The sequence below is a fragment of the Chitinophaga sp. W3I9 genome (assembly GCF_050434025.1).
Classification (GTDB): Bacteria; Bacteroidota; Bacteroidia; order Chitinophagales; family Chitinophagaceae; genus Chitinophaga.
The window spans coordinates 4,058,976-4,174,318 of record NZ_JBNPWC010000001.1 but is presented as its reverse complement, the minus strand read 5'-3'; the positions used below and the strand labels follow the sequence as shown (position 1 = coordinate 4,174,318).

The following is a 115,343-nucleotide window of genomic DNA, read 5'->3' as shown; positions in this document are numbered from 1 at the left end:
TTATCTTTTCGCTGGTAGCCGGGCTCACGCTATACGAAGTTTGCCAGTTATGGATGCCCGGGCGGACTTTTGACGTAAAAGATGTGATTGCCTCTGTTATCGGTGGCACATTTTCCTACCTGGTTTTTCGCATCGTGAATAAGGCATTTAATAAACATATTTAATACCGGTTCTCCCAGATAATAAATTCAGGACCATTCATCCAGTAATTCATCAAAGACTTATCATTCCCCGGCTTTGCAGCCATATTTCCGGCGAGGATATCCGGCTTGCCATCGCCGTTAAAGTCTTTTACATCCATACATACCCACCGGCCCATGCCAGCCACCTGTTTGTCGGTATGTAATTCAAACTGTCCATCCTTTTTTTGCAGCAGGCAGGTAAGGGCCAGATCGGGGTGCTGTGCATAATCAGCGAAGAAGCTGATAGCAACAAGGTCCGGGCGACCGTCGTGGTTAAGATCCGCCGGCACTGCCTTATAGCAGCCATACAGCGGCTGGAAGAATACCTGGCGCCAGGCATTGCCTGTGTTCCTGAAAATATAGACGCCATGATAGGGCTTCAGTACGGGCGACTGATCCGCATTGTCGCCACAGGTAAAAATGATATCCCGCTTGCCATCGCCATCCATATCGGCCAGCTGGAAATAGGTAGCGCCATAGGAAGGCGGGAATCGCAATACCTCCTTTATTTCAAAGTTACCGTTTCCTTTGTTGAGCAACTGGAAGATGCCTTCATTCCCCTGTGCAAACAATACCCAAATATCTTTTTTACCATCTCCATCAATATCTTCTATATACATTTTTTCAGCACCGGGAAGATTAACGATCACCTTTTTACCGGCTTTGGTAAATAGAGACAATCCCCCTTCCATAAAACCAAACTCGCATACCAGCAGCTCATCATCCAGCAGGAGCGATTGTACCGGCCGGTAAAGCTGGTCGCATAAAATTTTTCGCTGTATAATCTTATTGTCTTTGATGGCAATTTCTTCCACTGCGCCATTCCTCGCTATCCCGCCCGGATTAAGACTTCCAATGTGCGTGAGCAGGTAACGCCCTTCGCCCACAGGCGCTACATCCACCACTGTGCTGTTATCAAGACTGTCCACCTGCTGCAATGCCGGGTCAAAAACACGGAGGATACGCTTATTAATATCTGATTGAAACAGCAGCTTTGCTTTTTCATCATAATAAATGCAAGATGTAAAAGACGCCGATTTTTTTGGCGGTAATTTCAGCAGGAAGTTGTTGCCGGACACAGGAACAGGAAATACCGGCTGCGCAATTTCTGCTGGCGCCGATGCGGCGTACCAGGCCACAATTTCCTTCCAGTCGTCCAAAGGAATAAATGTTCTCATAGGCGCTATGGCCGGATCACGCAGGTGCTGCAATGCCGGCGGCAGCAGCTTATATTCGCCGCTGCGGTCCTTATAAATATCCGCAAAGGCGCCCATCGCCGGCAGCACGCCATCCGTCCAGATATGCGCCGGCAGCAGCGCCGGTTCAGGGAACAAATGACAGGAAGCGCAATATTTTTTTGCGATATCGCGCCGGTGATCCGGCTGCTTCCCTGCGCAGCCACAGAGCAATAATAAAATAACGGACCAGGCCCGAGCCAGGTCCGTTGCTTTAATTTTAGTATCCATTATTTTGCTTGATAACACCTTTGGATTCGTCGATTACCTTCCGGGGCAACGGGTACAACACAAATTCCGGCTTTGCAAATATGGAGCCTTCATCTTTCGCATGCTGTACAAAGGTTCCCCACCGGATCATATCTTCCCGGCGGCTTCCTTCACACCACAGTTCAAAGAACCTTTCATCCATGATCTTCTTCCTGAAGGTATCCTTCGTGAATTGACCAGGCTGGTAGGTAGCCACGCCTGCGCGGGTTCTCACCATATTCACCAGGTCACAGGCTTCCTGCACAGGGCCCTGGGTTTCGTTAATGGCTTCTGCCAGCATCAGCAACACATCTGCATATCTCCACACAATAATATCCGTTCCCTGTGCTTCACTGATAGCGCCGGGATCAGGGCCATACTTCATGGGAATGGCGCCAATATAATTATTTGCACGGGCGTCGAATATGGCGCCGCCGGAAGTGGGCCATTTGGCCAGCAAAACGCTCAGGCGTTTGTCCTGCTGATCAAATTTATCGTAGGCTTTCCAGGGCATTTTATAACCGCCCCATTGCGTAATGGTAAGTCCTTCGGGATCTACATAGTTACCCGGCATACACATAGCCAGCCAGAGGTTATTATTGACCGATGCGTCGAACCTGCACGGGATAGCCAGGATTACTTCCTGGATATTTCCTTTGTTAGCGAAGGTGAAAATATCCTTATAGTTATTCTGCAGGCCATGACCATATGTTTGCAGCTGTTTACCAGTACTGATAACCGATGCCCAGTTCTTTTCATGCAGGTATAATTTCATCAGGCCCATGAGACAGATATCCTTTGTAAACCTGCCATAATCGGAGGTTGCCAGTTCACTGGCCTTGGGTAACCCCTCAAATCCTTCCTTGTAATCTTTTTCTATCTGTGCTACCATCCATGCGGCATCGGGCCGGGGAATAGGTTGTGCTGAAGGATTTGCTGCTTCCTTCGCATCCAGGCGGATAGGCACAGGGCCATAGCAATTATAGAGAATCCAGGAGTAATGGGCGCGCAATGCCTTTAGCTCTGCGATATACCTGCTTTTCAGGGTTTCATCCATCTGCACGCCTTGTATTTTGTCGATGTCAATGGCTATTTCAGAAATCACCGGCATCAGGCCATTATAATGATTTAACAGTTGGGAAAAATCTTCCGAAAAATTCAGCTGGTTAAACTTACGCCAGCCATCCCAGCCCCAGGAACACACCAGTTCATCTGTGGTGAAGCTGCTCTGGGCATTCCAGCCTTCATTGGCGGCGCCCCAGCCTCCCCCGTAAAATCCTGCATTGAGCATACCGGCATACATACCGGTAACCGCCGCTTTTACATCTTCGGCATTCAGAAAAAAGGTAGAGGAAGAATAACGGTCGTATGTTTTTTCTTCCAGCCCCTTTTCACAGGAAAAGCTGACCAGGGAGAAAAGAAAAATTATCAGTAAAGCGTATCTGTAGTTATTTGGACGTTTCATTGCTGTTCCTTTTAAAATGAATAAAGAGGCTAGAACCTGGCATTCAGACCAATAGTGTAAGAGCGGGACATGGGATATGCCAGGTAGTTCTGCAATTCAGGATCAATTCCCCTGTAAGAAGTAATGATGAAAGGATTCTGAACATTGGCATATATCCGTAAGCCGCTCAATACGTTTTGTTTTGCAATCATTTTTCCGCCGAAAGTATAGCCCAGGGTAATATCCCTGCATCTAAGGAAACTGGCATTTTCCAGCCAATAGTCGGAGTTGGCGGCGTAGCTGGCATAAGGATCATTGAGACCGGTGGGGTACTTCGCATTCACATTATCGTACGACCACCTGTCTTTGGCAATGCTCAGCACATTCCAGCCAAATTGTCCCAGCTGCGCATAAGTACTGAATGCAGACGCATAGTCAGAATTATATTTCTTCTGGATAAAACCATACATGAAAATGCTCAGGTCAAAATTTTGATAGCTGAAACTGTTGTTGAATCCAAAGCTGTAGCGTGGACCGTCGATGCCCACCAGCACCTGGTCGGCAGAGGAAATTTTGCCATCGGGTTTACCGGTAAGATTACCCGCATCGTCGTAGCCGTTCAGGTCTTTCACAATAATTCCACCCGGCAGGATGCCCGGCATGCTGGCAGGAGCTGCTTTGTCTCCTTTATAGATCCCATCGCTGACATAACGATAGAGCCCATTGAACGGGCCATCGGGGGCAATATATTTTGCCAGCGATCTTAACGCATCAGGGGATCTCTTCACCCAGGAATTATAGTAATGCGACAGGTTGATCGTGGTGGACCAGTTAAATCCTCCCGCTGTTTTGCTTATAATATTTTTAGTATTCAGGCTTGCATCCCATCCGCGGCTGCGTGTTTCGCCAGCGTTACCCGCCACGCTCGATACCGGGAAGTCCGATGTCAGCGGTACGCTCTGCAGCAGGTTCACAATCGTTCTGTTGAAATAGTCGAATGAACCTCCTACCCTGTTACTGAACAACTGGAAATCCAATCCTACGTTCACATCCCTTTGTGTTTCCCAGCTCAGGTTATCGTTACTCAGCTGGCTAAGCGACACACCAGGCAAGCTGGTACCTCCAAACACATAAGAGGTGTTGGCAGTATAATAGGAGAAAGCGCTGCCGCCGATGTCGCTGTTACCAGTGGTGCCATAGCCTGCCCTTAACTTCAGGAAGCTGATCACCGGGAGATTATTTTTCAGGAAATTTTCTTCGGAGATGATCCAGGCAGCGGAAATGCCGGGGAATGTACCCCACTTTTTGTTAGGTGCAAAGTTAGACGCGCCGTCCCTTCTGATGCTGGCTGTGAGGATATACTTATCTGCAAAGTCATAAATAATCCTGCCAAAATATGATTTCCAGATACGGGTAGGATTTCTGTAAGAGCTTACGCCGGGTCTTGGCGCGGTACCGTACCCGATGTTATTAAAAAGGAAGTTATCGGTCGGGAACCGGTCATTATAAAGCCCTAAACCATCCCAATCACTTACCTGGTAAGAATGTCCGGCCAGTGCCTGGATATTGTGTTTTTCCCCGAAGCTTTTATTGTAGTTGAGTGTAACTTCTGAAATTTTGGAGACAGAGTTATTTTCATTGATAGATGCCTGTCCGCCTGCGCGTGCACCATAGAGGAAGGTTTTAGGGAGATAGGCATACCGTTTCCCGGAGGACTGATCATAGCTGTAATTCATTTTAGCTTTCAGGCCGGGGATGATTGTCCATTCCGCATAGCCGGAAGTAAGCAGGCGACTGCTTTTGGTGTAATCTGTAATATCCAGGAACGACAGCGGGTTGGGTGAGTTCTGGTAATCCGGGTTGATGAGATAGTTACCCGCTGCATCTCTCAGGGGCATATTGGCCGGGTAATAAAATGCGGACAGCACCATGCCGGAATATTCATTTGCCTGTGTGCCCACGTTGGCATTGATGGCATTGGAACCGGAAGCAATCACGTTTACACCCACTTTTATGTTCTCGCCAACTCCCTGGTCAAGACTGATCCTTCCATTGTACCGCGTAAACGCAGAGTGTTCCAGTACACCCTGCTGATCCAGGTAATTGCCGGATACATAGTAACGCGTTTTATTGCTGGCGCCGGAGAGGGAAATGTTATGCTGCTTGGTATAGCCTTTCCGCGTGATCGCATCTATTGCACTGGGTAATAAAGCAGTGGTATCTATTTGTGATTGTGTATACTTTGGAATATACGGCGTTACGGTACCCGGATCAGTGCTGCCATAAGGCGCAATCTTGTTAGTCAGCATCCATTGTTCCAGTCCTATTTTGTTACGTTGCTCCATATACTCTTTCGTATTCAGGATATCATAAAACTTAATGATATCCTGGAAAGCGTAGCTTCCGCTGTACTCAATATGCGGCTTATCTCCTTTACCCTGTTTGGTGGTGATGAGCACCACACCTGCGCCGGCCCTGGCGCCATAGATCGAAGTAGCCGAAGCGTCTTTCAGGAAGTCGATTGATTCAATATCATTGGGGTTAATAAAATTAAGGGGCGACCGGTCAACACCTGAGCTGCCATACCGGGTGTCTGACGAAGGTTCCGCGGCGTTATCGTTAATGATAACTCCATCTACCACGTACAGTGCTCCCGGGGAAGCGAATGATGGATTACTCCTTATCTGCAGGTTAACGCCGGCGCCTGGCTGTCCGCTGCTCTGGATGGCGGATACGCCCGCAGCGCGGCCAGCCAATGCCTGTACCACATTGGTGGAAGCGGCCGTATTCAGTTCGGCAGTTTTTACAGAAGATACGGCGCCGGTCACATTTCTTTTCTTAACGGACCCGTAACCAATCACCACTACTTCCTGTTTTTGCTCGATAGCGGCTTTAAGTACAATCCTGAGTTTTGTATTGCCATTCAACGGCACTTCCTGTGTCACCATCCCGATAAAAGAGAAAATAAGGGTATGGGAAGCATTATCAGGCACGTTGAGAGAAAAATTTCCTCCTGCGTCGGTACTCACGCCTTGTTTTGTTCCTTTCACCTGGATGGATACGCCCGGCAGCGGTGCGCCGTTTTCATCGGTTACCTTACCGGAAACCTCCACCCGCAGCGGCGCTGCGGCCGCTGGATCAGGGGCATTCCTGCTAACAACAATCACATTATCGACAATGCTGTAATGAAATGGCTGCCCTTTTAAACTCAGCTCCATCACTTCCGGCAATGAGGCCTTGTCTACCCGGATGTCTACTTTCCTGGCTTCTTTCAGCAGGTTAACATCATACCAGAAAGAGTACCCGGTTTGTTTTTCAATCAATGAAAAGATCCGTTTAAGCGACAGGTTGCGCTCATTCAGCGTCACTGTCTGGGAATGGGCGCTGGCCGATATTCCCATACTGACAATGATTAACAGGACCGCTAGCTTCATAAATAGCAGTTTTTTTATTTTTTTCCAATTAAAAGGGATCGTTAAGCTGTTCCCCTCCGGACGGGGGAATTTTTCTTTCCGAAAAGCCTGCAATTTCATACTTTTGGTTGTTTGGATGTTAAATGAAAATTTCTGACAAAGGAATTCCGTTTAGTTCAGGCGCCGCCGCTTCATCTCGCACATGAAGCGGCATTTTATTGAACTATTACAATAAGTAGGTGGATCAGGATCATGACTATCCTGAGTACATTATGAAAACTCTCGCTGACATAGCTTTTGGTTGATATTAATTTGTGCTATCGGGACTTAATGATGATTTTATTTCCTGTAATTCTGAAGTTGATGCCACTTAATTCTAATACCTTCATCACCTGCGATACTTTGGTGGCACGGGATATCCGTCCGTTATAACGGCCGTCTGGTAGCGGGCCGTCATATTCCACGTCGAGGTTATACCATCTTTCCACCTCCCGCATGATCTGGCCGATATTTGCTTCTTCAAAAACAAAATAGCCGTTCTTCCAGCCCATTACTTCGTCCATATTTACATGATCAGAAAGCGCAATCTGACCGTCTTTTCCAACAAGGGATTGTTGTCCGGGTTGCAACAGTTTTGTATTTGCACCCTGTTTTATTTTGACAGCGCCTTCGAGCAAAGTAGTTTTTATATCCGTTTCATTATTATAGGCGTTGATATTAAAATGCGTACCCAGCACGGCTACTTCCATGTTCCCGGCTTTACAGAAAAAAGGAACCGGGTTGCCTTTTACCACCTGCTTTGCCACTTCAAAATATACTTCCCCGGTAACTTCCACGGTGCGTTCCTTGTCTGAAAAAGCAACGGGGAAGCGGATAGAAGAGGCACTGTTCAACCATACGTTGGTGCCATCGGATAAAGTAAGTTTAAAGATGCCGCCACGGGGCGTTGCCACCTTGTTATATATAGGATTACCGGATCCGTTTGTTGCTGCGGCGTAGGAAAGATGCCCCGGCGCCTTGCTCAGGTTAACAGTACCCTGCCGGGTAATAGCCCCGCTCCCGGCACTGTCGAGATTCACGGTGTTACCGTCTGCCAGTATCAGTACGGCTTTATTCGCCGCAGGCAATGCATCTCCCTGAGGTTGCACATGCACTAAAACGGGCGCCGCACGGCGGGCAGCAAAATGCGACCATGCCCCGCCTGCTGAAACCAGGATTAATACGGCAGCAGCAATTTTCAAAAGATTGAAGATCCTGGTTCTTTTAGCAGGAGCCCTCCCCCAGGACAATCTTATTATACATGAACTCCCAATCGATCTCCTCACCGTCCTCCGCAACTCCGGGAGCTTCAAAATCTTTATCCACTATATTATTGAACAGCTCCCTCACCGCGGGGTTTTCCAGGTACCGGAACAACTCCTGCATTTCTTCAGGAGTACAGCGCTTTCGTGTATATTGCTGTAACAGGTACTGCAGCCTGTCATAAGCGGGAATTACCTTTTCTGTCATAAAACGTGAGGGGAAAATACTTCCTCCAGTATATAGACTGTTAATAAAGGCAACCGTACCGGTTGAATGCAAAAAAAATTTTCCTATAGAAAGAAAGAGAGCAGGAAGCCTATGATCAGGACGGAGGATTCGTACTGGTTGCTCATATAGGTCCTGATATAACGGAGGATCTCCACGAGGGAATTTTTAACGGTAGGCACGGAAATGCCCAGTTGCACAGCTATTTCCTGGTTACTTAACCCTTCCCGGCGGCTGAGGTAGTAGATGGACTGCTTGCGGCTGGAAAGACCGTTAACCGCCTTTTGAACGATATTGGCCGTTTCAGCTGCCAGCACTGCCTGCTCGGTGTAATCGCCGCTTTCATGGATATTTGCCCATACCTGTTCATGCAAACGCTTATTCCTTGCCACCCGTGAGAGATGATCAAACACCTGGTTGCGCGTCATGGTATAGATATACTTTTGTGGAAGCTGGATATTGGCAAGGTTTAACCTGTTTTTCCAGATTTTCAGGAACACATCCTGCACTACCTCCTCTGCATCGGTTCTGGAATGAGTGAACTGGAGAGCGAATGCGAATAAACGCAGGCGGTAGCATTCAAAAAGCGCTTTAAAGGCCGGTTCATCCCCTTCAGCAATAAGCCGGAAGAGCGCTTGTTCACTATTTAGCTCATTTTCTTTTTTCATTAAGTTCCCTGTACAAGGTAAATTTAGTCCTTTTTTTCTTATCAAAAAATTTGCCTTGCCGGCGGGAAACTACTTGCCCCTCCTGCTCCGGGTTGCCCTGGTAACCATCTATAGCGATTTTATTTCTTACCTCTTACCGGTGTATTTTCCTGCTTATTAAATTCAAGGGCAAGTGTTAACCAGTAATTAAAATCTCTTTTCGTTTTAAGATGCTCTTCATTTACATATACAAATCCTTTGTACTCCCGTCCTCTCATGATGACTGTACGGCAGCCTTCTTTTTTTATCGCTTCTTCATGAATACCGGGGTCAATGCGGCACATCATTTGTCCCGGGCCTGCTGTCAGGCACATTTTATTATTCACCATAAAGGCAATCCTGCCAAACATTTTCTTCTCTTCAACATTGGGCACTTGTGCGAGTGCCTGCCGGATTTTCTCCGCCAGTTTTTCACTGTAGGGCATATAAATTATTTGGGGATATGCTTATCAAAAGTAAGCGTATCAAAGAAGATTGTCAGTGCATCTAATTTTCCGTTCTTTGCCTTCCAGATCTCCGCTACATCGCCATTGATGCTTGCTCCGTCGGGAAATATAAAATCGTAATTTCCGATTACACAGGCATTTTCACCGTCTATGATCATTTCCTTCACCCGCATTGTTTTGAATGCCCGTGAAAATCTTTTAATCACTTCTATGTACGCCGCTTTTCCAACAGCAGGCGCCGTTTTTGTCATATCGCCGCCGGTGAATTTAAAGTCGTCGGAGATGACCGTCTCCCATCCTTCTTTCCTGGCAAAGCCATTGTAATAAATTTCGAGTAATTGTTTTGTTGACGTGGAGGTTTCCATTTTTTTCTATTTTTAAAGAATCAGGAATTGCAATCTTAGTTATTGCATTTTGCAAGTAAAAATAATAAAGTTATTGTAAATTGCAAGTACTTTTTAAAATCAGTCAGTATGGAAAAAGTCAGGTCGGATTGCCCCATCAGTTGCTCGCTGGATGTTTTTGGAGACCGGTGGTCGCTGCTGATCATCAGGGACATTATGCTCAGGGGGAAATTGTCTTACAGTGAGTTCCTGGAGTCGGAAGAAAAGATCGCCACCAATATCCTGTCGAACAGGCTGAGCGTACTGGAAGCAGAAGGTATCCTGTTAAAGCGGGTATCACCGGCGAATAAGTCGAAGTTCCTTTACAGTCTTACGCCAAAAGGAATAGACCTGTTACCCATCATCATTGAAATAATGGATTGGGGGGCAAAATACAATGTAAATTGTCCGCGAAGAGAACTTGGAAAGAAGATAAAAAAAGATAAAGCCGGGGCCGTTAAGGAATATTTTGCAAAGTTGAAAAAGCAGTTCAGGTGAGAGGTTGCACCCTGTTATTTACGCTTCAGATCTTCCCCCTTCCTGGTGTATAATACAATACACGGACACGGCGGATGTAAATCCTGGAATACTTTTGCGAAGGCGAAATCCGACAGCGGGCGCGTGGCCACTATAGACGCAGGCACTTCATTCTCATCTATGAAATATTGTACCCCGGAGGAACAGGAAAGCGCGCTGCTGGATTGCCACCCGGGCGGTAGCTCCCGGTTCAGAAAATCCAGCACAAAGTATTCCCTGCCGGGGTTGATGGGGTCCCGGAGATCAAAAGTATAATGTTCAATGGCCCTGAATTCCTCCCGGATGACATATTGCTTATTTAACGCCGCATGCCTGTTCTGCCAGCGTGCCTTTACCCTTACCTCCTTTAACTTTCTGGGTTTTGTGGTATCTGCTTGCTGTTGCTGCGCCATTGCAAAAAAGGGCAGGGAGAAAAAGAAAATAAAAATAATGCGAATCATTACAAGGATTACACAGATCAGCAGGATAAAGTACCCTGCTTTTTTGGATGGCGTTGCCTTTTTTTTCCAGTACTGTATTGGGTTCTATCAATATGAGCAGGATGCCCGGTTATACTGATATCGGTTATCATTTTAATCCGGGCTCCGCCGCCCCCAAATCGGACATAGTGCATGGGGAGTGCATGGGAAGTGCATGGGAAGTCCATGGGGAGTGCATGCGAACAGTATTAAAACCGCATGGATGATCCATGATATACCCATGTTTGACCCATGGATGAAGCATCCGGGAAATAACCGTGACCCAAAGGACTTTTATTTAACCGTCATCTTAAATACCAAATAGAAAACAGGTGAATTTAATATTAACTCTGAATGTTTTTTGCCATTACCTTAGTGAAAGTTTATGCTTATAGAGAATCGTCATTTTTAGTTACCCGTACTATGTAGTTTAACCAAAATCGTAGTTCGTACCTATTTGTAAACAAGATCCTGTAACAACCTGTAAACCTAAACACGCGTATAGTTTCAACCAAATATCAAGCTTCATTTAAAACAACAGAACATGAGAAATCCTCTCCGGTTATTGGCGATATTATCGCTGGTATTCCTGATGTTACCCAACATTGCTTATGCACAGGAGCAAAAACTCATTACCGGCATTGTGTTAGCCGATGATGGTAATCCCCTGCCTGGCGTCACCGTCAGAATCAAAGGTAGCAACCGTAATACACAAACCAATGCTACAGGGCATTACCGCATTGCGGTAACTCCGGGAGAAGTCCTGGAATTTTCCTTTATCGGCTATGAAAGCCAGAGCGTTCCTACCGGGAAAAGCCCGACAATCGACGTGAAAATGCTGACGAGCGCCAGTTCGCTTGAACAGGTGATCGTTACCGGTATGGGTATCAAAAAAGAGAAAAAAGCACTGGGTTATGCCGTGCAGGACATCAAATCGGCTGAACTGCTGAAAAACAAGGATCCTAACCTGGTGAATTCCCTCAACGGTAAAATTGCTGGCCTGAACATCACCAACTCCGGTGGCGCACCCGGCGCTTCTGCTTCAATTATTATCCGCGGAGGTACCTCCCTGGAAGGAAACAACCAGCCGCTGTTTATCATTGATGGTATGCCAATGGACAACTCCACCGGGCAGGGCGACAACAGCGCCTTCGATGGATCTATCAACCAGAGCACCACTTATAGTAATCGCGCCATGGATATCAACCCCGAAGATATTGAGTCCATTTCCGTCCTGAAAGGCCCCGCTGCGGCTGCGCTTTATGGTCTCCGTGCTGCTGCCGGCGCTATCGTGATCACCACCAAAAAAGGTACCACCGGAAATGTAGCCGGCTCCGTTACCAGCCGCTATATTACCAACTGGGTAAACCGGCTGCCCAAACAGCAAAGTATCTATAAACAAGGCTCCAATTATAACGGCACCTTTACCGATCAGACGGCGATGTCGTGGGGAAATAAATTTGACCCGGGCGAGAAGATCTATGATAACATGAAAGACTTCTTCCAGACAGCCAATGCGTTTGATAACAGCTTCACCATTTCAGGAGGTACTGCCACCGGCAACTTTTATCTCTCCGGGTCTAACCTCAACCAGTCAGGTGTAGTGCCTTCCACAGACTTCAACCGTTCTACCGTGCGGTTTAACGGCGAACAGAAGATCGGCATTTTTACGTTTGGCGTAAATGCTACCTATGCGCGGAGTGAAACGCAGAAAACACACTTACCGGAAGCGGCTTATGGGCCTCCGGCGGTTCCGGTTATATGGAAAGCATTGTGGCCTGGCCACGGAACGATGATATGAAAGTATGGCTGAATGCAGATGGCTCCAAGCACCGGCTGCTGCCGGATATTCCGCTGGATACCGACATCGACAATCCTTACTGGATCATTAACCGTAACCCGCAGTCGGATAAAACCAACCGCTTTATCGGTTCTGCTTATGTAAATGTAAAAGTAACCAGCTGGTTTGACGCTACCTACCGCCTGGGCATAGACAACTACTACACGCAGCTGCGTAATTTAATTTCCCCGGGCTCCAGTGTCAAAGAAGGCTGGCAGAAAGGAATGCTGTCGGAAACAGACCGGAACTACAATTATGTAAACTCCAACCTGATGCTGAACTTCCACAAAACCTTTCATAAAGACTGGGATGCCAGCCTGCTGCTGGGTACTACTACAGAAGACAGCTACACAAAATCCAATTCTGCCCGTGCAGAAAGTTTCCAGATACCCACGTTTATCAGCATTAACAATGCTGCCAAGGAAAACCAGTACATCAGCCAGGGAATCAGCCGCAGAAGGTTGGCCGGCTTCTATGGCGACCTGCGCTTGTCATACAAGAACATTGTATTCCTGAGCGCTACCGGTCGTAACGACATTGCCTCTACCCTGCCACCTCAGAACCAATCGTTCTTTTACCCTTCATTAAGCGGAAGCCTGGTGTTTACGGAGCTGATCCCCAAAAACAATATCCTGAGCTTTGGTAAGCTGCGTGCTTCCTGGGCGCAGGTGGGTAAAGACGCTCCTACCTACCAGACCAACACTTACCTGTTCGGGCCTGAGCTTACTATTGGCGGCGGCTTCCGCAACTACTGGTCGAGAGGAAACGATAACCTGAAACCGGAAACAACTACCTCTACAGAATTTGGTACCGAAATGCGTTTCCTTAACGGCCGGCTCGGATTTGATTTCACCTGGTATGTTACCACCAGCCGCGACCAGATCCTCACGCCCCGCGTAAGCAATGCCACCGGTTATATCCTCAGCTCTGTGAATACCGGTACCATTGAAAACAAGGGGATTGAAATATCCATTAACGCCACGCCGATAAAGAAAAAAGATTTCAGCTGGGAGGTAATGCTCAACGCGTCGCATAACAACGGCGTGGTAAAATCCCTGCCGGGCTCCCTGCCTATCCTGTATGTAACTGATGTGCACCTCGCAGTAGGCCAGGCTGCTTCCTTTGATGGTGGCGTGTTTATGGGCGTAAGCGGCTCCGTATGGCAGAAAGATGAAAACGGCAACCTGCTGCTCGACTGGAACACCGGCTACCCGATTCCTACCACCGCCCTTACTACGTATATAGGTAACCGTGAGCCTGACTTTCTCGGAGGGTTGAACAACAGTTTTACCTATAAGCAATTTAACTTTTCCTTCCTCTGGGATTTCAGGGTGGGCGGAGATGTGTTTAACGGCACCGACTACCTGCTGACCTCCTACGGCCTGAGCGAACGCACCGAAAACAGGAACAGCGAAATTTCCTTCAGCGGTGTAGCTAAAAATCCCACCACAGGAAAATTTGAACCGGTAACGAAAACAGTGGTGCAGTCGGAGAAATACTACCGCGATGTGTATGTAAAGAACGCGCCTTTCTTCCTGGAAAAAGTAAACTGGATGAGACTCCGTTCTGTTTCCCTCTCCTACTCACTTCCCAGAACATGGCTTAGCGGCGCACGCTGGCTGAGGGATGCCACAGTAACCGCTACCGGCACCAACCTCTTACTGCTGACGAACTACTCCGGCATGGATCCTGAAACCAGTACTGCCGGCGCCGGCGTAATAGGCTCCGGCTCTTCCGGCATCGACTATTGCGGGGTACCTGCCACAGCAGGATTTGCCATTGGTTTAAATCTTAAATTCTAAACGTGCGGAAAATGAAAAAAATACTCTTTATCATCAGCCTGTCGTTTGCACTTGCCTCCTGTAAGAAATGGGTGGACATCAACGACAATCCCAATAGCGCCAATTCATCTGTACCCACCGCCGAACAACGGCTGCCGCCACTCATCGCCCAGTTCTGCGATGCATATGAAAGCACCGGCACCCGGGCAGCCTATCTTTCACAACAACTCGCTTCCGTATACGTCAGCGGCGGAAGTAACTACAATCTTACTGCCTGGGTATCTAACAGCACCAACATACAATGGCCGTGGCAATGCTGGTATGTAAATACCGCCGTAAACGTGGCGCCACTCATCACCGCCGCAGAAAAAGTACAGGCGTATCATTATATCGGCGCCGCCAAAATCATGAAAGCATGGGGCTTTGGCACCCTCGCAGATGTATACGGCATGCTGCCATATGACCAGTTCGACGATCCCACCACTATCACGCCGAAATTTGACCAGGCATCCTACGTTCAGGAAAAAGTGCTGGCACTGCTGGATGAAGCCATTGCGGACCTTCAGAAAACACAGGGACCTACTGCGCCTCCGCTGGCCAAAGGAGATATCCTCAACAACGGCAGCACCGACAAATGGATCCGCCTGGCCTACGGCTTAAAAGCACGCTGGTTGAACCACACCTCCGCATTGCCTGGCTTCAACCCACAGGCCGTACTGGATGCCGCTTCAAAAGGCGCACAGTCGAAAGACCAAAGCGCCGTGATGCAATATGTAGATGAAGGTCCAACCGTCACCTCTTCAGCCAAAGAAGCATTACAGTACACGAATACAGCTACGACCGCCAGGATCACCAAACTGTACATGGACTACCTCACCAATAACTACACCGGCGCTCCTACAGGCATCAATAATATGGAAGATCCAAGAGTAGACCTGCTCATTCCAAGCATGGCCGACCGGAACGGCGTACTGCACCGCACACAGGGCGTAGACATGACTTCCGGTATTACCAATACGGGTCCATTGTCATACACCTACAGTACAACTAATAATACGTTCTCTAACAAGGATTCCATTTATGTGATCCTGCGTAAAACACCGTATGCCCCAACGGCTACCGACCGTATACAATCCACCGGTACCTGGTACACAAAAAGAGGCGCTAAAGGATTATTGTTTACCAATGCGGAACTGCGTTTTATTGAAGCGGAAATTCTTATTAAGCAGGCTAAAAATACAGAGGCATTAACAGCCTACAAAGCCGGCATCCGTGCGCATATGGAACTGCTGGATATTCCCGCCGGAACCATCGACGCATTCCTCAACAGCAGCTCCGTAGTGCAGCTGCCGGCATTGCTCACACTCAGCAATATCATGATCCAGAAATACATTGCGTTGTCTTACTCCCCCGAAAACTGGGCAGACCTCCGCCGGTTAAATTACTGCACCGACGCCGCCGGAAACTATAACGAAACAACCGGCGTTTATAAAGGATTTAAACGTCCGGCGCATGTTAACACGCTCTATTACCCGGCCCAAACCGATTGGCCACGCCGCTTTGCGGTACCCAGCTATGAAATCAATTACAACAGCACACAGGTACTGAATGCAGACCCTACTGCCAGCAGCCCGACGTATATCAGCCAGCCAGTGTGGTGGAATAAGAAGTAAACGCGAATTTTGTCTTTCTCAGGATTACGCTGATTTTACTGATTACCTGGATTTTTACATTTGGATTTTTTTAGATTTTTAGATTTTCTTAAAAATAATAATTAAGGGAGATAAGAGCGATATCCGCTTCTATCTCCCTTAATCCTTTATAAAATCCAAAAAGTAAAAATCCAGGTAATCAGTAAAATCAGCGTAATCCTGAGAAAGACAACCTACGCTCTACGGCACATCATCATCTTTAAAAAATGGTTGCAGGAAGAAGTGCATGATCAATAATCCCAGCACAAAACCAATACCCAGTATGGCCAGCACACTCATTAGCGGCACACTGTGACACTGACCTGGTATGCTGCTGATCCCTACAAACGGTATTTCCTTATTTAGAAAAAGCGCCATAAAGCCACTGACCACCGTAAGCAGGATGAGTACAATCAATAGTATCAATAATTTTTTTCGCCACTTCCAGTCGTCCCCTTGTGTTTTTACAAAATAAAAGTACACAGCACCCGCCATCAGCACTAAAATAAAAAAGCCGATGGTGAAATAAATAAAGTAAACATCCCCTTCATACTGCGAGGCATCCACGCTGCATGGATCTTTGAACAGTATAGCGTATATGCTCAATTCTCTTTTTATGCGCTGCCAGAACGTGAGATGCTGCGGGATGGGGGGATACAGCGATACCGTATCAAGAACAAGCGTGTCTGTTACCACAAATTTATCTACCAATGCATCCCACAGGTCTGTGGTGCCGTTATCGGCGCCCAATGTCCATATTGCGATGCCACCTAGCTCATTCTTCATTACAAAGTCATACTTCATCGACATGCTGATGCCATCATCAAACCAGATCTCCTCCTTTACTACGCCATACTGATCTTTTACTTCTATAAAAAAAGTAGCGGTGGTTTCATCGAAGATGGCGACAGTATCCGAAGGGTACTGCTTGCGGATATCGCTGTAGCTAACATAGCGACTGAAAACATCCGGGTTGCCATCTCTTCCTTTTTTCCATACGGCGCCGTAGTAAGGCAATAACAAGGAAAGTTGTGCAGGCGGAATATCGCCTTGCAGGTAACGTGAAACAGCGCTTGTCAAAGACTTTGACGCATTGCCATCCAGTGGTGCAAGCGGTCCTGCCGTTTCGCCGCCCGCCTGTGTAAAATCAATGATAAAGTAATCGACATAACTGTGGAGTGCACGCAGATCGTAGTTATAGGAAGGGTCGTACGGAGGTACAACTACATTAATTTTAAAGTTCTTATTTACATTTTTCAACGCACCGGAAAGCCCAATGATAAAGCTGCTGAAAGCGACACGTTGATTACCGGGCAGTGCCTGAAAATAGATAGTAACCCCATCTGCTTTTTGCTGCACCAACAAACGGGCAAGGCTATCCGAAAACGTTGCCTGTGCATTTTTATTTTTGAGAAGGGCGAGTATGTTACTGCTTTTTTTATCAAGAAAAAGAAACTGCAGGTTGCATCCTGCCGACAGCGCATCGCCCACAGACTTCACTTCATCCTGCTGAAAGGCTGGCTGGATACGGCCAGTCTGGCCATCAACCAGGTATCCGAGGAAACTGTAAGTACTCAGCGCATTAAAATTGTACGTCGTATATCCCTGCTCCATCCAGTATGGCTGGATACCCATTACATTTACTTTTTGTGAAAGCCGGAGCAGGTAACGCGCGCCCACACTATCGCTCAGCCGCAATGTATCTACCTGGTCGGGGGGCCGTCCGTACAATGAGCGGATAGCGGTAAGATGAGCGGCTTTGGTATTTTCTGTTTCCTGTTCCTCACTCTTCTTCTGCAGGATGGGCATCATCTTATCCACCAGGGCATCAAGATCAGTTCCGGGCACCGCACTATCGGGTTCCTGCACCGGTTTTTTACTGCTGGTATCAGCCGGCGGATTTGCAGCCTGCGAAGCATGACTTAATGCAATGGCATTAAGCAGTGACATCAGCGAATCAAATTGCTGGTTTTCTGTTTTGGTTAATGCCTCGTTTAATTTCCGTATGTCATCCTTACTAACTACCAGTGAATCTGTTAACGTTTGGTTGATAACATATAAAACGCGGGCGCGCTCGCGCGCGTGAGCATTATATCGAAAACGAAAGGCTTTTAAAATCCGTTGTATGAGCTTAGTGTTGGCGGCAGTATCCGATGGCAGCTTTGGCGGCTTCGGCAATTTAGGCGCTGGTGGCGGCTTTGGCGGCTTTGGTAATTTAACTGGCGACTCCTGGAAATAATGGCGCACACTCCTGCTGTTGCCGTATGCGGTGCTATTGCAATGAAAAAAAACGAGGAATGCAATTATGAGGGCGGTTATTTTTTGAGCGGGATTCATCAGGATGCTTAAGATAATAAAAGATAGAAAAATATTTTTTCAAATAAAAATAAATAAATCGCTTTTTTGAATTTATATTGCGATATCAACATGAAAACTCAATTTCATTTCTCAAAATAACGAACACCTTTTTCAGCCCGGACAATTTACAGGACAGTATACATCTCGCGATAAGAATTAAATACCATTCCAATGATCTATGAGGCCCTTAGCTGTGTTACAGAAGATATTAACAATAACCTGAAGCGAAAATTACAGATCAACGAAGATAAAGTGATACTTTCCGGTATTGTAAACCAGGATGGTTCCGTAGCGATACAGGGCGAAAACAAAATGCTTGTAACGCTTGTCAATGTTGAAAAAGAGACAGCAAGAACATCCGTTTCAAATACCGGCGCCGGCATGTACAATACCTCGGCAGCAGCGGTATCCGTGAACCTCTATGTATTATTTTCTGCTTACTTCAGCAGCAATAACTACGCGCAGGCTTTAAGATTTCTTTCCTACACCGTCGCCTTTTTTCAGTCGAAAAATACCTTTACCGCACAGAATACACCTGCGTTAGATGCCGGCATCAGCAAGCTTGCCTTTGAACTGGAAAGTCCCGGAGCCGACAGGCTAAACAACATGTGGGCTACGCTGGGCGCCAAGTACATGCCATCCGTTTTGTACAAGGTGCGCATGCTTACGTTCGACGATTCCATCATCAAAGAATACAGGCCAGCCGTTGCGGGCACTGCCGGAGAAATGTTACCGGCGAGATAAATGTTATCCTTAGCTAGTTTTAAAAACTTGAATGAAACAGCAATATGAAATACTGACTACTATCCGCTATCGTCATGATTTTTTCCAGGCGCTATCCTACGAAGGCATAGGCATCCGCATGTCTGCCGCTACCGGAAAACAGTTACTGAATGCAGATCTGATGCTTAAACAACAGGCATCCGGGTTCTTGTTGCTCTACAACACATTGGGCGCTGGAAAGCGCACCAGGAGCGACTTACTGCAGGACAATACCATGCTAACCTTTGAAGTAATCCTGAAAGATCCGCTGTTTTATAACTATACTGCTATTGATGCCGGCAGCATTACTACCCAATGCTTTATGTTTGGCAATGATGCCGCTAATGCACCAGGCGTTTTACACCGGCATCCATATGCTGATGCAGCAGACCTGTACGGAACAGATACGCTGACGGAACCCTTTTTTACAAAACCGTTCGGATTGCTGACATTGGTGCTGAATGACTCCCTACAGGATAACTATGAGATCAGGTTTCAGGCCCGGAGCACCTACTGGTGCTACTACCTGATGAGTGAACAGCTGGCAGCGCTGCCACACCCGGTAATCCTCAACAACAGCGGAATTTCCTGTTTCAGCGAGCCATTGCTGGCAGCGCTGCCTGAGCGGAATAACGTACCGGTACTGGTATCAAATGACCCTATCCCACTTTCGGATAGGACTCCTGACATACTAAAACTGGCAAACCGGCTATCGGAGGAAGACAACAAACACAAAATCATCATCTCCCCGCTCCCGTCGCCGGAAGTCAACAGGATATCTGCTGCAGGAAGATCGTGGTATACCAATGGAAAAACGTACTCGGAAATATTTTTATACTAAACAAAAAATCACCTAATATGGCATCAACCTTCATGACCCCTGGGGTTTATATTGAGGAGAAAAATGCGTTCCCCAGTTCCATTACCGCTGTGGAAACTGCAGTGCCTGTGTTCATAGGCTATACGCAGAAAGCAGAAAGGAATGGTAAATCCCTTATCCACAAGCCCACCAGGATCACGTCTTTCGCAGAGTACCTGGAATACTTCGGCAGTGAGTTCAAACCTAAATTCACGCTGGCGGACGCAGATCCCAAGGTGAAGCAGGAAACCTTTAACATCAACGGGAAGCCGACCGTGGTCCAGATTAAAGACAATAACACGGCCTACTTCTACAACAGTATGCGGCTTTTCTTCGGCAATGGCGGAAGCCTCTGCTACATCCTGTCGGTTGGCACCTATGGCAGCGGAGCAGATGGCGTTACCATTGCAGCAGATGATTTCATTGGCTCGGACACCAAGCCCAATGTATTTACCCTGCTGGAAAAAGAAGCTGAACCCACGCTGATTGTAATGCCCGACATCATTGCACTGGGAGCAGATGCCTATACTACGGTGTACTCACAGGTATTACAGCATTGCGCCAACATGCAAAGCCGCTTCGGTATCTTCGACCTGGTAAAACAAAAACCATCGGACGTACTGGAAGATGTGGTGGGCGTATTCCGGGAACAGATCGGCGTTAACTCGCTCAACTACGGCGCTGCTTATCATCCCTGGCTGAAAACTACTATTGTGCAGCCGGATGAAGTGGACTTTGAAAACCTGGATGCCAGCGTAGACCTGGAAAAATTATTACCCGAACCAGCGGCTGCGCAGATCATCACCAAATTTAAAACCAACGCCACACCTGATAAAAATACCAAAAAGAATTTCCATCAGTCGCTGAAGGCTGCCAGTCCTACCTACGTGCATATCCTCGAGGAAGTGCGTGCGCAGATGAATGAACTGCCACCAAGTGGAGCATTAGCGGGCATCTATACCCTGATAGATAATTCACGCGGCGTGTGGAAAGCTCCTGCCAATGTATCGGTGAGCATGGTAACCGCCCCCACGGTTAACATCTCCGGTGAGGAACAAAAAAATCTCAACGTGGATATCATGGCAGGAAAGTCTATCAATGTGATCAGGCCATTTACAGGCGTAGGTACCCTGGTATGGGGCGCCAGAACATTGGATGGCAATAGTCTCGACTGGCGTTATATCAACGTGCGGCGCACGCTCATCATGATTGAGCAATCTGTAAAACTGGCTACCCGCGCTTATGTGTTTGAATCCAATGATGCCACTACCTGGATCACGGTAAAAAGCATGATCAACAACTTCCTGCAAAACCTCTGGAAACAGGGCGCACTGGCCGGCGCCGCACCGGAGCAGGCTTTTGATGTACAGGTAGGTCTTGGTGCTACTATGACACCCCAGGACATCCTGGAAGGCAGGATGCTGATCACCGTAAAAGTAGCGCTTACACGTCCTGCTGAATTTATCATCATCACCTTCCAGCAGCAAATGCAGGAATCTTAATCCACAACTAAAAAATCTATTCAATAACTTTTAAAACTTGCAATTATGGCAGATGACGGCTCCACCCAATCACAGGCCACCTGGCCTATGGTAAAGTTTTCTTTCAAAGTCATGTGGGATGGCAAAGAGATCATATTCCAGGAAGTAACCGGGCTTACTTCTGAAACACAGGTAATAGAATACCGCGGCGGCAGTAATCCTGTATACTCGGTAGTAAAAATGCCGGGGATCGCCAAGTTCAATAATATCACCCTGAAGAAAGGTATCTTCAAAGGAGATACTACCCTGTGGGATAATTATGATCTCATCAAAATGAATACCATCAAGCGTTCCACCATTGTAATCAGTTTACTGGATGAAACCGGTCAAACCGCGATGAACTGGACACTGACCAATGCGTTTCCCTGTAAAATGACGGTTACCGATATGAAATCCGATGCCAATGAAGTGGCAGTGGAAACCATGGAAGTAGCGCATGAAGGACTGCATTTAACCAAATAAAAACGGACAACGGGTAGCGAAGCCGCAGGAATGACTTCGTTATCCGTTACTCCGCTCATTCACGGCTTCAAATAAATTGTCATGCCTATTCCACCACCACCGCCCTCGTCGGCCCAAACGCCTTTTTATCCACCGGTGGGATTTTATTTCAGGGTAATGGTGCCGGGAATCACCGGCAGCAATGAAGGCAGCTTCCAGGAAGTAAGCGGACTAACCGCCACCATTACGCCATTGGAAGTAAAAGAAGGGGGAGAAAACAGGTTTATCCATCGCCTTCCGCAGGCGCCCAAATATGGCAACCTGGTGCTCAAAAGAGGCATGCTCACCGGCTCTCCGCTGATACGCTGGGCGCAGAACAGTATCAATCTTTTTACCTTCTCGCCCGTGGCGGTAGTAGTAAGCCTGATGAATGCAAACCGCGGACTGGTAGCCTCATGGCAATTTGTAAATGCCTATCCCGTAGCATTGAAAGTATCAGAATTCAAAGCGCAGGAAAGCGTTATTGCCCTGGAAACACTGGAACTATGCTATGACTATTTTCAACAAATCAGTTAGTTATGCCTTTGGAAATAAGAGAACTGGTGATCAAAGTCACCATAGAAGAACATCCCCCGCAGGCAACAGGCCATACCGGCGTTAAAGACCTGCAAGCCCTGAAAGATAAGATAGTAAGGGAATGCATGGATAAATTAATTACTACCATAGAGAACTTACCCGCAAGATGAACCCTACAGGAGGACCCACGAAATTATTACTGGCAGGCTATGCAGATCCGGAAGCTACGGAATTGATCGACAGCGTATCCGCCGTAATCAACCCGGACAATTATACGCTCAACTATACCATCAATTATAAAAACACAGATGAGCAGGGCGCAGTAGCGCCTACACAAATTTTCAGCAGCATGGAGTCGGGTAACTTCGACCTCGAACTGCTGGTGGATGGAACCGGCGTAATCCCTATTCCCGGCGGATTAACAGTAGACGCCTATATCGAAAAAGTGATGAACATCGCGTATAACTACCAGGGAACAGACCACCGTCCCAACTACCTGCGCATCAGCTGGGGAAATACCAACTTTACAGGCGTATGTAAGAACATCAACATTAAGTACAGCCTGTTCAGCACTACCGGCGTGGCTTTGCGTGCAGTGATCAAACTCACTGTAATAGAGTCGGTAGCCTTTGCAACGAAAATAAAAGAATCCGGTGTGTCATCCCCGGACCTTACACATATGCGGACCGTACTGGCCGGCGATACCCTGCCGTTAATGACCTATCGTATTTACGGTGAACCCGGTTATTATATGGAAGTGGCCAGGGTAAATGGTTTGAATAGTATCCATGATATTAAACCCGGCGACGGACTCTATTTCCCCCCGCTAAAGAAATAAATTCCCATGGCAGCAGTTGTACCTATCAACATAGCAGATCCTACCCTGCAATATACCATCACGGCAAACGGCACCGCTGTGCAATACACGTACCCTGTCATATCTGTAACAATACATCATGAACTGAACCGGATCTCCTATGCAGAAATCATGTTGTCTGATGGCACTACAGCGAAAGCATCTACAGGTGTGATCGGCGATTTCCCCGCCAGTGACAGCGACAGCTTTTTGCCCGGGAACACCATCACCATTACTGCCGGATATGGCAATACCGGTGAAGAACTGATTTTCACCGGCGTGGTGGTGAAGCAGTCCATACAGGCCACCGACCAGGGTTTCCACCTGATCGTCACCTGTAAGCACAGCGCCGTGCAGATGACCATCACCAAAAAAGATGCAGTGTTCATCAATCAAACAGATAGCGACATCATGTCCACGACTGTTAGTAATAACGGTTTGAGTGGAGATATACAAAGTACCAGCGCGCTCAACGAACTGGTGTTTCAGAAATTTTGTACCGATTGGGATTTCCTGTTATCACGTGCGGAGTTTAACGGCTTCGTGGTATCACTGGTAGGTCCCAAAATAGTGGCCGCCCCTCCGGTAGTAAGCGGAGAGCCGGTGGTATCTGTAGCTTTCGGTGAATCGCTGATCAGCTTCAACGCTTCTGTAAGCGCCGAGAAACAGGTACCTTCTCTCACCGCTGCCGCATGGGACCCGCAAACATTGGCCATGATTACCGCTACCGCCACGGAACCGGGACTGAATGCGCAAGGTAACCTGGAAGCCACCACACTGGCTTCCGCGCTGCATCAAACGCCGCTGCAGCTGGTATCCAATTCGCCGCTGGCACAGGAAACTTTGCAATCATGGGCCAACAGCACCCTGCTCCGTATGCGGCTGGAATCCATCAGCGGGCAGGTATCCTTCATGGGCAACGCCACCGTATGGCCCAACACATTGATCACCTTAGCCGGCGTGGGCGCACGCTTTAACGGCAACGCCTACGTGTGGGCCGTAACACATACACTCAAGGAAGGCGTTTGGAATACCAACGCAAAGTTTGGGTTGAACAGCAAACCTATTTATGAAAGGGAAAATTTTTCCTACTCCCCGGCAAACGGGCAGCTGCCGGCTATACAAGGACTTCAGCTGGGCACCGTAGTCGCCATTTCTGAGGACCCTGCCGCAGAGTACCGCGTGCAGGTGATGCTGGCCAGTACCGCTACCGGTCAGCAAGGCACCTGGGCCCGGCTGTCTACTTTCTATGCCACCGCCAGTGCAGGCGCCATATTTTTCCCGGAAGTAGGCGATGAAGTAGTAGTGGCTTTTATTGAAAATGATCCGCGTTACCCGGTGATCATCGGCTCCCTATATGGCAAAATGAAAACGCCGCCGGTAATTCCCGCAGATAATAACAATTACATCAAGGCGCTGTATACAAAGAGTCAGCTCAAAATTAGTTTTGATGATGAGAACAAGATCATCACCGTGATTACACCGGGAGGCAACAGCGTGGCACTGAACGACACATCGCAGGAAATAGTGATCCAGGACCAGAGCAGTAACAGCATTACCATGGCGCCGGCAGGCGTTACCATAAAAAGCGCCAGCGACCTTACATTACAGGCCACGGGGCAGCTCAAACTGAATGGCATGTCGGTGAATGTTGCCGCCACTACCGCACTGGAAATGAGCGGCGCCACACTGTCAATGTCGGCCGACACCACGCTCAGCGCTACCGGTAATACCTCTGCTACCCTCTCTTCTTCTGCTGCCACCATCATACAGGGAGGCGTAGTAATGATTAATTAAAACGATAAAAAATAAATTATGGGACAACCCGCCGCAAGGATCACAGATATGCATGTATGCCCGCTCATTACACCTGGACTACCCCCTATTCCGCATGTGGGTGGCCCCATAGTAGGGCCGGGTATGCCCACTGTTTTAATCGGCGGCATGCCCGCCTCCGTAATGGGCGACCTGTGCACCTGTGTGGGACCGCCTGATTCTGCCATCATGGGATCGTTCACCGTGCTCATAGGCGGAAGACCTGCGGTACGTATGGGCGACACCACCGCCCACGGCGGCGTAATTGCATTAGGATGTCCAACGGTATTAATAGGAGGTTAACAATGGCAAAAGATATCAAATCATTTTTAGGAACAGGCTGGAGCTTCCCTCCTTCCTTCGACAAACCCAACGCCTCGGTACTGATGGTGTCTGATGTGGCGGATATTGAAGAAAGCATCCGCATCATTCTCAGCACCATTCCCGGCGAACGCATCATGCTGCCGGATTTCGGCTGTAATATCCGCAAGATGGTATTTGAAGTAGTAGACTCCCGGTTTTCCGGGGAACTGAACCACCTCATCTATCATGCATTGCTGGAATACGAACCACGGATCAAACTGGTGGACTGTCAGATTGTTGACCAGACAATGGAAAGCGGCACCGTGTACGTTCAGATCAACTATACGGTGATTTCTACCAATACCCGGCATAACCTGGTGTATCCGTTCTACTTCCTGGAAGGTACCAACATCAGCACGAGATGAATAACTACTTTGAAAATATACAGGATGGCGTCAGCCAGTTGGAACGGCAACTGGATGCATTGCAACCTGCCTATGTAAAAGTAGACGACAAAAGTACCTTTGACCTGCTGGCGCAGCTGACCGCGCTCGCCAGCCAGTTTAACTATTATAATTTCCAGGATCAGCCGGATGGCGACTGGCAGGAATTTTTTCAGACAGATCTGGTGATTATGCTCATCACCTGTTCCAACCTCCAGTTCACCGCCTATGAAGAAAAATATCTCTTCCTGCGGGAAGCGATGGGCAAAGCAGGAAATGAAGCCAGTCTTTTTAAACATACCGCCGGCTTCTTCTCCCTGCTTTACGACATTGCCATTGAACTCATGGATGCCCTGCAGAAATTATTCCTCTCGGATAAACAGCAGGTGATCCGGCATTACATACAACAGGTAATCCAGGTGGTGGAAGATGAAACGATGAAGTTAAACCGGTATGAATTGCAGGTAAAACAATTGTTTCCTTATGAAACAGCCAGGCATCATACCCTCCGCGGCGTCACTACCACAGCGCGGTTGCAGGCGCTGTTCCCGGGCATTTCAAATAGTATCACCGAAAGCGAAGACATCTTCAGCGGATTTTTTTCGCTGAACGAAATTTACGATACACTGCGGACGAAATTTTACCAGACTTCCAGCGCTTCCGCCTACTACCTGAAGAATCAGCTCCGGGAACGGAAACATACGCCGCATATGGGGCTGCTGATGGCGTTTACGGAGCTTTATAAATACCTGCAGGACCAGATCAACGAAATACCCAAACGGCATCTGGATTATTATTACCGCACCATACTGGGTATGGAACCCCTGCATGCGGTACCGGACAAAGTACATATCCTGGTCACGCCCGCCCCGCAGGTGAACAGCCTCACGCTGGATAAAGGAGAAATAGTGCTTGCGCCCAGCGCTGCCAGGAAGGAACCGCTGCAATACCGGCTGCGGGATCCCCTCAAGGTACATGCCACCACCATTACCGCCATACACACCCTGTATATCAGTAATTACCTCCAGATCGCTGCGCGGTCGCTGCAAACAAATAACATCTGCGAAGCAGCTATTTATCATGCTATTCACCCGGTAATACCACCACCGGCTTTTGCCGCCCTCACCGCCCCGCCGGTGACCTGGCCCTTGCTGGGAGAAGATCAGCACGACCTGTCGCAATCGGTACGTACCATGGAGAATACCTCGATCGGCTTTATGATCGGATCGCCTACACTATACCTTACAGAAGGTGCGCGGTCGGTACAGGTAAGACTTCATTTTAACGCTGCCGGCTATACGGAGTTGATTAAATACCTTCAGAATTTTTCTGCCGTTACCGGCAGAAGTGCCGCTATCATTAACAGTGAACTGATGTCTGCCGCATTCCTGCTATACTACACCACTCCCACAGGATGGGAGCCCATTAAACATTATAACGTGCGGTGCAGCGCCGCAGAGCAGGCAGATAACGCTATTGTCATCAACTTCCTGCTACGCAGCAGCGAAGCCGCTTTCACCGTATTCAGCCCCGATGTACATGGCGATAATATTACATCGGCATTGCCGCTCCTGAAAGTATTGCTGAACAATAACAGCTTCCACCACCCCTACTCCTTTCTCCGTCAACTGGTACTGGACCGGGTAACGGTAACGGCTAAAGTAACCGGCTTCCGGGCCGTAAAACTGGATAATAACGTAGGGGAACTGAACGCATACAGCTCCTTCAGGATATTCGGACCCATGCCGGCAGTAGGCTCTTTTCTCGATATCTCCAACAGCAATGTTTTTAATAAGTATACGAAAGACTTCAGCATAAAACTGGAATGGCTGGATCTTCCCAAAAATATAAACGGGTTCGATAGTTACTTCGCCGCCTACCCGGGGAATATGACCAACAACTCTTACAAGGTGGGCCTTAGTAGTATTAACAACGGCGTATTTCTGCCCGAACGTGGCAACCAGGAACAGTTCCGGCTTTTCGATACGCGCCGCGACAAAGAAGGCGATCTGTACCTGGCCGATACCTCATTGATTAAAGACGCCGACTTCAATAAAATCAGTTTCCCTAATGGGATGAAAATGGATAAGGAAGTAAAGCGCGGCGGCACGGCTTACAAGCAGGGCGCCGTCAGGCTGGAGCTGTCGGCCCCCTCCGAAACATTCGGGCATCAGTTGTACACACTCATCTTTCCGGAAGTAATTTTATACAACGCCAAACACCCGATGCGGAAAAAACCGCTGCCGTCGCCTCCTTACGTGCCGGTGGTAAAGGCCATTGCCGTCAACTATACACTGGAACATTCCGAGTCATTAAAGCCGGGAAAAGTAGCCATACCTGGAGAAACCATGGAAGTACACCATGCGGGCGTATTTGGAAATGAAGGCATATATCCCGGCAACGGCGCCAATGACTTTTCCCTGCTTCCGGTATTCAACGAAGCCGGTCACCTCTACATTGGTTTTAACGAACTGAAACCCGGAGAAGAGCTGTCGCTGTTGTTTCAACTGGAAGATAAATATTTCACCGACACCACTACCAATCTTACCCCGCTCAACTGGCATTACCTGGCAAATAACAAATGGTATCCCTTTGAAAGCATGTGTCTTTTATCAGACAATACAAATAACCTTTCGCGGAGTGGTATTGTAAAGATCCGTGTTCCACACGGTATCAATCCCAATAACACTATCCATACACCCGGTACCTGGTGGATCAGGATTTCCACCCCTTCCCACGAATGCATTACGCCAAGGGTGATTGGTATCTTTCCTAATGCCGTAACCGTGGAGCGGGTGTTTGAAGGAATTGGCGGTTCGCTCGAAAAAGTATTAACGCTCCCACCCCTGACGATAAAAAAAACAAAAAAAGATATCCGCACCATCCAGGCGATCTGGCAGTTATTTCCTTCTTTCGGAGGCCGTAAAACAGAACCCGAAAGTAAATTTTATACACGGGTAAGTGAAAGACTACGGCACAAGCAACGGCCCGTTACAGCACTGGATATTGCGCAGGTATTACTGGAAGCTTTTCCGGAGATACTGATTGTAAAATGCATCACTGCGCTACCCGGCGCCAGGGACGAAGATGCAAGCATTGTGGTGGTTCCGCGGCAATCGGACAGCGGCCTGTTTATCAGCCCGGAACCCAAAGTAGACCTGGATACCCTTTGCCGCATTCAAACCTTTATGCAACAGCATATATCTCCCTTTGTACGTTTATCGATCCGCAACCCGGTGTATGAAAGCGTGAAGGTAGTATGCAGCATCATGTTCAGGGATCCATCTGAAAACAACCAGAACAGCCACCTGCAACAGCTGCAGCTGGATATCCAGAAATATCTTTGTCCCTGGTTGTTTGATCCTTCTTCCCATTTAAAGATAGGCAGCACCTTGTACAAATCTGAGCTACTGAATTATATCAACCGGCAGCCTTATGTGGAATATATCACCGGCTTTTCCCTCGTGCATTTTTATTACACAAAAGATGAAGATACCGGTATGGTAACGGCCTATTGTACAGATACCGCCATAGGCGGCCTTCAGCAGGTTACGCCTTCCTTGCCGCAAGCCGTGCTGGTCCCGTCGAAAGAACACCTCATCACCGTGCTGCACTCGCCCGAATACAAAGAACCGGAACCATTGGGCATCGATGCGTTGAAGATCAGCAACGAACTCATTATAGGCAACGACCATCATGTTATAACGCCAACGGACCAACGACCGGATCACGCAACCGATGAAGAGATGCTGACCATCTCTATACTTCCACCCTGACCGGTCATACCAGTAACTATTCATCTCTTAAAATAAATTGCTTATATATGGATACGCAACAAAGTAAAAAAGTATACGGGCGGGATGAGCTCAAACAATATTTCAGAAACGGCGTAATGCCAACAGAAAACCACTTCGGCTACCTGATAGATTCTACCATCAATAAACAGGAAGATGGTTTTTCAAAAGATGAAGACAATGGCTTGCTGGTATCTACGCTCGGCGACTCCAAGCGGCTGGTATCCTTTTACCGCGCCACTGATGACCTGGAACCTTTTTTCTGCATGGAAAAAGATGAACAGGACTTTCCTGCCCTTCGCCTGAAACCCGGCACCGGGGAAGATGACCAGACCGGACCCGGGAAGAGCTTCTTTTTTCATATGAACGGTAACCTCGGGGTCGGGAAAAAAAGTGACCCCCGTTTTAAAGTGGATGTCAACGGCTTTGCAGGTATGCAGGGACGCGTAGGAACTTTTAAAGCAGGCGCCGTTCCGGCAAACGGCAAATGGCATCCCATTCTCGAATCGATGGATAACTGCCAGGCATTTGAAGTGATGGCCAGAACCGGCCGGAAAGGCGCCGGCAGGGTAGCATTGCTTCACGCCACGGCACTCGCGGCATACGGCGGATCACATAACCGGATCAGCCAGCGCTGCGCCCACTATGGCTTTTTCTGGAATAAGATCAAACTGCGCTGGAAAGGCACCACGCATAACTACGCGCTGCAATTACGTTCCAACAGCAACTATGGCGATGGTGTGGAAATCTTTTATAACATCACCCGGCTATGGAGCGACGAGCTGTTTATGCCAGATGAATATTACTATTAATGCTGTCATATGTCCGATAGTCCCGTTCAGATCAACAGAGACAAATCCATTGCCCCTGCAATGGATTATGATCTTTTAATGAAGGAAGCCATTGCCCGCGTGCAGGAGCTGTCCGGTACCGAATGGACCGACTACAACCTGCATGATCCCGGCGTAACCATCCTGCAACAGCTATGCTATGCAATCACTGATCCGGCATATCGCACGGCTTTCCCAATAGAAGAAATACTGGCAGATAAAAAGGGCGACATTGATCCTTTGCAACACTCCTTTTTCCGGAGAGCAGAAATGCTTACCTCCGCGCCCGTGACGGTGAACGACTACCGCAAACTGGTGCTGGATGAAATAGACGACCTGGAAAATGTATGGATTGAACCCGTACAAACCATCCATCCATCCGGGTGTACAAAGGGCGTATACCGGGTATTTATACAGGTGGAAGATGCAATTGCCCGGAACATGGAAGCCAATGCAGACCAGGTACAGCAGCTGGCCGCACAAACAGATCATCTCCTGCAATCGTACCGGAACATCGGGGAAGACTTTGAACCCGCAGTAGTATTGCAACCACAGGAGATTTTCATTAAGGCCGAAATTTTTGTAGACAGCAGGCATGAGCCACAGCAGATCCTCGCCCTGATGTGCAATGCTTTTGAAATGACAATGCACCCGCCGGTAAGATTTGTACCCGCCGCCGAAATGTATATCAATGGCCACACACCGGAAGAAATGTATGCAGGTCCCTTGCTGAAGAAAGGTTTCGTAGCGAACAGCGATCTGCATCCCCGCAAACAAACCGCCGATCCGGCCGACCTGATGAAAAGTGTTTCAGAAGTACCCGGCGTAATGAAAGTAAAAGCTATTTACCTCGCGGATGAAAACGGTAACTTCCAGGCAAAACCGGTGCAGATCAAAGAAGGCCACTACCCTTACCTGGAAATGATAAGCGAAAAGCACGAGATAAAAATATCGAGCGACAAATTTGAATACAACCTCCGCGATGCCGGCTTCCTCAATATGTACGAGCAGGTAAAAACAGTAGCCCGCAGGAAATTTACTGGTCATCAAAATGCCGAAGCTCCCAAACCACTGAAAGGAATATACCGCAACTTAGGCCAGTACTATTCCCTTCAGCATCACTTTCCGGCGATTTATGGCATCGGGCATGAAGGCCTCGAAAAAGATGCTCCCGCCCTCCGCCAGGCACAGGCTAAACAGCTAAAGGCTTACCTGCTCTTTTTTGAACAGTTGCTGGCCAACTACCTCGCGCAGCTAAGCAACATCGGCAACCTGTTTTCGCCTTTCCTGCAACAGGTGCCAGCTGCTACCTACGCTACACAACCGCTGTACAACGTGCCGCATGTGGCCTCATTGCTGAAAGCATTTACCCATCAGAAATCACCCGTATCCTGGGAGGATTTCATCAATGATAACGGGAACCCCTATATTAAAAATATGCAGGAAGCAGCAGAACCGGATAAAGAATACCAGCAACGTAAGAACACGATACTGGATCACCTGATGGCCCGCTTCAACCTGGTGTTACTGAAATACCCGGTTACTTTCTATGAACAAACCTATGACCGCGATGCGCCTCCCTCCCGGATCAGTCCGGAGCTGGAATGGAAAGCATCCATCCTTCGTGACCTGCCCGCACTCAGCGCTAACCGCAACCGTTCGTTCAACTACCGCGAAGATATTTTTAACGAAGGGAGTTTGTCAGGCTATGAAACCATTCTGCATAAGTTGCTGCATGTGCGTCCGGAAAAAAGAAAGCGGCTTACCGCCGTATTTGATAGCAGCAACTGGAAAGTATCCGTGAGTCAACCTTCCGAGCCACATATTCATGTTCACCTGGTGAAGGAATACAAAGTGAAAGACGAACTGCTGAAAGTGAACATCGCTGAAAGCACTTCCGGCGAAATCATTACCGGCAAGAAATATGACTATGGCCGTCAGTCGGTGTCGCTGCTGCGTTACGGACTGGATCCGGCCAATTACCGCATCGTATACGATGGGGAAGAAGATGTGTACCTGGTGGTATACCGTCAGGCTGCACATGCGTTGTGGCAGGTGATAACCCGGGAAAACACGCATGAAGAAGCTATGCAGGCGCAAAAAGAAACGATGCGGCACCTGAAACAGATCAGCACAGAATCGGAAGGATGTTACCTGCTGGAACATCTGTTGCTGAAGCCTGCCTACACAGACAAGAGTTTTGGTTTCCGTATTTACAGCAGGTCCAATAAACTGCTGCTGCAACATGCACAATGGCTCACCCTTGAAGAGCGGGAAGCGCAGCTGGAAAACGTGGCCCCGCTGGCGGCTGCCCTGAATGAACAGGATGCTTATGGCAGCTGGCAACAGCTGCAACAGTATTACAAAATATATTTCTATCACGGCGATACGCCGGAACTGTTAACAGCAGCACATTTCACTTCGCCTGATCATAAGGTCGCCGTTGAAAAAACAATGCTGGACCTGCTGTTGCTCATCAGGCAAATGAAAACCGGGCAGCACCGGCAGGTACGTGTGGTGCCTTATGTAAAACACGGCGAGGCTGAAATGTTGCAGGAAGCCTTCTTCAAATTCGGCATGAGCATTATTTTCCCTTCATGGCCGGCACGCTTCCAGTATAAGGAGTTCAGGAATTTTACCGAAGGATTGTTCCGGGAACATACACCCGTGCAATTCCGCTTGAACTTCGACTGGCTGGGTATCAGCGCGATGCGGGACTTTGAATCCCGGTATTTCGATTGGCTCAAAGCCATGCGTGGAGAGGGCGACCGGCCATCTGCCACCGCTGCTTTGCTGGCCTTCATTGTAAAAGATCCGGCATTTTCTCAACATGTAGTTACTGTATAATGGAAGCACACATCATCCGGCGATACAGCTTTGATATCACCTACGATTCGAGGCCCAGGGCTTTTGCCTTGCAGGATAAAATGAGTACGCTTTTCCGGCAAAGCATCAGCAATGGTACGGATGATCTACTGCAACAACTGATCCCCGCCGACATGATGGCTTCTATCGACGGGCTGATACTGAACATAGGGACCATTCCTTTCAAAGACCTGGAAGCTGAGCTGCCAACAAAAATATTAGCGGCTTTGCAACAAGCGCTTACCGATCTGCTGTATCATCAACAGGCGGGCACGCAGCATGGCGTTAGCGGGGATATTACCATAAGGAAAGGCGAAGACCGGCAGCTGGAACTGATGAGCTTTTTCCTGTTGCAGGGGGTGATGCCGTGGTGGGCCACTACCACCGAACGCGCGCAACCGGGAGACATCATTTTACAGTTATCAAAAACTTCCCCGGGGAAACTGGCTGGTTTTATCCGCAGCATTGGCCGGAATCAAAGCGTACGGGAGCGAATTGTGTGGCAATTTTCCGTTGATGTATTACAGGCCATCGTACAGGTGCTGGAACCGGCGGAAGCGCTGTTTATTATTGCCGGCAGCCGAGAAATACTGTTGCTGCAACAGCAGCAACAATTACTCCATACTGAAACCAGTGAACTGGAAAAAGCGGTGTGGTTATTTATGCTCACCTATCTCATTATGGAACGGGGCAGCAACTTTAACCGCAAAGAATTTGTACGCAGCAACCTGCTGAAGCTGGCGGGGCATTTCAACCTTTCCTATGAAACCATCCTGGAGTTGTTTTATGAAGCATTGTGGCGTTACAAATCTTCCTTACCAGAAACAGGATTGGGTAACTATATCAAAGATCTCTATAACGAACTAACCGTTTCGCCTCAACGAAAACCAGTTGCCGGCGGTGATCCATCTTACAAAAAATTAATGGCAGACACCGGGGAACAAATCAATGTACTCCGCTATTATCTGCTATATGGCGCTATTCCCTGGTGGGCTCCGGGTGTTACACCTGCGTCCCTGCAACTGATGTTTAACAATACCGGTTACCATGCCGCCGCCTCCCTTAAACAAATGCTGCAGCTGGTATTGCAGCATCAAACCGCTGCCGGCAGGTGGCATGAACTTATGCAAACCAATGAAGCGGTGGTGGAGCAAACCGGGTATTTAAGGGAGATAAAGAACTGGGCAGCTGATACCATTGCTGCGGCTTCCTTTACCGGGGACACGCTTACAAAACGGCTGTTGCTCCGCGATGTGATCCTGCACCTGCTCACCTATGGCAGTATGTCGTGGTGGGGAAAAATATATGCGCACTACTCCCTTAACAGCTTACTGGAACAGCTGGCCGATCAGCATCCGGATCAAACGCTGACGATACTCGAATACGCCGCCACCCTACCGGCAGCTATGTACCGGCTGGTGTCAGGCGTAAAGCCCGCGGTGTTTTTCCGGTTGCTGAAAAGCAGCGGTATGGCCGCCGCCGCGGAAGAAGTATACGACAACGTATATACGCTATTAACCGCTGTACAACAATTTGTGACGGTTAGCACCCTGCCGCCGGAGCAGTTTATCCTGCAAGCCATCTGGCAATCACTCGCCGCCACGCGTTACCGCCGGATCAGCAAAGAGGTGTTACTGCAACACCTGTTCCTGCCCGCATGGTCGGAAACGCCGGTGGCAGCACCGCACATGATCCGCTTCCTGCTGCAACAGCTGCTGCCCGTTATTAATCACCTTTCCGGGAATACGGTACTGGCCAATGATTTGCAGGCATGGACCATGCCTGTATCCGCTCTTTCCCTGCAGGAGGCAGAACGCTTACCCGCACAGATAACAGCCTCACCGGAAGAGATTACCCGCTGGCTGCAACAATTCCTGACCACCGGGCAATTACCTCCGGCAGCAGGCAATGTCTCTTCAGCCTATGCCGCAAGGTTACTGCAATGGCTATACGAATATCATGAAGAACACATGAAGCTATTACAGGAAAGCATCACCCCATCGCCGCAACTATTCCGGCAACTGGAGGAGCTGTTTCTTCAGCTGGAACCACATATTGAACCGGTACAGACGTTACTGCAACCCTGGCTGGAGAAAACCATCGCAGAAGGCAGCTTCTTTGCGGAAGGCAGCAGCAGCAGGATCTATCAACCGGCGGTGGCCTTCCGGTCGTTATTACAGCGCATGCAGCGCTACCCTTCCATTACCGTGGAACATCAGCAACAGCAAGTGCTGGAAGAAGCGCGGCAGCTGCTAACGGCATACCTTACACGCTACCGGCTGCCGGAAAAACTGGGTTCGTTGCCATTATCAGCGACCAACGAAATCATCAAAGCAGCCGTGGTCCTTTTATTCAACGCCGCTCCTGCCATCCTTCATCAGCTCTTTACCAGCTACCGTCAACAACTGGCGGCCAGGCTACAGGTATATGGGTTATTCTCCTTCTACGCCGGGGTGCCCGACAGCCATATCCGGCAAACGCTGGATATATACGCGGTACAGGACAGCCTGCTCCTGTTACAGGAAACGGCCGGTAACAGTCACCAGGGCAGCATCACCGACCTGCGGAAGGCCGTCCGCTTTTATAAGCAGCGCAGCCGGCAGGAACGCAGGTTATTCTACAGTAAAATACTGCAGCATCCGGCACTGATAGAACAAATGGCGCAGCACCTCGACGAAGAATCGTTCCTTGACATTGTACAGGATGTTCCCCTTGGCTGGACAGCCAACACCACGGATGCCTTGCACGAGTTGCAACAGCTGCTGGAATCACTGCTTCCCGGCAGCCAGGAGAAAATACAGCTGCAACAGGTATTCCGGCGGTTTCACCTGTTACTGCTGGGCGCACATATACATGTATATGACGCGCGCAGCTATGCTGCCCGCTTCCTCGATTTTATAAATATGACCACCCCGGGCATCGCGGAAATACTGGTCAACCGGCTGGTAAAAAGCGCGCAACAACCAGCGTCGCTATCGTACACGCATATACGGCATGTAGTACCGGTATTGCAGCAGGAAGCGCAATTAAACATTACAGCCAGCCGTCACCGGGCGTTGTTACGGGAAAGTCTCTACGAAAAAGACCTTCTCCGGACAATAAACCCGGCTACCGCTACGGCAACGGCGCATCCGCTGGAAACACCGCCTCACGAGCCCGACAGCTGGGCTAAAGTGAAGAAGCAACCATTGGATACCATTTATACCGGTAACGCCGGCCTGATCATACTGCATCCTTTTATTCCGTTTGGCTTCAAGCGGATCGGCCTGGTGAACGACGAAGGTTTTGTAAACCGGGAGGCACAACATCGTGCCGTACACCTGCTTCAGTATATGGTAAACGGCAGGGAAATACACGCAGAGCATGAATTGGCGCTCAATAAAATACTATGCGCCTTACCACTGGAAGAACCCGTGCCCGCAGAAATACTGCTGACCGCGGAAGAAAAACAACTCTGCGAAGAACTGCTGAAAGTAGTGATCCAGCGCTGGGAGAAAATGAACAACTCCTCCGTAGAAGGTTTCCAGGCGGCCTTTCTGCAGCGCGACGGCGCACTGTGGCAAAAAGATGATGACTGGTGGCTGCGGGTAGAAGAACGGGGCTACGACATGATACTTCAAACCTTACCGTGGGGCATTGGCATGATCAAGACCCCCTGGATGGAAAAAACAATATATACAGAATGGGCATACAGTTAATAGCAGCCAACGCAGCTGCATTGGAAAAAGAACTGGAATGGTTCCGGCTACTGACGGAAGCACGGATGCAACAATACTTCCAGCAAACAGTGGTGGAATACCCGCCAATACCGGATCTCTCGGAAGATCCATCTGTGTACGCACAGATTATAAAACACTATGGCATGTCGCATGCGGAGCGGATTATACTGCTGCTCGCGCTGATCCCGCATATACAGCCACAGTTGCTGGACATTTTCTTTGTAAAGAACGCCACCTATGATAGAGGCTTCACAGAATTTGGTGGTATTAAAGGACAGATGCACGGCGGCTTTTTACCAACCGGGGAAACAGCCGCGTTCCTGCTGACGGCGGACGGCTTGCAGCAACGGTTTAACATGATCCGGTATTTTAGCCCCGATCATTTCTTTGCCAAACATCAAATCCTCAAACTCAACCCCGCCGGCGATGAGCCGCTGCTAAGCGGCACCCTGAGCTTGTCGACCGAGTATCTCAGCCTGTTTACAGAAGGCGTTTCCTACCGTCCTGATTATAATACGCAGTTTCCTGCCAAGCGTATTGAAACCGGTATGGAGTGGCAGGACCTGGTACTGGAACCGCATGCGATGGAAGAGGTAGAAGACATCCGGACATGGATAGAACATGGCACCACCCTGCTGCACGACTGGGGCATGAGCCACAAAATAAAGCCTGGATTCCGCAGTCTTTTTTACGGACCACCGGGAACGGGGAAGTCGCTCACTGCCTGCCTCCTGGGTAAAACGTTCAACATGGATGTATACCGGATCGACTTATCGCTGGTGGTATCAAAATTTATTGGTGAAACAGAAAAGAACCTCGCACAGGTATTTGACAAGGCCATCAACCAGCAATGGATTCTATTCTTTGATGAAGCAGACGCGTTGTTTGGAAAACGCACACAAACATCTTCTTCCAACGACCGTTACGCCAACCAGGAAGTGGCTTACCTGCTACAGCGCGTGGAAGACTTTCCGGGCGTGGTAATCCTGGCCACTAACCTGAAAGCCAATATCGACGAAGCTTTTGCCCGTCGTTTTCAATCGATGATCTATTTCTCTATGCCAGGGCCGGAACAACGGTTACGCATATGGGAACAATCCTTTCCTTCACATATAGCGCTGGAAGATAAAGTGAACCTGGAAGACACTGCGCGTAAATACGAAATGACCGGCGGCACTATTATCAACGTCGTGCGGTACAGCTGCCTGATGGCGCTGAAACGGGGAGATAAAACCATCCGGCAAAAGGATCTGCTGGCGGGCATCCGCAAGGAGTTTGGGAAAGACGGGAAGATTGTATAGGCGTTACTTTAGCCAAGACATATCACTTCCTTCAAAATCGCTTACCGCCAGCGAAGGGACTTTAATGGAGAGATCGTCTGCTGATATTTTATTTTCCATTGCTTCACTGAAATACTTTCTATTTCCGACAGGGATACTACCGGGAACCCCTCTTGTCCTGCTGTTGGTTCTTAACGCTTCTCTCATTCCCTCCGGACCTGTGGAGCCCATTGTTTCTAATCCCCGGGCGCTAAATAATCCTCCTTTCACGTCAGGATACTCTTTAAGCCTCTCCCCGTCTTGATATAGCGCATTCAGCTTCTTCTCCGCATTAGCGTTAATAAGTCCTATATTCTCTGCGCCAGGCAATGCTGCGATCAGGTCATTGGCAGCCTTTTTTGCTTCTGTCCTGTTATGGGTAAGCATACCTGTTTTATAGATCTTCTTTTTTACTTCTTCAAAAATATCAGGATGTTCTGCTTGCGGGGAGCTACCCGCCGATTCATGCTGCCCGGTATTCTTCCTGAAACCAAGATCGCTGTCTGAATAGATGCCGCCATACTTGCTGAGAATGCTGTAACGCGCCAGATCGGACGCAGTGCCAAAGTTGGTCCATGTATCATTTGGATCCGTGGGCGCTCTTTTAATATAGCCTGCCTCCTTCTTATAATGTTCTGTAAAGACGCTGGCATCAGCCGAGATATCCTTTATGGTTATTTCATGCTCTCCTGCCCAGGCCGCCATATCTGCAAAACCATTCTGTATAAGGTTAGTCCGGTCGCGCCAGCGGCTGTCAGACCATAACCAGATCTGCGCAGTGGGATTTCTTTCCTTCCAGGCAAGTACATTTGTTTTCCCGGATCCAGGCATGGAAGCCCCTATCCAGATAAAATGGATGATCTTCGGCAGGCCTCCGTTATCCTTACTCTTAAATTCACTAATGTAACGCTCAATAGCCTCCTTCTCTTTTCCTTTCTCCAGTGGATATACTTTGGGTTCGCGCATCAATACCTGTATTAAGCCATAGTGCTGCTGAAACAGTTCCGGATTAAAAGCTATCATATCAGTGATGGTGGGTTCCTCTTCGGTACCATCATATATAAATTTTCCCTGTACAGGCGGATTTTGGGAGATACCATTTCTGCCAGCTATGTGATCGGCATTGCTGCGGAATTTACGTTCCTGGGGGTTATTTCGGGTATACATGGGAGTTGTATTTTCGTTATTCCGGCTGACTGAAATTAACGAAAAACACCCGGCTTTCAACATTTAGTTTAACCCGCAGAATTATACCGCCACCAGGTTTTCAACCCCGGCCTGTTTCCTTAAATTCATCAGTGCATACCGTACCCTTCCCAGCGCTGTATTAATACTGATACCGATGGTTTGCGCCATCTCCTTATAACTCAGGTCGGCGTAATACCGCAGGATCAGGGCTTCGCGTTGCAGTCCGGGCAGACGGTCCAGCATCCTGTTTACTTCTTCGGTTACCTCTGCACGGATCATACGGTACTCCTGGCTGTGTTCCGTGACTTCCATGTAATCGCCCAGGTCATCGTTGTAGGTAACGATGGTGCTTTGCCGTTGATTGGTTTTCCTGAAATGACTGATACAGGCGTTATGGGCAATCCTTACCGCCCATGCCAGGAACCGGCTGTTATCAACATAGTGGCCCGATTGTAAAGCGTTCACTATTTTTATAAATACTTCCTGGAAGATATCTTCCGCCAGGCTTCTGTCTCTCACAAGTAAAACAATAGTAGTAAAGATCCTGTTCTTATGGCGGTATACCAATGCGGTAAAAGCCGGGTTATTTCCTGAAATATACAGGCGGATCAACTCCTGATCCGTAAGGTCACTATATGGGTTCATACACGGTTTCGTAAATTTTGGTCAATAAATGATTTCAAATGGGGGCCACCCTGAATAAGGCAGCCCTTTTATATACTGGTGGTTGTATTAGCCAACCTAGTCCTTGAGATTTAAATATTTTTTCACCTGGCTGTAATCATTCCAGTCGATGCCTGCCGCAGATCTTGCAGACACGCCACCGGGAATAATTACATACCTGTATTGATAACGTTTATCCGTAGCAGTGGTGCTGATAGGTGCATTCGCAAGCAGGTCGATGGCGCCGACAGAGGCTACAAACCTTACCAGGTAACCATATTCATCCACATACGGTAACGCTTGTACGAAAGAATTGGCAGCAGTACCGAGATTGATATATACGTTGATAGATGCATTGGCCAGTAAGGGAGCTGTTAACTTCGGAGCATCCAGGCTGGCGCCATATATGATGGTGTTAATAGTACCATTCTGATTAAAGATGGTATCTGCAGGCGCAAAGGCCACATCCTTCCAGGCAGAATAAATAACATTCGCACTACCGGGCGCACCTGAATCGCCTTTGGGACCGGTAGCACCGGGCACACCCGAAGGACCCGCAGGGCCAGCAGGACCGGCAGGACCCTGGTCTCCGTCTTTGGAGCAGGCAGCAAAAAATAATACAACCGCAGTGATCAATGCATAGGGCATAAAGCGTGTAACCTGTTTCATAATGACAATTGTTTTGTTTTTGTTTTTATTTATTAAATGAAAAGATGAAAAAATTGACAGCCGTTACCATACGTTACGGGGACAGGTATCTCCATACTTGTTACCCAGCAGGAAACCGATCATGATTTCATGAGTACCCCGGCTCACTGTATTCAGGGAAGATGCCGTATAGTCGTAAGAGTAACCAATGTTAAACTGCGAGCTGATGTTGACCCCAAACATAGCAGCCACCCCGTCGTTTATCCTGTAAGAAGCCCCCAGCCAGAGCCGGTCGCGGTACATAAACCTGGCGTTAACATCCACACTGAATGGCATGGCGGTGATCATTTTCAGCATTACCGACGGCATCACATTCAGATCATCGTTTATCCATAACCGGTAGCCGGTAGTAAAGAATAAATGCGGTACCAGTTTGCCGCTGTAAACAGAGTCGCCCACTACTTTGCCATTGTCGAACCCGATTTGCTGCGGGATAATATTCTGCACAGAGATACCGGCAAAATAATCTGCTGAGTACAGCCACAGTCCGGCGTTTACTTCCGGCTTCCATTTGTTCAGTATACCGGTGCTGGTGCCCAGCACCGGATCGGAAGGATCAAAGAATTCCACCCTGCTGGCATCCAGACTCACCTGTTGCATACCTATACCGATACCGGCGCTGACACTGGTTCTGGGAGATAGGTTAATGTGATGCGCATATGCCCCCGTAATGGAAAAGCGGTTAAGCGGACCGGTTTTGTCGTTCAGCACGGTAAGCCCTATTCCGGGATGCGGAGGCGGCGTGGTGTAATCCTGCCAGTAGCCTTTTCCACGGGGATTATTTCCTTCTGGCTCAAAACCTGTAGGCGATGCGGTACTGTAATCCGATTTACGCAAAGGCCCCTGCAGGGTCATATACGTGGTTACCGGTGCACCTTTCATACCTACCCACTGATGCCGGTGACTGAAGCGCAGGTCCCAGTAGTTTTCAATACCCGCCAATGCCGGGTTGATGATGAAAGGATTCATGATATACTGCGTGTAATGTGGCTGTTGCTGCGCATGGGTAACATGCACCAGCAAAACAAGCAAACCTGTGAGCACAATGTTTTTCATGGATCAGTGATTTTGGGTTAAACAGCCGGGCTGTTACTTTTTAATGATCGTAAATGCCGTTCTCCTGTTCTTTTGTCTTCCTTCCGGGTTATCACTACCATCTTCCTGGGTGTTGGGCGCTACCGGCTGTGTATCGCCATAACCTATATAAGTAAGCCTGGAGCGATCAATGCCTTTGCTGACGAGATATTCCACGCAGGTTTTCGCACGGGCTTCAGACAGGCGTTGGTTAAACGCGGGCTTACCTTTACTGTCGGTATGCGCACTCAGTTCTATGTGCATATCGGGATTGGCGGCAAGCAGTTCCGCTAGCTTATCCAATGAAGGGAATGAACCTTCCTGTAACGTAGCCTTGTTGAAATCGTAGTACACGTTTTCCAGCACTACCGGCGCTTCCGGTGTAACCAGTTTCGTCAGACACAATACCGGCACTGTCATGGCAGCGGTGTCTTCGTCTTGTGGAACAGTTATCTGCCGCGCATTGGTCGTATAACCGTCTGCATTAGCTACTGCCTTTAACGGTAAAAAGTCTTCCACGGTAAAAGCGTAGCTGCCATCGGCCGCCGTGGTGTGCGTGTATACCACTTTGTTACTGATAGTATCTATCACATTTACGGCAGCACCCGCCAGTGGCGTGTTACTGTCGCAGGATACCACGATGCCGCTCAACCGTTTTGGCGGACGGTTTTTATGTACAAAGAACAATTCCAGGCAGCATTCTGCTGCACGGTCAGTGCCCAGCAGTACATCATCCAGCAGGTTTTTATTATTGCTTCTGCTGGTAAAATAAATATCGTCTTTCACGGAGTTCACCGGGTAACCCATGTTTACCGGCGCTTTCCAGGTACCTACATTTCCTTTGCTGGAAAAGAAGTCGTATCCGCCCATGCCTACACGGTTATCTGCCGAAAAGATCAGCGTTTTGGTAGCCGCATGATAGAATGGCGCCTGCTCATTACCGGCAGTGTTGATTACTTCTCCCAGGTTGGCTGTTTGCAAGGGCTTACCGGATTCATCAAGGGAGGCATACCATAAGTCGAAACCACCGTAGCCATCGGCCCTGTCGCTGGCGTATAACAATGTTTTACCATCTTCCAGTAAATACGGTTGCTGGGTATTATTACCAACCGAATTCACCAGCGCATCCATCACCACAGGTTCGCTCCAGTTATCACCGTTTTTACGGGACACATAAATGGCTGATACCTTTTTGCCATGATCCATGTGCCAGCGGGTAAAGAATAGTAACTCCCCGTTGGGCGACAGGCATGCAGCGCCCTGGTGCAGCCCTTCCGGCTGATCGAGCTTTAACAGGTGAATATCAGATACCTGCCCGGCTTCATAGCTGGCGGTATATAAACGATTGATATAAGTATGATTTTTCTGAAACGAACTGTCGGGCCGGGTAGAAGTAAAGATGAGGGTACTGCCGTTACTCCACAACGGCGCATAGCTGGCCCCCGTAGTGTTTAACGCAGGAGGCGCCTTCTTTACGCTGTACTCCGACAGATCTTTTTTATTCAACTGGGCGGTAATAAAAGCCAGGTTCTGCAATTCGCGTTTAGCCGCTTCCGTGAATTTATCATTAGCCGTATAGCTGTCCAGGAAATTTTTGAACGCCTGGGTCGCCTCTTCATACTTAGCCAATGCCCGCAGGGAAACTGCGTAGTAGTATGGCGCCAATGGGAAACCAGCTTTATCCAGTTCCATCACGGATTCGTAGTAAGGCGCTGCCTTACCATAGTTATGCAGGTTGCGATAGCTCTCTGCCAGCTTATACACCGCCAGCTGTTCGCTGCTTACCTTTACTGTTTTATTCTTTACCACCGACACGGCCGCATAAGGTTTGTAAGTATCCGGCTTCACCGTTTTGGTACGGGAGCCCAGGTACTTTTCATAATAAGTAGCCGCTGAATTGTAGTCTTCTTTACTGTAGTACTGATCTGCCGCTTTGAGATAGTTATAGGTAAATTGTGCAAACGACATCATACCCGATAACAGCAATGCGGAAGTAAATATTATTTTTTTCATGAGATCCTGTTGCTTTTAAAAGTTGATTACAATCGTGGACAAACAAATTCTACATCCGGTGTTCTTACCGATCTGCGGCCAATGAACGTAAGGGATATTTCAAAGCTGTTGGAGCCATGTGCCATTTTGCTGAGATCAGATGTATTGATATCATAGCTGGCGCCGAGCATCATATTCTTATAAATAAATCCCGCGTGTGTAGTCACTGCATCTTTGTACCGGTAGTTTACACCGAGCAGGAAATCCGTTCCCGCTGCTGCATTCAGCTGGCCATAGGCGCCGATCATTTTTTCCTGTGCAGGGCCCTGCTGCATGAACAGGAAGTTGGGTGTAATGCTGAGTATTTCCGACAGGGTTAACTTCACGCCGCCGTGTACATTAAAGCGCATCGGGAAACGGGCATCACCTTTGGCGCTGAACTGGTCCTGTGGTTTGGTAAGATGCATAACGGAGACGCCGCCATAAATATTAAAGTTCTTCCCGGGGGTAGCGTCATAATACAATGCCCCTGCGCCGGCATCAAAGGAGGCTGCCGAGTTACGGGTAAGTACATCCGATACAGGATTACCGGGGTTGTAGCCGGTAACAGGGTTCCATTGCTCGCCATAGGTGAGCTTGGAAGGGTCAAACCTGCGCTGGATAAAGCCCAGCTGCAAGCCGAAGTTCAACTGGTGATAATGGGAAGCATCGAGTTTCACACCGGTATAGGCCGCGCTTACATAAGCCGTTGTATAATTGTAACCGCCATCGCCGGCAGTTTGATTTAATACGCTGGCGCCTATATTAATATTCTTTGCGGTGGGTATTTCCCCGCTTACACCGTATGTTTTAAACGGGCTGATATTCCCCCACTGCGTGCGGTAAATGGCCGCCACGCGATAGTCGCCATCAAATACGCCTGTAAGCGCAGGATTTAACCACGACGGATATACGTAGTACTGTGAAAAGTGGGGATCGGTTTGCGCCATTAACCGGGTACCGGAGCATACAGTGGCAGCAAAGATGAATAAGGTTGCAATGATCGTTCTCATTTACAATACGGTTTTATGTGAATGATTTACTTTACCTGATAATAGTTACATAGCCGGTGATAGGCGCCATACCCGCCCGGAGCCTGATTACATAATAGTAAGTGGCCATTGGCAGCTGATTACCTTTGAATCTGCCGTCCCATGGTACATTATAACCGGTGGAATGGTATATCCTTTGTCCGTAGCGGTTAAATATTTCCACGGTGCTTTCTGCATAATCAGACAGGTTGGTGATAATCCAGGTGTCATTAACACCATCTCCGTTTGGAGAGAAGGCATTTGGTGGCGCAACTGGTTTTAATACTTTCACCGTCATAGCGTCACGAGCCATACAACTATGTTTGCCGATGGCAGTAAGTGTGTACGTGGCATCGTGCATGGCGGGAATTACCGGCGACAACACCGTAGGATCGGGGAAGTCGGCAGCAGGGTCCCAGGCAAAAGTGAGGTTCACCGAATCGTTGGCTACCGGCTTAAAGCTCACGATAGTACCCTGCGGCACAACAAAGGATGGTCCGGCATCTATCACCGGCTGGAGGTATACGATCACCTTGCTGCTATAGGCAGATGATCCGCAACCCGACTGATTTGCTACCTGCAACTGCACGCTGTATTCACCAGGTGCGGTATATTTTTTTACCGGGTGTTGTTCAGTGGAGGTGGTGCCATCGCCAAAGCTCCACTCCCATTTATTAATGCTTCCGGTAGGATCTGTGCTTTGATCCGTAAACACATTGTCGGCGCCCTGGCAAAGGGTATCCGGCGTTACTTTAAAGGATGCCACCGGCTGGCCAAAGAAGGCGCTTAATGTTTTAGTGGCCGAATCTTTACAACCATAAGCGGTAGTAGCCACCAGCTTCACGTTAAACGGTCCAAAGGTTTTATACTGCCAGGTAGGATCTTTTGCCGCCGATCCTGCACCACCGTCGCCGAAGTTCCACTGGTAAGAAAGGGATGACTTGTCTCTCGCCGTAGTGAGATTGGTAAACGCGGCGGTTCCATCCGGCATACATACTTTGGCAGGCAGCGCAAAATCGGTCACCGGCAACTCATGTACGGCCACTATGGCTTTGGCGGTATCGCTGATACAATTATGATCACTCACCGCCACCAGCTTCACGAGGTAGCTGCTGTCTTTCTGGTAAGTGATGGTAAACGGATTGTTGTTGGTGTTGTTTCTCAGCGTACCATTGCCCAGGTCCCATTTCCAGTTGGTGATGGTTCCTACGGGAATGGCAGACTGGTCAGTGAAAACAGTATTCTGTCCAAGACACAAATTGGCGGTAGCTGTAAAAGCAGCTGCAGGTTTAGGATACACTACCACGGTGGTGGAAATGGAATCGGTACAGCCGTTGCTGGTGGTAAACACATACCAGATGGTATGCGTACCTGCGCCTGCAGTAGCAGGGGTGAAATTGCCTGTTGAATCCGTAGCCGGACCACGGTAGTAACCTTTACCAGTTACGCCATTTTGTACAGTAGCTTTGCCTATGGCAATGGTGCCGGGCATGTTTACGCAAACCCCGTTCAGGGCAGCATAAGCCAGTTGTGGTTTCAGTTTAAAGGTAGCCGTTACCGTAGTATCCTTCGTACAGCCTTTATCGGTAGTTACACTATATTTAATAGCATAAGTGCCAAACTTCGTATAGGCATGCGTGGGATCTTTCGCCACCGAGGTATTCGGGTTAGCAGTTGTTGCATTAGCATCCCCGAAGTTCCAGGCGTGTGTGCTGATGGTTTGCGCATCGGGTACCACTGCACCGCTGGTAAACTGTACCAGGCCACCTACCGGCAGGCAGTCGCCGGGATAAGCAAAAAGCGGGTTGGGTTTGGCGTACACGGTAACCGTTTTTGAAACGGTGTCGCTCACACAGAGGTTACTTACTTTCACCACGTGTTTTATGGTGTAGGTATTATGATCTTTGTAAGTAATCGTTTGTACCGCGTTGGTAACAGCGTTCAGCACAGAATCATTTCCAAAATTCCAATACCACGATTTTAAAGGCGCCGTACCTCCGTAAGTGGAGTTATCGGTCATCTTCAATACTCCGCCTTCGCATAAGGCAGCAGCATCTGTTGTAAAGGATGCCACTGGTTTGGCCGCTGCGGCTACCTGGAAGGAAGTATCTCCCACACAGCCATCCCTTGAAATCACCGTTAGCTTTACCGCAGCATTCCCCACAGGAAATACTTTTCCTACCTGGATGCCACTATCCTTCACTGCTCCCGGGAACTCCCACTGCCAGCGGTCGATCAGCGGATCCTTCAGGCTTGTATCTCCCTTAAAGTAAACCGTATCCAGCGAACACCCGGTATAGGTATAAGTCATTACCGCACGCGGCTTTCCTTTCACCAATACCGTGAATCCCACCTTTTCGGTGTTGTTACAGTTTTCAATGCTCGGATGCGTGGACATGACCGGGATATCATACTCTCCTATTGCGCTGAACTGGTAAGTGCCGGGCAATGAGTATTTATAATAAGTGATCCCATTGATCAGTACCGTACCAGTGCTTACCGGTGCATTAACCGTTACGTCTGCGTTAGGTGTAATCGCTGTGCCCAGGGTGCTGAGCCGCCACACCATTTTTGTAGGCTTGTACGCCATTAAAATGGACAATTGCACGGGGGTATTGGTACAGGTAAAATCATTGGATGTTTTAGAAGTATCATAACTGTTGTGAATAGAGCCTACGGCATTGAGGTTATTGATCAGCGTACCGGCATTGTAGCCATAGCTTTCCACGCTGCCCAGGCCGTATGTAACTGCGGTGAAGGCGGAGTCGCTGCTCACAATACATTGTGCAGGCGCAGCCGGCCATCTTTTGATCACTACCGTGTAACCGTTCAGGTTAGGATGCGGGTAAGAGAAGTCAAACAGGGGGCTGCCATCAATCCTGAGCGAGGGAATACCTGCCGTAGGAATGATCATGGTGAGATAGTTGGTTTCTATAAACTCCCGGTCGTTCCGGTAAAAACCAATCCGCTTGATGGCTTGTTCTATAGGGCTCAGGTATACCATTTCCGGATCTCCCAGTCCGCCGGTATTGCCGCAGGCCCCGGAAGACGACATAAACTGCGCCACCAGCACCGGCTTATCTGACTCTATATAATCGGCGGTATTGCTAACAAACTCGTAGTAAGAATTGGCGATCAGGCCGGTGAGCGTTACACCATTTCTTTTTACAATGGTGGCAGGATCTTTCACCACTACTTTATAAATATTATACTGGAGGGTCGACGGCAAATCATCTTCAGAGGTGGGCGCGGTGAGATAACGTTTACCCCACGCCTGGAACGGAAAGATCTGCTGGATGTTATTATCGCCGCTGCTGCTGGAGTTATTGCAGGTGATGGCCGTACGGCTGCTGCCGGAATACACGGCCACGGGATAACACTGTCCCATTGGATTGCCGATCGATTTAATAGTAGTGCCGGTCAGCTCCCGGCCGGCGCCACTGCCCAGCGAAGCGCCTACCAGCTGGTAGATATCCCCGCGGTTCAACGTAACGGTGAAAGGTACGCCCGCAGGGCGTCCGTTACGGGTTAATACCGAAGGGGTAATTTCCACCACGGTATTATTCTGGTTCGCAATAACAAACATCCAGGAGAAACAGTCGTCCGCATAGTTCTGCATACTGTTCACAGAAATGTAGGAATAACCCCATGTTTCTTCCGGCATCAGCATAGTAGCCCCGGAAGAGGCGCTGCCATAAATATGCGCATAGGCAACAATAGGCACGTTACTTTGTATGTGAATAGACTTCCCCGTGAAAACGCCCTCGCCTCCGGTGCCGCCAAAAGAAGGCGGCAGGGAATACAGTCTTGCATCTATAGCGCCCGATTTAGGGATCAGGTCAGAAGCAATAACGGTATTCGCCGGGATGTTATACGTACGCGTCCAGGTGGTGCCGGTAATGCTCACTGTAACGGTGGCAGGCTGTTCTGCACTCAGGTACAGGATCATTTCCTGGCTGTTGCTTTGCCCCATCTCCATGAACTGGTGGTGTCCGTAGCCCACCCAGAAATCTTTCCCTTTATTGGAAAGATTCTGGGCGTATGCAACATCGGCTACGAACTGAAACAGGGTCAGGGATATGGCAATGCAAAGTCGCTTTATGTATAGTAATTTGGTTGACATCTTCTTCAATTTTTCATATTGAAATGATTATTGTTTGATGATCATCTTCGACGTCGTTGTGCCATCTGCAAAAATGGTATTCAGCATATAGGCTCCCCGCTGGATATCCTGTACATCCAGCTGGTTATTTTTACCGGTAACCGCTACACGCTTGATGGTTTTGCCATCCATCGCATAGAGTACCAGCTGTTGAATTGATTTGCGTGACTGTATGGTGAGGGAAGAAACGACCGGGTTGGGATATACCTTCACAGATCGCTGCAACATTAAAAGGCTGTCGATATCCTGGCGCATGGGCCGGATAGTTGCATTGGCACAAGGCCAATGCAACATCCAACATCCAATGACTAACAGTAACAACTTCTCTATGCTTACTTTTTTCATACAATTGTTTTTAGCGGATCAGGTTAATAACTCCTTTCTTCTCTGTTTTACTTCCGTCTGTAAGGGTCAGATGACATACATAGATGTATACACCGGAGGGCAATGCCTTTCCTTTGTAGTTGCCATCCCAGCCAACAGACTGATTGTTGGATTCGAATACTTTTTCACCCCACTGGTCAAAAATGGTGATGTGCAGCTGCTTGATAATGTAACCATACACGAGCAGTACATCGTTCCGGCCATCATTGTTAGGTGTGAACGTATTCGGAATATAGATGCCGTCAGGCAAGGTTTTACCTTCAGCCGGCAGTGATGCCTTGTCTTCACAACCTTTCGCACGGACAATCAGTTTCACTGTTTGCACCGGTTGTAACCCGCTAACGATATGCACCAGTCCTTCCCTGCCGGAAGTTGGCAATGTCCAGCTGGTACCGCCATCCAGGGATACTTCATAACCGGTGGCATTGGCAACTGCCTTCCATTTGAAGCGGATCATGTTTACGCCTACGCTGTCTACCGTAACTACCGGTGTTTCCAGAACCGGCAATACATGTACAATGGCTTTAGCGCGTGACAGTCCGGGGCATCCGTGTGTGAGTGTTTCCAGGTAGTAATTACCGTCGGCGGCAATGTTGTTAATCGTGTAGTCGTTGCCGGTATGCAGCAGGGTACCGCCTGTTGGAGCATCGTACCAGTTGTACAATACGCCGGGTTCAGGATTCCTGGCAGACAAGGTAACATCCGTGCCGTTACATACGGTCATAGAGTCTTTCACAAGTTGTGCCAGCGCAGGCGCATACACTTCCACTTCTTTGGTAGTATCACCTACGCAACCCTCTGCCGCCACAATGCTCAGTTTCACTTCTTTCACACCCGGGTATCTGAAGTACTTAAGGGTATCTTTTGCGGACGATACTGTAGAATCGGCAAAGCTCCATTTCCAGGTGCTGATAGCAACCCCGTTGCTGGTAGTGGCGGTGCCTTTAAACAAGGCGCCGTCGTTCAGGCAGCCGGTATAGTCAACGCTGAAATCAACCACTGGCGCAGGGATTACCTTTATCTGCAGAATGCTTTCAAAACTGTTGCTGCAGCTTTCTATATCCGGATGTGAAATCAGGATAGGCACTTCATACAAGCCTGGTTTGCTGAAGATGTAATCAGCCGGCACCGTAAAGCGATAGTACTTCCGTTCGTTGCTGATGATAGAATCCACTGGCACCGGGTTATTCTGCACGATATCAGTTTTAGGTGCAAGGCTTGCTACCTGGCTGAATTTCCAGGTAATCGCTGTTGGCTTCACTGGTATCAGCATAGAGAAGCGGAATGGTGTTTTAGCGCAGGTGTAGGTGTTGTTCTGACCACTGTTGTTCATTACGTTGTTAAATGAAGGCAGGATGTTCAGATTCTTCACCAGGGTACCCGCGTTGTAGCCATAGCTTTCCACGCTGCCGAGGCCGTAGGTAACGGCGGTGAAGGCAGAGTCGCTGGTTACCGTACACTGTGCAGGTGCTGCCGGCCAGCGCTTCACTACTACCGTATATCCGGTAGCGTTAGGATGCGGATACGTATGATCGAAAGTAGCGCTGCCGTCGATCAGCAGGGAGGATACACCTCCTGTAGGTATGATGAGGGTAAGATAATTAACAGTAATAGACTCCTGTGTATTGCGGTACAGTCCTACCTTTTTGATACCCTGTTCTACCGGGCTCAGGTAAATCATTTCAGGATCGCCGTTGCCGCTGGTATTGGGACAGCTGCCGCTGGACGACATATACTGCGCTACCATCACCGGCTGATTGGCTTCAATATTATCGGCAGTGCTGCTTTCAAACTGGTAGAACCTGTTGTTGATCAGCCCCGTCAATGTGGCGCCATTTATTTTCACTACGGTAGCAGGATCTTTCACCAGCACACGATAAATGTTGGTCATGAAAGAACTGGCCGATCCGCTGGTAGAGGTAGGTGCAGTAAGATACTTTCTGCCCCATGCCTGCGACGGGAAGTTCTGCTGGATCAGGTTATCGCCCGATCCACCCGTTTCGATGCCGCAACCAATACCGGTACGGCTGCTACCGGAGAACACCGCCATCGGGTAGCATTTTCCATCTTCATTGATGACAGACCTGATGTGGCTACCAGACAAGTCGTATCCTTCGCTGCCACCGCCAGGCATCATAGCGCCCAGCACCTGGTACACTTCTCCTTTATTCAGTGTAACCGTAAACGTTGTATTGGCAGGTTTACCGGCCAGCGTGGGCACAGAAGGTGTGATCTCTACTTTTGTATTATCATAGTCTGCTATTACATAGAACCAGGAATAGGTGTCTGTGCTGTAATTCTGCCTGGACGATAGTGTAGCATATTCATAACCATAGGTACCTACCGGCAGCAGCATGGTGGCGCCGGAAGAGGCGCTGCCATAAATATGCGCATAGGCAACAATAGGCACATCACTTTCAATGCTGATACCTTTATCTGATAATCCTTCCTCTATCAGGCGGGCATCGCTCAAACCACTCTTTGGTATTATCTCCGTAGTGATGGTTTTGTTGGCAGGAATGTGATACACTCTTTCCCAGCTGGTGCCATTAATACGCACGGTTACGTTGGAAGAGTCCTGTGCATTGAGGTACAGCACCATGTTCTGCGAGTTGTCCCCGGTGAAGAACTGGTGGTGACCATAACCTACCCAGAAGCGGGTACCGCGGTTGGAGCTGTCGGCCGGCTGCAACAATTGAGAAGTAGCCGTGCCGCCATTGAGACCGGTGAATTTATCCAGGAAGTGTACAGCGCTATCCCTGATCACATTCGGGATATCATATACATGGCTCAGCGAATCCACGATCCATGCATTGGCACTGTCTGTGCGGCCCATCCGGATATCCTTCTGGCGCCTGATATAACCCTGCCACGGATCGATATAGAACTGATCGATGTTAAAGTTATACTGACCATTGGCCGGTGTTACATCCACATCTGTGTAGAAATACATAAAGTCCCTGCCTGTAGCCAGGTTTGGCGGCTTAATACCGGAGTAGCGTCTTACCGCTATGTTATTGGGTATGGCCGTACCCGGGTTCCAGGTAATTTTTGTTACCGTGTCCGTACCAAACATAAATGTTTGGGTAACGCCGGGAGCCGGTGTAGCCGGGAATGCCGGGAGCACCGGTGGCACGGAAGTAGGCAGGAATTCGTAAGCGCCCATATCCGGCACACCATCTGTGAGCTTAACTGCCCTGGCAACACCGTTGATGTCTTTATCATTACCTTCTATCTGCACACCACGGCCATGGATAGCCCATACATCGGGCTTTGCAATGGCTGGTTGCAGCGTGGTATCATCTGTAAATGCAGGTTTGTATACAATTGAATTTATATCCAGTGTATCCGCTGTGATGTAGTCATGCAATGTAGCATAGCTGCCCGCAGGGGTAAGCTGTTTCACCAGCACGGTACCTTTTGTATACAGTGTGTTATAATCGCTCTTCATGTAAAGCGGGTTCGCAATATACATGGCGATACCGCTGGTATCTGAAGCAAAAATGTTATTCTTTACTTTGATATTACCATAGTAAGACGCCGTATGCCTGAAGTATGCAGCGTAGTTATCGCCGGTGGTAGTGGAGCTGTTCAGTACCGAGTTATTGTAGTAGCTGAGGTTGGAACTGCTTTCACTATAAATACCGTACGCATTCACACCATTGGCTTTAACACTAACCACGTTATTGGAGATGGTAGCCCCGTCTGCCTGGTAAAGTTCCAGTCCACGGACTTCCCCGGTAATATTTCCTCTTGCAGTAATCCTGTTTCCGGATACGATGCCTTTTACGCCGGCATCAGCAGTCGCGTAGTAAAGGTATATTCCGTGAACATCATCGGTGGTATTGGTTACCTTAATGTTGTTGGCTGAAATCGAGTAGCCGTTGGTGTTATCTGTATGGATACCATAGGCATCAGCTGCCATGTTACCACCCAGGTTCACCTGGTTGCGCCGGATCATCACACTGTCGGCGTACTCAACATACAAGCCGTTTGAATATGGTTTATCTACAATATTGCTATCCAGTACAAGTCCGCGTGCAACGGCGCTGTAACTGCCTTCCCAGTAAACGCCATTCGACCCGTTGGTGATGGTATTACCGGTGATCACGTTACCAGTGCCGATACATTCATCGGCATACACACCGCTCACGGCAGTACCGGTGCTGGTGCTAACCGGCAGCTGAATGGCACAGTTAGCGATGCTGTCGTACGAAGATGCATTGGCATACACCACTGCCCTTGCGTTGGTGATGCCTGCCGGTTTAATAGTAATAGCTCTCCAGGTGACATAGTCTACGCTATCCAGCTGCAATACATAATTCAATGCAGATGTACCGGCGTAGGTAAGCGTTACAGCAGCTGCGCTGTTGGCTTCACTTTGGAAGGTTACCCTGTTTACCGCAGAAGCGCCGGGGATATGATGCATGGTGACCTGCTCTGTATAGGTACCTGCCTTTGCAAGGAAGGTAACGGGACCGGCTATACCGCATTCCAGTTTGGATACAGCGCTGCTGAACGACTGGAAGTTAGTAAGACTGGTAGGCGCAGCAGGGTTAATGGTATAGGTGCCTGCCAGCAATGGTGGGTTCAGGTTAGCTTTTACCACGGCAGAATAAGCGCTGTCGGTGCCTCCGCATATGATTAAGCAGCGGTAGTAGTTTTCTACGCCAATGGTAGTATTAAATACGCTCACATATTGTGAATCGCTGACAATTACCCATGGACCTGCAGCGGTGGTAGAACGCTGCCACTGGTAGGTTTGTGTGCCACCGGTGCTGTTGCCGGTAAGATCCAGCTTAATATCGGTACCCATGCACACCGGTGTAAGCGGAAATACGGTGGAAGTACCCGGTACCACTGGTTTGCTGCAATTAGGCACGCTCACTTCGTAAGCGCCCATGTCTGGTTTGGTAGTACTCCTGGTTACACCAAGGATATCGGTAGTAATGCCTACCGGCTTACCGGTGTTATCCAGTGGAGAGATAACCGTTGCGTAGTTACCGGCAACAGGATCTGCAAACACAGGTTGGATAGACAAAGAGTTGCTGTCCAGCTTAGTGGCGGCAGTCCATGCTGCAAGCGTAGGATAGTTACCGCCTATATAAGCTGTATTAAAATTGCTTTTTACATAAATATCATTGTAATTGGACGTAAGCACTGTGCTGGTGCCTATGCTCAAACCTCTCCTGTTTCCTTTACCGGACCTGCTTACATCAAGAATATTATCAAAGAACTGGATGCCTGTAGCAGTACCCGACTGATAGAAGCCGGTAGCTTCATCGGAAGAGGTACTCTTAAGATCATTCAGCGCAATTGTATTGTGATAATAGTAGACATAGTCGGCGCTGTAGTTGGAGAATCCATACTGCGTACCCTGACCACGGAAATCATAGATCACGTTATTGAAAACTTTTGCCGGGTTAGTGGCGGTTGCATCTGCATAAGAGAACTCCATTCCATAAACAGTAGAAGTACTGCCTGGTGCACCGCCCAGCAGGTTATGGATACGGTTATTGCTCACCACCACATCAGCTGCTTTGTTTTCAACGCTGATACCATACAGGGAGTAGCTGTCATTGTCACGGCCCGGCCTGGAAATATCATTATGATCTATCAGGGTATTAGTGGTATAGCTTACCGCAATACCTGTTTCATAAAACTCTTTTATGATATTGTAACTGATGGTATTACGTGTGGGGATAGAAGCAGTAGCACCATAGATAAGCACACCGTTATACCCGCCGGTAATGGTGTTTTTTGTGATGATATTGCCATCACAATCGTTATTGGAACCGGTGGTTGGACTGGATTCACTACCATTGATCACGATACCGGCAAACTCATTGTAGGTACCTGTTTGATCTATGATGAGGTTACAGCGGCGGATAGTATTGCTATCAGCGTTATTGAGCATCTGCACACCATAGCCATAATCATCGCTGGCAGCGTCTATGGTAAGGCTGTCGAAGGTAATATGATCAGCACCACGCAACTTTATCACCGCCCTTTCATTATCATCGGTAGGTGCAAATTTTATTGTATTGCCGTTACCGTTAAAGGTGATGGTGTTAATGGCAGAGGCGCCTGCAATAGAGTCGAGGATCAGCTGCTCCAGGTAAGGACCGGAACCGGCTACTACATTCATTACCACAGGGCCTTGTATACCGCATTCCATTGCCGCTTTGGCAGCGTTAAAGCTGATAAAGTTGGTGGCGCTGGCTGGTGCATTTTTATTAATGGTATAGCCGCCACCTGGGAATGCCTGGTTTACAGTAAGGAGTATTGGTTGTGAGTACGCGGTGTTACCACTACACGTAACGGCTACACGATAATAAGACGTTATAACCGCCGTGATCACTGTATCCGGGTTGGTAAGCACATTGCCAATGTTGGTGTACGTACCCGTAGCGGTAGCTGACCGCTGCCACTGGTAGGTTTGTCCGAGTCCGATAGAATTATCTGTGAGTGATAACGCCACTTTCCGGTTCACACAAATCACGGATGGGCTTACCTGTGCATTACCTGCCAGCGGTGGATTAATGCAGGGACCGGGTGTAAACTCATATGCACCAATATCAGGCGTAGAGGTACTTCTTACTGCATTATTAATATCTACAGTAATATTTACCGGTACACCTTTGTTATCGATAGAAGCATTCGCCGGCTGATAGTTACCGGTGCTGACAGATACAAACAGCGGATTGGAACTTACCGAGTTGCTATCTTGTGCAGAAGCGGTTTGCCAATCGAGCAACGCCGCATTGTTAGCGCCAAAGTAGCCTATATTGCTGGTGCCACCGCTGGCAGCCAGGTAGTAATCATTCCTGTTGGCATGAATAGTACCGTTGGTTGCAGCAAAGTATATGCAATACTTGCTGCCGCCACCACCACGTGTTACAGCAATGAGGTTATTTAAAAATTCGATACCGTCGGCCTTGGATGTCTGATAAAAGCCGCGGGCGGTATAGGTAGTACCTGTAGTGGCAGTTCCATCCAGCGCAATGGTATTATGGTAATACCAAACGTTGTCGGATCCTGAGTTGTAAATACCATAAGCATCTCCCTTACCCGTATAATTATACATAAGGTTATTGCTTACTACGTTTTCCAGCTGTGCGAGTGCATCGGTGCTGCTGAAATAAATGCCGTAAGCCGCGCTGGTGCTGTTAGGCGCTCCTCCAAAAGGATTGCTGATGATATTACGGGTAACGTTTGCCTTTGTACTGAGATTCGTGAAATAGATACCGTAGAAGGTGCCTACACCGGTACGCGCCGGCCGGCTGATGGTATTATTTTCTATCAGCGTATTAAAAGAGCCGGTTACATAGATACCATAGCTGTAGAAATTGCTGATCTTATTACCGGTAACTTTATTATTACCATTTGCAAAAGTATTGCTGCCGGTTAATACAATTCCATAGTAACCGCCATTGATAATATTATCAGAGAAGATATTGAAATCGCATTTCGCCTCTCCGGTAGTAGTAGCTGAAGTAAGCGAGCTGCTGATAACGACACCTGCGTTACTGGTGGAACTGGCGGTAGAATCCAGCAGGAATGTACAGTTCTTTATTGTGTTATAATCTGCATCGTTGATCAGGTGTACACCCCATCCGCTGCTGACGCCACTGGTTTTAATCACCAGGTTGCTAAAAGTAAAATAGTCGGCGTCCGACAACCGGATCACTGCCGGCGCTGAAGCGGTGCCCGCAAATGTAAGCGTGTTGCCGTTACCGTTAAAGGTAATGGTATTGGTAGCAGAGGCACCTGGTACCGGTGTGATCAGCAGTTGTTCGTTGTACGGACCACTGCCGGGAGCCACGTTAAATACAACAGCATTGTTGATACCACACTTAATAAAATTATAGGCATCATTGAAGGAGGCAAAGTTGTTACCACCGGTAGGCAGGGCCTTATTAATATTGAAGACGCCTGACACCGCCTGCGGAGAAGTAACTGTTACCGCATTGGAGGTAACAGTGGTACTGGAAGCGACACAGGTTACGTTACAGCGATAGTAAGTAGTGGCCGGTTGCGTAGTTACCAGGCGGTTGGTAGTATCGTTGGGAATATTGGTCCAGGTAGTATTATCAGTGGATTTCTGCCATTGATATTTAATACCGGAGGCAATAGTAGTGCCGGACAAGGTGATGGTTACCTGCCCGTTCATACAAACGGTTGATGAACTGGCGGTAGCAGTTCCTGCAGCGGGCGTACCGGTACAGGCCACAGCGGGCGTCCAGGAAAAGATCACATCCGGGCGGGTGGTCATGGTACCGGTATTAGTGGTGCTGGTGGTACCGCACAAATAATTCAGTCCGTCGGAGCGGTAGGTATGTGACGCGTTAAAAGGAAGTCCTGTTGTATACGGTACTTCCGGGTTATTCGTATAGGTAACATTGTTATCTGAATCAGGCGCACCGTTACATATTTCCACTACGATGTTATCTGTGCCATTCCAGAAAAAAGCAGAGCCAAAAGGAAAAACATTGACACCTGTTTTCGGGAGATAATTAACCGGACCCAATACCTGGTTGGTAATGGGTACCCAGGTGCTATTGTCCAGCGCCGTATCAGTAGTAGTGCCAATTTTTATGGTATACTGCTCGATCGTATCGGCGCCGTTGAGGTTGAGCACCTTGTATTTCAGTCCGCTGATAACACCGGCATTCATTCCTGCGGCATGCAGCTCTGAAGCGCGGTACAGGTATTGCGTCCTGGTGCCTTCATAATAATCCTGTAATGGGCACGGATATCCCGTGTTGGTATTACCGGAAGTGCTTTGACCAATGCTGATATCCGTTTGCGCCGACAGCCGGCAGGCCAGCATCAGCAATACTCCTACAAGTAATGTTGTTTTATATAGATAATGAACAGTACAATTTCTCATATGAGGTTATTTGAATTTTGGTTGAATGCATTTAGAATCCCTGCCAGTTGATCCATGATTTACCATCCCGGGCGCTTACCATGTCGTAGGTAAGGGAGCTGGTTTGTACCAGGTAAAAGCCCATCGGATCGGCCATCAGCGACCTTGTTTTATTGATAGCGGTTCTGTTGGCGGGTAAGTTGCCATATAAGCCGTTATCATTAAAAATGATCCTGCCATCCGAAGTAAAGGTGGGTGCGTCGTAGCCGGGACCATAAGAGATCACATTTCCGCCCGTTTCCTGCTTCACAACAAAACCGAGTAAGTCCAGGGAAGTACCGGGACCGTCTATCTGGGGATAGTAAGTGAGGAAAGCATAAGCTGGCAGGCCGGTGATACCGCAGGCGTCGTCCCTTCCATTTACATGGAAGCCATAATAGGTAGCCCAGTAGCTTTCGTTCTGCAACGCGTACCGGTACCATCTTTTGGGAGCTGCTGCATCAATCGCCAATGGCGTTACCGTTTCCATGATGGCTGCGGGTTTACCGTTTACCGTGAAAGTAATGGCGCCATTTTCCCACTTCACCTGGTCGAAACTATTAATAGTGATGGTGCTGTCGGTAAATGCCGGCATCAGGGAAATACCTGTTGCCGTGTATACGTAACCGGTAGAAGCCTGTTTTACCTTGCCGTTGGAGATCCAGGTAAAATTTACCTGGTGCAGGTAGGGATTGATACTGATATCATACCGGTTGCCGCCTGTGGTAAACTTGTGGAAATAAGTAAGTATAGCGCTGATGCTATCGATGGAGCGGTTAATACGGTGCTGGAAATAATTATCCTTATCCTGCTGTGTAGCTTTCACCAATATGGCTTTACTGCCATGGAAACGGCCGGTCAGCCAAACGGTATCGCCCGCGGCGCCATTAATAGCAAATTCAAAATCGGAGCCAAGGCCCTGGCCGTATTGGCCGCCATTCTGACCGGCATCCGGATCGGAAAGCACATGCAGGTAGGAATAGGTATCAAACAGCAGGCAGGGTTGCTGCAATGCTTTTAGTCGCCAGCTGCTTTCGCGCATGGTTCCCGTGCTGGGGGCATCGAAGTCGGAAAACATCTGCACCCGGTTAGCATCAGAGAAACTAAAGTAAAAGCCAAATACACTGCCCGGAACGCCGGCAGGATATACGAAGGCTTTCCAGCCATAAGGCGCCGTTGTGAGCACCTGCTGGTACCGTGCCAATGTATCATTGATACGTTCGTCCGGTGATTTATCAAACAGCGGATCTGTTTCCTTTTTACAGGCAAACATCCCGGTGATGATGAAGAATAAGCAGATCAGATTATTTCTCATACTATTATTTTTACTCCTCCGGAGTCTTTCGTTTTAATAGAGTAACTGATTAATTTCTTTCCTGGTACGGGTTTGAAGGCTATAAAAATTGATATGCCATACGGTGAGGAAATAGCTGACTACCATTGCCTCCTTCTGGCGCAGCCTCGACTGCGCCTCTGCTTTGGTTACGCCGTTGATGCTGGTTCCTTCCGGGATACTGTTCACGATGGCATCAAAGCCCTGCTTTCCTTCTACCAGCATGGTAGATACCATTTCCACAAAGTCCTCGTCAAAGGCCGACATCGCGTAGGGCGTTACAAAGCCATCGCGGCGGGCGGCCATATCGGAGATGTTGTTCCAGTTACCGGTGTAAAAACCCGCGCAGATGCGTTTGAACTCCACCGGGTACATCACTGTTTGATGCAGGATGTGTCCGAACTCATGTTCTATGACATGGAACATCTGTTTCACGTTGGCGGAGTCGGAAGGTTTGTAGCCTTCCATCGACTTTGTGAGGAAATCGTTTACCAGGTATAACACTACCTTCCGGCCGCCTTCTGCGGTGCCGAGGGTGATGGTGCCGTTTTCATTCCAGCTGGCGCTTCCGGAGAGAATAAAATACTTGGGACAGTACTTTTTAAAGAAGAGAGCGCCCGCTTCCGCAATGTAGGTGTCCATCCAAACCTGCCGGATGGCCGACATCACCGGGATTATTTTCTCTTCTTTAGGGGGTACCAATGTTTTGTTGAGTTCAAACTCGAACTGGTCCCATTTATATTTCACGGCAATATTAAAAGGCACGGTAAGGGTATCGTGCAGCCATTTATCCAATGGAGAAGCGGCCCAGGTATCTCCGCCGAGGCCGGGAATATCTTCCACATTGCCCAGGTCTTCTTTTTTGCTGCAGGCCATCAGCAAGCAAAGAGGGATGATGAGTAAGAATGCTTTCATTTGTGTATGTATTAATTTTGGTACTATCGCTATTATTATCTTGGATTCAATGCTATTCCTGAGGTAGTGGCCGACGCCGGTATCTGGAACAGGCGGCGGTTATCATCGGCTTTCAGCTCCAGTACTTTTCCTTCGCGGGTGGTGTGCACCACGGGGATCTTATACCGCTGCAGATCAAACCAGCGCTGGCCTTCCTGTACATACTCCGCACGCTTGAAGTCAAGGATGGTGCGGATACAAACCGTTCTCGCATCGCTGATACCGTAGAAATTCTGCATAGCAGCCAGGGAAATATTATGCAGGGAGGCATTATAATTCCGGATACGTTTGCTGGCAAACAGGTTGAGATCTTTTAGTACGGCGCTGGTGTTGTTGAGATACACATTGGCCTCTGCGCGGTTAAACAATACTTCTTCCGTGGTGAACAGCGGTGTCATTACGTAGGGCTGACCAATGGTGGCGTTCACGGAGTTCTTTACAAAGTACTCAGAGAGCTTTGGCACAAAATAATCCTGTGAGCCGTAGTAGTATAACGGGTAGGACCAAACGCCGCCGGTGACATTCCTGCCCAGGATGAGCGCTTCGTGCTGGAAGTCGAGGTCATACCGGAGCCGGCCCGCATTGCGGCCCCACAGCGAAGGCGCTTCCACGATCAGCAGGTTGGCTTTTTCGTTGGCATTGGCATAAATATCAAAGATCTGCGCCGGCGACATGCTGCCATATGTGGTATTCCACAGGCGCATGTTGGAGGCCACATCATTGTTTGAAAAAGTATTGTCGGCATAGGCTACTACTTTCGCGTAATCTTTTTTATACAGGTAGAACCGGGTGGCGAAGGCATAAGCAGCGCTGCGGTTAAAATGGAAACGGGGTACGCTGTAGGCGTCGTCACTGATCAGCGGCAACCCGGAGAGCAGGTCTTTCTCCACCATGTCATACACATACGCCACTGTTTTGCGTTCGTATTGTTTCATTACCACGGTTTCCGGTACTGTTACGTATGGTATTCCCGGATCGTTTGCAGCGGTAGCCGCATCGTAGGTTTTGGCAAAAATATTTACCAGCATAAAGTGGGCATAGGCTCTTGCCAGCAGCGCTTCGCCCCGCTGACGGGTGTAAGCGGCCGGATCGGCGGCCTTTTCACAGGCAGCCAGCGCCTGGTTGGCTGCGGCGATAGCAGTGTAGCAAGCCCTCCAGTAAGCTTCCGGAGAGTCTTCCTCTATCCATTGAATGTCGTTAAACAGATAGGCGTCACCGTTAGGGCGGTAGTACTCTCCCACTCCCTTGTCGCCCACATTATCCGACATGGCTTCACACATCGTGATGTAACTGGCCTGCGGATAAGCAGTTCCCAGTAACTTGCTCACCTTTACTGGCGAGCTGAGATCTGTCCAGGTACTGTCTGGTACCTGTTCCAGGTATTTTTTACACCCTCCGGTGACAAGGGCCATCAGTGCAAATGCCCCGATGATGGCAGGCTTTATTTTTCGTTTATTCGCGGAGGTTATATAGTACATTGACATAGTGCTTCTTTTTAAATACCTACTTTCAATGAAAAAGTGAATTGTTTCTGGATAGGCTGTGCCACGCCACCAGCGTTGAAAAACTCTGGATCCTGACCCTGCAGCTTTTCATCGGCATAGATCAGCCATGGATTAATGGCAGCAGCGCTTACAGCCACATTGCTTAATCCTGCGCGTTTGATGATTACACCCGGCAGCTGGTAAGTAAGTGACACTGTTTTCAGGCGGATGAAATCTCCTTTCGCCACTCTTTCGGTGGAATAGTTATAGTTATTGTAAGGATGAGCGCCTCTCAGTAATATCTGCTCAAAAGCATCCAGCATAGAGGGAACACCTGTTTTGCTTTCATCTCCCGGCATTACCCAGCGGTCATAAAATTCTTTAGGCATCGCATCGAGGTCTGAATAAGAAGTTTTGAAAGCCGGGTACAGGCGGATTTTGTTGCCAAACTGGTAAGTAAAAAATATATTCAGTGATAGCGCTTTATAGCGGAAAGTATTGGAGAACCCGCCGGTAACCGGTGGATCAACCGGACCTTCGTATACCAGGTGGGCTGTATTTAATGATTGCAGGTTTACATCGCCGCTGACAGCACCGTCCTGGTTGATAAACACCGGGGAGCCTGATTTGGGATCAAGCCCGGTGTATTGCAGGGAAAAAAGGCTATGTACAGGATAGCCTTCGGTGTTACCGCCTTCTGCTACCACCAGGTCGAAAATGCCGGGGATATTTTTTGCATTGGTGATTTTATTGACGCTGTATCCGAGCGTAACATTCGATTTCCAGCCCCAGTCTTTACTACGGAACACATCTCCGCCTACCATTACTTCCACCCCTTTTGAATCCATATCGGCGTAGTTGGCCGCTTTAAACATTTCACCGCCGATACCGGAAGTTTTGATGCGGCTGATCAGGTCAAAGCTTTTACGGGTGTAAGCATCTATACTGAAGTTGAGGCGACCATTGAAAAATCCTCCGTCAACACCGATGTTGGTGGTATATAATTTTTCCCAGGTGAGTTCATCATTCTGCAGGTGCGACAGGCGGATCACTGACTCTACTTCTGTGAGGTGAGGCCTGTTGGTATTAACGGTCTGGTATACGATGTTTGAATTGGTGGCGGGTCCCATGCTGGCGGTTAAGCCGTAGCTGGCACGCAGCGTGAGATAGTCCAGCTGGCGGATACTGGCCGCAAAAGGCTCCCGGTCGATGTTCCAGGAACCGGCTACGCTCCAGGTGGGCAGCCATCTTGCCTTACGGGATTGTCCGAGGCGGTTGGAACCATCGTAGCGGCCGGTGGCTGTAAAGTTATACTTGTTGTTATAGGCATAGGTGCCGGTAGCATAGAAAGCGGCGAAGCGATCATAGTCCCTGCTCATGCCAAAGTAAGGGAAGTTACTTTCAATGGTTTGTTTGAGGATGCGGTAGTCAGTGAAAGTGGCGCCGCCATTATCGTATTGGTAACCGTATCCGGTATTGGAAGCGTTCTGGCGGTCGGCATATTTTACCTGCTGACCTACCAATACGTTGATATTATGTTTCTGGGCGAAGGTGTCGGAGTAGTTGAGGCCATTGCGGAAATCATAGTTCAGCAGCTGGTCTTCCGTACGGTTATAGAAACCGCCGGCGGGCAAAACAATTACCGGTTGTGCATCGGGATTTTCCGGATCGCGGTAAAGGAATTTATTCCTTTCCGCGATGGTAGCATTACCGGCAGCGCGGTAAGCATTGGCCATGTTGGCATTCTCTGCAATCTGGTGTTCACGGGATGATTTTACATACCTGATAGCACCGGTAAATTCGTAGCGGATATTTTTTGTCAGCTTGAAAGTCAGGTCGCCCTGCAGGCGCAAATCCATCATGTTCAGGTCGAGGTAATTATTTTTCAGTTCATTGATGATATTGAAGGGAGCATAATTTCTTCTGAAGTATTCCAATTGTCCATTTGGATCATAGGCAGTAAGTGTGCGGCTTGTATTCAGCGAGTAGCTGAATGGGTTAATATCGAAATCGCGGTCGTATTGTCCTTCTACAGGATTACTGCTGCGGGTGAGAGCGCCGGGCGCTTTCTGACGGCGCACAGAGGCCAGTGAAGAGAATCCGGCAGATAACCGGTCTGAGAGCTTATAGGTATTGCGGTAGTTCAGTGTGTAACGGGTTACTTTATCCGCGAGGGTCCAGCCGTTATCGCTGTAAAAGCTGGTAGAAAAATAAGATTGTGATTTATCTGTACCGGAAGAAATGCTGAGCGAATGTTCCTGTACGAAGTTGTTGCGGAAGAGCAGTCCGAACCAGTCGGTATTGGCTTTCGCGTAACGCAGTAAAAAAGCCTTCTTACTTTGCGGATCGTTTTCTACGGGGAAGTTACCATCTCCATCTGCATCCAGTTGTTCATATAATTTACCGAACACCCCGATATCACCGCGTGAAAGGATATCTGAGTTAAGTATTCCTTTTCTTTCCAGTTCAGCCAGTACAGACATCTGCTGGCCGGAGTTCATGATATTGAAGTTGTTGTAGTTAGGTTTCAGCTGTGTGCTGAAGTTGCCGCTGTAGTTAATAACGGGCTTGCCTGCACGACCTTTTTTAGTGGTGATCACTACCACTCCGTTCATGGCGCGGGCGCCATATAACGCAGCGGCTGCGGCATCTTTCAGGATGTCGAAGCTTTCGATATCGTTCGAGTTAAGACCGGCTACTGCGGAGCCCAGTAAGGTGGTGGGATCGCCACTGGAAAGCTGATCATTGGAAATATTTACCACGTCTTCCAGTACTACGCCGTCTACCACCCACAATGGCTTGTTATCGCCATTAATAGAGGTAGCGCCGCGGATGCGCACTTTGGGGGCGGAGCCGAAGGTACCGGATACATTCTGGATGGCAACGCCGGCTACTTTACCCTCCAGCATGCGGCTTACGTCTGTCATACCATCGATCCTCACATCTTCTCCTTTGAGCCGGGTGGCGGCGCCGGAGAATTTAGATTTATCGATGCTCTGGAAGCCGGTTACCACTACTTCCTGGAGGCGGGTCGGTTTTTCTTTCAGTATGATGGTCAGCGTGCCGCTTCTGAATTCCGCCACGCTGATTTCTTCTGTTTTATACCCGGTAAAATTAAATACCAGTATAGCATCGTTGGCGATCTTCTTCAGTTCAAATACACCTTTGTCGTTGGTAGTGACTCCGCGGGAAGTTCCTTTGATCATGATGCTTACGCCGGGTAACAGTTCCTTCTTTTCATTTGTCACCACTCCTTTTACATCTGTAACGGGAACATTGAGTTTCAACAGTGTATTCGTTACCGTTAGTTGATTCAACTTTTTGCCGCTGTCGTGTTTGATCACCACGCGGTCGTACATCACGCTATAGGAAAGTGAGTAGGGCGTAAGCAGTTTATTAAGCAGGTCGCCTACTTTTTCGTTGTGCGCATTTACACTTACCTTATTCACATCCAGGGCTTCATTGCCTACGTATACAAAGGATACTTCGGCGAGGCTGCCTATCATTCTCCAGTGCATCTTTAAGGATGACATTCTTTAGTTCGATCGTAATTTTTTTATCGAGAGCGTCCTGCAAACCGTTACCGGCGTGGGCTTGCGTTACTGCCAGCAGGAGCAGTAAGCAATAGATGAATGATAGTTTTCTTCTGAACATAATTGTTTTTTATTGGTTTCGTTCGGCCATAGGTTCCCCGTTCCGGTTTTTGGACAAAACCGGGCAATAAAGGGCCTTCTGCGTAAGCAGGGTGTTTTTCAATCAACTATATCATGGCAATATATTAGCCGGGCGGTAAGGGTATTACTTGTATCATGTACAGTTTAGTTTGGTTGAAAATAATTCTACGGTTTATTCACGGTAAGTATTGGCAACAGGTGGCCCTGTGATCAGTTTTCGTGATCACTAGTTAACTAACCAGCATGAAGTTCTTTCAGGCTAAAAGGCCACCAGGATAGTATACCAGACTGAAATTTCTATTCTCTTAAATTTTGGTTCAGCTTTGTTGATAGCAGTTTCTCATTTGAAATATAGTTTGGTTAACGATATAGCGGTCGTTATTTTACTTACAATTTCCACCAACGATGATATATCCTTTATTGATATTATCTTTTTTGACTCTGGCATCTAATGAAAAAGCAATTAACGCAAGTGCTTTATCTAAATCGTCCACTGTATTAAATGATCCGTAAAACCTGCACTGTGCCGATCTTTGGTCGGTTATTACCGGCACATTGTAATATCGCTGCAGGTCTGTTGCCACTTTTGACAACGGATCTCCTTTGTAAATAAATTTGCCACTCGTTTTCTGGGCAAAGAATTTGGCATCTTCTGTTCCGTCCTGTAACAACAGGTCTTGCGAGGCCGGGTTGTATACCGCGGTTTTGTTGGCTGTTAGTACCAGTTGGCCGTTTTTATGCGGTTTGCCTTCACGGGTATTCACCTGCACCATTCCTGATACCACTACTACCCTGGCGGTATTGCCTTCGTGTACTTCCATGTTAAAGGAGGTACCTAATACGGTAGTATTGATCAGCGAAGAGGAGATGATAAAAGGGTGCTTTGCATCGTGGTTGATTTCGAAGAAAGCTTCTCCTTTTAATATTACTTCACGATTCTTTTTATCAAACACTTCCGGGTAGGTAATGCTGGAGCCTTTCTCCAGGTGTACCACTGAACCGTCGGGCAGTTTCACGGTTTGCCGTTCTGATGTGGTGGCAAACACCCTTTGCTTTACCCGGTCGTGCAGTAACATGTACCAGGCGGCCCCTGCCAGCAGCAGTAAGGCGGCAGCCGCTGCTACTTTATATTTAACTAACCGGAAGATTCCTTTGAAAGAACTATCTGCAACGCCTATACGCTTATGAAGGTTATTCAACATCCTGTCCGACAGGCGTTTATCTAATATATGCTTTGCCGTTAGGAGGTCGGCCTCAAAATATTCGGCGGCTACTGTTTCCAGTTCTGAAAAATCATTGGTATCCAGGTATTCTACCATCCACTCCTGCTCTGTGGCAGTCCATTGATCTTTACTTAACAGCTGTTTGAGATATTCCTTTCTGTTGGGCACTAGCGTGATGGTTTAATCTAAATACGCGCAGTTAATAAAAATGGGTGGGTCGTTTTTGAACTTTTTTTGAAAAAACAAAACATTAATTAAAAGATAATATGAAATAGGTTCATCTGCTTATGAATCAGGATAGCTCAGGAACAGCATCAGGAGCACAATGTATTTCTGATCGCCGTTGCGCTGCATATAGTCGTTTAGCTTGATCATGGCGGCAGACAGGTGTTCTTTTACTGTATTACGGGAGATGTTCAGTTCATTGGCTACTTCTTCATAGGTTTTACCTTCCAGTTTACAGCGGGTTACGATGGTTCTTTTTTTAGGAGATAGTTTTGAAATCGCCTGTTCCAGTAAATGATATTGTTCCTCATCGATATTTTTACGCTCAATGGCTACCGCATCATCCGTATCGGTTTGGAAGATATTTTTGTGGAAAGCCTGTTCACGCAGCTTTTTCCTTACAAAAGACACACACATATTAAAGCTGATCACAAACAGCCAGCCGCTCACAGACTGGTCTGGCTCGATATCCTGCCGTTTTTCCCACAGCCGTGCGAAAACATCCTGGAGAATATCTTCAGTAACCACATCATCTTTCACAAACTTGAAAATATTCCGGTATACAGCCCCGTGATACTTCCAATACAAACTATCAAAGGCGCTTACTTCGTGGTTTTGTAACCGCACTACTAATTCAGCATCTGGTATATTCATATCTCTTCTTTTATATAAATCATATCGTGGAATATAATTTATATGGCTAGAAAAAAGCCAGGTCTCCCAAAGGCAATGGCCATCTATTTTGCTGCATAAATTAGTAACAAATATTATTATTTTATAAATAAATTCGCATTAGCTATAATTATAAATTATTACACACCGGCAGAGAGCAGTGAAAACATTGGCTGGCAGGGATTTTCGGGATATATGGGAAAGATGGGAACAAGAATTTCTGGCACAGACAGCTTCTGCCAAACATTAAAACAGGGTAATAATTACTAATATGTCGGCTTTATACAGGCGTTACTTCGTAGTTATTCCATTCCCACTGCAGCAGGGATACAATAATCGGCACAAGTCCCTCGCCTTTTGATGTAAGGCTGTACTCTACATGTGCCTGGGTATCCGTATATGTTTCACGGAGAATGATCTCCTCCGCTTCCAGTTCCTTTAAACATTGCGCAAATACCTTTGCAGATACATCGCCTATAATAGCATGCAGTTGCCCGAAGCGCATTTTACGGTTACGTAATGCGTAAATAATAATAGGTTTCCACCGTGATCCGATGATTGATTTTGACCGTTTGATCGGGCAATCGCTGTATTTCGTTAATATCTTATCTTTCATTTGTACTTACCTTAAGGTAACTGGTATTGCTCCAAAGCCGCTGTAAAATTAAGCATTTGGTTGTTGCTTTGCGTAAAAGAAATATTCAATGAATTACGCATCATTTTTTACACCGTTTCAATACAAAGGTCTTCACCTGAAAAACCGTTTTGTGATGGCGCCCATGACACGCGCGGCGTCGCCGGATGGCATACCTACCCAGGCAGTAGCCGATTATTACGCACGCCGCGCCGCCGGAGAAGTAGGGTTGATCCTCACCGAAGGCACCGTCATCGACCGGCCAGCCTCGAAGAATGAAAAAGACATTCCCAATTTTTATGGAACCGCCGCACTGTCAGCATGGAAAAATGTAGTGGACCACGTTCATGCACAACAGGGCGTTATTGCCCCACAACTATGGCATACCGGCGACGCTCCCGGCATGAGCGGATGGACGCCGGCTGCACCAATAGAAAACCCTTCCACCATGTCGGTCAGCGATATTGAAGCCACTATCGCCGCATTTGCCAATGCCGCCAAATCGGCCAAAGAAGCCGGGTTCGACGCCATAGAACTCCATGGCGCACATGGCTACCTCATCGACGAATTCTTCTGGGACAAAACCAATTCACGCACCGACGACTACGGCGGCAAAACCATCAAAGAAAGAAGCCGCTTTGCAACCGCCATCGTAAAAGCCATAAGAGCTGCAGCAGGCCCCGACCTGGTGATCATCCTCCGTGTATCACAATGGAAAGCCACCGATTATAACGCAAAGCTGGCGCACAATCCAAAAGAAATGGAAGACTGGATCATTCCACTCGCAGATGCAGGTGTAGACATTTTTCATGCCTCGCAAAGAAGATACTGGGAACCCCAGTTTGAAGGGTCCGATCTGAACCTCGCCGGCTGGATTAAAAAAGTGAGCGGTCAGCCTACCATTACTGTCGGCTCTGTTGGCCTCTCCGGCGATGTAATGGGCGCCTTCTCCGGTGAGAACTCAGACGTGGTTACGGATATGCGCGAACTGGAACGTCGCTTCGAACGGGGCGATTTTGACCTCGTGGCGGTTGGCCGGTCGATTTTGCACGATCCTAACTGGGTGAAGAAGGTGAGGGAGCAGCAGTTTGATCAGTTGAAGCCATTTGATGCAGCGAGTATGAGGACGTTGTATTGAGGGAGGGCTTGCTTGCTAAATCTAATAAATGATAAAACCCAGTCAACATACTGACTGGGTTTTATCATTTTAATTCTGTTATTTTAAAACCTGTACTTATTTCAGGAATACATAAAGATCTGATTCATACCAATCATTAATTATTGGGAGTATGCTGCGCAGAGTTTCCATACTACTGCCAGACAGAGAAAATTTGCAGATCGTCTTATGCCCTCTAGGTATCATATCAAATGGCATAATATATCCCTGGCTTACCTTTTCAAGAACAATTTTCTCAGAAGATATATCATCTCCATTCATGCCCTCAATAAAATTAAATTCATATCCAGTAGGAATATCAAATTCTGAAAAACTACAGAACAAAGCAATATCATTATTATATGACCTCCCCCCAATAAATCGGGCCATTGAAAAGTAGAGAAATCGGGCAATAATTCATAATTTAAACATGAAAAATTGCTCATGAAAAAAACAAAATTTACCGAAAGCCAGATTGTGTTTGCGCTTAAGCAGGCGGACAGTGGTGTAAAGGTCCAAGAAGTATGCCGGCAAATGGGTGTCAGCGAAGCTACTTTTTACAACTGGAAGAAAAAGTATGGAGGACTTGGAATGAGTGAGCTAAGGCAACTGAAGCAACTTCAGGACGAAAATGCGAAGCTGAAGCAGATTGTCGCAGATTTAAGCCTGGACAAACAGATGTTGCAGGATGTGCTAAAAAAAAATCTTTGAAAACCCGTCAACTACGGCAGTTGGTAACCCATTTAACTGCCGACTACCAGGTATCCCTTCGAAGAGCCTGCCGCGTAGTTTGCATGCCCTGGTCCAATTGGCATTACCGTTCGCGCCGCCGAGAAGATCGGCACCTTCGCCAACGAATGCGCGAGATTTCAGAGGCGAGGGTCAGATATGGGATGTGGCGGATTTACATACTGTTACGCAGAGAGGGGTTTAAGGACAATCATAAAAGGATTCATAGGATCTACAAAGAAGAAGGGCTTAACCTACGCAGCAAAAGACCACGAAGGAATAAATCAGCGGCACACCGTCTGGAAAGACCCAATATCACTAATTTACACCAATGTTGGAGCATGGATTTCGTAGCCGATGCTCTCTTCGACGGACGTAAATTCAGGTCGTTAACTATAGTCGATAATTTTAGTCGCTACTGCCATGCGATCCGGGTCGGGAAATCCATCAAGGGGATAGATGTAGTGGAGGCTCTGGAAACTCTTAAGCGGGAGAATGGCACCGTCCCAAAACGGATACAAGTCGATAATGGAAGTGAATTTATCTCGAAGGATTTTGATCGATGGGCATATGAAAACAAGGTTGTGCTGGACTATTCTAGACCAGGTAAACCTACAGACAACCCATTCATAGAATCCTTCAACGGTTCATTCAGGGATGAGTGCTTAAACGTAAACTGGTTCTTATCCTTGGATGATGCCTATGAGAAAATTAGCAACTGGGTACAAGAGTATAATACCTTTAGACCACATAGCTCATTAAACGAGCTAACACCTGCTCAGTTTGTAGCCAATTGCAAACAGAACGAATATTGAGATGGTAGAAATAAAAATAAATCCTGATGATAAAAAGACGTCTTTTGCGGCAGTAGAATATAAACCAACGGCATCAGAAAAGACATCTTTTTCCCATCAGTTTTGTATCTTTAGATAGCCCGGCTTTCTCTATCTCACACTGACCCGACAAATGGGGGGACCTCAATAGCCCGGCTTTCTCTATCTCACACTGACCCGACAAATGGGGGGACCTCATAGCCTCTGAACCTCATCTGGTATAACACCGTCAACAAATTCAAACTTACTAATAGTCTTCCAACCATGTGGAATCTCATCAAATGGCTTAAAAAATTGCTGGCTTATATTTACTAAAAGTACTTTACAATTCAATATCGTATTATCACTTCTAACAACTTCCGTAAAGCAATAACCTACAGGAATATCAAATTCTGAATAATCACAGAAAAAAATTATCTGGTTACTCTTTAATTCGTGACAATCCAATGCTTCAACAAAATTATCCTCCAGTTCCTTTTTAAGCTTTCCTATTATCTTTATCCTTAGTTTCTCCATAATCATTCTTTGGGTTTCAATGCGGCAGCTTGTTTATAAAAACTGTTTATCTGCTCATTTGTAAGTTTAGGTGTGCTTTCCAGAAGAGCATTCATATCTCCTTCATTTATTCTCGCAGGTATATTTATCCCCATATTCTTTAAGATCCCCCTAGCCTGATCCACTGTAATTGTAACACTTGCTCTCTTGGCAAATTCGGCAGGTTTTAAATCTACTACAATCTCTCTTTCTATACCTTCCAAAACATTTGTAGTGACGCCCACTGAAACATTTTGTAAATCTTTAGGCAATGCTATCTGCAATATTCCGTCACCATATCTTTTGGCCTTTACTCCAAACATTGTTGCTACAGCTGGATCTGTACTTGTAGGAGTGCTAGCTGTTCTTTGAGCTCTGGGAGATCCTTCATATCCTGCAGTTGAGCCTCTAAATAGATAATTTGTCTCCTCTACAGCATCTCTGCTAAACCCTATAAGATTTTTCCCTAAACGTATTGAACCTCCTATAATCTTCCCCGCTACATATCCAGCACCCAAAGCCATGACAGCATCCTTTGAAGTCTGATTTTGAGCTGCCCTACCTTCTTCTGTTTTAGCCATATTATGATGATAAACGCTTCCCATCAATGTATATGTGCTCAACTTTCCCCTAGTGAGAAACATATCAACCACGATAAGCCCTCCAATAGTCCCGCCTTCCGCCATAGCCCTTACATGCTGTCTATACTTATCCTCACTAAGTTGATTATTAAGATATGCTTCTTCTTTACGCCTAAGTGTATTATCAATACCTTCTTCCGCTCCATCTACATCTATGAAAACAACAGGCTTATTTCCCGCATAAGAATATGGTGTATAGTGAGGATACTGCTTTGTAAGTGGGTCTACTGATAGGAATCTAGCTACTCTAGGGTCATACACACGCATTCCGTAGTCCTGCTGATTCCCTTCACCCTTCACCTCCCCATCATTCTCCTTCCCGTTAAACCCATACCTATAAACTCCACTCAAAACCTATTTCCTACCTTCCATCTGCATACCAGGTGCACTCTCAAAGAACTCCCATAAATATATAGCTTTTTCTTTCATTTGTTTTTTTTTCAATTGAAAGAAAAAAAATACAGGCGGATAAAATGCAGGCGCCGTTCTGGTAGACAGATGATGTGTTACTGATGCTGATGATATGTTCTAATGATGATCAGAGAACTAACGTCTAGCCTATATTCTACCGCTGATCAAGGTGGAGCACTCAAAGGTGATTGACTGGTGTGTGAATAATTTGTCTGACTCTTCAACAAATACTATTTTTTTGAGTTTGGAAGATGTATATATGATTGCATATATCCAGCTGCTTACTGATGCCAGTCGCACCTTATCGTTAAAGCCAAGTCAGATACTGTGGTTATATACCTGGTTGCAGCAGGTGCGGCCCAGGCTGTTAAGGTGGGCTGATAACGATGTGTTGTTGATCGGCTGTTGGCTTTTTAGTCGGCGAGGCGAACGATACCAACATCCTTAAAGATCCTAAGATGATGAAGCGGCTTAATGAGATTAACGAACTTCCTGATAAAGATAAAGAGTGCGTTTATTCCCTTCTGGACGCTTTCCTTGCTAAATCTAAATTACAAGCGATACTTAAATAAAAACAGGGCACCTCGATTTCGAGGCACCCTGATAAACATAAGAAGTTATATCCAAAAATTAATTCACACAGATGTTATTTCTAAAAAAGCAATAAAGCCCGGTTGTAGCTAGGCTTTATTGCTTTTTTAGGGGTAATCTTATTTATCCCACTATAAGCTATAATTCATCTAACTTACTATTCCATGCTTTTGAACCTGAAACAAGTTCGTTTGCTTCCTGAAGTTTCAAGTCTAACTCATGCATTATTATTTTAATTGACTCTATTTGGCTTATGCCCATTTTCCTTAATGCTATTAATACTTCTTCTAAACTCTCCGGTGTATTAATATAATGCTCCTTAAATACCTTTCTTATTTCTTCTGTCATATGAAATAAACTCATAAATATTACTATAATTTATACGTCTTATCAAATTCATGTCCTGGCTTTGCGGAGGAACTTTGTTCTGTTCTCTTAAATTGAATTCTTAAAAATTTGAACCCTTCTGATCTTGCTTTATCTTTCAGAGTATTCAATAAATGATTAGTACCTCTTGCTGTCAATTCTCCAGCACCTTCTTCATTTGACATCCCTCTTATATAAAATGCAGCACTTAATAATTCGAGTGTTTCACCTTTCGCGTGGTACTCGGATAAAAACTCACCGACACGCATAACGCCACTTTGGGGACTTGTAAAACCAAATTCTGCACCTAAAAATTGATCTCCGGATTTATCAACTAACTTTTCAAATGAAGTATGAGAGAAAAAGCTATTAAGGCTTTTACCTTGCCCAAGCATACTATGCTGCAACTTATCATTCTGGCTAGCCATCCCAGAATTTATCCTTTCCTGCAAAGCCTTTTTCTCATTGTCGCTTAAATCATTTGCAGGATCATTGGTAAGATGCATTATATCCTTAAGAATCTCATCTGCTGAAGGCTCATGCGTATCAGGCTTTGAGGACCCTTCTCCTGCTGATAACGGTTTAAATAATAGATAGGTAAACAGAGTCCACCCACCACGAGTGGCATACGAGTTTCTAAATATGTCTTTTATTATTCTTCCCCCTGCATTGACATGATGCGGATCTGGTGATCTTTTTACAGATTGATTCTTCAGAGCTGGCCCTTGTTTCGTTGGCGGATCAACGGTATTAAAATCTCCTGCCGCCATACCCTCAATATCTATTAAAAAGATGGGGTTATCTTCTGCATATAAGTATGGACTAATATCCGGATAACTTCCTGTCAACGGGTCTACTGATAAGAACCTTCCTATTCGCGGATCATACACCCTTGCTCCAAAGTCTAAACTATTCCCCTCTCCTTTCACTTCATTATCATTCTCCTTCCCATTAAACCCATATCTATACCTGCCCGCTCCCAAGTTCCATGTCCTTCCCACCATCTGCATACCAAACGGCGCATAGTCCGACATATTATACACCGTAGCATTCAACCCTACCTGCTGATCTGAAATCACTCCCAGGGTATTTCCCAGGTGATTATTCAACTCATAACGGGTCAAATTAATCTGCGACCATGCCGTGGCGGGATTGCCAACTGTACCTGTTACTGCTATTTCTGGCATCCACATACCCAATCTGGAGCTACCATAAAGATGTTGCTCTTTCCAGTAGGTTTGAGTACCGCCATTATTACCATAAACGGCCAGGGAATTGCCTTGTGCATCCTTTACATACCAGGTTTTATTGACAGTACCGCTTTTTGTATACTCCTTATAGATACGGTTGCCGGAGGCATCATATTTATACATCAAAGAACTACCGTCACTAAAAGTAATACTTTTAATTTTACCATAAACAGACCAGGCAATATTTGTGATGGAAGCGCTCTGATCTTTTATCAGATTACCTATTTTATCATAGGTATAATTGTCATCAGGCATGTCGTCGAGGTCCGAATTATAGGTACCAGGAGCAACCGTTTCCTTTATATGACGCAATGTATTGGCAGTAAGATTCCCCGCCTGATCTATGGGATAGTAATAGCTGAGATTATCCATCGGCAGGGATACGTCATGGGTACCATTCCTGAAATAGGAAAGGATATTACCATTACCATCATAGCTGATATCTTCCTGATTGTCTTCCACCCGTTGCGATAAGCCCCATGTACCTATGGCTGTCAGCGGGTGCTGACGCATACGTATCAGGCGGTTTAACTGGTCATACCGGTAGCTGTAGCCAACTGGGTTACCGCTGTTCAATTTCGATAAGGCCACAGTGGTACGGCTGATATTTCCATTAAAGAGGTTCTGTCCGGTGATGTCGGTGGCGGTGGCGGCATACTTTACCGCGAGAGCATTGGCTGTAGTGCCAATAGGCTTATAGTCGCCGGTAAAATAGTCAAGAGAATATGCCATTACGTCTTTGGCGAATGTGCTGTTTCCGCTGCCTGTTTGCCCATCCTGCCCAATGTCATTGGCAGGGGTAAGCCCTGTACCATTTATCGCTTTAAGCCATCCCTGTAATGTGTAGGCATAGTCAATTCCCTGCGCGTTGTTTTTACCGATGCGGGCACGTGCAAGAGGTCCGTGCTTGTAATAATAATAATGCGCATCCGTAACGATACCGGTAGGGCTAATTGTCCAGTTGCTGCCGTTATGCGCAATACCGGAATTGGCTTCCACCAGCCTGTTTTCAGCATCGTAGGCATAGTTATAAAAGAATTGATCGGGTTTTGCCTGCTGATAACGGACCGCGTTCACTTTACCGCTTACCAGGTCATAATTGTAGTCGATTTTCTTTACTTCATGTAAGCCGTACAACTTCTGCCACAGCGTCTTCACATTACCTAACGCGTCATAACTATAATAAGATGCCTGTTCTACAGTTCCTTCTGTTTCCAGGTATTGGCTTGCCGAAACACGTTTACGGAGATTATCCTGTGTATACAGCGCATCCGGAGCAACATCGTAGAAAGTGCGGGTAATCTGGCTGTTGGTTCCACTGTTTAAAAAGAGGTTCACAGTGGCGTCAGCTATAAAAGCCGGTACGCCAAGACTATTGCCATTCTTCTTTTCCCCTACTTCGGTGATCCTGCCGAGATTATCATATTCGGTATAACTGAATTGATTGGTTCCCAGGTACTGATTGGCATTACGGGATGCGAAAAGCCTGCCTTTCTGGTCGTACCAGAAATAGCTGGTATTGGCATCCGGCGAATTTTGCTGCACCACCTGCCCCAGGGAATTATATGCGTAGTCCGTGCTAAGCCGGTGCCGTGGATATACCGCGGATGTTTGCACCTCCGTTGTTCCTCCATCCGGGAGCGTGGTTGCTGTTCCGGGCAATGGCGTATTGAACCTTCCCCAGCTAATGGTGTCCGCTAAAAGGGCGGCACTATAGGCCGCTGCCATCCCCATGCAGTTCTCTTTCGCATTGGCGGCAATTTCGGCAACAGACATCAAACGCTTATACATCCTCAGCTGCCTCAGGTAAGTAAGGTTCTCCGCAAATATGGCGCTTCCAGTCGCTGCGGCTGTAATGTCCCATCCACAACCCAACTGCGGAGCATTACTCACAGCAGGACAACTTACCCCATTCACAAATACACTGATAACACCACTTTCGTCCAGGTCAGGGCCTTGCAGTACCACATGGGTCCAGGGATTCAGTGGCAATAAGGCGCTGATATTAACATCTATGCTGTTGGAGGCAATGATCTCTGCAGATCCCGTCACCGGTGGCGCCAGTTTATACACGTCTGCATGCAGGTAACTGCCGTCTATGCAAACATTGAAATACGCCTTGTCTCCTGCGTTGGCAAGCACTTGTGCCCCACCGCCATCTGCATTATACAACCACATTTCCACCGACTGGCTCGCGCCTATCAGCGCAACACCGAGTTTATCGAGCGTGGCATCTTCGTTTGTATTCGCCTGTGGTCCTGTATAGGTACACTGACTGTACTCTGCCCTTCTCGAGCGATCAACCCAATCAAGCTTTTCAGGTTCTTCGATCAGATCCACGCCTTCGGGCGGAACGGTCCGCAGGAGATTCCCGGCCTGATCATAATAGTATAAGGTATAATGATAAATCTGCTGGGAGGTGTTGAGTGATACCTTAGATCGTACCGCACTGCAGATATCGATGTATTGCTTACGGAAATCCTGTTTCACAGAATCTATATACATGGTGTAAGACCTCTTCGCTCCTTCTATTGCGCCATCAACTAGGTCATACATGCACTGGTATGGATCCGCCGGCAAAGTGCTGTACACGGGACTGTTACAAAGTGTTGCAGTGGGACTTGTCTGTAATAACTTCCTGAAATTATCATAATCCGAAAAAGTGAGCGAAAAGCCCCAACGCTGGTTCAGATAATTACGATATATATTCTTGTAGGTGATGGCTGAAGTATCTCCAGTTGCTCCAACTGATGCCGCAAAAGCTGCTCTGGCGGCCCAGAATTCGGTGGCAGTAATACACCCTTTGGTAGTGCCATCCAGGAATACCGGTAAGGTAACTTCCCGGTCGAGTAAATACCGGCAGTTATTACAGCCTTTCATGAGCGCGTCAAGTTCAACAGACGTGATGCTCATGCCACTGCCATACTTCGCCACCAGGTAATTAAAGAAGGTTGTGCCGGGCTGTGTGTTTTGTTGTTCCAGTTTAAGGGCGTTCAAACGTGCACACATGGTTGAATCAGTAGCGCCCACTGACCTGGTAACGGTTTGCGGACTCACGTTGTACGGATAAGGCACATCAATCAGCCATGGATTACAAAGCATGCTAAGCGAAGTAACGTTCAGGTAGCGTTTCAGTACCTGCTCAAAGGTCGCATCGCCATCAGTATTTACTTTTCCAGGCGCCGCATTGCTGGAGCCATTGATATGCGTTTCATCTCCACCCAACGCGCAAACCTCTATCAAACGGGTACGCAGCAACGGCTTATTTCCTGCAGTAAGGGCAGAGCATCCTTCCAGTTTTTTCATCAGAAGATCCACCGTCACTTCACAGGAGCGCTGTATCTGCAGCTTCAGCGAGTCCCTGGCAGCTGGCAGATAAGCAGCCGTATCAACGGATAATACTTCGTTGTATTTATAATTATTCAAACGGCTTGTCTTACTCCAATAATCTACTGCGCAGGGCGAAGGAGGATTTGTAGGCGTACCGGTGCATGAATATTCTGACCAGGTAATCTGCTGTCCGCTTTTTAAAGTAAAGCTTTGAGGACCTGATCCCGCAACAAACTGCACATCATAAGGCATATCTGCCGGCCAATTGCCACCATTAGCATAATAGGTAATGTCAATCAGAAGACCAGCTGGAATCGGCATATTGGCAGGAGGCCATATAGTAACCGTTCCTACATTACCAGACTTGGTAAACATCGACAAATTAAAGTCAGCACAGGTCCTGTAAGGAACAGGTGGTGTAGGTTTGTTTCCTGGGCTGATTACCGGGTAAGCGCCTACCGTACAAATACCCTGGCAGTAATTGGCGTCCCTTAAAATCTGGTAATACTTTTCTTTCAACTCCAGGTACAGATTGGCATACGTTTGCCATTGCTTGTCAGGAATTCTGCAACTGGCAACCGGGGAACACTGATTCCATCTTATCGTTAAATCCGTACTTGCGTTCACATTGGTATTACCCTTACCATCTCCGCAATACAATAAATAATCTACATACTGCGACAAGCTCTTATTATTCACCCCCGAACCCGATATGTGCAGTATGTTTGCGGCATAATTATCCAGGTCCGCTTTAAATGCAGCATAATAGGCCGTACCGGCACCGGTGCCTGTAAAGAAGGGATCAGCGGCCAACAACCAGGAACCATTGCTGATATCATATACCAAACCCGCCTTAATCAGCGGAATATCTGCCGTTGTGTTATAGATTTTTTCTACCCGCTGGTCCCATGATTTATAGGTATTCATCGCTCCGCAGAAAGTGAGCGCACATTTCTCCGGATGATAGGCAAGGAACTTCTCCGCCCATTCCGTCCTCCAATAATTCACTAACATGTCTAGCGTAAAAGACTCATCATAGGGCGACGTGTAAGAGCCATCTTGTAGCTGAAACTTAGCGGCTTCATAATCCGTATTTCCGGGTTGCTTTATTGGAAAAACATCCGGTTTGCGCCAGTTATTATAAATCACATTTATATTGGTTTCCATCGGCACACCGTTGGAAAACATCGCGTATTGGCCGCCAGGACTTACATCATTTAAGAGTATATTTTCTAGTTTGTCGCATGGAGACGCCAAACAGGAAGTACGCAATGTCTGGCAATTACTGTACAATGCGTCATACAATCCGCCTGCCCAGGTATTAATCGCCGCGAGGTTGGTGACCGTATCAATACCGTTCTGACTGATCCTTATCTTCAGGGCGGTCATAAATCCAGGTTTCGTTCCCAGCGTTTCCCGGCAGGTGGTACACTCCGAAAAACATCCCGTAAAATCTTCTCTCTTCAACTGTTCCATTGCAAACTGGAACTGCGTTTTAAGATTGGTATTCCGCGCGATGAAATCATTTGTGTAATACTCAATTACATTCGGATTAAGCGCCAGTTCAAACGTAATGTAGTACTCTCCGATTTTATTCAGCGCTACCGTAAAAGTGGTATCACTCGCAGATGTGAGATTACAATCCGACAATGCACTTCCCCTCTTTACATTGGCAATATTCAGTATCCGGTTATTGCAATCATCATTGACAATGACCTTTACATCATAGTAACAATTACTGCAAATAGTTACACCACCCTGCACGTACTTCTTAATTAACCTGTCCATGCTAAAAGTAAAAGACGCAGTAGGATCCGGCACAGAAGCCAGGTAAGTGGTAGTAGCAGTAAGTTTTAGGGTACCAGGATCAAATACAAACCGCTCCGGCTGCAGCAACACCATATTCTTTTTAACCGCAGCAGGTTTAGAGGGCAATGCCAGCAGCGACGTATCAGGTGTGCTCCCCGTAAGTGCAGTTGCTACCGTTTTTCCGGCGGCGTTCTGATAAGATATGCTGATCTGGCCATTGGGATCTATCACCATATTCTTCAGATAGTGATCCGCATAGCCGGCGTCATTACCAAACAGACGATCAAGCTCCCATTGCTCGGGCTTACCATAATAATAGCGGGTAGTATGATTCGCAGCAACATTTGTTGACGGTTGCATAGTAAGTCCCACTCCACCTTTCACCGCAATACGGCCCGTGTTGTCCGGCGCATACGACGTCACTGCCAGTGGATATCCCTCTGCATCAGGAATATATTTCGCCAATGCATCCGTTGCAAGGAATTCGTTACTGATAGAATAGTATTTAGATGCCCCGGACTCCGTTTTTAAAGGATCAGGGAGTCCTATGCAGGCGCCTGTAAGGCCCTTAAATACGTTAGCAGCAGTATAGGTAGTTCCCGCAGCATTTTTGTTAAAAGTAGGGAAAAAGTTCAAAATCCCGGAGCCTGTCGGAGCTGGCAAAATATTCGCTACGGGCCTGCCATACTGGTCATAAACATTTTCCTGTACGATGGCTACCTTGTCACTGTTGTTTACTGTAACCGTTTGCCTGTTGCGAAGTGTCCCATCAAAATAATTCACCACTTCTTTTTTCTTTCCCTCTTCCGCATAGGTTGCATCATACTGCCAGTTTAAACCTGGCTGATGCCAGGTAGTAGGGAGTACCACCACCGCCGGCGAAACAACGCCACCGGATGAAATCTGGTAGCTCCAGGTGCCCTCGTTACGATACCCTGCGCTTTCATCAACAGTACGCATGCGGATAAGCAGGTACTTATTGTTGTGCACCAGTGAAATCGTGTAGTCAGTATTCTCCACCGTAATGCGTGTGGAATTATTACGGAACATTGGCGCCAGTATCTGCATAGTAGCACCGCTCCCTGCCTGCGCAAGAATAGCACCATTGGCAGATTCTTCATCTACAAAAGTCCACTCCAGGTCATACTTCTGCGCGCCCGGTATCAGGTCCCAGCTTACTTTTACGGCATTGGCCGTTATTATTACGGATGTCATGGCGCTCATGGCACTCATACCCTGCATCACCGGCTGTTCATCCTCCACGATATCTACCATAGGGATCAGCGTTTTACCACTTTGCGGTAAATAATCCCTGTTTACAACAACATGTGCCTCCAGCATGAAAATGGCAGGCAATTCACTCAATTCATCACTGCTGATATCATTTACAGTAACCTTTATCTTATAGGCATTGCTGAAGTCGTATTGCGCCACCTGCTGATATACAGCACCGGTAGCAGTGTCGTAATTAATGGTAAGCTTCACATGCTCTATGGTAATAGGCTCTTCCTGTCCGGGTTGACTCCAGTACTCCACTTTAAGATCCGTCTTGCAGGAAAATGACTTGTTAACCCCGGCAAGCGCGTTATTATTAAGTTTAAAAACAATCATGTTCAGCACAGAATTGTTATGGATCGCATCCCAGTTATAAGCGGGATTCTCAAACTTTTCGTCTTTCACTACCAGGGTGTCACCCTTTTTCACGAGGCCCTGAATTTTCTGCTGATACGGCTCTATCGCCGCCAGGGCCCTTCCGGTTGCAACGCATAACAACAGGAACGCAATCAGTATGATGACAGATGATCTGGTAAAATATTTGAATAAAGGCATATTCAACATTAAATGGGGTTAACACTAAAATAAACTAATCAGCGTATAACCGGCATAAGCGCCGGCGGGTTCCCATCCCTCGCTTCCTTTTTCCAGGTAGGTTTGCTTTTGCAGCAGCTTTTGGGGAATAGTGCCTTCCTGCCACCTGTCTACAGTGATCATCACTTCTTTGTCCATCTGGTCATTAAGAGGATCAAGGAGATTAGTCAACCTCATATACAGGCCTTTCAGCACCATGGCGGACGGATCATATTCATAGCGGTATTCTTTACAGGAAATATGCCGGCTGTTCTCCATGCTGATACTCGCTTTTCCGGAAGAAACATCTTCAGTGATCTTATAGTTTTCATCCCTCCATATCTGAACAAGACTATCAGCAGGCATATGAAACGGAGGAAGCACTTTCCTGGCAGGTCCCACAAAGATCTTCTTTGTATTCTTGCTTACGCTGATAAAGATGTCCTTCAGCGCAATGGTTTCCACGTCACTTGCCTGGTAATAGAATTCATTCCCCTTGCGGCAGAAACTATAGGCAGTGTACAGGTTGCTGGCACTATCTGATGGATCTTTGGCTGATATGGTACCAGCGGTATAAAACTCCTGGCAGGAATCCATATGCGCATATACGCCGATCAATTGCCGCAGCGCACTTTCATCTTTCATACTATGTAAAACACCCTCTTTAGAAGCGGGATTTACGGAAAGCTTGCGGCTTGTGGAATTCATCCAGGCAGGCACGCCTGCAAAGGAAATGATAACGCCTCCGAGAATCAATGCCGGGAGTATGAATTTTAATATCCAGATAAACTTTTTCATATGTAGGGAGTCAGATCCGTTTAATATTATTAATTAACTTTTTTACGAAACACTGAGCGGCTTTCTTTAAGAGTCATTATACCACGGTCTGTTTCTTTCTTGACCCTGATCAATGTTCCTTCATCATCATACTCATAGAAAGTGGCAAAGTTATTCTCGTCCATTTCTGCCATCAGGCGCAGTGTTTTTTCATCGTAAGCATATGTTTTAATCGTGGCATCATAGGGAAAAATGCGGATATCATCTACTGCAGCTGACGCAGATGCAGGCAATATTACCTGTATAGAAGTAGCTCCGGACAGCACATCAAATTTCCCTTCCACAAGTTTCCAGCCTTCTACAGCGGCTTTTACCGTTAATGCAATCGCGGCGCCGTTAACAGACGGATTGAAAGCAGGCATCGTCAATCCCGTACTACCATCCTTTACCCATGCCGAGAAAACATACTTCTTTGAAGGCAAGGGTTGAAATCCTTGTGGGTACAAGCCTTTCGTAAGTTTAATAATATACTGGCCAAATGCATCTTTATTCAGATAATTGCTATTACCAGGCTTATGTTCCTGCGCGTGAACAATTGCCTTCAGCGTAATGGTATTGGTTAACTTAAGACTGTAATTACCAGAATGCGCGTCGTCAGATTTAAGGTTGGTAAGTGAGCTGGTACCTAGTGCCGCGCGGATGTCAAAGCTATCTAAACTACAGGACCCGGCGCCGCAAAGACCACTATACTTATAATCCTCAAAACCATCATAAAATACTTCCCGCTTCATTGCATTCCCCGCAACAGCTACCGGCACCACTCCCCTGTAACCAAAAGCAGCGCTGCTATACCGGAGCAAGGCATCCTTATTCTCGATTTCCTGGCCATACTGATCATACAAGGTTACATAACGGCTGGTCACCCAATTGGTATTGGCAGGAACAGGCCCCCATTTCCCGGTGGGAATATCATAATACCAGAAAGATTTAAATGTATTGTAATAACCGCTGTTACGCAGGTTAAGTCCACCGCCCTTGTTAGCGAAGATCTGCTGATCTGTACGGTTCACTTCATAAGTTTTTTCTTCAGACACCCGCCAGTTACCTAATATCCCTGCCAGGTAAGGATTTACCGTTCCGGCAAGAGGCCGGGTATCGCATATAAATGGATAAGTGCAAAGATCCTGGATGCAGGAATACCTGGATATTCTGCGGTTGCCGCTGGCGTCCAGGATGTAGGTATTTACCTGTGGATTATTGGGAAGAGTTTCAGTAGAGAAGAATTTGGTGACAGCTCCAGCCTGGGCATCTGTCATTGCGCTGAGTGCATCTACAGTTGCGTTGTATATCTCTACCCCAACCGAGCCAGCGTTGCCGGCGGTCGCTGCCGGGAAGTTATAGAATTCTATACGGATCTTATGCGAACCGGCTGTAAGCGGAAGTGCTACTACTGTCCAGCTTCGGTAGTTGACTGCATCTCCTCCCGAAATGTTTGGCGTAATTACTTTCAGTACATCATCAATATATAGTCTCATCTGATTATCCGCACCGTAACCCACGGCATACGTCCCGGAACCAGCTGCTGTAAAGCAGGTTTCCAATCCCATCCAGATATCAGTTACAGTTTGTGATTTATTCAACCATACCCCTGATGAGTATAATCTCCCGCAGCGTGCCACAGTTAAGGCGGCAGATGTTTTTGCATGTGAAGAAGTATCAGCCTTACTACGAAGATCATCTGACATGGTAGTATCCTGAATAGAGTCACTGTTAGCAGCCATCAAAAATGACCCTCCTCCATCAGGACAAGCGCCGCCCCAGAAAGCGCTTTTCTTTGTCACTGTGGTATTGTCTGATTTTTTGAAAATTACCCCATCCATACCGTAGTCGGCATCGAATATCCCTACTACATTCAACGTATCATTAGGATTCAACACCGACATTAACTGGCATTTGGTACTATCCGCACTGATCGTATATCCCGGTGGACAGCTGATACACATTTTTGCCCCCCATTCTTCTTCATATAATATCGCCTTGGCATCTATTACTCTGTAAGAAGTATTGTCGGCATTGGAAAGAACAGCAAGCTTACCGCCTGCCAAAGGATTCTTAAGACTAACCACGGCACCGGCGGTTGCGCCCAGCTGGTTCCTGTAACCGGAGCGATATACTTTTACATCGCGGTTCAGGCTCCTTACCAGGTTTCCGGCGTCGTCAATTAACCGTATGCGGTTTACCGGATCACTGCTTGTCGGACTGCTGATCACCCAATACCGTTTGCCGTTTGCCACCAGGTCTATCAACTCATCTCCACCCGTCAGATAAGAGGCATAAGTTGATCCTACCAATCCGTTGACGTCGGTAGTTAAATTCTTAAATATCGTATTGACGTTCTTATAAGCACCGGCCATTTTTCCATAGCTCCAGTAAGCCGGCATATTTACGGAATACACCGGGTCATCAAACTCATTGTTGGTGCTTGTTACTACCGGCTGACCAGTATTGCGGTCAAATACCAGGTTAGAAGAAGTAATGGTAGAACCATTCACCGTTTTCACTACTTTTTCCAGTATACCTGTTTGCTGCACTGTTTTAAGTACCGATGCTGATCTGAATAATCTGTAACTGTCGTTATCCTTCCTGGGCCAGTGTGGGATAGGCAGCGCGCCCCATATAAAAGGGACTACATCCACTCCAAGTTGTATGGATACTCCCATATCACTGGTTTCCTGCTCACGCATATCCGCGACCAGTTCTATTTCCCGGCCAATCACTTCTGCGGGGTTAATGGTCCCCTTTTCGTCCACCGTAGCTACCGTATTGTTTAACTTTTGCTTACCCGCATCCAGCAGATCAGATTTATAATAATAAACAGAGGAAGATATTTCCGAGCCGTTCTGATTAAATACCCGTTCTGCTTTGGGCTTACCATGCATATCATTCAACCAGATAACGTACCCCTGCGACATGGCCAGTTCGTATACCTGGTTTCCCCCGGCAAAGTTGGCCCATCCGGCCGGGCCTCTTTTCTCTACATCCGGTCGCGCCTGCACTTCTGTTATTACAGGGTAGTCTTTTGCGGTGTAAAATTCCTGCTGGATCCAGCCGGTGTTTTTTTGCGGATCAGCATTACCTGCTGCATCCAGGTCGCGTATAATCACGTTGCTATAGCCTATTTGCGGAGCCGGGAATAAGCTTTCCCCAAAAGGCTCTTCCAGGTAAAAATAATTGGTCAGCGTACCTTTGGATTCCTGGCTGTAAGGGACAGGCATCCGCATCGGGTTTTCATCCGGACCAATAGACGGTTCGTAAGATGCCACGCCACTGCTGATCGTTTGCCCGGATGCATTAGTTGTTCTGTACTCATATTGCTGCCCATAAGCCGCTGCCGGGGCAGTGCTACCGCTCATTACATCCCAGCCATCAAACATACGTATTTTTTTCACTCGCGCTGGACCACCTAATTTAATGCCATCCGCTTTTACAACGCGGGCAAAGCTTTTACCGAGATTAACCTTGGTCGCAAAGTCATTGTCCCTTGCACGCTCATTGAAATTCTTCTTCAGCTCAGCCAGATTACCGATTGCGTTCACGATGGCTGTTAAAGCCCTCTCAATACCTGTTTCGTTTTGGATCCTGTCTTCAAACCCAGGGTACGCATATTTCGGATATTCCAGCCTCATTTTCTGCCATGCCGCCATAATAAATGGATTGGCGGTGACCCTTCCCTCTGTAAGATCTTTAAAGATTACATTGGTCGTGCCATCTCCATTGTTCTTAACCTTTACTATTTCTCCATAGCAGGAAACGTTGTCAAAGGAGGCATCGCCTGCTGCCCCCGGAGCGTCCGTTACATTTACATTTATCCGCGTATAAAAATCATTCCGGCCGTTCAGATAGTCATTTACAAAATTCTGCAGAATGGCCGCATCATTCACTCCCCTTAAAGGGCCGGGAGTAGGTATTTTTATGCCATGAGCAGCTCTAAGGTTACTGGTGGCATTACCGGCGCTGTCAGTAATAAACGCCTTGATATCTACCATCTGCATCGCTTTCCGGTCCTGCACGTACGCATAATCACCGGATTCATACTCTACTTCAATTTTTCCTCCTGTAGGCAATTTTATCCTCGACAAATTCCACAGGCGTGCATTATTGTTGGCGGTAGTCTGGTTCTGTATGGTATATGGGAATTCGTCATTCCTCATGGCGCCGGGATTCAGGCCTGTTCCTTTAAAAACACCCCAGCGGTCGGTCGATAAATATCCATAAGCCTGGTTATAGTCATATTCAAACTCATAGGGATGATTCCTCCCTTTAGTAGAAGAAGCGTAAGTGAAGTACACACTCTTCAATGTGTTTTTACCGCCCCCCAGGCTATTATTTGGTACGCCGGGACACAGGGTGTTGATATAGTCTAAGTGAACCGTTTTAATAGGACGGGTAAGATCGCTTTTGGAATACAACCTTATTTCCTTCAGCTTACGTTGTTTGACGGTGTTATCGCGGTGCCCGTATACGTCGCTCACGCCAAGTGCATCGTCCCTGTCTGCCGTAAGAAAATAAGCAATCTTTGTTTTGGTTTCTATTGAGCTCAGGTACCATAGTTCCTTTCTGCCATAAATTACACTTCCTTTATCATCTTCTGCATCTGCATTCAGTCCGCGGTTATATAACGCCTTGCCTGCATCCAGCGGGGCACGCCATCCATAGTTGCCGGGAACCTTGGAATAATTGAACTTTACCGCGGTACCAAGATCATCGTCTGTTATACCGTTGTTCGTAACATCTACGTAGTCCGGGCTTAATATGGCGGTAAGCAGGTAGGAGGAGGCATATGGCGGCTGTTTTTCGTGCTTGTAATATCTGTCTCTTCCAAAATCATGCACTATTTCTCCATCACTGTCAACATCCATTCCTATCAGGTTCTTCGCTACATCGGTTGCATTATTTTTATACGTGGGATTTACTGCAAATGTAAATTCGTCCTGCTGCAGGTTATAAACAGGCAAACCATATACGGCTCTTTTACCATCATTTTCAGTTACAGTAATTTCTGAAATATGATGTTTCTTCCTGGTGACATCACTCCTGAAAAAGGTGTTCACAACTTCCGGCCCGCAAGGCGGAGGCGTACTTAAAGTGGTATCATACAGCTTATAGGACTTATAGCTGTTATTACCAGAAGTAAGCATCGCTTCGCCGGCAGTAAGATAGCTTACAGGCGAATTTCTCAGCTGACGGTCGTTTTTTTTAAATCCGCCTGCCTGCAGATATTCGTTGCCATATTTATCGTGTATCTTTTTTTGTGTCTTTCGGCCATCCAGTGAAACCGCTATCATCTTCTCTCCCTGTACACTGTTTACATATCCTCCATCCTCCGCCGTTTGCTCACCCATCATTTTAAAATAGGTTTGTTCTTCCATTATTTTGGCAGGATCTGCATAGTAGTCTGCAACAGGAAGAAATGGATTGTCTTTAGTCCATTTCCTGGTAACATTGGTAACATTCTGATCATAAATGGCTATGCCGCCATGAAACCATAATCCGAAACCATAATCCGCACCCAGAGAAAAATTCCCTGACTGGTCTTCAGCCTTAGGGTCAAATACCACCCCGGTATTCCCCCGCTGCAGCCGGAACTGCCCGCTGCCGGCCTGGTTGGTGTAAGAAAAAACATCCGGGGTATTAACAGGTACCGCCAGGTTCGGCAAGCCGGGAATAATGGGGTTATCTTTTTCACGTAAAAAGTCCATTACAGCCCGGTTATCCTTCGTTCCCCTGTCGGCATACAGGTAACCATACTCCGGTGTCATTAATTTATTTGTGATCAGGGATTGTTTGTTCATATACCCGGTGAGTCCTCCTCCGCCGAAAACTGCAAAAGCATGACCTCCTATTGTTATAGAATAAGACTGATTGGAAGATTTATACCCGAAGCCAATCCGGGGACTAAACGGCGGCGTGTTGTAAGAATAGGTAACACCTGGCTGCGGAGCCAGTTCTCCTGGTAGAAAAGAACCTGACAGCGCCAATTCTTTGAAGCCTTCCCTGGTATTATAACTGAGATTCGCGGAAACACCCGATACACTAGTTGGATTGCCAGCTATATTGGCGTTCATAGACAAGCCTCCGAAAACGCTCACACCGCTGCTGGTATTCGAGTTTACCCCGACATTCAAACCTCCGGTAAGGCACCCGCTGTTCACAGCTCCCAGACTTAGGCCGGCATTTACACCAAACTCCGCTCCCATGCCAGTGTAGCTATCGCTAAAAACACCTATAGAAATAGAGCCTGATACTTTCGCCACGTCTCCGCCTTTTAGTTCCAGCCTTACAGTACCTCTTCCCCCGTAGGTAATTTTGTCGGCCGTAAAATGAGTAGTGGCAATGGTATCCCCGGCAAAGTCGTCCGGTACCCCACGCAGCTGCCGGTTAACGGCGCCCACGTTCAGGTTCCATCCAAGTCCCACCCAGCTGGCCTCATCATCAATTCCAACCCCGGAAGCGTAATTCAGGTTAACAGGGTACCCATCAACATCCAGTAAGGGTATGTTATATTTAAACGCCCCGGAGAACAGGTCTACCATATCGTTTGTGCCATAAGGAGCAAACTGTTTATGTTCCGGTTGTGCCGGTCCTGAAGTCAGGGCCAGGGAATGAAGCGGCAACAACATCTCCGCAGTCAGGAGAAACAGGAAAAAAAATGCCAGTGCCTTTTTAATCTTTATACTTTGAATAATCATAACCTGCAGCTTATAGAATCTGATTTCTGGAGATAATTTTTTTGTAGCGGGAATACCAGCCTGGTAGAAGTAAATAACCAGTCCTTGTAGATAAATGCAGCCGCCTGCACACTACTCAGCGGGCGTCTCTCAAAAATTACCAGATATTCAATTCCTTTCATATTACCATTGGCAATGCGCTGCGCCTGCAATGGCGCCAGCGTATCGTGATTGAGCACCAGCTGGAAAACAGAATCCAACCCATAACTGGCTCCCTGGGCGTCTTTCTTCCTCATGCCTGCACTATTTCCGGGAGAAAACACATTTACCTTAAAGCACATTTCTGTAGCCCCTTCGTTTGCGCTCCGTCCATTGACACGCTCCCAACACGCAGGCAAATAAGTAAATGACACTACGGTATTGCCCACACGCTTTTCCTGGTGTAAGCCACTTGCCGGATCATTCATGATTGCTTTGAGACCTGCACCTGGCTGGTCGCAGGCGGAGAGTAGCAATAACGCAATCCCAAATAAATTCAAGACCTTTCTCATTATTCTGTTTCGCTTTTATAGAGGGAGGAATCTGAGTTGTTTTACTTCGCCGTCCGGCAGTTTCACCGTTAGCTGGTAATAATAACCATCCACGAATGCCCTGTTTTCCGAAATATCTATGATTACATGGTTGTTACCATTTTCTAGCTTCACTTCCGGCAGCTTCCTGATTACTTTCTTTGGATCCGATATACAAGTAATTTGATATTGCAGTGTGGTTTTCTCAAAGATGTTCTGCAAAGCAAACAGTACTTTACCACGCGCCACATAAAAATTGCCTTTTTCCAGATCCCTGATATCACGGAAACTTTCCGGTGTAAATGGTTTTACACTGTCGGTGCAGCTCACCTTAAAAGTCCATATTTCAGAAGTGCCCAGTATCATTCCTTCTTTGTACGCGGTAACCTGCCAAACATATTGATGTCCCTCTTCCAGTGCTTTAGCAGACGGCGGGAAAAAAAGCATAGGTAAATTGATATATTGCTGGTTAATTACCGGGAAGTTATACCTGAGCGCTTCCACCTTTGCCTGGTCCTGCTTCCACTCTGCCAGCACCAGCCGGTACTGCAGGCCGGGAATTGCAGGCAACAAAGGCTGCCAGTAAAGCGACGGACGTTTATCACAGATGTCATCCTCATCAGCCGGACTACTTAACAGCAACGGCGAAAAGGGCTGCAGATAATAATCGAAACACTGCATGCCGAGTGTTTCTCCTGTATGCCCGCCCTCATCCAGCAGTTCAAAACAATATTCATAATCTCCTTCCGTAAAAAAGCCCGACTGGCGGACGATTGTTGCAATTTTACTGTTGCCGAAATTAATACCGGCGCCAGCTATGAGTCCTGGAGGCAACGGATTCACACCAGGCTTCACTTCAAATGGTTTTGTTTTAATAGTCACGATACGTCCTTCTTTCGGTGCAGTTACCGTTATCTGCAAACTGGCTACCAGCCGTTGTGCAGCAACACCGGCAATCCTTACCTGAAAAAGACCATCCATCGTTCTTCCCTGTACTTCAGGCAGAAATACAAATGATACCTGTGCAGTTGCCTGCGCACTTATCAGAAGTAAACATCCTATGATCCAATACGTAAACCTCTTCATATACTATCTGTTCAATTGGTAATTTAAAGCCAGCTGCGTGCTGATGTTGCCAAAAAGATAATTTTGCGGGGTGTTCAGTAATTGCTTCCTGCAATCAGCATACAGGTTGACCTGTAGCCGATCCAGCAATGCGGCACTGACAGTTTGCAGTATTCCTATCTGCCGCACCACATCTTTATTATCGAGATAATTAATACCACTGGTACATGACCAGATTTTACCCAACTGATAACTCCATCCGGTTTCCGCGGTAAAAAGATTACCGTAGAGCGCCTGATCCTTCACATCTTTATTATAGAACACGGAAACGGTCAACACATGGGTGTTTATCACCACACTATGATTGATATTCAGGTTAACCAGCAGGCTTTTCATCGGCAAAATGTCCATCTGTTGCAGACCAAAACTGACATTGTTATTCTGCATGCGGGAAAACAGCTTTCCGCTTAATTGTGATGAAACATTTATTTGCCTGCTCAGGTATCCGGTTTCGAAAAGTCTTTCCGAGGTGCTCTTCATGGTGGATTGACCCATACGAGTGGAGAGGGAAAAATTCTTCTTCACTTTTATACGGGTATCCAGTGTATACTGCCGGTTGCGCCATCCGGAAGCCGTGGTGGCAGACGTATTCATGTCCTGCATATCTGTTCTGAATCCCACCATAACTTTCCGCTTATTCCAGTACCGCTTAACATTGAGGCCGTAGCGTATGGTTCCTCTGCTGCCACCCGGCGATCCGGGGTTCGTATAGGCCAGGCCGGAGTAATTAAGGTATAGCCGCTGCGACATGCTTTGGGCTTTCCATTCCCCGCTGTAATCCAGTCCTGCTGAAACAGTTTGCCAGAAATCGTTCAGCAATGTGAATGCAGCGGTTTTGGATGAAAGTGCGTAGCTGTTCCCGGTGGCAGCGTTATTGAATTCGTTGTTCGACTTCGATATATCTGCTGTTATACTTCCATATTCTCCCAGATCCATTTTCTCAGAAAAAGCTCCCACGAATATGTTACGTTTCAGGCTCGAGGCATTGAACTGCCGGTAATCTTTGTTTTTTGTATTGGCATTCATCAATGCCACATGACTGTGTGTCTCGCTGATATCACCTTTACCCATTTGCAGGAACTGCATGCTATAAGCGCCGGGGTCAAGGGAAGAACTGAAATTCTGATCCCTGATATCCCCGCCCTGACGGGTAGTTCCCAGGCCCAGCATCAGGAAACTGCCCTTATTAAGAAATGACCCCTGCACACCGGACATGAAAAGATCCCGCACACCACCCTTACTACCGTTTGCAGCTATATTACCGATGTTGAGGCTTTTAGCCTGCAGTAGCAGCCGTTGTAAAAAATTCAGGGGTAACAATTCTTTAATACTCCTTTTCTGCGCCTCCGGATCATTGATCCGCTGCCGGATATCACCGGTAGCCTGATGCTCGGCGGACAATGTTTCCCTGGCCTGTAATCCCTGCACCACCGACGTTTTTAAGGTTTCAATCCTGCTGAGATAGTGACGGGCTGCCATCACTGTTTTTCCGTGGGCCGACACCGAATCCATTCCGGCGGCAACATTTCCGTTCAGATCTTCGGCTGTAAGTTGCAACGTCTTATCACTTAACAGCAGCTGCCTTATCTGGCTGCTGTCCAGGTAAATCAACTGTTCGGGGGATGTCAGGTTATTGAAAGCGGCGGCCTGTGAAGGATCTGTCATTGCCTTCATTTCATTCTGTATATCAGTGAGCTGTTTTGATGCAAAAGATTTAACAGCAGTTGTTACATCTATATCTCCCAGGAAATATTTTTTGAGATCGTATGTTTTATTAAGATACCCGTTCATCCTTTGCAGGTAAGCATCTTTATCAAATGAAAACTTCTTCAGTTGTTGACCCATCAGCCCTTTATCAAACGGGGACGCTCCTGCCAGGCTGTTATAAACAATGTTCACCGGGATATTGCCTACTACCACCCTGTCCTCCAGCTGCACACCCACGCCGGATTTCACAACTGCTCCCGGCGTATTATCATAAAAAGCACTACCGGATAATAATTTAAAGTCATTCGCATATGCGCCGGCCTTCATAAAGGCTGATGCTTCGGATTCATTCCTGAGAGCATAAAATCCTCTTAGTTTTCCGGCTACATAAGAAGATATTTTAGCGGTATCTCCAAACATCTGGTAGCTGCGGCTTAACTGTTGTAACTGCCGGGGGCCATACACAGAATTAACATGCCTGTAGAAAAGCTGACGGGCAGTATCGTTTAATGCGGCGGCCAATTTCCCCGGGTTGCTTTTACCCATCAGTTTCCCCTTCTTGTTCAGGGAATCAATCAACGCTGTTTGCAAAGCCGGGTTTGTCCTGAGCAGTGTGTTATAAACCTGTTGCGCCGAAGAAACCACCGGCAGCAGGCTGATAAAAACCAAGAGATAAAAAGTTTTCATTGAATTGCTCATAGGAGTTTCAGTTTTCCTGTAAGATGAGTGCATTTAAAAAGTGCCATAGGCCGGATTTAATTTTCAGTGTACCTCCACCCGCCCGGAACATAGCGCTGTCCGGAGCAGTAAGGGATAACATCCTAAATAAGAAAGACAAACAAAACTTCATGGTATAGGGATTAATGTTAGCCGGCGCTTTGGAACGCCGGAAGAATAAAATAACAGTCTGACCGCACTTGGATTACACAGGTATACCACCAACATCACCGATGGCATGCTGCATATCAATCCCCTTTTTCTCCGGATAATTTGTATCCCCCAAAACGCTGACGGGACCTTGAACAGTAGTGTACATTGCACAGGCAATATGACGGATTAACAACAAATATTTCATGGTATAGCATTTGAAAATCTCTGATAAGGACAAACAAAATATAGTGGGCTCTTTACTTTTACTACATGACTCTATTCCGGCACAAGATACTCACACCATTTCCGGGTTTCAATAACACGTTAGTGTAAAATGTTGCTTAAAGGGTTAACTATGTTACTGATGATATAAAGGTAGAAAGCCGCAACGTATTGTATGTGCGTAGTCTTTGATGAAGAAAGAATAGCTTCTGTACAAGATTAGTTCATGCACCCTAAATACCCCTCCCCCGCCACCACCTGGAAAAACCCCATACCACCCCGGCCAGCCCCAGCAAAATAATACTCGTATACGCTACATACTGTACCCCTGCCCTGGCAATAGTCATACCTCCCAGCGTGGCGCCTATAGTAACCGCCAGGTTGCCACAGGAAGTAAAAATACTGTTGACAAACTCCGGTGACTCCGGCGCCGCGGAAGTGACATTGATATTACTGATCAGGAAACCACCGGTATGAATAAATCCCCACACAATAATAACCATCACCATCGGGATAAAAAAACCGCCGGCTACATACAGCAACAGGTGCGCCAGCGATAGCAACAAAATAAACATAATAGTGGTAAGTGGAATATTCCTGCTCAACATTTTGCCGGCCAGCCAGTTGCCGCCAACGCCCGCGACTCCGAAAATAAGCAACATAACACCGATTTCGCGGCCATTCATTCTGGTGATGCTGTTCAGATAAACGGCCAGGTAACCGTAGCTCGCGTACATAGCAGATACCATCAAACAAGCCAGCAGCAATTGTATCCATAATACCGGTTTCTTTAAAATCTTTACCTGGTCACCAAAGGTTGCCTTTACACTTACCGGCATCGGCGACAACCATAAGCATAAACCAAGCAGGGAAAATCCATTTACTATGGCGCATAAAGCAAAAGAGGCCTGCCAGTTAAAAACAGCCGCTATGAATGTGGACAACGGCACGCCCAATACACTCGCTATGGTAAAGCCGCCAAAAACAATTCCCACTGCTTTGGGCGAATCTGCTGCAGGTACTGCGCCCGCTGCGGCAGACAAAGCAATAGACCAGAATACAGGGTGCAAAAATGCGGGTAATATTCTCGCAAACAACAATAAAGGGAAATTAGTTGCCAGCGCCGACAGGATATTCGAGATCGTAAAAACCATCAATACAAACACCATCGCTTTCTTCCGGTCCACGCTCGAAAACAATAAGGTCATAAACGGCCCGAATACGGCAATTACCAGTGCGAAAGCACTCAACAGCCAACCAGCCTTATCTACTGTGATCTGAAAATGGGAGGCTATCTGCGGCAATATGCCAATTACGCCAAACTCTGTGGTAGCAATACCAAATACCCCTAACGCCAATAAATAAAGGGTGCGTTTCATCCTGCTTTGCATGTGTAAATTTTTATGCAAATTTGCAGGACCATAACATTGTTATTGGCATGTACACTTTTAAGTGTGATACTCACCTTTTTGAAAGCATCTTATCTGTCAACGATTTAAAAGTCCTTTCCACCACCCCCCAAAAAAACTCCACGAAAAAGTAAAATCTATACCAAACCTTCGTTTTCGTTCTATTTTTTACTACCCCGTTGCCGCACTTTGCAGCCAAATTGAGCTGCATGGATCAGAATACAACACCTTATACGCTTCAACAGCTGGTGCTTTATTTTCTCCGCCTGGGCGCCTTGGGCTTTGGAGGCCCGGTGGCACTGGCCGGCTATATGCACCGCGACCTGGTAGAGCAACGCAAATGGATCAGTGAAGAAGATTATAAAGAAGGGCTTGCACTGGCGCAACTCGCTCCCGGACCACTGGCCGCCCAGCTGGGCATTTATATCGGGTATGTTCATTACCGCATCCTCGGCGCTACACTGGCCGGACTGGCATTTATACTGCCATCATTCATCATCGTAGTGATATTGGGTTACATCTATACCCAATGGCAGGGAATCCCCTGGATGCAGGCCGTATTCTATGGCGTGGGAGCGGCCGTCATAGGCATCATCGCTATGAGCGCCTGGAAGCTAACACGTAAATCAATCGGCGCAGATAAATGGCTGACAGGCATCTATCTCCTTACAGCTGCTTACACCATTTGGAAAGAAAATGAAAACATATGGCTTTTCCTCGGCGCGGGTATTATTTACTGGTGGTGGAAATCCCCCGGAAAAAAAATATCCTTCCTGAAAAAGAAGCCGGCAGATCTTATCAAATCGTTATCATTTCCACTCCTGCTCAATACATCTCTTACCACATCGGGCAACACCCTCTGGCAACTCCTGCTGTATTTTACGAAAGCAGGCGCACTGGTTTTCGGCAGCGGCCTGGCCATCGTTCCATTCCTTTATGGCGGCGTAGTGAAGGAACATGCGTGGCTGAATGAGCAACAGTTTATGGACGCGGTAGCCGTTGCCATGATCACGCCCGGACCTGTAGTGATCACCGTAGCATTCATTGGTTTCCTGGTGGCCGGCTTTGCCGGTGCGGGTATAGCCGCATTAGGCACCTTCTTTCCCTCTTACATCTTTACTATTGTACCAGCGCCATATTTCAGGAAATACGGGAAACATCCCGGTATCAAAGCGTTTGTAGATGGCGTTACCGCCGCCGCTATCGGCGCTATCTCGGGCGCAGTGATTGTGCTGGGCAAAAGGTCTTTAACCGATGCCTATACCATCGCTATCGCCATTATTACGGTGGTGATAATATGGCGATTTAAAAAAGTACCGGAGCCGTTGATCATCCTGGCAGCAGCAGGTATCGGACTTTTGCTGAAAAATATCCAATGATTGTAATATCTTAACGGGAGAATTCCCACCAGAAAGACCGGCACCATACTTTTAAACAGTTTGATAAATGAACGTTTACCATAAAAAGATGCTGATCAGCGGCTGTTTCATCACGCTGTCATTATCTGGTATAGCACAGCAAAGAACTATCCGCATCAAAGAGTTACTATCACTGGTACAATCGCAGCCACAGGTGAAAGCATCGGAACAACAATCCCAGGCCGCGCAATACAATGTGCGTATGGCCCGGAATTCACTGATGCCGGAGCTTACCGCAGGATACCAGGCAGGATATGCCACCTACAACAATATTACCGGCATGAGTTATCCCGGTTTGTTTTTACCGATCAGCGGCCCTCCATCTGCCGGAAACACCTACGACCCCGTTCCCGGGACGGCATTAACCGCCCTGGTAAAATGGAACCCGCTCACCTTCGGCCAGCGCCAGGCCGCCGTTGAAAAAGCCATTGCTCAATATAAACTGGCAGGCAGCTATTACAATGAAGCGCTTTTCCGCCAGCAGTACTTAGCTATATCCACCTATCTGGATGCGGTATATCTGCAGAAATTATTACTGAGCTACCAGTCGAATATTGAACGCACCCAGGCCGGCCTGCAGCAATCGCTGGTGCTGGCTCAACAGGGACTACGCCCCGGCATTGATACCACACAGTTCCAGTCGGTGCTGGCACAGGCCCGGATGGACCTGATGACAGCGCAACGGCAATACTATGCACAACTCACTGAACTCAGCCGCCTGGCAGACCTGCCGGGTAAACCGGATGATATTTTACTGGCAGATACATCGCTGATAAACCAGTTCCCCTCCGGCGCCGATACTACCACCAACCTTGCAGCACATCCTTCTTTCCAATATTATCAAACAAAAAAAGAAGTAAGTGAAGCAGCACTGAAAGAAGCCGGACGCGCATGGCGCCCCAAACTGGATCTCTGGGCAAATGCCTATGCCCGCGGCTCCGGTGTGGATGCCGCAGGTAATATCAATAAGGCCGACGGCTGGTCGCTTTCCCATAAGAACTATGGCGCCGGTATCCAGCTGAGCTTCCCGATACTACAGTTTTCACAGGTAAATCTTCAGAAAAAACAATACCGGTCACTGTTAAAATCCGACGAAGCACAACTGGACCAGGTAAAACTGAACCTGCAAAAGCAACAGGAAACCGCACAATTTAATTACGACCAGAACCTGCTGATTGCACGTCAGGCGTTAATACAATCGCAGGCAGCACGGTATGCTTTCGACGGACTGAAACTCAGCTATGAAAGCGGACTGGTAGATTTTACACGCCTGATGCAGGGACAATATGAACTGCTGAAAGCAGAAACAGGCGAAGCCGGCGCATTCCTGCAGGCATGGCATGCTTTACTGGAGCTGGCTGCGGCAAATGGCAACCTGAATGTTTTTACAGATAAACTGAAATAACGATCCATTCTTTATGAAACTAATCATTTCGGCATTAAGGCATCCCGTCACCATACTGGTAGCTGTTATTGCCATCCTCTTTTTTTCCTTCCTCTCCATCCGCAACGCCAGGGTGGATATATTCCCGCGCCTCGGCCTGCCGGTGGTGTATGTTGCCCAGCCTTACGGGGGTTTGTCGCCCGAGCAGGTGGAAGGTTTTGTTACTTCCTACTATGAATACCACTTTCTATACATCACCGGTGTCAAATACGTGGAGTCAAAAAGCATACAAGGCGCGGCCCTCATCAAAATAGAATTCAACGAAGGCACTGATATGAGCCAGGCAATGGCAGAAGTAGTAGGCTATGTGAACAGGTCCCGGGCATTTATGCCTCCCGGTACCGTGCCACCATTTATTACGCGCTTTGATGCTGGCAGCGTGCCGGTAGGACAACTCGTATTCAGCTCCGACAGCCGCTCGCTGGGAGAAATATCAGATCTGGCGCTGTTCCGCGTGCGGCCTATGTTTTCAACACTGCCGGGCGTATCTGCCCCACCGCCGTTTGGTGGTAACCAGAAAACAGTACTGATCACCATAGACCCGGAAAAACTGCGTGGGCATAACCTCTCACCGGACCAGGTGGTACAAACCATCGCAAAGTACAATACTATTTCTCCTGCGGGCAATGTGCGTATCGGCGATACTACTTACATCACACCGCAAAACAGCGTGATCGAAACATTACAGGACCTGCAGAACACGCCGCTGCAATCCGGCGCAGGACCGGCGGTATATGTGAAAGATATTGCCAACGTTACGCTGGGATCTGATGTAACAACCAGCTATGCGCTGGTCAATGGTAAACGCTCTGTTTATATCCCCGTAACCAAACGCGCCGACGCTTCCACCTGGGAGGTAGTGCAACGGGTAAAAGCGGCACTGCCTGATATGCAGGCGGCCATCCCGGAAGATATAAAAGTAACCTACGAATTTGACCAGTCCGGATACGTGATCAACTCCCTGAAAAGCCTGTTGTTTGAAGGCGGACTCGGCGCACTGCTCACCGGCCTGATGGTATGGTTTTTCCTGGGCGACAGGCGCAGCGCGCTCATCGTGGTCATGACCATCCCGCTGGCATTACTTTCGGCAGCCACACTGTTGTACCTCGCCGGGCAAACCATTAATATCATGACCCTGGGAGGACTGGCCCTATCAGTAGGCATCCTGGTAGATGAAGCCACGGTAACCATTGAAAATATTCACCGGCACCAGGAAGCGGGTAAAAATAAAGCACGCGCCATTGCAGATGCCTGCCGGGAAATAGCGGCGCCAAAACTGCTGATCCTCCTGAGCATCCTCGCGGTATTTGTCCCCTCCCTGTTTATGAACGGCGTGCCCAAAGCCATGTTCCTGCCTTTATCACTGGCAGTAGGCTTCGCCATGATAGCTTCTTTCCTGCTATCGCAAACTTTTGTGCCGGTAGCGGCCAACTGGTTGCTAAGGGATCATCAAACCCAACAGAACACCGGCTTTTACCATCGCCTGCAACAGCGGTATACCAACACCGGCCAACGCTTTCAAACCGGCTTTGGATGGCTTACCACCCTGTTCCTGGTAGTGTCATTGCTGCTCATGGGAGTGTTGTTCTATTTTACCGGCACGGAACTCTTCCCGCAAACCGACAGTGGCCAAACACAGGTTCGTTTGCGCATGCCCGTAGGCACCCGTTTTGAACGTACAGAAGATGCTACCAGGAAACTGTTGCGACTGTCCGACAGCATTGCCGGCAAAGGGAACACCGACATCACTTCTGCCTTTATTGGCACACAGCCGTCCAGCTTCCCCGTAAACTACATTCATCTGTGGACCGGTGGCCCGCATGAATCAGTAACAAAAATAAAGTTGAATAAAGATGTGATTCCGATAGCTGTTTTCCGGGAGAAATTACGCGCAGCCGTTGCAAAAGAAATTCCGAAAGCCACGGTTTCATTTGAACCGGGCGACATCGTGGAACAGGTGCTGAACCTCGGTAGCACGAACCCCATAGAAATAGCTGTGGTAAACCGCAACCTCGCAGAGGGCAGGAAAACAGCGCAGCAACTGGTACATCAGCTGTCGGCCATTCCTTCGCTGCGGGATCTGCAAATTGCCACACCGCTGGATTACCCGGCCATCAGGCTGGAAATAGACCGCGTAAAAGCCGGACAGCTCGGCATCTCCGGCGAACAGGCAGCCCGCTCTGTTGTTACCGCTACTTCCTCCAGCCGCTTTACGTCGCCTAATTACTGGCTCGACAAAACTACCGGAACGGCCTACCAGGTGCAGGTGCAATACCCCGAATACCGGATGAACAGCACCGCGCAACTGGAAGCAATTCCTATCTCCGGCGGCATTGGAAACACCCACTACCTCAGTGAAATAGCCACGTGGAAACGCACCGTTGTTGCCGGTGAATACGACCGCCTCAACCAGCAACGTTATATCACCATCACCGCAAACATCCACCGGCAGGACGCCGGAACCGTGTTTAATAAAATAAACGGCATCATTTCCGGCATGGGTAAACTGCCCAATGGAGCAAAAATACTGCTTCGCGGACAACCACAGCTGTTACAGCAAACGCTTACCAGTCTGCAGTTTGGACTGTTGATCGCTATCGTCGTGATCTTCCTGCTGATGACGGTTTACTTTCAATCGTTCCGCGTGGCACTGGCAACCTTGTCCATTATACCCGCGGTGGTAGCAGGTTCCTTGCTGTTCCTTTTTATTACCGGTAACACGCTGAATATCCAGTCGTATATGGGCGCCATCATGGCGGTGGGCGTGGCCATTGCAAACGCCGTGCTCTTTATTACCGGTGCAGAGTATAACCGGAAAGAAGGGATCGAGGCAGGTCATCTCCGCGCAGCGGAAACACGCCTGCGTCCCATCCTGATGACCAGCGTCGCAATGATAGCAGGCATGATCCCAATGGCGGCAGGGCTCTCGGAAGGAGGCGATCAAACCGCACCACTGGGCATCGCAGTGATCGGAGGCCTTTTATTTTCAGCCATCAGCGTATTATTTTTCCTGCCGCAGGTGTACCAGCTGATCGTTGGAAGAAGGAAATTTGTGGCGGTATCTTTAGATCCGGATGATGTAAACAGTATTCATCATGACAAACAATCTTAAAAAATAAATTTAATCATATGCGATCTATCGCGTTTATCAGTTTGGTTATAACACTGGCAGCCTGCGGCAACGCAGCGCAGCAACCGGAGCATAAAAATGACAGCGCCGCAGCGGATACCGTGCCGGTATTCTTATTGAAGCAGGACACTGTTAAAAAAACAATTGAATTACCGGCAGAACTCATCCCCTACGAAACCGCCGAATTATTTGCCAAAGTACAGGGCTTTGTGCGCAGCATGAAAGTGGACCTGGGTGACCGCGTAAAAAAAGGACAAACACTGGCAGTAATTGAAGCCCCGGAAATCAACAGCCGCCTGGCGGAATCCGAAGCTGCTTTACAATCCGCCAAAGCGAAATGGGCGTCCAGCAGGGATAATTATGAGCGCCTCTACAGGGCATCACAGGCGAAAACACCGGGCATCGTTGCCCCGGTAGACCTTGAGCGGAGCCGCAATCTGATGCTGGCCGACAGCTCCACTTACATTGCCGCCAGCAAACAATCGCAGTCCTACAAGGAAGTTTCCGGCTACCTGTATATCACCGCGCCTTTTGATGGCATCATTACCGCGCGTAAAGCCGATCCCGGTGCGCTCGTAGGCACCAACGCCATGCTGCTCACCGTTCAGAATAACCGCACGCTGCGTCTTCGTGCAGCCGTGCCCGAGATATACACCGCTGCCGCAAGCCCGTCAAAAAACATCGACTTTCGCGTAGATGCCTACCCTACCCAGCGCTTTAAAGCTACGCTCACCCGTAAGTCTGAAACCATCGATCCCGGCACCCGCACGGAGTTGTGGGAGTTCCAGGTAGATAACAGTGATCACTTACTTAAAGCAGGATCCTTTGCATATGTAAAGCTGCCGCTGGAACGCGGCACTACTTCCTTCATCGTGCCATTTGCAGCCGTAGCCACTACGCAGGAAAGGAAGTTTGTGATTAGAGTACACCAGGGCCAGGCAGAATGGGTGGACGTACGCCAGGGCATGACGGTAGATGCAGGCATTGAAATATTTGGCAACCTCTCTCCCGGCGATACCTTGCTTAAAAAAGCAACAGATGAAAGAAAGCCCGGCAGCACAGGGCTCTGGACATTGAAATAATATTATGAAAGATGCCCGCAGGTTGTTCCTGGCGGGCATCTTTTATAAATCACTGCTGATAAATCGCCTTTTCTGAATAGGGTCCCGGCAACACACCCAGGTATCGCAGATAACGATCCAGTAATTCTTTATCAAACACAGGTTCCGCTATACCACTCCCCTCCAGGAAAGTAGCCACATGGGTGTTATCCCAAATGTAGGTATCCTGGTACAACTCTACGGTAGATAGCCCCTCGTGCATATTGTCTTTGAACAAACTGGTGAGCGCATACAACCTGTTGGCAGGATCATCTTCCCATATCTTTCTCCATTCTTTATATGGCAGGCCACGCAGATCAAAAGAATAGTATTTATTCAAGAGGTCAAAAAACTGCTGCAACGTAAGGTTCGTTTCCGGGCTGGCAATCAGGTTAAATTTTAGACCCAGGGCTGTCTCCTTTTTTGAAATATAAGCGATGGCCTTTGTCATGTAATCTACTGTAATCAGTCCTTCCCTTAACTCCTTTAATGCAGGATACGCATTAAACTCAACACAGTTTTTCACTAGTCCGGCCCACCACTGGTAAGGTGCGCTGGCGCCGGTTTCGCTATGGCACATCGCATAGCCAAGCCGGTAGGTAATTACCGGCAATCCCTGCGCAGCCGCAAGATCTGCGATGCCTTCCATCACCCACTTGCTTCTTACATAGCCGATATCTTTGCTCACCGCCAGCAGGTTCTGGCCAATATCATCTGTTTCCTTCATCACGGTTTTATGCGTGAACACATGCCCCCAGCTGTATACAGAAATAGTGGACAGCAATACCAGGCATTTTGTTTTACCGGCAGCTGCAAAGGAAATAATTTCCCTTAGCCCTTCCACGTTGGCCGACTTCATAAACGAATAAGGTTCGATGAAATTGACGGAACTACCCGAATGATAAATCACATCAATGGTATCAGCTAATTCCTTAAACCCGGTTTCCGTTAATCCCATATCCGGTTTGGAGAAATCGCCCGTTACCGGTATAATACGCTGGCGCAGCGATTCATCGAGGTGGATGTGATAATTGTTCAGGTATCCATTGATCCGTTCCATCGCGTAATATTCGTTACTGGCCCTGATAAGACAGTATACCTTTGCATTGGAAGCCAGCAGCAGGTCTTTCAGCAGGTGAATGCCTACAAAACCGGTAACGCCGGTGAGTAATATTGCCCCTGGGTTTTGCAGCCTTATAATGTCAAAATCCCTACGGATAACAGTGCCGGGTTTCAGGTACACATCCTGCTGTAATGCAATATATGGTTCGACGTCTTCCTCCATCACAATGGTATCCGCCTGTGCCTGCCGGGCCGTCAGGGTTTGCGCCAGGTCTTTCAGCACCGGGAACTGGTATACATCTCTCATATATACTTTCAAAGACAACCTTCTCCCCAACGCAGTTACTACCGGCGCTACCCGAACAGAGTTGCCTCCGATATCAAAGAAGTTATCCGTGTTGTTGATGGCCTTCCGCCCCAATACACTTTCCCAGATAGCAGCAACCGTTATTTCCATATCTGTTACCGGCGGTTCATACACTGCTTCTTCTTCATAGGCAGCGGCCAGCTGCGATAACCTCGCCTGGTCCGTTTTCCCATTGGGGGTTACGGGGATTTTATCCAGGAAAATAAATTGCGAAGGGATCATGTAGCCTGGCAGCGCCTCTTTTAGCACCGCCCTGATGGCCGCGATTTCCGGCGCTGCTGCTTCCCAGTTTTTCACTAAAAAAGCAACAATATATTTATGCTGTTTTTCATCGTCGCGTGTAATCACAGCAACATCTTTGATACCATCGATTGGCAGCAGCACTTTTTCTATCTCCCCCAGTTCTATCCTGAACCCACGGATCTTCACCTGGTTATCGACCCGCCCTGAAAAAGTTAATTCACCCGACGGCAATAAGGAGACGAGATCACCGGTTTTATACAAACGCGCACCAGGTATAAACGGATGGTCAATAAATGATGCTGCAGTTTGCGCGGGTCTGTTCCAATATCCCAGTGCCAGTCCTTCCCCGCCGAGATAGAGTTCCCCAATACCACCTGCAGGCACGGGCTGCAGGTGCTGGTTTAAAATATACGCCTGTGTATTGGCAACCGGTTGCCCGATGGACGGTACATACTCCCCGTTTTCATCGCGCACAATCCGGCAGGTAGCGAAAATGCTGTATTCAGTAGGACCATAATAATCCACCAGTTGATAATCCAGGCCATGTGTGCGTACTGGCTTCAGTTTTTCTCCGCCGGTAAACAGGTAGCGCAGGTGAAGATGGGGAACAGAGCGGCTAAGTGCTACTACTTCCGGCGCCAGCACTGTGGGAACAAAAGCATGCGTGATACCATGCCTGGTATAGAACTGCAACAGCGCTGCTGCATCCGTTCTTTCTTCGTTGCTGGCTATCACCAGCGTAGCGCCGGTAGTAAGTGCAGTCCATATCTCCCAAACAGAAATATCAAAAGCAATTCCCGCCACCAGGGTAACCCGGTCGTTCGCGGTTACCTCAAACCGTTGCTGATGCCAGGTTACCAGGTGTTGTAAAGACCGGTGCGCCACCATCACGCCCTTTGGCATTCCGGTAGAACCGGAAGTATAGATGATATATGCCCGGTCATCGGCGGTCACCGGTACCTCCGGCAGGGCATCTGGCCATTCATCAAGACTGCCCAGCGAATCCAGCATCACATAGTGATACTTACCGGCATCCGGTAATGTATGTTTACTGGTCGTGATCACGCGGCTGGTTCCGGTGTCTTCCAGTATCACCTGTACCCGTTTAAGCGGATAGGAAGGATCAATGGGCACATATGCCGCACCCGTTTTTAAGATGCCAGTTACTGCTACCAGCCATTCAACGGACCTGTCGATCCATACCGGTATAATATCACCTGGCTTTACCCCCTGCTCCAGCAGGTAATGCGCCATCTGGTTAGATCGCCGGTGTAGGGTGTCGTAGCTGACTACAGCTGAGTCGAATACCACCGCAGTGCGATCCGGGTTAAGTACCGCCTGCTGATTGAAAAGAGAGATAACAGTGGCAGAGCGGTCATAGCGCCATTGCTCTCCCTGTACCATAAAATTTTCCGGATTTTCATACGCATAGTTTTGCTCCACGGGAGCGTGTTTGGGCTTCATAGAATAATAGTTAGAAATTAAGAAAAAGGGGCGTTTGCTTCCCCGGGTTAAAGGTTCTTACAAAAACGTGGTGTATATGGTTATATGGTTATTTTGTGCAGGCAAAACTATCTGGTTCCACTGCGATATTATTACAGTGGGAATAAATCCGGTTAAAAAAAAGCGGATGGTAAACCCATCCGCTTTTTAAAAATATTTGTTTAATTACTCCATACTGTCTTCTCCCCAAACCTTCGCTCCTGCAGCTGATCATACTCCTTTACATAGTCGGGGTGCTCAGTTCCCATCGCCCTGTCCCACACCCGGAAATACAACCCATAATTACCCCTGAACTTTTTGTGATGCAGGTTGTGGTGAACAGACGTATTGAACACTTCAAACAACCAGGTATGCCGGAACCCGCGTGGCATCAGTTCGTAGCCGAGATGGCCATATACATTGATAATAAACCCGGATACGGTGAACAACAGCACTGTAACCGGATGCATAGGCATTACGCTCGTAATCACCACCAGCACACCGCCTTCCAACACCGCTTCCAGGAAATGAAAACTATAGGAAGTCCAGGGAGAAGGATTGATGCTCTGGTGATGTACCAGGTGGGTGCGCTTAAACAGCTGCTTATGATGCAGCAGGCGATGCATCCAATAGAAATACGTATCGTGTATAACGAGACTCCCCACCAGGCTTACGCCGATGTACCACACCGGGAACGCCTGTATATCGGTATAGATCATGGTATACTGCCTCACCGGCGTAAACAGCAGTATAATCGTAATGGCGGTAAACACCAGCGTGCTTTGCATGGAATACCAGATCTCCCGGAGAAAATCTTTCTTTGATGCCAGCTTCTGCTGGATCTTGAAATGTTTAAACCTGTCTGGTAACAGCAGGTAGAATAATGTAAAAGGAATACCCGCCAACACAAAATACCGGAGGGCAGACATGCTAAAGATCTTAACGGTAGCTTCAATGATCGGTTCCATGGCCTTGAGAAATTTATCTCTCAAAATTAGAGAACCGCTATGGCAGATGTAGTTAACAAAAGATAATTTCGCTGCTTAACAAAGGATAATTTATCCCTTCCCCTTATCAAGCATCCGTTTGCGGATACGGCTTAACGACACGGGTGTGATGCCCAGCATGGAGGCAATATATTTATCGGGCACCCGGTTCACCAGGTCGAAACGCTCTGTCAGCAGGTTACGGTACCGCTCTTCCGGCGACAGCGTGACAAAAGATTCCATGATTTTTAACGACTCGGACAACATGCGCATCAGGAAGAAATTCCGCAGCGGTTCATATTCCGGGTGCGTTTTCAGTACTTCTTCCAACACATCATAATCTATTTCCAGCAATGTGACTGGCTCCAGTGCGCGGTAAATAAAACGGGAAGGCTGCCGGTGAATGATAGTATCATGCGAAGCGATAAATTGCTTTTCCCAGCGCAGAAACAAGGTGGCTTCATCGCCATTATCCTTAATAATATAGGCCCGCATGATGCCCTGTTCTATAAAAGCAAGACGGCGTTCGGTATCACCCTCATGGATATACGTTTCGTTGGCCGCCAGCTTTACCTGCCGCGTCATGGCAAATAACGGCGCGGTGTCGGCCGGCAGCACGCCGGCCAGGTCAAATAATAACTGCTGTAAGGTGGTGATGGATACGCTCATATGATCTGTCAGAGCGCTAATTTAAGGTTATTTCCCTACAAGCTGAGCTATTGTTAATTTCACCGTATTAGTCAATATTTTCATGATTCCGGACAAATGCTACTTTTGTTCTCTCACCTTATTATTTTACATTTCAAATAATCTTATGGGCTTAATTGCTTCATTACCGGATATAGAGAAAAAGAAAAATTCCGTTTTTGTCATGCACGAGAAATCGGAAAAACTAATCCCTCTGCACCGGCATAATAAGGGGCAATTAAGTTATGTGGAGGGGGGAATCGCCTATATTACCATTGAAAGCCTTACTTATATAGTTCCAGCCAGGCATTACTTCTGGATTCCGCAGGGAATGCCGCACATACTGCGGATCGGCTATAAGGCCACTGTGCTGCGGTCGCTCTATTTTTACGCCCACGATGATACCAGGGATCCTTTTTATAACAGGCTGGGAATTTACCCGGCCAGCGAATTAGTGATCCAGATGATCAATTACACGGAGCGGTGGGATGGAAAACATGTTGATAACACGGATCCCAACTTTGAATTCCTGGTAGCGCTGAAAAAGATCCTTCCTGAAAAAAGCAGGAAATCGCTCCCTATAGTTTTGCCTGCTACCAACAATGAACAGATGCAGGATATCATTGATTACCTGGAAAAAAATATCGGGAAAAAGCATACACTGACCAGCATCAGTAAGCAATTTAATATCGGGGAACGCTCCCTCTCCCGGTTATTTCAGGCTAACCTTAAAATTTCATTTTTGCAATTTCTTAAAACAATAAGAATGATAAAAGCTATTGAAATGATCTTAAAAACAAGTAAGCCTATCAACGAAATAGCTTTTGCGGTAGGTTACAGCAGCATCAATTCCTTCAGCGATACATTCAGGGGATTCCTGCATGCGAGGCCGTCGGACTTCAGAAAACTGTAACCGGTTAACCAGCGGCGTGCTGGTTAACCGGTCCGTTACGAATGTGCTTCCTTCATTTTTGTGAGTTGAGCCAGCGTATAGGCGCCGATTGCCATCACCAGGTCCCTGACCGCCACATCGAAGTACTGACCGCCAAGAAGCAATTGCAGTGCAATGCATATCAGCCAGGCCATTACAACGTACGCGCCGACCAGCGGACGCACCAATACAAGTATCCCCGCGGCAATTTCAATAATACCCACGATTTTCATGAAGGTGGCGGCGGCAAACGGGAGCATATCTGCATTACTGCCCAGGTAGTTTTCCCAGTGGGTAAGCAGGTTAGTGAATTTGTCCAGCCCGGCTACAATGGGCACAATGCCAAAGGTCAGGCGTAAGGTGCTTTGAAGCTGTTTTATGGTTGCCATGATACATATGTTTAGTGTATTAATTAGAGAGGCTATTGACAAAAAGGTTACAGGAAATCAATAGTAATTTTCTGTAACCTTTCTCCTCTTACTTCATCTAAATAACATGACCATACAAAAAGAAGCAATAGCCGCACAGGTTCCTGACCGGGAAGCAATAGAAAGAATACTGGCAGGTGAAAAGAAGATGTTCAGTGTAATCATCAGCCGGTATAACCAGCGGCTGTACCGGATTGGCATGTCTATCCTGGAAAATGATCCCGCAACTGAAGATGCCATGCAAAATACCTATCTCAATGCTTATTGTCACCTGTCACAATTTCAACACCGCGCTTCATTTGGCACCTGGCTTACACGGATTATGCTCAACCAGTGTTACGAACTGAAACGTAAAAATAACCTCCCTTTTAGTCAGTTACCTTCAGATAAATTCATAGACATGAAAACTCCGGCCAGAGATTTAGCGAATAAGGAATTGAACCAGATACTGCAAGACGCCATTACCCGCCTGCCGGAAAAATACCGGCTGGTTTTTATGCTGCGCGAAATCGAGGAAATGTCTGTCCGGGAAACCTCCGAAACACTGGCCATTGAAGAAAACAATGTAAAGGTACGCCTGAACAGGGCTAAGGCCATGCTCAGGGAAGATCTGACCGCCTATATGAAAGATCATGTCTACCATTTTCATTTAACCCGCTGCGACCGGATTACCCGTAATGTTTTACTAAAGCTGGGTATAGAAGGAGAAAGATGAATTGAAAAAATGTCATTTTCCTGAAAAAATTTCCGGCAGATACCGCCTGGTATACCCTTTGCCGGGTGCAGGGAAAGCATTTTAAGCATTCATTAAAATCTCCGTTAATATATGGTGAAAGGCTATTGTATTATCGTCGACATGAGGGTACAGGCCGGCTATACGGAATACTGCCGGTTCTATATCGGGGAAGACCGCAGCAGGGCGCGGGCACTCTTCGACTCCCTGCATGGCAGCATCGTCATTGAAAGCATCCTCCTGCGGATGAGCCTCGTAAACCTCGATGATACACCACACGAGGTATTGGTTGTCCGGTATTGCACCCTCACAGAACTCACTGAAAACTGCCGCCTGATCACTAAGGAGGTATTCCGTTATTTTAATATTGAGTAAACGGCGTGATAAAGGTTACCCCATCCGGCCAACCATATGTCTAAATGAGCCCCCATTTTGTCTAACTCACCCTAAAACCGGTTCCCGTTACCTGGTCCGGCTGGTACCTTTGTTTCGCCTGGGAGCACAAAAGCATCTGCAGGAACGCATTATGGAACCGACAAAAAAATTTAACCGCAGACATTTTTTAAGCGCTGCTGCTTTAACTTTCGCAGCAACCAAACTCTCACCCCTGCAGGCATTGGCCACTACGGGTCAAAGGGACAAAAAAGCTAGTCAGGCCCCTGTATCCTTTCAGGACATCAAACAGGTCAGGGCCGGGCTGTTGGATGTTGGCTACGCTGAAGCCGGCCCGGCAAATGGCCAGCCCGTTATCCTCCTGCACGGATGGCCTTATGATATTCACAGCTATGCAAAAGTATCGGCCATACTGGCTGCTGAAGGCTACCGGGTGATCGTGCCTCACCTGCGTGGTCATGGTACCACACAGTTCCTTTCTGCCGGCACATTCAGGAACGGGCAGCAGGCGGCAGTAGCAAATGATATCATCTCGCTGATGGACGCACTCCATATAAAAAAGGCGATCATCGGCGGGTTCGACTGGGGAGCGCGCACCGCCAATATTATCGCGGCACTATGGCCGGAACGCTGTAATGCAATGGTTTCTGTTAACGGCTATCTCATTAACAACCTGGCAAAAAATAAACAGCCCTTGCCTCCTAAAGCAGAATGGGGATGGTGGTACCAGTATTACTTTGCTACCGACCGTGGAAAACTGGGGTATACCGCCAATTGGTACGACTTCAACCAGCTGATCTGGAAAAATGTTTCTCCCAAATGGGATTTTGATGATGCCACTTATAAGTTGTCCGCAGCCTCTTTCAATAACCCCGACTATGTTGCCATTGTTATTCATAATTACCGCTGGCGGCTGGGCATAGAACCCGGTGAAGAACAATACGACGTCATTGAAAAGCAACTGGCTGCAGCACCGGTTATTACGGTTCCATCGGTTACGCTGGATGGCGATGCTGACGGCGTTGTTCCCGCCGGTGATGGTTCAGCGTATGCCCGCATGTTTACCGGCAAACACGTGCACCGCATCATCAAAGGAGCCGGCCATAACCTTCCGCAGGAAGCGCCGGAAGCATTCGCCAAAGCGATTATCGAGGCGAGCAGCTATGCCTGACATTGGAAATACATCTCAGTAAAAAAATAATTTATGAAGTTATCTTTCTGGAAAACCAGATCCGGCCTGGTAATAGCCCTGTTCATTTTAATGGTAACCGCTATGCAATTCATTGGTCAGCCGGTTCAAAACCACGCCGTTACGTCGCCCATAAAAGCGCCGGAGGAAGTACTGGGCATTCTTAAACGTGCCTGCTACGACTGCCACTCCAATGAAACTAAGCTTAGCTGGTATGATCATATTGCGCCGGTTTCATGGCTGGTAGCTGCCGACGTTACGGAAGCAAGGTCCCGGTTTAATTTTTCCACCTGGGATACACTCTCGTCGGCCGACCAGCAAGGACGCCTCTGGGAAATGGTGAATATGGTGCTGACAGGAAAAATGCCATTGAGCACTTATACTGCTACACATCCACAATCCAAGCTTTCTGCAAAAGATATCACTGTTTTAAAGGAATATGTAACGGATATCAGCCCCTCAAAATATCACGATACAACCATTATCAGTGAAGCCGCCCGGGAGTTCCAACAATTCCGGCAACAATCTCTTCTCTCAATGGAGAACCCGGTTGCTGCTAACGGAGTAGCCTATACGCCCGGCTACCGGGAATGGCAGGTGATCAGTACCACCAACCGGTTCGACAACCACAGTATCCGGGTAGTGTATGGCAATGCCCTTGCCGCAAAAGCCATCCGCGATAACCGGATCAATCCTTTCCCGGAAGGCAGCACCATCGTAAAAGTAGTGTGGAACAGCATTGAGGAAAAGAACGGTGACATCATCCCGGGTTCTTTAAACAGTGTACAGATCATGACCAAAGACAACCAGCGCTTCGCGGATAGTGAGGGCTGGGGCTTCGCAAAATTCAACGGAACAGCGTTGAAGCCTTATGGCAGCACACCTATGTTTAATACCACCTGTTTCAATTGCCATAAAATAGCCAGTGCGAATGATTATGTATTCAACCTTCCTTTAGTCGATAACGCACCTAAGCCGGCAAGGGAGATGTTTGATGCAGGAAACCTGCATGTGATCACATCGTTTGCTAACAGGCAAAAACAAACAATGTCTGTGTTGTATGGCAATACCGCCGCACAGCAATCTGCCCTTGCCGGTTACGAAAAACATACGCCCGGTGAAGTATTCCGGCTGGTGACCTACAAACAGGCCGATAATAAATACTGGTACGGCAGTTATATCAATGGCGAAGTTCAAACCGTGGAAATGGTATCCGGGGATGCGGACAAACTGACTTATCAACTGGAACGTGGCCACTGGCCGGTCAATAACGCAGGCAACAAAGTAGATGCAGCCCTCCGGATCAACAATATATTTTCCCACAGACCCTCTGTTTTCCCTTGATGCTTACCGGCGGGAATAAAAGAGGGCAACTAACTTTCCTAAATGGTAAGTTAAAAATCAATATTTTTAATTTAGCATTTAGATTGATTTCTTACAGATGGAAAAAACAGGGTTTAAAATATCACATGCAACGATATGGGTCAGCTCCATTGTTCTCGGACTGTTGTCGTCTGTGCCGCAAATTGCCGAGCACCATTTTCACTTAGCGGAAGCAGCTGTTAATGCAGGTATAACAGCCACCTTCGCCGTGCTGATGTGGTACTTCAATATTTTCATGCTCTCCCGGCAGTCCGATGCTCCCCGGAAGCAGAGCATTTCGTATTCAAAACTGATAAGCAGCCTGTTATTTGGTCTGGTAGTGATGCTGGGCCTTGCCTGCATACAGCAGTTGATCCTGTCGCATATTAATTTTGGGCCGGTGATGCTGATGGTGGAGGTAAGAGGTATCCTGATCAACCTGGTATTTTATATGTTCCTGCACCTGCTGCAGCAGAATTATGAAAACCAGCATGTGACGATGGAACTGGAACGTATTAAAAGTGATAATCTCAGCGCGCAGTATGAACTATTGAAGCAGCAGGTCAACCCGCACTTCCTGTTCAACAGCCTGAATACGTTGAAGGCTATGGTAGAAAGCGGTGAACAGGAATCTGTTGACTTTATCATCAAGCTGTCCAACTTTTACCGGTTTACGCTCGAAAGCCGCAAACTTGACCTGATCCATGTGAGTGAAGAAATGGAAATACTCAACGCCTATCTCTTTCTGCAGAAAGCGCGGTTCGAGGATGGCTTTACCTTTGAGAGCACGCTTAGCCCCGGCACATTGAAAACGCTGATTCCTCCTTTCACGTTGCAGTTACTGGTTGAAAATTGTATCAAACACAATATCGTTTCCCTGGAGAAGCCATTGCGTATCGGGATCTATGAGGAAGATGACAAAATAATTGTAGAGAACCAGGTCCAGCAGAAAACAGGAGAACAACATTCTCTTGGTGTGGGATTAAAAAATATTGACCTGAGATATCAGCACTTGCTGAACCAGCATATTGATATTGTTGCCGACGAAAAAGTTTTTCAAATCAAACTTCCGCTTATTCATGAACATTATCATCATTGAAGACGAACTTAAAACAGCTAAATCACTTGCGAATATTATACTTGAATTAAAACCCGGTGATAAAATTACCGGCCAGTATCAGAGTGTGGCAAGTTCCGTCAGCGCGTTGTCTGAGGGCCCCATGCCCGACCTTATCTTCATGGATATCCAGCTGGCCGACGGTCTTTGCTTCGAAATATTTAAGTCTGTAAAAATCACCTGCCCCGTGATATTTTGCACGGCTTATGATGAATATAGTCTTGACGCTTTTAAAAATAATGGAGTGGATTATGTGCTGAAGCCCTTTTCCAAACAGGATATACAGGACGCATTGCGGAAGGTGGATGAACTGAAAAATTTCTTCCAGCAGAAAACAGTTCCTGACCTCAATGACCTGCTTTCAAAATTGGCGCCTCCCAGCGGCAAGACCAGCTTTCTTATCTTTCAAAACCAAAAGTACAAGACGATAAATGTGGAAGACATTGCGTTCTTTTATATACGCCATGACGCCACCTGGATTATGTGTTTTGATAAGCAGCAGTATGTCATCAGCCAATCACTGGACCAGATCACACAGTCGGTATCTTCCCTGCAGTTTTTTCGCCTTAACCGCCAGTACCTTATTAATTTCAAGGCCATCAAAGAGGTGGAGCCCTATTTTCTCCGTAAACTTTATGTAAAACTGGTTATTGAAACACCAGAAAAACTGCTTGTAAATAAAGAAAAATCCCATAGCTTTCTCAGCTGGATGGAAGAACGTTAACCTCATTTTTCTCCCGGCCATATATTCCCGGTTGAAAGCCGAAAATGTCCACCTGGTGGCTTTTTTGCTTACTTAAGCCATCAGCAGCCGGTACTTTTGAATAAAATAAAAATTCAAAAGATGAAAACAATAATGATGTCGGCGATAGGCGCCGCAATGGCATTCACACTGGTTTCCGCGGTATGTGCAAACAGGAATACCACTCACAAAAAAACAGCTCCGGCCGGCAACGGCTTTGCCGTGCTGGAGCTGTTCACCTCGGAGGGATGCTCCAGTTGTCCACCTGCTGATGCCCTGTTAGCCCGTATCCAGGACGAAGCCGGAAATAAGCCTATCTATATTCTGGCCTACCATGTGGATTACTGGAACCGCCTTGGCTGGAAAGATATATTCAGTGATTCCCGGTTTTCAAAGCGGCAATATCAATACAGTGAACAGCTAAACAGCCAGGTATATACGCCGCAGCTGGTGGTGAACGGCAAATCATCCTGCATAGGATCAGATGAAGCTGCAGTAACTAACGCAGTAGGCGACGCTTTGACCAGCGCTGCTGAACTAACCCTGAATATAAAAGGGCAACTGCAATCCGGCAAGGCAAGTCTTGCTTACGAATTTACAGGCGATGCCGGCAACAGCCGCCTGCTGATAGCCACAGTGCAAAAACGTGCTGTCAGTAAAGTAACCAGGGGAGAAAACGAAGGCCGCATGCTTTCACATGTGCAGATAGTACGGGACCTTCACTCATTCGGCCTCGGAGCCAAGCAGGGCACTGTGCAGGTTAATTTACCCGGCGATTTTAATACACAGGAGTGGGAACTGATTGGTATGATCCAACATGGGGAAACAGGAGCTATTAAAGCGGTAACGCGGGCTTCCCTGTAATACGTACTACATTAAAAAGAAATGCCCGGAATATA

75 protein-coding genes (1 of these 75 only partly in view) are annotated in these 115,343 nt (G+C 47.6%); 34 read left to right on the top strand and 41 right to left on the bottom strand.

Annotation, left to right across the window (positions count from 1 at the left end; translation table 11 throughout):
• Nucleotides 1–164, top strand: partial view of a VanZ family protein gene (locus QFZ51_RS17055; protein ID WP_429047425.1) — the end only. It extends 211 nt beyond the left edge of the window; the window shows 164 of its 375 coding nt (coding positions 212–375); the start codon falls outside the window, past its left edge; its stop codon occupies nucleotides 162–164.
• Here QFZ51_RS17055 and QFZ51_RS17050 read toward each other — a convergent pair.
• The 8 genes from QFZ51_RS17050 to QFZ51_RS17015 all read right to left on the bottom strand — a co-directional run bounded on the left by QFZ51_RS17050 (nucleotide 161) and on the right by QFZ51_RS17015 (nucleotide 9,568).
• The gene (locus QFZ51_RS17050) at nucleotides 161–1,648 is read right to left on the bottom strand and encodes an FG-GAP repeat domain-containing protein (protein ID WP_429047423.1); all 1,488 of its coding nucleotides are present in this window, start codon (nucleotides 1,646–1,648) and stop codon (nucleotides 161–163) included. The genes QFZ51_RS17055 and QFZ51_RS17050 overlap by 4 nt on opposite strands.
• Nucleotides 1,638–3,131 (bottom strand): RagB/SusD family nutrient uptake outer membrane protein, encoded by a 1,494-nt coding sequence (locus QFZ51_RS17045; RefSeq protein ID WP_429047421.1) that lies wholly within the window; start codon nucleotides 3,129–3,131, stop codon nucleotides 1,638–1,640. Before QFZ51_RS17045 ends, QFZ51_RS17050 begins: the two co-directional genes overlap by 11 nt.
• A gap of 29 nt (nucleotides 3,132–3,160) precedes the next feature.
• Nucleotides 3,161–6,544 carry a TonB-dependent receptor gene (locus QFZ51_RS17040; RefSeq protein ID WP_429047420.1) on the bottom strand — a complete coding sequence of 1,128 codons (3,384 nt, stop codon included), beginning with the start codon at nucleotides 6,542–6,544 and terminating at the stop codon, nucleotides 3,161–3,163.
• A 296-nt stretch (nucleotides 6,545–6,840) separates the two neighbouring features.
• Nucleotides 6,841–7,764, bottom strand: a complete 924-nt coding sequence (locus QFZ51_RS17035) for a FecR family protein (RefSeq protein WP_429047419.1) — start codon at nucleotides 7,762–7,764, stop codon at nucleotides 6,841–6,843.
• Between the two features lie 22 nt (nucleotides 7,765–7,786).
• Nucleotides 7,787–8,032, bottom strand: coding sequence for a hypothetical protein (locus tag QFZ51_RS17030; protein WP_429047417.1), 246 nt, complete (start codon nucleotides 8,030–8,032; stop codon nucleotides 7,787–7,789).
• A gap of 83 nt (nucleotides 8,033–8,115) precedes the next feature.
• A complete protein-coding gene (locus QFZ51_RS17025; RefSeq protein ID WP_429047416.1) occupies nucleotides 8,116–8,718 on the bottom strand; it encodes an RNA polymerase sigma factor in 603 nt (200 codons plus the stop codon).
• Nucleotides 8,719–8,837: 119 nt separating this feature from the next.
• Nucleotides 8,838–9,182: a TfoX/Sxy family protein gene (locus QFZ51_RS17020; protein ID WP_429047415.1), complete on the bottom strand. Its 345-nt coding sequence runs from the start codon at nucleotides 9,180–9,182 to the stop codon at nucleotides 8,838–8,840.
• 5 nt (nucleotides 9,183–9,187) lie between these two features.
• Nucleotides 9,188–9,568 carry a nuclear transport factor 2 family protein gene (locus tag QFZ51_RS17015; RefSeq protein ID WP_429047414.1) on the bottom strand — a complete coding sequence of 127 codons (381 nt, stop codon included), beginning with the start codon at nucleotides 9,566–9,568 and terminating at the stop codon, nucleotides 9,188–9,190.
• Nucleotides 9,569–9,676: 108 nt separating this feature from the next.
• Here QFZ51_RS17015 and QFZ51_RS17010 point away from each other — a divergent pair, with 108 nt between their 5' ends.
• Complete coding sequence (locus QFZ51_RS17010; RefSeq protein ID WP_429047413.1) at nucleotides 9,677–10,084, top strand: winged helix-turn-helix transcriptional regulator; 408 nt, start codon at nucleotides 9,677–9,679, stop codon at nucleotides 10,082–10,084.
• Nucleotides 10,085–10,098: 14 nt separating this feature from the next.
• Here QFZ51_RS17010 and QFZ51_RS17005 read toward each other — a convergent pair whose 3' ends face one another.
• Complete coding sequence (locus QFZ51_RS17005; RefSeq protein WP_429047412.1) at nucleotides 10,099–10,563, bottom strand: hypothetical protein; 465 nt, start codon at nucleotides 10,561–10,563, stop codon at nucleotides 10,099–10,101.
• Nucleotides 10,564–11,125: 562 nt separating this feature from the next.
• Here QFZ51_RS17005 and QFZ51_RS17000 point away from each other — a divergent pair.
• The 3 genes from QFZ51_RS17000 to QFZ51_RS16990 are packed head-to-tail and all read left to right on the top strand — an operon-like array spanning nucleotide 11,126 to nucleotide 15,875.
• Entirely contained in the window at nucleotides 11,126–12,382 is a 1,257-nt protein-coding gene (locus QFZ51_RS17000; RefSeq protein ID WP_429047411.1) for a TonB-dependent receptor plug domain-containing protein, read from the top strand.
• Nucleotides 12,343–14,223: a hypothetical protein gene (locus tag QFZ51_RS16995; protein WP_429047410.1), complete on the top strand. Its 1,881-nt coding sequence runs from the start codon at nucleotides 12,343–12,345 to the stop codon at nucleotides 14,221–14,223. The genes QFZ51_RS17000 and QFZ51_RS16995 overlap by 40 nt, the downstream gene beginning before the upstream one ends.
• Nucleotides 14,224–14,234: 11 nt before the next feature.
• Complete coding sequence (locus QFZ51_RS16990; RefSeq protein ID WP_429047409.1) at nucleotides 14,235–15,875, top strand: SusD/RagB family nutrient-binding outer membrane lipoprotein; 1,641 nt, start codon at nucleotides 14,235–14,237, stop codon at nucleotides 15,873–15,875.
• Between the two features lie 219 nt (nucleotides 15,876–16,094).
• On the opposite strand, the gene QFZ51_RS16985 is transcribed toward QFZ51_RS16990, so the two are convergent.
• Entirely contained in the window at nucleotides 16,095–17,843 is a 1,749-nt protein-coding gene (locus QFZ51_RS16985) for a glycoside hydrolase family 18 protein (RefSeq protein ID WP_429047408.1), read from the bottom strand.
• 579 nt (nucleotides 17,844–18,422) lie between these two features.
• On the opposite strand from QFZ51_RS16985, the gene QFZ51_RS16980 reads away from it, so the two are divergent.
• The 15 genes from QFZ51_RS16980 (at nucleotide 18,423) to QFZ51_RS16910 (ending at nucleotide 38,356) form a co-directional block, all read left to right on the top strand.
• Nucleotides 18,423–18,995: a DUF4255 domain-containing protein gene (locus tag QFZ51_RS16980; protein ID WP_079467627.1), complete on the top strand. Its 573-nt coding sequence runs from the start codon at nucleotides 18,423–18,425 to the stop codon at nucleotides 18,993–18,995.
• Nucleotides 18,996–19,026: 31 nt separating this feature from the next.
• Nucleotides 19,027–19,854, top strand: a complete 828-nt coding sequence (locus QFZ51_RS16975; protein ID WP_429047407.1) for a hypothetical protein — start codon at nucleotides 19,027–19,029, stop codon at nucleotides 19,852–19,854.
• A gap of 17 nt (nucleotides 19,855–19,871) precedes the next feature.
• Nucleotides 19,872–21,374, top strand: a complete 1,503-nt coding sequence (locus tag QFZ51_RS16970) for a phage tail sheath family protein (protein ID WP_370910134.1) — start codon at nucleotides 19,872–19,874, stop codon at nucleotides 21,372–21,374.
• 45 nt (nucleotides 21,375–21,419) lie between these two features.
• Complete coding sequence (locus tag QFZ51_RS16965) at nucleotides 21,420–21,875, top strand: phage tail protein (protein WP_079467630.1); 456 nt, start codon at nucleotides 21,420–21,422, stop codon at nucleotides 21,873–21,875.
• An 81-nt stretch (nucleotides 21,876–21,956) separates the two neighbouring features.
• On the top strand, nucleotides 21,957–22,430 hold the full coding sequence (locus QFZ51_RS16960; protein ID WP_429047405.1) for a phage tail protein: 474 nt from the start codon (nucleotides 21,957–21,959) through the stop codon (nucleotides 22,428–22,430).
• A gap of 2 nt (nucleotides 22,431–22,432) precedes the next feature.
• Complete coding sequence (locus tag QFZ51_RS16955; protein ID WP_370910132.1) at nucleotides 22,433–22,600, top strand: DUF5908 family protein; 168 nt, start codon at nucleotides 22,433–22,435, stop codon at nucleotides 22,598–22,600.
• The gene (locus QFZ51_RS16950; protein WP_429047403.1) at nucleotides 22,597–23,268 is read left to right on the top strand and encodes a CIS tube protein; all 672 of its coding nucleotides are present in this window, start codon (nucleotides 22,597–22,599) and stop codon (nucleotides 23,266–23,268) included. Before QFZ51_RS16955 ends, QFZ51_RS16950 begins: the two co-directional genes overlap by 4 nt.
• Before the next feature lie 6 nt (nucleotides 23,269–23,274).
• A complete protein-coding gene (vgrG, locus tag QFZ51_RS16945) occupies nucleotides 23,275–25,083 on the top strand; it encodes a type VI secretion system tip protein VgrG (RefSeq protein ID WP_429047402.1) in 1,809 nt (602 codons plus the stop codon).
• An 18-nt stretch (nucleotides 25,084–25,101) separates the two neighbouring features.
• A complete protein-coding gene (locus QFZ51_RS16940) occupies nucleotides 25,102–25,404 on the top strand; it encodes a PAAR domain-containing protein (protein ID WP_370910129.1) in 303 nt (100 codons plus the stop codon).
• 2 nt (nucleotides 25,405–25,406) lie between these two features.
• Nucleotides 25,407–25,829 (top strand): GPW/gp25 family protein, encoded by a 423-nt coding sequence (locus QFZ51_RS16935; RefSeq protein ID WP_370910128.1) that lies wholly within the window; start codon nucleotides 25,407–25,409, stop codon nucleotides 25,827–25,829.
• Entirely contained in the window at nucleotides 25,826–29,623 is a 3,798-nt protein-coding gene (locus tag QFZ51_RS16930; protein ID WP_429047401.1) for a hypothetical protein, read from the top strand. The genes QFZ51_RS16935 and QFZ51_RS16930 overlap by 4 nt, the downstream gene beginning before the upstream one ends.
• A 47-nt stretch (nucleotides 29,624–29,670) precedes the next feature.
• Nucleotides 29,671–30,453, top strand: a complete 783-nt coding sequence (locus QFZ51_RS16925) for a hypothetical protein (protein WP_429047400.1) — start codon at nucleotides 29,671–29,673, stop codon at nucleotides 30,451–30,453.
• A gap of 9 nt (nucleotides 30,454–30,462) precedes the next feature.
• Nucleotides 30,463–33,318 (top strand): hypothetical protein, encoded by a 2,856-nt coding sequence (locus QFZ51_RS16920; RefSeq protein ID WP_429047399.1) that lies wholly within the window; start codon nucleotides 30,463–30,465, stop codon nucleotides 33,316–33,318.
• Complete coding sequence (locus tag QFZ51_RS16915; protein ID WP_429047397.1) at nucleotides 33,318–37,034, top strand: contractile injection system tape measure protein; 3,717 nt, start codon at nucleotides 33,318–33,320, stop codon at nucleotides 37,032–37,034. Before QFZ51_RS16920 ends, QFZ51_RS16915 begins: the two co-directional genes overlap by 1 nt.
• Entirely contained in the window at nucleotides 37,019–38,356 is a 1,338-nt protein-coding gene (locus QFZ51_RS16910) for an ATP-binding protein (RefSeq protein WP_429047395.1), read from the top strand. The genes QFZ51_RS16915 and QFZ51_RS16910 overlap by 16 nt, the downstream gene beginning before the upstream one ends.
• Before the next feature lie 3 nt (nucleotides 38,357–38,359).
• Here QFZ51_RS16910 and QFZ51_RS16905 read toward each other — a convergent pair whose 3' ends face one another.
• The 16 genes from QFZ51_RS16905 to QFZ51_RS16830 form a co-directional block, all read right to left on the bottom strand.
• Nucleotides 38,360–39,541 (bottom strand): glycosyltransferase, encoded by a 1,182-nt coding sequence (locus QFZ51_RS16905; protein WP_429047394.1) that lies wholly within the window; start codon nucleotides 39,539–39,541, stop codon nucleotides 38,360–38,362.
• Between the two features lie 81 nt (nucleotides 39,542–39,622).
• Entirely contained in the window at nucleotides 39,623–40,207 is a 585-nt protein-coding gene (locus QFZ51_RS16900) for an RNA polymerase sigma factor (RefSeq protein ID WP_370910121.1), read from the bottom strand.
• A gap of 96 nt (nucleotides 40,208–40,303) precedes the next feature.
• Nucleotides 40,304–40,894, bottom strand: a complete 591-nt coding sequence (locus tag QFZ51_RS16895) for a hypothetical protein (protein ID WP_429047393.1) — start codon at nucleotides 40,892–40,894, stop codon at nucleotides 40,304–40,306.
• Between the two features lie 63 nt (nucleotides 40,895–40,957).
• Nucleotides 40,958–41,989: a PorP/SprF family type IX secretion system membrane protein gene (locus QFZ51_RS16890; protein ID WP_429047390.1), complete on the bottom strand. Its 1,032-nt coding sequence runs from the start codon at nucleotides 41,987–41,989 to the stop codon at nucleotides 40,958–40,960.
• Between the two features lie 33 nt (nucleotides 41,990–42,022).
• A complete protein-coding gene (locus QFZ51_RS16885; RefSeq protein WP_429047388.1) occupies nucleotides 42,023–44,020 on the bottom strand; it encodes an OmpA family protein in 1,998 nt (665 codons plus the stop codon).
• Between the two features lie 26 nt (nucleotides 44,021–44,046).
• Complete coding sequence (locus QFZ51_RS16880; RefSeq protein WP_079467646.1) at nucleotides 44,047–45,051, bottom strand: PorP/SprF family type IX secretion system membrane protein; 1,005 nt, start codon at nucleotides 45,049–45,051, stop codon at nucleotides 44,047–44,049.
• Between the two features lie 31 nt (nucleotides 45,052–45,082).
• Nucleotides 45,083–49,192: a PKD domain-containing protein gene (locus QFZ51_RS16875; RefSeq protein WP_429047386.1), complete on the bottom strand. Its 4,110-nt coding sequence runs from the start codon at nucleotides 49,190–49,192 to the stop codon at nucleotides 45,083–45,085.
• Between the two features lie 27 nt (nucleotides 49,193–49,219).
• Nucleotides 49,220–49,576, bottom strand: coding sequence for a T9SS type A sorting domain-containing protein (locus tag QFZ51_RS16870; protein ID WP_370910115.1), 357 nt, complete (start codon nucleotides 49,574–49,576; stop codon nucleotides 49,220–49,222).
• A gap of 10 nt (nucleotides 49,577–49,586) precedes the next feature.
• Nucleotides 49,587–58,508, bottom strand: coding sequence for a right-handed parallel beta-helix repeat-containing protein (locus tag QFZ51_RS16865; protein WP_429047383.1), 8,922 nt, complete (start codon nucleotides 58,506–58,508; stop codon nucleotides 49,587–49,589).
• 31 nt (nucleotides 58,509–58,539) lie between these two features.
• The gene (locus QFZ51_RS16860) at nucleotides 58,540–59,841 is read right to left on the bottom strand and encodes a DUF4302 domain-containing protein (RefSeq protein ID WP_429047381.1); all 1,302 of its coding nucleotides are present in this window, start codon (nucleotides 59,839–59,841) and stop codon (nucleotides 58,540–58,542) included.
• A 33-nt stretch (nucleotides 59,842–59,874) separates the two neighbouring features.
• Complete coding sequence (locus tag QFZ51_RS16855) at nucleotides 59,875–60,774, bottom strand: zinc-binding metallopeptidase (protein ID WP_370910112.1); 900 nt, start codon at nucleotides 60,772–60,774, stop codon at nucleotides 59,875–59,877.
• 35 nt (nucleotides 60,775–60,809) lie between these two features.
• Nucleotides 60,810–62,297: a RagB/SusD family nutrient uptake outer membrane protein gene (locus tag QFZ51_RS16850; protein ID WP_429047380.1), complete on the bottom strand. Its 1,488-nt coding sequence runs from the start codon at nucleotides 62,295–62,297 to the stop codon at nucleotides 60,810–60,812.
• 11 nt (nucleotides 62,298–62,308) lie between these two features.
• Nucleotides 62,309–65,830, bottom strand: coding sequence for a SusC/RagA family TonB-linked outer membrane protein (locus QFZ51_RS16845; protein ID WP_429047378.1), 3,522 nt, complete (start codon nucleotides 65,828–65,830; stop codon nucleotides 62,309–62,311).
• Between the two features lie 524 nt (nucleotides 65,831–66,354).
• On the bottom strand, nucleotides 66,355–67,362 hold the full coding sequence (locus QFZ51_RS16840; protein WP_429047376.1) for a FecR family protein: 1,008 nt from the start codon (nucleotides 67,360–67,362) through the stop codon (nucleotides 66,355–66,357).
• Nucleotides 67,363–67,479: 117 nt separating this feature from the next.
• Complete coding sequence (locus tag QFZ51_RS16835) at nucleotides 67,480–68,073, bottom strand: RNA polymerase sigma factor (RefSeq protein ID WP_370910108.1); 594 nt, start codon at nucleotides 68,071–68,073, stop codon at nucleotides 67,480–67,482.
• 298 nt (nucleotides 68,074–68,371) lie between these two features.
• Nucleotides 68,372–68,707 carry a winged helix-turn-helix transcriptional regulator gene (locus QFZ51_RS16830; protein ID WP_429047375.1) on the bottom strand — a complete coding sequence of 112 codons (336 nt, stop codon included), beginning with the start codon at nucleotides 68,705–68,707 and terminating at the stop codon, nucleotides 68,372–68,374.
• 88 nt (nucleotides 68,708–68,795) lie between these two features.
• On the opposite strand from QFZ51_RS16830, the gene QFZ51_RS16825 reads away from it, so the two are divergent.
• Nucleotides 68,796–69,863, top strand: coding sequence for an NADH:flavin oxidoreductase (locus QFZ51_RS16825; RefSeq protein ID WP_429047373.1), 1,068 nt, complete (start codon nucleotides 68,796–68,798; stop codon nucleotides 69,861–69,863).
• 462 nt (nucleotides 69,864–70,325) lie between these two features.
• Nucleotides 70,326–71,425, top strand: a protein-coding gene (locus QFZ51_RS16820) for an IS3 family transposase (protein WP_394349268.1) whose coding sequence is annotated in 2 segments (ribosomal slippage) — nucleotides 70,326–70,581 and nucleotides 70,581–71,425 — 1,101 coding nt in all. Because the reading frame shifts where the segments join, the coding sequence is not laid out codon by codon here.
• 213 nt (nucleotides 71,426–71,638) lie between these two features.
• Here the strand turns inward: QFZ51_RS16820 and QFZ51_RS16815 are convergent.
• From QFZ51_RS16815 to QFZ51_RS16765, 11 genes are all read right to left on the bottom strand, one after another.
• Nucleotides 71,639–71,959: a hypothetical protein gene (locus tag QFZ51_RS16815; protein ID WP_429047370.1), complete on the bottom strand. Its 321-nt coding sequence runs from the start codon at nucleotides 71,957–71,959 to the stop codon at nucleotides 71,639–71,641.
• Between the two features lie 2 nt (nucleotides 71,960–71,961).
• Entirely contained in the window at nucleotides 71,962–72,969 is a 1,008-nt protein-coding gene (locus QFZ51_RS16810; protein ID WP_429047368.1) for an RHS repeat-associated core domain-containing protein, read from the bottom strand.
• A gap of 789 nt (nucleotides 72,970–73,758) precedes the next feature.
• Nucleotides 73,759–73,983, bottom strand: a complete 225-nt coding sequence (locus tag QFZ51_RS16805) for a hypothetical protein (RefSeq protein ID WP_429047367.1) — start codon at nucleotides 73,981–73,983, stop codon at nucleotides 73,759–73,761.
• Between the two features lie 8 nt (nucleotides 73,984–73,991).
• Nucleotides 73,992–82,205: an RHS repeat-associated core domain-containing protein gene (locus QFZ51_RS16800; protein WP_429047365.1), complete on the bottom strand. Its 8,214-nt coding sequence runs from the start codon at nucleotides 82,203–82,205 to the stop codon at nucleotides 73,992–73,994.
• A 24-nt stretch (nucleotides 82,206–82,229) separates the two neighbouring features.
• Entirely contained in the window at nucleotides 82,230–83,021 is a 792-nt protein-coding gene (locus QFZ51_RS16795) for a hypothetical protein (protein WP_429047364.1), read from the bottom strand.
• 29 nt (nucleotides 83,022–83,050) lie between these two features.
• The gene (locus tag QFZ51_RS16790) at nucleotides 83,051–89,749 is read right to left on the bottom strand and encodes a hypothetical protein (RefSeq protein ID WP_429047362.1); all 6,699 of its coding nucleotides are present in this window, start codon (nucleotides 89,747–89,749) and stop codon (nucleotides 83,051–83,053) included.
• Nucleotides 89,746–90,279, bottom strand: a complete 534-nt coding sequence (locus QFZ51_RS16785; protein WP_429047361.1) for a hypothetical protein — start codon at nucleotides 90,277–90,279, stop codon at nucleotides 89,746–89,748. Before QFZ51_RS16785 ends, QFZ51_RS16790 begins: the two co-directional genes overlap by 4 nt.
• 15 nt (nucleotides 90,280–90,294) lie before the next feature.
• Nucleotides 90,295–91,383, bottom strand: coding sequence for a hypothetical protein (locus QFZ51_RS16780; protein WP_429047360.1), 1,089 nt, complete (start codon nucleotides 91,381–91,383; stop codon nucleotides 90,295–90,297).
• Between the two features lie 3 nt (nucleotides 91,384–91,386).
• Entirely contained in the window at nucleotides 91,387–93,828 is a 2,442-nt protein-coding gene (locus tag QFZ51_RS16775) for a hypothetical protein (protein WP_429047358.1), read from the bottom strand.
• 223 nt (nucleotides 93,829–94,051) lie between these two features.
• Nucleotides 94,052–94,204 carry a hypothetical protein gene (locus QFZ51_RS16770; protein WP_429047357.1) on the bottom strand — a complete coding sequence of 51 codons (153 nt, stop codon included), beginning with the start codon at nucleotides 94,202–94,204 and terminating at the stop codon, nucleotides 94,052–94,054.
• Between the two features lie 250 nt (nucleotides 94,205–94,454).
• Nucleotides 94,455–95,612 (bottom strand): MFS transporter, encoded by a 1,158-nt coding sequence (locus tag QFZ51_RS16765; RefSeq protein WP_429047356.1) that lies wholly within the window; start codon nucleotides 95,610–95,612, stop codon nucleotides 94,455–94,457.
• 227 nt (nucleotides 95,613–95,839) lie between these two features.
• Between QFZ51_RS16765 and QFZ51_RS16760 the strand changes: the two genes are divergently transcribed.
• The 4 genes from QFZ51_RS16760 to QFZ51_RS16745 all read left to right on the top strand — a co-directional run bounded on the left by QFZ51_RS16760 (nucleotide 95,840) and on the right by QFZ51_RS16745 (nucleotide 102,704).
• A complete protein-coding gene (locus QFZ51_RS16760; protein ID WP_429047354.1) occupies nucleotides 95,840–97,009 on the top strand; it encodes a chromate transporter in 1,170 nt (389 codons plus the stop codon).
• Between the two features lie 67 nt (nucleotides 97,010–97,076).
• The gene (locus QFZ51_RS16755; protein ID WP_429047351.1) at nucleotides 97,077–98,453 is read left to right on the top strand and encodes a TolC family protein; all 1,377 of its coding nucleotides are present in this window, start codon (nucleotides 97,077–97,079) and stop codon (nucleotides 98,451–98,453) included.
• A gap of 13 nt (nucleotides 98,454–98,466) precedes the next feature.
• Nucleotides 98,467–101,604: an efflux RND transporter permease subunit gene (locus tag QFZ51_RS16750; protein ID WP_429047349.1), complete on the top strand. Its 3,138-nt coding sequence runs from the start codon at nucleotides 98,467–98,469 to the stop codon at nucleotides 101,602–101,604.
• A 17-nt stretch (nucleotides 101,605–101,621) separates the two neighbouring features.
• The gene (locus QFZ51_RS16745; protein ID WP_429047347.1) at nucleotides 101,622–102,704 is read left to right on the top strand and encodes an efflux RND transporter periplasmic adaptor subunit; all 1,083 of its coding nucleotides are present in this window, start codon (nucleotides 101,622–101,624) and stop codon (nucleotides 102,702–102,704) included.
• A gap of 49 nt (nucleotides 102,705–102,753) precedes the next feature.
• On the opposite strand, the gene QFZ51_RS16740 is transcribed toward QFZ51_RS16745, so the two are convergent.
• The 3 genes from QFZ51_RS16740 to QFZ51_RS16730 form a co-directional block, all read right to left on the bottom strand.
• A complete protein-coding gene (locus QFZ51_RS16740) occupies nucleotides 102,754–105,858 on the bottom strand; it encodes an amino acid adenylation domain-containing protein (RefSeq protein ID WP_429047345.1) in 3,105 nt (1,034 codons plus the stop codon).
• 200 nt (nucleotides 105,859–106,058) lie between these two features.
• Complete coding sequence (locus tag QFZ51_RS16735; RefSeq protein WP_429047343.1) at nucleotides 106,059–106,844, bottom strand: sterol desaturase family protein; 786 nt, start codon at nucleotides 106,842–106,844, stop codon at nucleotides 106,059–106,061.
• Between the two features lie 90 nt (nucleotides 106,845–106,934).
• Complete coding sequence (locus QFZ51_RS16730; RefSeq protein WP_429047341.1) at nucleotides 106,935–107,531, bottom strand: Crp/Fnr family transcriptional regulator; 597 nt, start codon at nucleotides 107,529–107,531, stop codon at nucleotides 106,935–106,937.
• 202 nt (nucleotides 107,532–107,733) lie between these two features.
• Between QFZ51_RS16730 and QFZ51_RS16725 the strand changes: the two genes are divergently transcribed.
• A complete protein-coding gene (locus QFZ51_RS16725; RefSeq protein ID WP_429047338.1) occupies nucleotides 107,734–108,462 on the top strand; it encodes an AraC family transcriptional regulator in 729 nt (242 codons plus the stop codon).
• Between the two features lie 35 nt (nucleotides 108,463–108,497).
• Here QFZ51_RS16725 and QFZ51_RS16720 read toward each other — a convergent pair whose 3' ends face one another.
• Nucleotides 108,498–108,869, bottom strand: coding sequence for a hypothetical protein (locus QFZ51_RS16720; protein WP_429047336.1), 372 nt, complete (start codon nucleotides 108,867–108,869; stop codon nucleotides 108,498–108,500).
• 106 nt (nucleotides 108,870–108,975) lie between these two features.
• Between QFZ51_RS16720 and QFZ51_RS16715 the strand changes: the two genes are divergently transcribed.
• The 7 genes from QFZ51_RS16715 (at nucleotide 108,976) to QFZ51_RS16685 (ending at nucleotide 115,308) form a co-directional block, all read left to right on the top strand.
• Nucleotides 108,976–109,623, top strand: coding sequence for a sigma-70 family RNA polymerase sigma factor (locus tag QFZ51_RS16715; protein ID WP_429047335.1), 648 nt, complete (start codon nucleotides 108,976–108,978; stop codon nucleotides 109,621–109,623).
• Nucleotides 109,624–109,734: 111 nt separating this feature from the next.
• Entirely contained in the window at nucleotides 109,735–110,016 is a 282-nt protein-coding gene (locus QFZ51_RS16710) for a hypothetical protein (protein WP_429047334.1), read from the top strand.
• A gap of 151 nt (nucleotides 110,017–110,167) precedes the next feature.
• Nucleotides 110,168–111,205, top strand: coding sequence for an alpha/beta fold hydrolase (locus tag QFZ51_RS16705; RefSeq protein WP_429047333.1), 1,038 nt, complete (start codon nucleotides 110,168–110,170; stop codon nucleotides 111,203–111,205).
• 33 nt (nucleotides 111,206–111,238) lie between these two features.
• A complete protein-coding gene (locus QFZ51_RS16700; protein WP_429047332.1) occupies nucleotides 111,239–112,567 on the top strand; it encodes a heme-binding domain-containing protein in 1,329 nt (442 codons plus the stop codon).
• 97 nt (nucleotides 112,568–112,664) lie between these two features.
• The gene (locus QFZ51_RS16695) at nucleotides 112,665–113,684 is read left to right on the top strand and encodes a sensor histidine kinase (protein ID WP_429047331.1); all 1,020 of its coding nucleotides are present in this window, start codon (nucleotides 112,665–112,667) and stop codon (nucleotides 113,682–113,684) included.
• A complete protein-coding gene (locus tag QFZ51_RS16690; RefSeq protein ID WP_429047330.1) occupies nucleotides 113,665–114,426 on the top strand; it encodes a LytR/AlgR family response regulator transcription factor in 762 nt (253 codons plus the stop codon). Before QFZ51_RS16695 ends, QFZ51_RS16690 begins: the two co-directional genes overlap by 20 nt.
• 120 nt (nucleotides 114,427–114,546) lie before the next feature.
• Nucleotides 114,547–115,308, top strand: coding sequence for a DUF1223 domain-containing protein (locus tag QFZ51_RS16685; RefSeq protein ID WP_429047329.1), 762 nt, complete (start codon nucleotides 114,547–114,549; stop codon nucleotides 115,306–115,308).
• The last annotated feature ends 35 nt before the right edge of the window (nucleotides 115,309–115,343 follow it).

Coding starts and splice junctions, on each gene's coding strand:
- QFZ51_RS17050 (WP_429047423.1), bottom strand. CDS start 1,648: ATGGATACTAAAATTAAAGCAACGGACCTGGCTCGGGCCTGGTCCGTT.
- QFZ51_RS17045 (WP_429047421.1), bottom strand. CDS start 3,131: ATGAAACGTCCAAATAACTACAGATACGCTTTACTGATAATTTTTCTT.
- QFZ51_RS17040 (WP_429047420.1), bottom strand. CDS start 6,544: ATGAAGCTAGCGGTCCTGTTAATCATTGTCAGTATGGGAATATCGGCC.
- QFZ51_RS17030 (WP_429047417.1), bottom strand. CDS start 8,032: ATGACAGAAAAGGTAATTCCCGCTTATGACAGGCTGCAGTACCTGTTA.
- QFZ51_RS17025 (WP_429047416.1), bottom strand. CDS start 8,718: ATGAAAAAAGAAAATGAGCTAAATAGTGAACAAGCGCTCTTCCGGCTT.
- QFZ51_RS17020 (WP_429047415.1), bottom strand. CDS start 9,182: ATGCCCTACAGTGAAAAACTGGCGGAGAAAATCCGGCAGGCACTCGCA.
- QFZ51_RS17015 (WP_429047414.1), bottom strand. CDS start 9,568: ATGGAAACCTCCACGTCAACAAAACAATTACTCGAAATTTATTACAAT.
- QFZ51_RS17010 (WP_429047413.1), top strand. CDS start 9,677: ATGGAAAAAGTCAGGTCGGATTGCCCCATCAGTTGCTCGCTGGATGTT.
- QFZ51_RS17005 (WP_429047412.1), bottom strand. CDS start 10,563: ATGATTCGCATTATTTTTATTTTCTTTTTCTCCCTGCCCTTTTTTGCA.
- QFZ51_RS17000 (WP_429047411.1), top strand. CDS start 11,126: ATGAGAAATCCTCTCCGGTTATTGGCGATATTATCGCTGGTATTCCTG.
- QFZ51_RS16995 (WP_429047410.1), top strand. CDS start 12,343: ATGGAAAGCATTGTGGCCTGGCCACGGAACGATGATATGAAAGTATGG.
- QFZ51_RS16990 (WP_429047409.1), top strand. CDS start 14,235: ATGAAAAAAATACTCTTTATCATCAGCCTGTCGTTTGCACTTGCCTCC.
- QFZ51_RS16985 (WP_429047408.1), bottom strand. CDS start 17,843: ATGTCACTGCTTAATGCCATTGCATTAAGTCATGCTTCGCAGGCTGCA.
- QFZ51_RS16980 (WP_079467627.1), top strand. CDS start 18,423: ATGATCTATGAGGCCCTTAGCTGTGTTACAGAAGATATTAACAATAAC.
- QFZ51_RS16975 (WP_429047407.1), top strand. CDS start 19,027: ATGAAACAGCAATATGAAATACTGACTACTATCCGCTATCGTCATGAT.
- QFZ51_RS16970 (WP_370910134.1), top strand. CDS start 19,872: ATGGCATCAACCTTCATGACCCCTGGGGTTTATATTGAGGAGAAAAAT.
- QFZ51_RS16965 (WP_079467630.1), top strand. CDS start 21,420: ATGGCAGATGACGGCTCCACCCAATCACAGGCCACCTGGCCTATGGTA.
- QFZ51_RS16960 (WP_429047405.1), top strand. CDS start 21,957: ATGCCTATTCCACCACCACCGCCCTCGTCGGCCCAAACGCCTTTTTAT.
- QFZ51_RS16955 (WP_370910132.1), top strand. CDS start 22,433: ATGCCTTTGGAAATAAGAGAACTGGTGATCAAAGTCACCATAGAAGAA.
- QFZ51_RS16950 (WP_429047403.1), top strand. CDS start 22,597: ATGAACCCTACAGGAGGACCCACGAAATTATTACTGGCAGGCTATGCA.
- vgrG (WP_429047402.1), top strand. CDS start 23,275: ATGGCAGCAGTTGTACCTATCAACATAGCAGATCCTACCCTGCAATAT.
- QFZ51_RS16940 (WP_370910129.1), top strand. CDS start 25,102: ATGGGACAACCCGCCGCAAGGATCACAGATATGCATGTATGCCCGCTC.
- QFZ51_RS16935 (WP_370910128.1), top strand. CDS start 25,407: ATGGCAAAAGATATCAAATCATTTTTAGGAACAGGCTGGAGCTTCCCT.
- QFZ51_RS16930 (WP_429047401.1), top strand. CDS start 25,826: ATGAATAACTACTTTGAAAATATACAGGATGGCGTCAGCCAGTTGGAA.
- QFZ51_RS16925 (WP_429047400.1), top strand. CDS start 29,671: ATGGATACGCAACAAAGTAAAAAAGTATACGGGCGGGATGAGCTCAAA.
- QFZ51_RS16920 (WP_429047399.1), top strand. CDS start 30,463: ATGTCCGATAGTCCCGTTCAGATCAACAGAGACAAATCCATTGCCCCT.
- QFZ51_RS16915 (WP_429047397.1), top strand. CDS start 33,318: ATGGAAGCACACATCATCCGGCGATACAGCTTTGATATCACCTACGAT.
- QFZ51_RS16910 (WP_429047395.1), top strand. CDS start 37,019: ATGGGCATACAGTTAATAGCAGCCAACGCAGCTGCATTGGAAAAAGAA.
- QFZ51_RS16905 (WP_429047394.1), bottom strand. CDS start 39,541: ATGTATACCCGAAATAACCCCCAGGAACGTAAATTCCGCAGCAATGCC.
- QFZ51_RS16900 (WP_370910121.1), bottom strand. CDS start 40,207: ATGAACCCATATAGTGACCTTACGGATCAGGAGTTGATCCGCCTGTAT.
- QFZ51_RS16895 (WP_429047393.1), bottom strand. CDS start 40,894: ATGAAACAGGTTACACGCTTTATGCCCTATGCATTGATCACTGCGGTT.
- QFZ51_RS16890 (WP_429047390.1), bottom strand. CDS start 41,989: ATGAAAAACATTGTGCTCACAGGTTTGCTTGTTTTGCTGGTGCATGTT.
- QFZ51_RS16885 (WP_429047388.1), bottom strand. CDS start 44,020: ATGAAAAAAATAATATTTACTTCCGCATTGCTGTTATCGGGTATGATG.
- QFZ51_RS16880 (WP_079467646.1), bottom strand. CDS start 45,051: ATGAGAACGATCATTGCAACCTTATTCATCTTTGCTGCCACTGTATGC.
- QFZ51_RS16875 (WP_429047386.1), bottom strand. CDS start 49,192: ATGTCAACCAAATTACTATACATAAAGCGACTTTGCATTGCCATATCC.
- QFZ51_RS16870 (WP_370910115.1), bottom strand. CDS start 49,576: ATGAAAAAAGTAAGCATAGAGAAGTTGTTACTGTTAGTCATTGGATGT.
- QFZ51_RS16865 (WP_429047383.1), bottom strand. CDS start 58,508: ATGAGAAATTGTACTGTTCATTATCTATATAAAACAACATTACTTGTA.
- QFZ51_RS16860 (WP_429047381.1), bottom strand. CDS start 59,841: ATGAGAAATAATCTGATCTGCTTATTCTTCATCATCACCGGGATGTTT.
- QFZ51_RS16855 (WP_370910112.1), bottom strand. CDS start 60,774: ATGAAAGCATTCTTACTCATCATCCCTCTTTGCTTGCTGATGGCCTGC.
- QFZ51_RS16850 (WP_429047380.1), bottom strand. CDS start 62,297: ATGTCAATGTACTATATAACCTCCGCGAATAAACGAAAAATAAAGCCT.
- QFZ51_RS16845 (WP_429047378.1), bottom strand. CDS start 65,830: ATGTCATCCTTAAAGATGCACTGGAGAATGATAGGCAGCCTCGCCGAA.
- QFZ51_RS16835 (WP_370910108.1), bottom strand. CDS start 68,073: ATGAATATACCAGATGCTGAATTAGTAGTGCGGTTACAAAACCACGAA.
- QFZ51_RS16830 (WP_429047375.1), bottom strand. CDS start 68,707: ATGAAAGATAAGATATTAACGAAATACAGCGATTGCCCGATCAAACGG.
- QFZ51_RS16825 (WP_429047373.1), top strand. CDS start 68,796: ATGAATTACGCATCATTTTTTACACCGTTTCAATACAAAGGTCTTCAC.
- QFZ51_RS16815 (WP_429047370.1), bottom strand. CDS start 71,959: ATGGAGAAACTAAGGATAAAGATAATAGGAAAGCTTAAAAAGGAACTG.
- QFZ51_RS16805 (WP_429047367.1), bottom strand. CDS start 73,983: ATGAGTTTATTTCATATGACAGAAGAAATAAGAAAGGTATTTAAGGAG.
- QFZ51_RS16800 (WP_429047365.1), bottom strand. CDS start 82,205: ATGCCTTTATTCAAATATTTTACCAGATCATCTGTCATCATACTGATT.
- QFZ51_RS16795 (WP_429047364.1), bottom strand. CDS start 83,021: ATGAAAAAGTTTATCTGGATATTAAAATTCATACTCCCGGCATTGATT.
- QFZ51_RS16790 (WP_429047362.1), bottom strand. CDS start 89,749: ATGATTATTCAAAGTATAAAGATTAAAAAGGCACTGGCATTTTTTTTC.
- QFZ51_RS16785 (WP_429047361.1), bottom strand. CDS start 90,279: ATGAGAAAGGTCTTGAATTTATTTGGGATTGCGTTATTGCTACTCTCC.
- QFZ51_RS16780 (WP_429047360.1), bottom strand. CDS start 91,383: ATGAAGAGGTTTACGTATTGGATCATAGGATGTTTACTTCTGATAAGT.
- QFZ51_RS16775 (WP_429047358.1), bottom strand. CDS start 93,828: ATGAGCAATTCAATGAAAACTTTTTATCTCTTGGTTTTTATCAGCCTG.
- QFZ51_RS16770 (WP_429047357.1), bottom strand. CDS start 94,204: ATGAAATATTTGTTGTTAATCCGTCATATTGCCTGTGCAATGTACACT.
- QFZ51_RS16765 (WP_429047356.1), bottom strand. CDS start 95,612: ATGCAAAGCAGGATGAAACGCACCCTTTATTTATTGGCGTTAGGGGTA.
- QFZ51_RS16760 (WP_429047354.1), top strand. CDS start 95,840: ATGGATCAGAATACAACACCTTATACGCTTCAACAGCTGGTGCTTTAT.
- QFZ51_RS16755 (WP_429047351.1), top strand. CDS start 97,077: ATGAACGTTTACCATAAAAAGATGCTGATCAGCGGCTGTTTCATCACG.
- QFZ51_RS16750 (WP_429047349.1), top strand. CDS start 98,467: ATGAAACTAATCATTTCGGCATTAAGGCATCCCGTCACCATACTGGTA.
- QFZ51_RS16745 (WP_429047347.1), top strand. CDS start 101,622: ATGCGATCTATCGCGTTTATCAGTTTGGTTATAACACTGGCAGCCTGC.
- QFZ51_RS16740 (WP_429047345.1), bottom strand. CDS start 105,858: ATGAAGCCCAAACACGCTCCCGTGGAGCAAAACTATGCGTATGAAAAT.
- QFZ51_RS16735 (WP_429047343.1), bottom strand. CDS start 106,844: ATGGAACCGATCATTGAAGCTACCGTTAAGATCTTTAGCATGTCTGCC.
- QFZ51_RS16730 (WP_429047341.1), bottom strand. CDS start 107,531: ATGAGCGTATCCATCACCACCTTACAGCAGTTATTATTTGACCTGGCC.
- QFZ51_RS16725 (WP_429047338.1), top strand. CDS start 107,734: ATGCACGAGAAATCGGAAAAACTAATCCCTCTGCACCGGCATAATAAG.
- QFZ51_RS16720 (WP_429047336.1), bottom strand. CDS start 108,869: ATGGCAACCATAAAACAGCTTCAAAGCACCTTACGCCTGACCTTTGGC.
- QFZ51_RS16715 (WP_429047335.1), top strand. CDS start 108,976: ATGACCATACAAAAAGAAGCAATAGCCGCACAGGTTCCTGACCGGGAA.
- QFZ51_RS16710 (WP_429047334.1), top strand. CDS start 109,735: ATGGTGAAAGGCTATTGTATTATCGTCGACATGAGGGTACAGGCCGGC.
- QFZ51_RS16705 (WP_429047333.1), top strand. CDS start 110,168: ATGGAACCGACAAAAAAATTTAACCGCAGACATTTTTTAAGCGCTGCT.
- QFZ51_RS16700 (WP_429047332.1), top strand. CDS start 111,239: ATGAAGTTATCTTTCTGGAAAACCAGATCCGGCCTGGTAATAGCCCTG.
- QFZ51_RS16695 (WP_429047331.1), top strand. CDS start 112,665: ATGGAAAAAACAGGGTTTAAAATATCACATGCAACGATATGGGTCAGC.
- QFZ51_RS16690 (WP_429047330.1), top strand. CDS start 113,665: ATGAACATTATCATCATTGAAGACGAACTTAAAACAGCTAAATCACTT.
- QFZ51_RS16685 (WP_429047329.1), top strand. CDS start 114,547: ATGAAAACAATAATGATGTCGGCGATAGGCGCCGCAATGGCATTCACA.